This window comes from Burkholderia sp. COPS (genome assembly GCF_019425585.1).
Lineage (GTDB): Bacteria > Pseudomonadota > Gammaproteobacteria > Burkholderiales > Burkholderiaceae > Burkholderia > Burkholderia cepacia.
Map to the genome: position 1 here is coordinate 287479 of NZ_WIXR01000002.1, position 115001 is coordinate 402479.

Consider the following 115001-nt stretch of genomic DNA (forward strand, 5'->3'; position numbering starts at 1 on the left):
TGACGATGTTCACGAAGGCCATACCCCGACGATATCCCGCCTTGACTTCGATGCGAACGCCGCCCGGAAAGCGCTGGTGAAGCGCTTCGCGAACCAGGCCGATATCGATCTCGCCGGGTTCCGCGCGCCGGCCTTTCCGGGGTGTGGCATCACGCACGAAAAACCAGGCGCTGACGCGCACTTCCGGGCCGTCGATGGCGCCGACATGCGCACCCTGCCGATAGGCGAGCACCGCGAGTCGCTTGCGGCGCTCGATTCCCGATACCAGCACACACGTGCCGGCGACGTCGGCGTGGCCTTCCGCGATCATTTGCGCGAATCGAACCGCGCGCTCGGCGGAATCCTCGCGCGAGCCGAAATGCAGTGCAAGCCGTGGCGTTCTACCGATTTCCGCGCCGAGCCGCTTCTTGACCGACAGCATGGCCGCGTCGTCGATGTCGTCGAACACGAGTTCCGCGGCGAGCGGGCGACCGGCGCAATAGTCGGTGAGCAGTTGCCGGATCTCGACGAGTTCACCTGGCGCGCCGTCACCCTGCAGCTCGAGCGTGACGAGGACGACCTCTCCATGCAGCCAGGTCCTGGCGGCGGGATGGGGCTTCCGGGCGGCCAGATCGCGTGCGTCGTCCGCGCCTGACGCACGCACCGCGGCCAGCAGGAACACGTCGTGGGCGTGGATGCCGCCGGGCACCACGTATGCGCCTTTCTTCCAGGCCAGCGCACGCAATTCCGGAAACAGGTCGTCTGCCTCGTATCCCGTCGCGATCACCGAGCGGCCGATCGCCGCCAGCTCGCGAGGCGACCCTCCGCCCGACAAGCCCGGCCCCGCGACCGCTTCTTCCTTGAACAGGCGTTTCCACTCGGACGAATACTCGGCATCGGGCGCCCATGACGGCAGCAGTTGTGCGAGGTAGGCGTCCGCATCCGCGACGGTCTCGAATTTCGCGACCATTACGCACTCGCCGCTGTTGTTGCCGGAGAATGCCTGCCACACGCTGACCGGTGGCGTTGACCGGGTTCGACCGGTATCTGCGCCGCGACGTGCGCAACCGCGCCGCGTGCTGGGTTGCTCCAGGTACGCACGCGCGTTGCGCCACCCGTGCAGGATGTCCTCCGCACTGGCGGCAGGCAGGCCGCCGTCCTGGAACGAACAGCCCTGCATGCGTTGATCGGGCGTGATGGAGACGAAGTCGAGCCCCGCGCCGCAGTCGCCACTGCCATCGGCTCCGTCGAACAATCTGGATACGGGCACCGCGTCGCCGAAGCACACCGACAGGCGGCATGAGATCGGCGAATCCTGCACGATGGCCGCGAGCTGCGCGCGCCCCTTCGGCGAAAGGTGCCTGTGCAAATCGGGGCCGATGTAGGACAGCAACGAGACATCCTGACAACCCAGCGCGGCCAGTTCGGCCAGCAGTGCGGGGAGGCCCGGCAGTACCGCGTCGTCGACGATCAGGTTGGCGCCCCACCTTTGCCCGTATTCCGACAGGACCGCGCCCGCGTCGCGCCAGCGCACGTCGTCGTAGAGCGAGACGCGAACCTGGCCGAAGCGGCCCGCGTAGGGCGCAAACGTGTTGCGCCGGATCAGCGTTCCATTGGTCGTGACGTTCAGTGCAAGCGGCGTGGTGTGATGAAGGATGTCGATCAGCTCGGCGAATCCACGGAACGCGAACGGCTCTCCGCCGCCGAAGGCGACTTCCAGCGTTCCCGCTGCGGCGAGGCCGCGGAGGACGTTAGCGGCCGACTCGACGGACCAGGCGCTGTCGCGCCGCACATCACGCGAGCAGAAATCGCAAGACAGATTGCACTTGTTCGTTATCCCGAACATCACGACCCGGGGTGCGAGGCGCCGCAAGTGGCGGGTCGACGCATTCTCGACCCGGACATGCGTTCCTGTCGCGGGGTGAAAGCGCAGCAGCGCGCCGTCCAGCGGATACGCCCTGAATGCGTTGCGGTCAAAACCAGTGGAAACCGGCATCGGCGAGGCCCTCTGTCTTTTTGTCGAGGATTCCCGTGAACCCGGTGGCATCACGGGAAACCGTCATATTTGAAGCAACTCGCGCAGTCACCATCCGTTGCCCGGCCGGGCACGAATGGCGGGCGCGGGGAATGGCGCAACGCGCTTCACGCTCGGGGAGAAAGGAATCCTCGAGCGCGTCGCACCCGAAAGGGAAATCATCCCGGCGTGTAGCCGGCAGCCGACACGCGCGGCCGCCGTAGAGTCGCACCGATTATAACGGCGGCCCGATCAAGGCCCGGCCGGCAAGGTCAGATGCGGTCGAAGTTGAACGGCGTCACGTCCGGCAGGCCTTCGCCCTGTTGTACCTCGACGCCGCACCCAGTGCGGAGCGTGTCGATCGTGCGGCGCGCTTCGAGTGCCCTCCTTGAAACGACCCATCAAGCCGGGCGGCAAGCGGATCGCGGCGAAGTGAACTGCGATGCTTGCTCGAAGTCATTGCGGTGCATGCGCCGCCGCCGTAGGATGGCGGGAGACGTGCGTTTCACATCACGTCATCCTGGCGACATCTTTCTCACGTACATCTATTGCACTTCGCCAGTCGGCGGGGTGCCGATTTTTCAAGGAAGACCGACCATGGCGGCAAAACGCCTCCGCATCAACATGATTACCCGTCGCCAGTCGACGTTCGACGGCCGTCATCTCGACACCGAGGCGGTACGCCGCCACGACGCGCAAGTGCAAGACGCGATTCCCGCCCAATTGAAAGGCACGCAGGGTGCCGAGGCGGAATGGCTGCCGCGCGTGAAGGTGAGCGAGCGCTAATCCGGATACACCGATTCCGCCGTCCGTCCGCGCGCCCTGTTTCGATCGATATGAAACGCGCCCGCCGTGCGGCGGGCGCATGACGACGCGCGACGCGCGCGTCTCTTCGTTCGCGGATTACTTGCTGGTGGCCAGCTCCGCTGCGGGAACCTTCACGACGGGCCGCAAACCGGTCACGAGCGGACGCGCGGCACTGGACAGCGCGTTCACGTCGCCGCGATTGGCGCGCACGATCAGGCCCGCCACCGCATTCATTGCACTCATGAACGCGCCTTCGAGCCAGCCGCCGAGGTGGCTGTAGCTGTCGCTGGCAATGAAGAAGCGGTTGTCGAGCGACGCGGCGAGCGCATGCGTGTGATACCGGAAGCACAGGTTGCTCTGGTGATGGTCGCCGGTCATGTCGAGCTTGAAGCCGCCGGCCGTCTTGTTGGTCGTCCAGTCGAACACAAAGCGGTCCGCCGTGCGTGCTTCCGCGAGCAGCCGATAGAACCACCACGGTTGAGCATCCGACGCGCCCGCGTACTTCACGTACCGATATGCGCGATTCACCATCGTCCGGTACATCCCGTCCGCCGTACCGGCCTCGGTTGCCGGGTTTTGCGGATACAGCCCGAAATCGTGCTGAAGCCGGGTCGAATCGTCTTCCCACGTGTAGCTGGCGAGCAGGCTCGAATACTCGGGCGCCTGGCCGCCTTCGACGATCGGGCTCGGTACCACATAACTCGCCGCGAGGCCGCTGTCGGAGACGACGGCCTTGATCGGTTCGCCGCGCCATTGCGGGACCCACGGCTGGTCGAGCGCAGCGGTCTTGACGGTGGCGAACACCTTCGACGAGCGCGCCATGTGAAGCTGGCCGATCGCCGTGACGATCCGGGCGTTCGCGGCGGCGCTGTTATCGCTCAGCAGCAGCGGCGGATAAACCTGGTTGTACGTATGCGTTTCGAGGCCCAGGCCCGCGTCCCCCAGATTCTGGCTGGCCGCATGTTGGAAGCCGCTGCGGCTGACGATCGGCGTCAACTGATCGTGCGGGACGGCGAGAATCACGAAATCGTAGGCTTCGGCGTGGACGGCGTTATGGCTGTCGTATGACAGCAGTTGCGCGCGCGCCGACGCGGTGCCGGAATGGCAGGCGTTCGCGACGCGTTCCTGACGAACCTGGACGGCCAGCTTGCCGGCGCCGACGTCCTGGGCCTTGCGGTACAGATTCCGGATGAACTCGACGTTTTCCGTGACCGGCAGCGTGTATTCGTTCGAATAGTCCCAGAGGATCAACCGCATCATCTCGACCAGCGAGATGTTGTACAGCGGCTTGAAGCCGCCGGTGCCGAAGCCGAAGCGGCCGAACAGCTCGACGTAGTAGCTGATCGATTCATCGACGTCGAGCACACCGTCGACCGGCGGCAGCGTTCCCTTCTCGAACGCAACCGTCACGATCTCGCGGACGGCCGCGCCGAGCGTCAGGCCGTCGTATTGCGCGATGAACTCGGGCCAGTACTTCGTCTGAATCCGCTCGAGGGCGTCGGCCGGCGGCGTAGCCGCATTCAGGATCGCCGCGATCTTGGCCGGATCCACGTTGGCGATCGGATACATCGCGACATTCTCGCCCTCCGGGTTGCCCACCAGCCCGCCGGCGACGACACCCAGTACCTTCAACGTCGGCGAATCCGGATCTTCCCAGTCTTTCGGATCGCTCCCGACATAACGATCGACCCGATTGCCGAACACGAATTCGGTCGGCACCTTGCCCGGATTCGGAAATACCTTGATCGGTGCCGCGTCCCCGAATGCGGCGGACGCATAATGCCAGGTCAATCCGGCGATTTCCGGAAAGCGCATCGCGCCGACTTCGTAAATCGTGTCGCCGCTGGCGGGATCGCCGTTGTGGACGAGTGCCGCCGACACTCTTCCGGCCTTGAGCCCGCGTACCTTGATCGCCTTGATTCCCGGCCGGTCATGAAGAAACGAATCGGGATCGGCTTCGTAGATCTGCACGTCGATGCGGCTTCCTGCCGGCAGCGTCGCCGCGAGCCGGCCGAGTTCGTAGAGTGCGGCGATGCCGCCTGCTCCGCCGCCGACGATGGCGATCCTGTAGTTGCCGGCGGGCAGCGTGCCCAACGGCCCGGCGGCGGCGACCGGATAGGACACCAGCGCGGAATCGGGATGCCGGTAGTTGATCCCGCTCAACCGGGCTTCGCCAACGGTGGTGGCAATCTTCTTCTCGTTCTTCAGGCCGAGCAGCCGGGGAATGACGGTAACGCCCATGACGTTTCTCCATCGAGAGAGTGGAAACCGCGCGATATCGATCCCGACTGCCGCTGGCACAGCGCGTCGGGACCGATTCAGGACAACGACAACGCATTGCGAACGAAGCTTGCGCAGTATGCGAATGCGGTTTCGCCAAATCAATCAATTTTTGTTTGAGAAACGATTGGGGAGAATGAGCGAAATGATGGAAAAGAGGCACGTCCCCCTGTTTAAAAATTCATTCGTGGGGCTGGCCCCCAGAAGGGCCGATCGCCGCGTCGTGCTCCTCGCGAATACGTCGAGTATTCGCTTCGCCCCACGGGGACTTCCGTTGGTCGTCGCAATCCTTGCGCTCGGCCCTTCCGGGCCCAGCGCAAGCCTGCCATCAGCGTGAACAGGCGCTACCCTGGCCGAGCCGTCAAAATTCCGACCGCACGCAACGGTCAGTTCGACATCCCGAATTGCGGATCGATATACGCATCGACATTCTGCGACTGTTTGTACACGCCGTTGCGCACGTTGAACGCATTCGCGTTGCGCGTCGACCCATAGATCGAATCGAGACCGTCGCCCTTGCGGAACACACGCTTCGCGGCTGCTTCGTCGAGCAGGTGCGTGCCTTTCAGCAGCGGCAGGTATTGCTCCGGCGTGAGCCCGACGCGCGCGGACATGATCCTGACCGCATCGGCCTGCGTCTTCGGGTCGTTAATGTACGCGACGCAGCGGTACCAGACCTTGATCACCTTGGCCCAGTCGGCCCGGCGCGCGGCGAGGCTCGCGGGCGCGACCGTGATCGCATCGTAGATCAGCCCCGGCGCGTCGGCCGACGTGAAGATCGCGCGTGCGCCCGGTGCGCGCTTCAACGCCTCGTTTGCGTTCGGCTGCCATGCGGCGACGGCGGCGATATCGGCCGACGAGCCGAGCACCTGCGGCAGTTCGTTGGTCTTCGCATTGACCAGCGTCACGTCGCCATCCTTCAATCCGTGCTTCTGCAGCGCGGTCTCGAGCAACAGGTGATCGACGAGGCCGAGCTCGACGCCGACCTTCTTGCCCTTCAGCCCCTCGACGCTGCGCAGCGGCGGCTTCGCGATGATCATGTCGTTACCGGCGGAATAGTCGGTCAGCAGGACCATCACGTTCTTCGCGCCGGATGCCCCCGTCACGAGCGCATCGCCGTTGGTTGCCGCGACCGCGTCGAGCTTGCCCGCGGAAAACGCGTCGAGCGACGCCGAGTAATCGAACCATTCGAAATCGACGTCGACGCCGGCCTCCTTGAACCAGCCCTTGTCGAGCGCGACCTGGAACGCGACCCAGCCGGGCCAGTCGCTGTAGCCGATCTTCAGCGGCGCCGCCGCGTGAACGGCGGGCGCCGCGAGCAGCGCCGCAGCCGTGGCGGCGGCACCCCATGCACGACGGGCGGAACGGAAGGACAGCAGGCGGCGGAGTGCCGAGGCGGGACGGGTCATCGTGTTTCTCCAGGAGACCGGGATCGGGATCGTCGATACGGACCGTGCAGGAGCACGGTCCGGCTGCGTAGCCGGTTCCTGCGGATGCGGAACGAACGAAGCGGCCACGGAGAGGCGCGATGGCCGTTGCCATCGCCAGTCTCCCGGGCTTTTGTCCCGCCGTGTAGCGCGTGCGCGTCCGCTCTCGCGATCGGACGAACCCGTGCCGGGCTGCTCTCGGACCAGACGTTCGATGAACCGGAACCCTAGCACCCCTAAGATGCGACGCCGCCGCACCTCTCGGCGTCATGCCGAGCGAAAACCGTGCCAACGACGTGCGACGAGGGCGGCTCAGCGGCGGCGCGCGGCGCGTTGCAGTTCGATGAAGCGCGCGGAGAAGAGGGCTGTCAGCACGCGCCGGAGCAGGTCGAGCTTGTTCATGAGCGGTCGGATGTCGAGTGAAGGTGCCGCCATCGATGCAATGCCCATGCCACTGCGGATCGTGCCGTGCATGCGCATGCGACACGCACTGCACCGGTGCGGGATCGCGTTCGCCTGGTGCGCGGCACGCCCGCCGCGAGGGCACGGGGCCGCCGCCATGTCGTGCAGGCGGCGCACGTGCGGGCCGCCGCACCGCGTTGTGCAGCCGTTTCGTCGAGGCTGGCACGCAACTCGCTAGATCGTTGCCCGAGAGGTGCGAAGCAATTTGCATCATCTTCAGGATCGCTAGGGTTCCGGTCATGCGGCGTTCGCGCCGCACGATGCCTGGTCCGAGAGCAATCCGGTCTTGCCTTCGCCTCGATACGAGGCAACGGCGAGGCTCCACGGAGGGATAAAAGCCCGGGAGGTCGCGATGTCGTTCGGTCGCCCTCTCACGCCTTTTATCCAACCGACCACGGAGCCGCCATGTCGCCGAGCCCCCAAGCCGTCCTCGCCCCACCACCGCACGTCGCGTGGGAAACGCTGATTCCCGCCGGCACCCACTGGTCCGGCATCCTGCGCCGCGGCCTCGCGCTGCGCATCGTCGATGTCGAAGGCGGCGCGAATCTGTCCGCCGTATTTCATCGCCAGGAAGACCCGCTCGAACGCTACAACATGGCCGATACGCTGAAGGCGCAGCACACCGCGCATCTCACGCGCGGCCATGCGCTGTACACGGACATGGGGCGCGTGATCGCGTCGATCACGGCCGACACGCTCGGCTGGCACGACCCGCTCGGCGGCGTCGGCGACGCGCGCCTGTTCGCACACAAGTACGGCACGACGACGTACCAGGCCGATCGCAACGCGATGATCCGCAACGGCCGCGACAGCCTTGTGCTCGAACTCGCGAAGTACGGGCTGTCGGCGCGCGACCTCGCCGCGAACGTCAATTTCTTCAGCAAGCTCGAGACGGCGGACGACGGCACGCTCGATTTCGTCCCCGGCCATTCGACGGCCGGCAGTGCCGTCGATCTGCGCTTCGAGATGAACACGCTCGCGGCATTCTCGACTGCCCCGCATCCGCTCGATCCGCGCGCGGACTATGCGCCGAAGCCGGTGAAGCTGATCGCGTACCGCGCGTATCCGGCGGACGCCGCCGCCCCCGAAGACGATCCGTGCCGGCGCGCGTGCGCCGAGAACGTGCGCGGCTTCACCAACACCGACCGCCTGTTCGCGTAAGGAGCCGCACCATGCCGATCATCGAAAGCCGCCTCGACCCGCGCGACGCGATCCACGACATCACGCTGAACGCGGGCGAACCGTGGCTGCACGACCTGAAGCGCGGGCAGGTCTTCCGCATCCTCGACCTCGAAGGCAACCAGGCCGTCGACACGCTGTTCTACCGGTCCGACGACCCCGAGGAGCGCTACAGCGCCCAGGACACGATCCGCGCGCAGCGCAACCTGTACCTGAGCGCCGGCAGCGTGCTGCTGTCGAGCCGGGGCAACGCGATGGCGACGATCGTCGCCGATACGTGCGGGCGTCACGACACGCTCGGCGGCGCATGCGCGGCCGAGAGCAACACGGTGCGTTATGCGCTCGACAAGCGGCACATGCACAACTGCCGCGACAGCTTCCTCAATGCAATCGCGCACTGCACATGCGGCACGGGCGCGCGGCTCACCAAGCGCGACCTCGTCGGCAACGTCAACTTCTTCATGAACGTACCCGTCACGCCGCTCGGCGGGCTGACGTTCGAGGACGGCATTTCCGCGCCCGGCAAGTACGTCGAGATGCGCGCGGAGATGGACGTCACCGTGCTGATCTCGAACTGCCCGCAGCTGAACAACCCGTGCAACGGCTACAACCCGACGCCCGTGCGTCTCACCGTGTGGGAGGCCGAATGAGATTCGCCAAAGTCCTCGTTGCGAACCGCGGCGAGATCGCGTGCCGCGTGATCCGGACGCTGAAGCGGCTCGGCATTGCGTCGGTCGCGATCTACTCGGACGCCGACCGCGACGCGCGTCACGTGACGCTCGCCGACGAAGCCGTGCGGGTCGGCCCCGCGCCGGCGGCGGAGAGCTACCTGAACGTCGCGGCGATCCTCGCCGCCGCGCGCGAGACCGGCGCACAGGCCGTGCATCCCGGCTACGGCTTCCTGTCCGAGCATGCCGGTTTCGCCGATGCATGCGAAGCGGCCGGCGTGCGCTTCATCGGGCCGCGCGGCGACCAGATGCGCGCGTTCGGCCTCAAGCACACCGCGCGCGCGCTCGCGGCCGCACAGGGTGTCGCGCTGCTGCCGGGCACGGGCCTGCTCGACGACGTGGCGACGGCGCTTGCCGAAGCCGGTGCGATCGGCTATCCGGTGATGCTGAAGAGTACGGCCGGCGGTGGCGGGATCGGCATGTCGTTGTGCCGTGACGCCGCGCAGCTCGAGGCGGCCTTCGAATCCGTCGTGCGGCTCGGCAAGGCGAACTTCGCGCATGCGGGCGTGTATCTCGAGAAATTCGTCGAGCACGCGCGGCATATCGAAGTGCAGATCTTCGGCGATGGCCGCGGCGGCGCGATCGCGCTCGGCGAACGCGATTGCTCCGTGCAGCGCCGTAACCAGAAGGTGATCGAGGAGACACCCGCGCCGGACCTGACCGATGCCGAGCGCGACACGCTGCACGCGAGCGCGGTGCGGCTTGCCCGCGCGGTCGGCTACGCGTCGGCCGGCACGGTCGAGTTCGTGTTCGACGCCAACGCGCGCCGGTTCTATTTCCTGGAAGTGAACACGCGGTTGCAGGTCGAACATTGCGTGACCGAAGCAGTCACCGGCATCGATCTCGTGGAATGGATGATCCTGCAGGCCGAAGGCGACCTGCCGCCGCTCGACACACTCGCCGTCGCGCCGCGCGGCGCGAGCATCCAGGTGCGGCTCTATGCGGAAGATCCGCACAAGCAGTTCCAGCCGAGTGCCGGCGTGCTCACGCATGTCGCCTTTCCGGACGACGTGCGCGTCGACGGCTGGATCGACGCGGGCACCGAGGTCAGCGCGCATTACGATCCGTTGCTCGCGAAGCTGATCGTGCGCGGCGATACGCGCCGCGACGCGCTGGCGGCACTGCAGGCCGCGCTGGCGCGGACCGAGCTGTACGGGATCGAAACCAACCTCGACTACCTGCGCGCGATTGCCGGCTCGGACACGTTCGCGCGCGGCGCGCCGACGACGGCGTTCCTGTCGCGCTTCGCATTCGCGCCGCACACGATCGACGTGCTCGACGGCGGCGTGCAGACCACCGTGCAGCAGGCGCCCGGGCGCGTCGGTTACTGGAGCGTCGGCGTGCCGCCGTCCGGTCCGATGGACGATCGCGCGTTCGATCTCGCCAACGCGCTGCTCGGCAACGCACGCGACGCGGCCGGGCTGGAATTCACGATGGTCGGCGCGACGCTGCGCTTCAACACCGCGACGCTGTTCGTGCTCGGCGGTGCGCCGCTCGCGGCAACGCTCGACGGCGAGCCCGCGCCGTTCTGGCAGGTGCTGCGCGCCCGACCGGGCACGGTACTGAAGCTCGGCGGCGTGACGGGCGCGGGCGTGCGCGCGTGCCTGGCCGTGAAGGGCGGGCTGCAGGTGCCCGACTATCTCGGCAGCAAGGCGACCTTCACGCTCGGCCAGTTCGGCGGTCACGCGGGGCGCGCGCTGCGCAAGGGCGACGTGCTGCATCTGCACGCGGACGCGGGGCGCGGCGACGCCGGCGCGACGCTGGCCGAAGACGACATTCCCGCATTGACGCATGCGTGGACGCTCGGTGTGCTGGACGGCCCGCACGGCGCGCCGGACTTCTTCACGTCGGACGACATCGCGATGCTCTACGGCACGCAGTGGACGGTCCACTACAACTCGAGCCGCACCGGCGTCCGGCTGCTCGGACCAAAACCGCAATGGGCACGCGCGGACGGCGGCGAGGCCGGCCTGCATCCGTCGAACATCCACGACAACGCGTATGCGATCGGCGCGGTCGATTTCACCGGCGACATGCCGGTGATCCTCGGCCCGGACGGCCCGAGCCTGGGCGGCTTCGTGTGCCCGGTGACGGTCGTGCGCGACGAGCTGTGGAAGCTCGGGCAGTTGCGCCCGGGCGATACCGTGCAGTTCGTGCGCGCGGCCGCGTCGGCCGGGCAGCCGGCTGCTGCGATCGCGCAACCGACGCGCGACGTCGCCACTGCTGCCTGCGCCACGCCCGGCGAATGCGTGTTGCATCGCGACCCGTCGGCCGGCGGTATCGGTGTCGTCTACCGGCGCTCGGGCGATCGCAACGTGCTGGTCGAATACGGGCCGCTCGTGCTCGACCTGAACCTGCGCTTTCGCGTGCACGCCCTCATGTGCTGGCTCGACGCGCACCGGTTGCCCGGCATGCTCGACCTGACGCCGGGCATCCGCTCGCTTCAGGTGCAGTTCGATGCACGCGTGCTGCCGCTCGATGCACTGCTCGCGCATCTGCGGACCGCGGAGCGGGAGCTCTCCGACGTGGCCGACATGCGCGTGCCGAACCGCATCGTGCACTTGCCGCTGTCGTGGGACGACCCGTCGACGCGCATCGCGATCGAGCGCTACATGCAGTCGGTGCGGCCCGATGCGCCGTGGTGCCCGAGCAATATCGAGTTCATCCGGCGGATCAACGGGCTGGCGAGCATCGACGACGTGAAGCGCATCGTGTTCGACGCGCGCTATCTCGTGATGGGGCTCGGCGATGTCTACCTCGGCGCGCCGGTCGCGACGCCGATCGATCCGCGGCACCGGCTCGTGACGACCAAATACAACCCCGCGCGCACCTGGACACCCGAGAACGCGGTCGGCATCGGCGGCGCGTATCTGTGCGTGTACGGCATGGAAGGGCCCGGCGGTTACCAGTTCGTCGGCCGTACTGTCCAGATGTGGAACCGTCACCGCACCACGCGGGAGTTCGAAGCCGGCAAGCCGTGGCTGCTGCGCTTCTTCGACGAGATCCGCTTCTACGAAGTCAGCGAGGCCGAGCTGGCCACGCTGCGCGCGGATTTCATCGCGGGCCGCGCGTCGCTGAAGATCGAGGAATCCGTGTTCGACCTGGGCGCGTACAACCGCTTTCTGCGCGACGAGGCGGAGTCGATCGCGACGTTCAAGGCCGCGCAGCAAACCGCGTTCGAAGCCGAGCGCGAGCGGTGGCGGGCGGCCGGGCACGCGGAGTACGTCGGCGAAGCGGAGCAGGGCGACGTGCAGGCGGCGCGGGAAACGGCCGCGCTCGACGATACGCAGCGCGCGATTGCCGCGGACGTGTCGGGCAGCGTGTGGAAGGTGCTGGTCGAACCCGGCGAGCGCGTGACCGAAGGGCAGGTCGTCGCGATCGTCGAATCGATGAAGATGGAGGTGGCGGTGACGGCAATGGAAGACGGCACGATCGAGACGATCGATTGCGCGCCGGGCGCGGCGGTCGTGGCCGGCCAGCGGCTGATGGTGCAGAAGACCGGCGCCGCCGAGGAGGTCGCATGAGCACGACACAACGTTCGCCGCTGCCCGGGCCGGGCTCGATCGCCGCGCTGCGCGCACGCTATGAGGCGGGCACCCTGACGCCGCACGCGCTCGTCGACGCGATCGCCGCGCATTTCGACGCAGGCGATCCGCACCATGCGTGGATCCGGCCGCTGACGCACGCCGAGATGACGGCCTACGCCGACGCGCTGGCCGGGCGCGACATCGCATCGCTGCCGCTCTACGGCGTGCCGTTCGCGATCAAGGACAACATCGACCTCGCCGGCATTCCGACAACGGCGGCCTGTCCGGCCTATGCGTACACGCCGGATCGCAGCGCGCCCGTCGTCGAGCGATTGATCGCGGCAGGCGCGATTCCGGTCGGCAAGACCAATCTCGACCAGTTCGCGACCGGGCTGTCGGGGCAGCGCTCGCCGTACGGCGCGTGCCGCAATGCGCTCGATCCGCGCTACGCGTCGGGCGGATCGAGTTCCGGGTCGGCGGTGGCGGTCGCGCTCGGCGTCGCGGCGTTCTCGCTGGGGACCGATACGGCCGGTTCCGGGCGCGTGCCGGCGGCGTTTCATGGGCTCGTCGGACTCAAGCCGACCCGCGGCGTGCTGAGTACGCTCGGCGTCGTGCCGGCTTGCCGGTCGCTCGATTGCGTGTCGGTGTTCGCGCACTCGCCGGCCGACGCACGGTCGGTGTTCGCCGTCGCGCAGGGCGTGATCGAAGGCGATCCTTACGGGCGCGCATGGCAGCCGCTGCCGGATGTCGACCGGGTGCGTTCGCTCGGCCGGTCGGGTTTCGGCGTACCGCGTGCCGATCAGCTCGAGTTCTTCGGCGACGAATCGTATCGCGCGGCCTGGGGGGCGGCGCTCGAACGCCTGCGGGCGACGGGCGCGCGGATCGTCGAGATCGATTTCAGCCCGTTCCTGGCCGCCGCGCGGCTGCTCTACGAGGGCCCGTGGGTTGCCGAGCGGCTTGCCGCACTCGGCGCATTCGCCGCGCGGGAGCCCGATGCGCTCCATCCGGTGATTCGCACGATCGTCGGCGGCGCGTCGCGCTTCAGCGCGGCCGACGCGTTCGCCGCGTTCGACCGGCTCGCGACGCTGCGCATCGAGGCGGCCCGCGCATGGGCCGGGCTCGACGCGATCGTGATGCCGACCTCGGCCACGACCGCGACCGTGGCCGCGCTCGAAGCCGATCCGATCGGCATCAATTCGCGCTTCGGCTTCTACACGAACTTCGTCAACCTGCTCGACCTGTCGGCGATCGCGGTGCCTGCCGGCGTCTGCAGGACCGGGGCGCACGCGGGGTTGCCGTTCGGGATCACGTTCGTCGGCCGCGCGCACGACGATGCGCGGCTGCTCGATCTCGCCCAGGCGTGGGGCGACGGCGATCAGGCTGTCCGCGAGGCCGGGGGCGCTGCAACGGCGGACGCGGCGCCGACGGAAGCCGCCAGCGTCGTGCGCGTGGCCGTCGTCGGTGCGCATCTGCGAGGCGAGCCGTTGAACGGGCAGCTCACGCAGCGACGCGCGCGTTTCGTCGCGGCGACGACGACGGCGGCCACGTACCGTCTCTACGCGCTGTCCGGCGCGGCATCCGGCGGCAGCGTCGCCAAGCCGGGGCTCGTGCGCGTGCCGGAAGGCGGTGCGCCGATCGCGGTCGAGATCTGGGAGATGCCGGTCGACGCGTACGGCAGCTTCGTCGCGGGGATTGCAGCGCCGCTCGGCATCGGCACGCTGACGCTCGCCGACGGGTCGCGCGTGCAGGGCTTCCTGTGCGAAAGCGCGGCGCTCGACGAGGCGACGGACATCACGCGCTTCGGCGGCTGGCGGGCGTATCGCGCCCACGCCGCGGGCAGCGCCTCGCAATGAACGTCCGGTCGCGCGATGCCACGGGCGCTGCGCGACCGGCACCCGAAACGATACGGAGATCCCCATGTCAATGACCCGCAACACGACCGGATGGCTGGCCGTGCGCCGCGAACTGACGACGCGCGGCAAATGGACGCTCGGCCTGGCGTCCTTCCTGCTGCCGTTCGCCGTCTGGTGCCTGATCAGCTATGTGCCGTTCGTCTGGCATCCGCAGATGCGCATCACGAATCCGGGAAGCGTCGACTATTTCCAGACCGGCATGCAGATCGACCGCGAAGTCTTCGACGACGAGCTCGCGCATGCACGGGAGATGCATACGGCCGTGCCGGAGGGCGTGCGCGCGAATCCGGTCTACCTGCCCGCGCCGCACCAGGTGTTGCGCGCGTTCTACACCGCGTTCACGACGCCGCCCGCATCCCGCGACGGCGTATGGCTGCACGAGAGCCTGTGGCACAGCATCCGGATCATTTTCTGGGGCTTCGTGATCTCGTCCGCGATCGGTGTGCCGCTCGGCATCGTCTGCGGCACCTTCAGCGCGCTCGCGCGGCTGCAGGAACCGTTCCTGGAGTTCTTCCGCTACCTGCCCGCGCCGGCGTTCGGCGCGCTGATGGTCGCGATTCTGGGCATCTACGACGCACCGAAGATTGCGATCATCGTGATCGGGACGCTGTTCCAGCAGGTGCTGATCATCGCGAACACGACACGCAAGCTCGAATACGGGCTGTTCGAGGCCGCGATGACGCTCGGCACGAAGAAGCTCAAGCTGCTCACCCACGTCGTGATTCCCGGTGTGCTGCCGGACCTGTATCGCGACCAGCGGATCCTGCTCGGCTGGGCGTGGACTTACCTGATCGTTGCCGAACTCGTCGGCACCAGTTCGGGCATCACGTGGTACATCAGCCAGCAGGCGCGCTACCAGCATTTCGACAACGTGTATGCGGCGATCCTGATGATCGGGGTCATCGGCCTCGGGACCGACATCGTGCTCGGGGTGCTCGGCCGCAAGCTGTTTCCGTGGGACCGCACGCTGAAAGCGTGATGCCCTTCGATTCGCAACCGTCAACCGATTTCCGCAGAGGGCATCATGCAGAATCCGCAAGCCGTTCCCGAGTACCTGATGCAGTCCGACGCGGTGCGCGAGCGCTTCGCACGGCTGAAAACCCGCGACGTGATACTCGACGTGCGCCACGTCGGCAAGCGCTTCGCGACGCCGCAGGGCGAGTGCGTCGCGCTCGACGACATCAGCTTCCGTACACACCGCCGCGAATTCGTGTGCGTGATCGGCCCGTCCGGTTGCGGCAAGTCGACGCTGATCCGCATCCTGGCGGGGCTCGAAGCGCAGACCAGCGGCGAAGTGCTGCTGGACGGCAAGCCCGTGCAGGGGCCGGGCGCCGATCGCGGGATGGTGTTCCAGGGCTATACGCTGTTTCCGTGGCTCACCGTGAAGAAGAACGTGATGTTCGGTCTCCGGATGAACGGGAGCAGCAGCGGCGAGGCCGAACGCGAAGCGCTGCAGTGGCTCGATCTCGTCGGGCTGACGCGTTTCGCCGACGTGTATCCGCACCAGTTGTCCGGCGGGATGAAGCAGCGTGTGGCGATCGCCCGTGCGCTGGCGAACCGCCCGCGCATCCTGCTGATGGACGAGCCGTTCGGTGCGCTCGACGCGCAGACGCGTGCGCGGATGCAGACGCATCTGCTCGACATCTGGCGCAATATCGACGTGACGATCCTGTTCATCACGCACGATCTCGACGAGGCGATTTTCCTGGCGGATCGCATTCTCGTCCTCAAGGCGAATCCGGGGGCGGTGCAGGAGCTGATCGAGGTGCCGGTGCCACGGCCGCGCGATTATTCGCAGGTCAATTCGCCGGCGTTCGTCGCGACGAAGGCGCGGCTCGAAGCGCTGATTCATCCGAAGGAGGCCGTGCCTGCCGATGACGACGACGGCGTGAAACCGCACATGATCCGGATGACGGACGTGTCGGACAACGTCGAGTAGACCGGGACGGGGATGGGCCGGGCGATCGGCACGGGCGCGGTCGGGCGCGCGGTGTTCGCGCTCCGTCCACGTAGGTAGTCGTAGCCGCCGGCCTAGGGCCGGCGCGTCTGGTCTTGGCCGCCCGCGTCACGGCCAGGACCCTGATCGAGCCGCACCTTGAGGCGTTCGGCACGCGCTTTCCCGCACTCGGCCTCGAACCATCGCGGCCTCGCGCATGTCGCCGCTTGCGGATTCGGCCGCGGGCGCCAAACGCGTGCTTTTCGGCCCCGGTTGTCAACCGGGGCCATGACCTGAGTCGCGCTTGCCGACGAGCATCGGGCGACATGGCGGCGGGGGCGTTCGCCGCATGACCGATTTCCGTGAGTCGGGCATCGACCGTGCCGATGCCGAGCCGCGGGCCGATACAGTCGAATGCGTACTGGATTGCGCCGCGTGCGCTACCGTTACCGTCGAAACCCATCCGGACGCAACGCTGCGCCCTTTACCTTTCTCCTGCGACATCGATATGTCGAATATCGCGTCGGCGCGACATTGCCGCACCAATGTCGTGCATTCGTCAGTGGATAGACGCTGATTGAAAGGAAACGTTTGCATGGAGCCATATCGAAATATTCGGTAACTGCACCGATATTCGATCGCCGAATAAGCGCGGGATACTGCACGAATTTCCAATGAAATCGAATGCATAATTCTGCGGCGAACGTTTGCGTGACACCGAAGCGAATTCGAATCGCATGCCGCGCCGCCAATGCGCGTTCAGCAATTGCCGATCAGCGCTCACGCAATTACGTCGATTGCCGTCTGCATTACACCCGGAGCCAGTGCGCGCGACATCGATTTGAACGTGTCGCCGACGTGTATTGCGACTCTGTCAGTTGACGATGGCTAGATCCGAATGCGGGCCGTACTGGACGGCTCGTGGTCGAAGCGGAGGCCACGCCGTCCACGCGCTGGCGCCAAAACATCTCCCGTCATCCTGATCTGCCGGCCGGCATGTGTAATGCATCGGGCGGCCCGAATTCCGTCGCAATTAGCCAGAACTGCCGAGGTATCCGGATATCCCGATCGATATCCGCCGTCGATGATTTGCGTCAATTTTTTATCGATTTTTGCGAATTAATTCACATCCGATTCGACCGTTGTCAATAAATGGGGGCGCATCACGGGCTTGATTGATTCCGACAACAACACGGCGGAAACGGACATTGATAAATCGGCTAACAATCACAGCCGCATATGATGCGGCGCAGAAATCAAGAAATGTAAGCAATTGTTAAAGGGCCGCAAGATGCAAACAGTATCGAATCATTCGTCGGCGGGGTTAAGCGTGAATCGTGGCAGAGGCCCCGGAACCGGGCATCAACGGGCAAGCGTGATCGTACTGTTGCTCGAGGGTTTTTCGATTATGCAGATGGGCAAGCTGGCGGCGGTTTTCGAACTCGCCAATCAGCTCGGTCGAGCCGACGGCGTATTCGCCGACCACTACGAATTGCGGCTTTATTCGATCCATGGCGGCCCGGTTCGTTCGTCGTCGGGTGTGGGGATCTGGACGGATGCCACCCGCATGCTCGAGGCAAGCACGGTTCACGCGATGTTCGTCCTGAGCGGAGAGGGCGGGATCGACGCCCTCGACGAGCAATTGATCGCGTGGCTCAGGCAAGCGCATCAGCGTGCGCGCGTCGTCAGGGGCAGCGGTGGCGGCCGGAAGCTGTTGACGCAGATTCACCTGGCGCAAAAGGAGGTCGAAAAGGTGTTGCCGGCGGCGGACGACGGCGTCGCCTCGCACGCCGGACGCGACGACGTCGAATGTTCCGATGACGAAGACGACGGGCCGTTCTCGGATGCGTTGTCGATCGTGCGCGTCGACATGGGCTACGAAATCGCGCAGGAAATCGTGGCGTGCATGGTGTCCGGTGCGAATCGCAAGCTGACCGACGTGCTGTTCGGCGCACGCGTCGCGCGCGCCAGCACCTTGATCCGGCGCGCGGCACATCACCTGCGCGTCAATAGCGAGAACCGGATCTCCATCGCGGACGAGGCGCAGGCCGCCGCGATGAGCGAGCGCAATTTCCTGCGGCGCTTCAAGAACGAGATCGGTGTGACGCCAACCGAGTTCGTGCTGAGAATCCGCCTCGAAAAGGCCTGCCGCATGCTGATCGAGACGGATCTTCCGGCCGACAAGGTCGCGAGACGAACCGGCCTTGGCAGTGGCGACCGGATGGCCAAGCTGTTTCGCCAGCACTTGCAGACTTCACCGACCGAATACCGGGCCGCCGCTCGAAAAGGCGGCGATGCTTCGGCGGAAATGCTGTATGCGTCGGACCTGAGCAGCTGGATGAACAACACCGCATCGTAGTCACGCGCGCGTCGTTCGTTACTCGAAGGCGATACGTGATTTCATCGTGCCGAGCGTCATGAATATCCGGATAAACGGGATTTCGATCGAATGACAGGGCGCTCGATTCGAATCGAAAAATCGGATATCGGTCGATCGCAGTGCAACAAAGGTGGATTCGGCCACAATCGTGGCGCCGTCCGACAGCAGCCGCCCGAAATGCGTACCCGCTCGATTAAGTTATCGACTGGCCTTTCGAGGAGGCGGCACCCCGGTACTCCTCGGAATTTTGCCTGCCGTGTCTTCGTGAGCGCACTGTGCAGGCCTTTTTATTCTTCGAGCCAGTATTCGCGCGGTCTATATCCGCCGATGCTCGCTCGCACGTTCCGTGCGGTATTCGGCGATGAAATCGCGACCTGCCGTGCCGGATGACACCGGCAAGATGAATCAATGCATTGGCTTGAAACGGCGTGTCGCCATCGCGATCCGGATTCGAGAATCCATAAAAAAATCGCGCGTCATTCCGCATGGAACGTTATCCGTCAAATCGTGAAATCGATCGAATAAATCCGGCACGGAATCACCCTTGATTCCATCCGCCATCAACAAGGCGAATTCGGACGCTGGCGATAAAAGCGCGAGTCGCGATGAATATGATGCACTGCGGCAACACGGAAGTGACGGCATGCCGACGGGTAAACGGATGGGCACGCTGACCGGCACGCGCACTGCAGCGTGCCGCGGCATGGCCGAATGACCGCCTCGGGCGACATTGAATGACAGGCGTGCAGTGCCGGTGCGCAACGCGGACGGGTGCTGAATGACAAATTAGGAGTTCATACCGATGAATTCGTTGATCAATCGAGCGACCGATATCGGGCTGATCGTGCTGGGCGCGTTCATTCCCGCATTGATCGGCGCCACCGGCGGCGCGCGCGGGACGCTGTTCGACGGTGCACTCGTCGCGTTTGCCGCCGCGCTGGCCTTGTCGGTATTTCCCGCCTGCGGCATCTACGAGACGGCGCGCACGCGTTCGGCGCTCCACGTGCTCGGCCGTACCGTGCTCGCGTGGATCGTCGTGCAGGGCATGAGCACGGCGCTCCTGTACATGCTGCATCGTGCGCACGTGCTGTCGAGCGAGTGGTTCGTGTGCTGGACGCTTGCCAGCGGAATCGGTCTGATCGTGTTCCGCGCGCTGACGCTCGCGATCTTCGGAATGATCGAGCGTGCCGGCGATCAGGTGCGTGCGGCGGCCATCGCGCACGCCGACCTGCGCGGCCAGCGCGAGATCGGCCACCGGGCGGCCGGGCGCGTGAAGCGCATGGTCAAGCGCGGCTTCGACCTGGTGGGTGCGTCGTTGCTGCTCCTCCTGCTGGCGCCGGTATTGCTGGGTATCGCGTGGACCGTGCGACGCGACAGCGGCCCGGCGATCTTCGGGCACGAGCGCGTCGGCCGCAACGGCCGGCGGTTCAAGTGCCTGAAATTCCGCTCGATGGTGACGAACGCCGATGCGGTGCTCAAGGCGCTGCTCGAGCGGGATGCCGACGCCCGTGCGGAATGGGATCGCGAATTCAAGCTGAAGAACGATGTCCGCATCACGCCGATCGGCCGCCTGCTCCGCAAGACGAGCCTCGACGAACTGCCGCAGCTGCTGAACGTGCTGAAGGGCGACATGAGCCTGGTCGGGCCGCGCCCGATCGTCGAGGCCGAACTCGAACGCTACGGCACCGACGTGCGCTACTACCTGATGGCGAAACCGGGCATGACCGGACTCTGGCAGGTCAGCGGCCGCAACGACACCGACTATTCGACGCGCGTATCGCTCGACGTGTCCTACGTGCGCGAATGGTCGCTGCGTCGCGACATCGGAATCCTGTTCCGGACGATCAACGTGGTGGTGCGCGGTTCGGGTGCGTATTAGCCGCTGCCGCGCGCACGCCGCGAAGGAAACGCGGCGGCGCGTGACGGTAGCAGGCGCAGCGGGCGCGGAGGGGTTCGGCAGTGAGCAGTGGCGGCAGGCATGTCCGGTCTCGACAGGGGTGCTGTACTCGCGCGCGACACGACGCGGGGCGACCGGTGAAACTTCAAATTAAAAGAGTGCGAGGTTGTAATGCAGAGGTTGCGTCAAATGGAGTCGGCGCGCGCGATCGCGCCGCGCCGACCAATGCGCGTCGGTTCGCTCGTGATGATCCTGCCGCTGTGTGCGTTGCTGGGCGCGTGCGGCATCGCGCCGGGCATGCGCATGCAGCAGCCGGCGTCGATTCCGCTGCAAGGCGGATCGACACCGGCCGAGAGCGCCGCGCTGCCGGTGCCGGTCACCAACATCGACCTGTCGCTGATCCGGCGCATGCGCGACACCGAACGCAGTACGCGCGGCGAAGCGCGCGATATCGTCGCGGCGCCGGATGCGTACACGATCGGGCGCGGCGACGTGCTGCAGATCACCGTCTGGGATCATCCCGAACTCGCGGCGGCGCTCGGCGCGCCTGCGCAGGCCGCGCCGCGCGCGGCGGATGCGCCGCCGGGGTTCGTCGTCGACCAGGACGGCACGCTGCAGTTTCCGTTCGCGGGGCGCCTGCCGGTGGCCGGGCTGACGGCCGAGCAGGTTCAGACGCAGCTCACGCGGCGTCTCGACAGGACATTCAGGAATCCGCAGGTCACGGTGCGCATCGCGTCGTTCCGCGCGAAGCAGGTGTATATCGAGGGCGAGGTGCATGCGCCGGGCTCGCAGCCCGTGAACGATATCCCGATGACGCTGTACGACGCGATCGGGCGGGCCGGCGGCTTTGCGGCATCCGCCGACCAGAGCCGCATCGTGCTGGTGCGCGACGGCGTCGAACGCCGGATTGACCTGACGGAGATGGCCGAGCAGGGGCGCAACCCGTCGAAGATCGTGCTGCGCAACGGCGATCTCGTGCGTGTGCTGCCGCGCGACGAGAGCGGGGTGTTCGTGATGGGCGAGGTCAACAAGCCCGTGACGGCGTTGCCGATGCGCAATGGCCGGCTGACGTTGAGCGAGGCGATCTCGCAGGCCGGCAGCCTGAACGCGAACACGGCCGATGCGGCGCAGCTCTACGTGGTGCGCGGGATGCAGGACGAGCAGCCGCAGGTCTATCACCTCGATGCGCGCTCGCCGGTCGCGATGGTGCTGGCGAATCAGTTCCAGCTGAAGCCGAAGGATGTCGTGTACGTCGACGGCAACGGGCTCGTCCGCTTCAGCCGCGTGCTCAGCCTGTTGCTGCCGGCCATCAACGCCGGCCTGACCGCGGCGATCGCGACCAAATGATGGAATCGATCCTGATCGTCTGCGAGGGCAACATCTGCCGCAGCCCGATGGCCGAGGCGATGCTGCGTCACGCGATGCCCGGGCGTCGCGTCGCGTCCGCCGGCCTGAACGCACTGGTCGGCCTGCCGGCCGCGCCGTATGCGCAGGACGTCATGCGGATGCGCGGCTTCGACGTGTCGACGCATCGCGCGCAGCAGATCGGCCGCTCGCTGTGTACCGATGCCGACCTGATCCTCGTGATGGACCGTCGCCAGCGCACGTCGCTCGAGAACCAGTTCCCGTTCGTGCGGGGGCGCGTGTTCCGTCTCGGCGAGTACACGGATTTCGACGTGCACGACCCTTACCGCCAGCCCCGATTCGTGTTCGAACGCTGTGCGCGACTGATCGAGCTCGGCGTGTCCGAGTGGTCGAAGCGCCTGCGTATCGTCTGACGCGGCCACAGGTCGATGCCCCACTGGAACCCCATACGCCTCCCCATCGTTGCCATGACCCAACCCTCCGCCCCGCCGCAGCACGCCGCCGAAGACGGCAGCGAGACCGACTTCGTCGCGGTGCTCGACATCCTGCTGGAAAGCCGCTGGCTGATCGCGATCATCACGTGCGTGCTGCTGGCCGCCGGCCTCGCTTACGCGATTCTCGGCAAGCCCGTGTTCGAAGCCAACATCATGGTCCAGGTCGAGGACAGCCCGGACACGTCGGCCGCCAAGTCGTTGCTCGGTGACGTATCCGCGCTGTTCGACGTGAAGTCGTCGGCCGCCGCCGAGCAGCAGATCCTCGCGTCGCGCCTCGTCGTCGAACGCGCGGTCGACAAGCTCAACCTGTTCATCGATGCCGGGCCGAAGCGTTTTCCGCTGATCGGCGACTGGATCTCACGCCATGCCGACGGCCTGTCCGACCCCGGCCTGGCCGGCTTCGGCGGCTACGCATGGGGCCGCGAACGGATCGACGTGGCGCGCTTCGACGTGCCGCGCAAGAACGAAGGCGATGCGTTCACGCTGACGAGCCTCGGCGGCAAGCGCTATCGGCTCGACGGCGGCGATTTCAATGCGCCGGTCGAGGGCACGGTCGGTACGCTCGAGCATTTCAGCTCGCCGCGCGGCCCGGTCACGCTGCTGGTCGCGTCGATCGCCGCGAAGCCCGGCGCCGCGTTCGTGCTGGTGCGCAACTCGCGTCTGAAGACGATCGAGGACATCCGCGACCGCCTCAACGTGCAGGAGCGCGTGAAGCAATCGGACGTCGTCGTCGCCAGCCTGCAGGACACCGATCCGAAATGGGTCAGCGACACGATGAACGAGATCGGCCGCCAGTACGTGCGGCAGAACATCGAGCGGAAGTCGGCGGAAGCCGCGCAGTCGCTCGAGTTTCTCAGCGGTCAGCTGCCGCAGCTCAAGCAGCAATTGACCGATTCCGAAGCGCGCCTGACGAAGCTGCGCAACGAGCACGGCACGGTCGACCTTACCGAGGAGGCGAAGCTCGCGCTGGCCCAGACCGCCGACGCGAAGACGCGCCTGCTCGAGTTGCAGCAGAAGCGTCAGGAACTGATGTCGCGCTTCACCGAGCGGCATCCGAGCGTCGCGGTGATCGACGAGCAGATCGCCGCGCTGAACGGTTACCGGAATACGGCCGAACAACAGATCCGGCGCCTGCCGGACCTGCAGCAGGATACGGTGCGGCTGATGCTCGACGTGAGGGTCAACACCGACCTCTACACCGCGTTGCTGAACAACATGCAGCAATTGCAGCTCGTGCAGGCCGGCAAGACCGGCAACGTGCGCCTCGTCGACACCGCGGCGGTGCCGGAAGTGGCGGTGCGGCCGAAGAAGGCGCTCGTCGCGCTGGCATCGCTGCTGCTCGGGCTGCTCGCCGGCTGCGGCACCGCGATCGCCCGCTCGATGCTGTTCCATGGCATCTCCGATCACAACGAGATCGAGCGCCGCCTCGGCCTCGCGGTGTACGCGACGGTGCCGATCAGCGACCATCAGCGCGACCTGGCCGAGGAGGCCGCGCGCAAGAGCGGCCACAAGTCGATCCTGTCGATCGACTTCCCGAACGAGCCGGCCGTCGAGTGCCTGCGCAGCCTGCGCACCGCGCTGCAGTTCGCGATGCTCGAGGCGAAGAACAACATCGTGCTGATCGCCGGCCCCGCGCCGGGCGTCGGCAAGACCTTCCTGTCGTCGAACCTCGCGGTCGTGATGGCGAGCGCCGGCAAGCGCGTGCTGCTGATCGACGGCGACATCCGCAAGGGCCGGCTGCACGACTATCTCGGCTTTCCGCGCGGGCGCGGCTTCACCGAGCTGATCGCCGGCAGCGCGCGCGTGGAGGACGTGATTCATCGCGAGGTGGTCGACGGTCTCGACTTCATCTCGACCGGGACGATGCCGAAGAACCCCGCGGAGCTGCTGCTGAACCGCAATCTCGCGGCGCTGGTCGACGATCTGTCGTCGCGCTACGACATCGTCGTGATCGACTCGGCGCCGGTGCTCGCCGTGCCCGATACCGGCATTCTCGGCGCGGTCGCCGGCACCGCGCTGCTCGTCACGATGGCGGGCAGGACGAAGCTCGGCGAGATCGCCGAATCCGCGAAGCGCTTCGCGCAGAACGGCGTCCGCCTGAGCGGCGTCATCTTCAACGGGGTCAACCCGCGGCTCGGGCAGTACGGGTACGGGTCGAAGTACGGCGGTTATCGCTACGTCGCGTACGAATACGGGGCGCAGGATGCGTGACGCGCACCACGCCGGCGGCGGTCCGACCCGCGTATCCGGCCGCGCACCGCGCACGGAGGCGAGATGATCAATCCACGGGATTCGATCGTGTCGCTCGCCGGCGTCGTGGTCGGCCAGATCGCACTGTTCGCCTGCATCTTCGTGATCGGACGGCGCTTCGGGCCCGAGTCGCTCGGCCATTTCAACTATCTGCTCGCGCTCGCGACCTTCGTCGGCACGCTGCTCGCGTTCCGCTACGAACTCGCGTGCGTCGACGACGCGCCGGGCGAGTCGTTCAACGCGTTCGTCAACGTGACGGCGTTGAGCCTGGTCGTGACGGCGGTGTTCGGTTTCGTGATCGCCGTCGCCGGGCGCGGGGATCTCCGTCTCGTCGCCGTCTATGCGCTGGCGACGTTCGTGCAGCTGGCCGCCGGGTCCTACCTGAACAGCCTCCGGCGCTACGGCTGGATCGCGCTGTCGCGCGTGGTGGTCAACGGCCTGTTCCTCGCGGGCCTCGTGCTGTCGCTCGCCTGTTCCGCGTGCGGACGCGTCGACGTGTTCGCGCTGTATGCGTGGGTGACCGCGGCGGTGTCGATCGTGATGGTTGCGGCGATCCTGTACTCAGGCTATCGCGCCGGGTACGCGTTCAGGCTGTCGCGCGCTTTCTTCGTCAGGAACCGCCGTTTCGCGCTGTATATCCTGCCGTCGACGCTGTGCGCATCGGTGCTGACCTACGCGCTGTCGATCGCGATTCCGCACTGGTTCGATGCGCAGAGCGCCGGCTACTTCGCGGCCGCGTACCGGCTCGGTTTCTTTCCGGTATCGCTGATCGCACAGAGCGTCGGCGGCGTATTCCGCCGCGACGCGATCGGTGCGATGGCGCGTCCGGATGCGAGCGCGACGGTGCCGCGCGTGTACCGGACTTACGCCCGCGCGCTCGCGGTACTCGCGGTCGTGTACATGGCCGGCGGGCTGCTGCTGTTCGCGCCGCTCGTGAACCAGTTCTTCGGCGCAAGCTGGCGCGGCTCGGTCGGGTTCTATCACAGCCTGATGCCGTTGTTCGCGCTGCAGCTGATCTACGTGCCGCTGTCGCAGATCTTTCTCGCGACGCGCGCGCAGCGCATCGATTTCCTGTTTCAGCTGACCTGCGGCGTGTGCCTGACCGGTGCGCTGGGCGTCGCAAGGCTGATGAACCTGTCGGCCCCGGCGAGCGTGCAGGTTTTTTCGCTGACCGGCGCGGCGCTGATGGCGGCCGGCATCGCGCTCACGTACCGGGTCCTCGACACGAACCTGTCCCGATCCCGCGCGCTGGCGTGAGATTTCCGCAACGACGAACGAGCACACCATGATCCTGATCGTCATCGATTCCCTCGAGCGTTACACCTTCGCGACCCGGCTCGTGAACGCGGTGCGGCACGAATACGAGTTCGCGTTCCTGACGAGCGAACCGGTCGCGCATCTCGGCCTGCTGCTGGGCGGCTACCGCTCGGTGTACCTGAACCGGCTGATGCCGATCGACGTGCCCGACGGGCAGGCGGCCGACCGCACGCCGTACCAGCTGTCGATCGAGGTGCTGAACGGGCAGATGACCGAGGCGCGCGCGAAGCGCGAGTCGGCGGCGATCTTCCATATCGCATCGGAGGTGCTGCGCGGCCTGCGGGTCGAGCAGTGCGTGATGTGGAACGGGCAGCAACTGGTGTGCCGCGCGGTGCGGCAGGCATGCACGGTGTACGGCGTCGCGACCCGCTTCATCGAGATCTCGAACCTGCCGGGCAAGCTGTTCGTCGATTCGCTGGGTGTCAATGCGCTGTCGACGATCAGCCGCAACCCCGAGGCCATCGATCGGCTGCCGCTGCCCGACGAGCACACGCATGCGCGCTGGCTGTCGGCCTACGAGCGCTACAAGCAGATGCCGCTGCCGCAGGCGCGGACATCGTTCGCGCGCAAGGCCATGTCGGCGGCCAACTACGTGCTGAAGGTGCTCAGCCGCGGCGTCGGCCGCCGGCGCCTGGCGAGCGTGCGGGCGCGCAACGGGATGCCGGCGCCGCGCCAGGCCACGTACATGCCGGTCGACACGCTGGCGGCGAACCGCTATGTGTTCCTGCCGCTGCAGGTGTCCGGCGACACGCAGATCAAGTTGCACTCGGACGTCGACAATCTCGAGGCGATCCGCCATGCGTTCGAGTTCGCGGCGAACGAGAGCGCCGACCTGTTCGTGAAGCTGCATCCCGCCGAGACCGATGCGGCCGAGATCGAAGCGATCGTGCGCCTGCAGGAGACGTATCACTTCGAAATCGTCACGTCGCCGACCACCGACCTGCTGCGGCACGCGTATGCGGTCGTCACGATCAATTCGACGGTCGGGCTCGAGGCGATGCTATACGGCAAGCGCGTGGTGTCGCTCGGCCGCTGCTTCTACAAGGAGTTCGATCGCGAGCGGCTGCTGAAGTACATCCATTCGTTCCTGGTCGACGGTATCGACTACTTCGGCGCCGCGCGCATTCCCGCCGATGCGGCCCGGCGCGTGTTCGCGACGCGGCACTGACATGGGCGTCACGTTGCGACAAACCGCCGAGGCGATCGCCGAAGACTGCCGCCGCAATGCGTTCGTGAAGACGCGCAGCGTGGTTGTCTTCTACCGCGTCGTGCACTACCTCGCGTGCCGGAGCCGGTTCACGCTGCTGGCCGGCGCGCCGCTGATCCTGCTCTACATCGTGCTGTGCGACTGGCTGATGGGCATCGAGATTCCGGTGAAGACGAAGATCGGCAAGGGGCTCGCGCTCTATCACGGCACCGGCCTCGTGATCAACGGCTACGCGGTGATCGGCGACTACTGCACGCTGCGGCACGGCGTGACGATCGGCAACACGATCCGGAAGGACGGCACGCTCGGCGGCGTGCCGACGATCGGCGACCACGTGGAGTTCGGCGTGCACAGCGTCGTGCTCGGCGCGGTGCGGGTCGGCGACGGCGTGCGGATCGGCGCGGGCGCGGTGGTGTTGCGTGACGTGCCCGACCGCTGCGTGGCCGTCGGCGTTCCCGCGCGCATTCTCGACAACGAACAGGAACCCACATGAAAGTGTTCATTCTGCATCCCGGCAAGGCGAACTATCCCGAGATCGCCGCTTACCGCAGCCGCCTGGGCACGCACGGGTTCGAGGTGTTCGACGGCGATCTCGATGCGTACGCGCGTTTTCCCGGTCGGGACGTCTGCATCCTGTGGTGCATCATGGGTTTCTATCGCGCGCTGCCGCCCGCGCGGTTCGTGATTCACGACTACCGGTCGCTATCGGTCGGCCGGCTCGCGGCCGTCAAGGACGGCGTGAAGCGCATGCTGAACGTGCGGCCCGACTTGCGGATCTTCCAGAACGAGCAGATGCGCGACGCGATGGCGTTTCGCGACGGCGTGCGCGCGCTGCTGCTGCCGATGGGCGTGCCGGACTGGATCTTCGATCGGGCCGATGCGGGCAGCGACCGTGTCGCGCCCGGCGGCGCCGATGCCGCGCCGATTGTGTCCGGCAGGTTCTGCTATATCGGTGAAATGAGCCGCGAGCGCGGTTTTCACAAGGTGCTGGCCGCCTATCGCGACGCGCAGCGCGACGAGTCGGACACGCTCGTGCTGGTCGGCCAGCCGGAGCCCGAAATCCACGCCGAGTTCGTCGATACGCCGGGCATCCGCTTCGTCGGCCGCGTGCCGCAGCCGGACGCGCTGCGGATCGTCCGCGACAGCGAATACGCGGTGTGCTTCTTCCCGTATCACCGGCCGCATTGTTTCCAGACGCCGACGAAGCTGCTCGAATACGCGTCGCTCGGTAAGAGGATCATTTGCAACGACGCGCCGTCGAACGTGCGCACCGCGCACGAACTCGGCATCCAGTGCCACGTCACCGGTGCGGCGATCTTCGACGAACTGTTTCCGCTGTCGCGGATCCGCGCGACCCGTCCCGACCCGGCGGCAATGCAGTCGCTCGAATGGGGGCGCGTGATCGAGCGGTCGGGCGTGCTCGCGTTCATCGATGCGGTCGCGGGGCGTCGTCCGGATGCGTGACGACGTCATTCGCCGTCGGTGCGCGACGGCTCATCCCTCATGGAACGGATTCCGATGAAGATCGTCCACATGGTCGAATCCAGCGCCACGGGCACGTTGTCGATGGTGTGCCTGATCGCGAATCGCCTGGCACGCGACGGCCACGACGTGCATGTCGTCTACTCGGTGCGGCCGGACACGCCGCCCGCCATTGCCGCAATGTTCGACTCGCGGGTGTCGCTGCGCCACGTCCAGATGAAAGGCGTGGGCCTGCTGCGGACCGTCGGCCGGCTGCGCGCGACACTCAACGAGATCGGACCGGACGTCGTGCATCTGCACTCGTCGTTCGCGGGCTTTCTCGGGCGGCTGTCGACGCTGTTCGCGCTGCCGACGGCAGCGTTCTTCTACAGCCCGCACTGCATCTCGTTCATGCGCCGCGATATCTCGGGCGTGAAGCGGCTGGCGTTCGTCGGGCTCGAATGGATCGCGTGCGTGCGGAAATGCCTGTACGTCGCGTGCTCGGAAAGCGAGGGCCGCGCGATTCGTGCATGGCTGCGTCAGCCGGTGGTAGTGGTCGAGAATGCGGTAGTCGATACGCCGTCGTCGGCACGGGCGGGTGACGAAGGGCGGCCGGCGGACGGCCCCCTGCGCGTGGTGACCGTCGGCGGCATTCGTGCGCAAAAGAATCCGGCGCTGTTCGCGCAGATCGCGGACGGCCTGCGTGCGCGCGGCGTGCGCTTCGTCTGGATCGGCGACGGCGACGATGTATCGAAGGCGCGGCTGGCCGAGGCAGGCGTCGAGGTGACCGGATGGCTGCCGCACGACGAGGTCGCGCGGCGGCTCGCCGGCACGGACGTGTATCTGTCGACGTCGTCGTGGGAAGGCATGCCGGTGTCGGTCATCGAGGCGATGCTGGCGGGGCGGCCCGTCGTCGTGTCCGGGTGCGCCGGCAACGTGGATGTCGTGCGCCATCTGCAGACCGGCGTGATCTACGCGACGGCGGCCGACGCGGTCGCGTGGCTCGAGCGCCTCGCCGTCGACGGCGCGCTGCGCCGGGAACTGGCCCGGCAGGCGAGCCGCGAGGCGCGGCAGCGCTTCGGCGAGGCGCGCTTGTTGGGCGAGCTCGTGCCGCTCTATGCTGCGTGGGTGGCGCGCTGACACCCGCATCCGGCTGCGCCCGACCGGCGCGATCGCGCGGCTTTCGCCGCGGCGCAACGCGCCCGACACCGCCCCAGTTTCGTGGAGAACTGTATGAATGTAACCCTCAACCCTGACGTCACCGTCGGCAACGACCTGCCGTTCGTCCTGTTCGGCGGCCTCAACGTGCTCGAAAGCCTGGACTTCACGCTCGACGTCTGCGGCACGTTCGTCGAGGTCACGCGCCGTCTCGGCATTCCGCTGGTGTTCAAGGCGTCCTTCGACAAGGCCAACCGCTCGTCGATCCACTCGTATCGCGGCGTCGGATTCGACGAGGGGCTGCGGATCTTCGACGAGGTCAAGCGCCGGTTCGGCGTGCCCGTGATCACCGACGTGCATGAAACGTGGCAGGCCGAGCCGGCGTCGAAGGTCGTCGACGTGCTGCAGGTGCCGGCGTTCCTCGCGCGACAGACCGACCTCGTGGTCGCGATCGCGCGGACCGGCAACGCGGTCAACATCAAGAAGCCGCAGTTCATGAGCCCGACGCAGATCGAGCACGTCGTGTCGAAGTGCCGCGAAGCCGGCAACGACCGCGTGATCCTGTGCGAGCGCGGCTCGTCGTTCGGTTATGACAATCTCGTCGTCGACATGCTCGGCTTCCGCCAGATGCGTGACACGACGGGCGACTGCCCGGTGATCTTCGACGTCACGCACAGTCTGCAGATGCGCGATCCGGGCGGCGCGGCGTCGGGCGGACGGCGGCGCCAGGTGCTCGACCTCGCGCGCGCCGGGATGGCGGTCGGGCTGGCCGGGCTGTTCCTCGAAGCGCATCCCGACCCCGACCGCGCGCGCTGCGACGGCCCGAGCGCGCTGCCGCTCGCGCTGCTCGACGCGTTCCTGCAGCAGGTTAAGGCGGTGGACGACCTGGTCAAGCGGCTGCCGCCGCTCGATATCCGGTGAGCGGCGCGACGTATCGCGGGCCCGTGCGGCTGGTGCTGTTCGACGTCGACGGCGTGCTGACCGACGGCCTGCTGCACGTGACGCACGAAGGCGAGTTCATGAAGAGCTTTCACGCGCACGACGGCGTGGCGGTCGCGCTGTTGCGCGCGCACGGCATCCGCACCGGCATCCTGTCGGGCAAGCACAGCGGCGCATTGACGTGGCGCGCGGCGCAGCTCGGTGTCGACGTGCTCGTGAGCGGCTGCGACGACAAGGGCGCAGGTTATGCGGACATCAAGGCGCGGCAACGGGTCGACGATCACGAGGTCGCGTATGTCGGCGACGACGTGAACGATCTCGCGGTCATCGCGCGCGTCGGCGTGTCGTATGCGCCGGCCGATGCGCATCGGCTCGTCCGCGCGCGCGTCGACCATGTCGCGTGCACGGCCGGCGGCCGCGGCGTCGCGCGCGAAGTGGCCGAGCATCTGCTGATGGATGCCGGGTTGTCGCTCGACGACGCGTACCGGCCGTTGCTCGAACAATGGAGCGGTCATGACGTCGTTCAATAACGGGCGGACGGTGCGCGTCGTGATTCCGGCGCGGTACGGGTCGGCGCGGCTGCCGGGCAAGCCGCTCGTCGATCTGGACGGCGAGCCGATGATCGTCCGCGTGCATGCGCGCGTGCGTCGCGCGCTGCCCGATACCGACATCGTCGTCGCGATCGACGATGCACGCATTGCCGACGTGCTTGACGCACGCGGCATCCGGTTTGCGATGACCGATGCCGGTCATGCGTCCGGCACCGACCGTTCGGCGGAAGTCGCGCGGGTGTTGGGCTGGCCCGGCACCGATGCGGTAATCAACGTGCAGGGCGACGAACCGCTCGTGCCGACGGCACTGCTGAAGGCGTTCGCCGGGTTCTGCGGCGCGGCGCCGGATCTCGGTGTCGCGACGGTCGCCTGTCCGGTCAGGGAAGTCGCGCTGCTCGACGAGCCGGCGATCGTCAAGCTCGTCGTCGATCACCACAGCCGCGCGCTGTACTTCTCGCGCGCGGCGATCCCGTTCTGCCGCGACGGGCGGCCGGCGGAGGCGGAAGGTGCGAACGGCTCGATCGGCGGCGTGTTCCTGCGTCACATCGGCCTGTACGGCTACGCGAACGCGACGTTGCAGGCGCTGGCGAGCGCGGCACCGTGCGAACTCGAGCAACTGGAAAAGCTCGAGCAGTTGCGCGCGCTGTGGCTCGGCATGCCGATCGACGTGATGCGCTGGCCCGACGCGCCGCCCACCGGCGTCGATACGCCCGACGACGTCGCCCGTGTCGTCTCCCTTCTCAAACGGCAAACCCATGATGCGACAGAACCATATTGAATCCGCCCGGCAGGTCTTCGAGATCGAGTCGCGGGCACTGGCCGGCGTGGCCGCGCGGCTCGACGCGAATTTCGAGCAGGCGGTCGAGATCGTCCTCGCGTCGAGCGGCCGCGTCGTCGTGTGCGGGATGGGCAAGTCCGGCATCGTCGGCCGGAAGATCGCCGCGACGCTGTCGAGCACGGGCACGCCGGCTTTCTTCATGCATCCGGGCGAGGCCTATCACGGCGACCTCGGCATGGTGACACCGGCCGACACGTTTCTCGCGATTTCGAATTCCGGCGAAACGGATGAAGTGATCAAGCTGATCCCGTTCCTGCGCGGCAACGGCAACGACCTGATCGCGCTGACCGGCAACCCGGCGTCGACGCTCGCGAGCGCCGCGCGGGTTCATCTGGACATCGGTGTCGAGCGCGAGGCGTGCCCGCTGCAGCTCGCACCGACCGCGTCGACGACGGCAACGCTCGCGATGGGCGATGCGCTGGCGGTCACGCTGATGCGGGCGCGCGGCTTCCAGCCGGAACACTTCGCGCGCTTCCATCCGGGCGGCTCGCTCGGCCGCCGGCTGCTGTCGACGGTCGACGACGAAATGGCGCGCGGCAACCTGCCGTTCGTGACGGAGGACATGTCGACGCTCGACGTGCTGGATGCGATGACACGGGGGCGGCTCGGGCTCGCGATCGTCAGGCGCGACGCCGGCTGGGGCATCGTGACCGACGGCGACATCCGCCGCGCGATCGAGCGGCATGGCGACGGCGTATTGCGGCGCACGGCCGCCGACATGATGTCGATCGAGCCGTCGACGGTGCGGCCCGGCACGCGGGTCGAGGATGCGTTGCTGCTGATGCAGCAGCAGCGGATCGGCGCGTTGCTGGTGGTCGACGGCGGCGACGTCGTCGGCGTGTTCAAGAAATAGCGAACGGGCGGCTCCCGCGGCGTCGGGTGACGCGCGGGAAGCGTGCCGGCACACCGGCGCGCTATTGCAGGCTTTGCGTCAGCGCGCCGGATGCCGCGTCCTGGCGGAACCGGCGCACGCGCAGGAACGTGATGAAATTCGAGTCGTGCTGGCTTGCCGCGCCGCCTTCCGGGTCGTCGAACGCGACACGCAGCACCGCGACGAGGTCGCTGCCGTCGAATTGCCAGTCGACGTACTGGAAACCGTGCCGTTTCGTGTCGGCGTGCTGCAACACGACGCGCCGCGCGGTCCACTGCCGCAGATCGGGCGACGACAGCAGCACCAGCGTGTTGCGCATACGTTCGAGGTTCATCCGCCCGGCGCGCTTCGGCACCGCGTTCGTGATCGTCCAGTATTGCTTCGACTGCGGATCGAAGCGGATCGTGAATTTCTTGCCGGCGCCGGGCAGGTCGACGAAATCGCGTGCCGGGTCGAACGACAGCGTGCGGCCGTCGTTGCCCGTCGCCACCAGCGCGGCCTTCTCCGGGCCGTTCGCGGTGTTCACGCGCAGCATGACGGCGGGCGCGGCGCCTTGCCGGCCGACCGCGTTGCCTTCTTCCCATGACTGGAACTTGCCGTCGAGCCAGCGCTTGTCCGACGGCAGGTGCGCGGACACGCGCCAGTTGCGCGCGTCGAGCAGGTCGCGATCGACCGGCGCGGACAGGACCAGCGCGCGCAGGTCGCCGTCCTCGACGCTTTCATACGCGCGCCACACGCGTCCGCGATCGACGAGGACCGGCACCGGCCCGGTGATGTAGCGCCCCGCATACGGCAGCAGCCCGGTGGACGCGTCGACCGGCGTGGTCCAGGTTTCGCCGCCGTCGTCGGAGCGGCGAATCGTCGGCGTGCCCATCGAGCGGTTGGTGCCCATCAGGTACAGCGCACCGTTCAGCACGAACAGCGACGACCAGTACTGATCCGGCACGTCGCCGAGCTTCGACCAGGTCGTGCCCTTGTCGTGCGACGTGAACACGGACACCTCGTTCTGCGCCGACGCGGCACCGAACGTATCGAAGCTCGCGACGTAGTCGCCGTTCGGCAGCACGGCCAGCGACGGCGAGCCGAGATACACGCGCGTGGCGGCCCGGCTGTGCGCGATCACCTCGCCGGGCGGCGCGGGCACGGCTTGCGCGTGCGCCGCCGTCGCCATGCAGCCCACGCAGCCCACGCACAGCGCGGCGATCAGCGACCGTTTCAGCGCGTGGAACGTCGAAGCAGGTCGAAGTGAGTTCATGTCAGGTGCGCGAGCGGCTTGCCGCCGGACGCGTTCGGGATGGGACGGGCAACCGTGCGCCGGTACGGCGCGTCCTGGTCGGCCAGCACGACGAACAGCAGGATGGTGAGCCAGAGCATGCCATAGAGCACGTGATACTTGAACAGCAGGATCGGCAGCAGATAGAGCAGATACTTGCGCCGGCCCTTGCGGCGAAACAGCATGACGAGCGTACCGAGGAACACGACGGAACCGGCGATGCCCGCGGCGAACACGAGGTAGACGTAGAACGAGCTGTCCCGCACCTGGTAGCCGCGCAGATGCGTTTTCCCGACGTTGTTGCGCTCGTCCCAGAACAGGCCGCCGCCGAACACGCCCGCGACGACGTCGCGCTCGGTCAGCTCGGTCAGCACGAGCGTCCGGCTGCCGACCGCATCGTAGTCGACCGACTGGTTCACCCGCTGGTCGTACACGCTGTAGAGCCAGGGCACGCATGCGAGCGCGACGACGACGACGGCGATCCGGGTTCGCAGCCGCCCGCGCCCGGTGAGCACGTGCAGCCCGCACAGCGCCGCGCAGACGGCCATCGACGCGACCGAGAAGCTGAGCAGCGCGGTGGCGAACCCGACGACGGGCGCGAGCGTGATGCGCCGCTTCGACAACAGCAGGATCACCGCGCTCGGGACGACCGTCATCGCATAGAACGACGGTTCGGAATACAGGCCCAGCGCGCGGATCGAAATCAGGCTGTCGGACAGTGCCTTGGTCGCATAGAGCGCTTCGGAGTCGGCTTCGCGCACGTAGCTGTCGAAGTCGATGAAGGTGCCGGTTCCGAGGTAGAAGACGAGCTGGAACGTGAAGAATGCGGCGTGCACGTAGATCAGCGTCTTGCACGCGGTGTCGAGCGATGCCCGCGTGAGCACGCCGCCCGCGAACATCCAGTAGCTCAGCGCGATGTACGTCTGGATCAGCACGAACTTGATGAAGAAGTTCACGTAGAAATCGCCGAACGCGGACAGGATGAACGCGAGGCAGGTGCTGATCAGCCAGTACGTGCAAACGGGAAACAGGTGGCGCTGCCGGTTCATCAGCGTCGGCGCGCGCAGGAAGGCGAGCGCGCAGAGCAGCACATACGCGGCGAAGGTCGCCCGCACGCTGAACGCGTTGAGCGAGAAGAACAGTACGCTGGCTGAAAAGAGCAAGGTCGACATGCGTGTGCCCGATCGGAGGCTCCGGATCCGCTGCGTGCCGGCCGTGCCGGCGCCGCGCGGCGAGATGTCGTGCAACGCGCGGCAAGATGCCTGCCGGGAGGGCAGGCTTGCGTGCCGCGTCGCACGCGGAATGCGCGTCCGTCGTCCGGGACGAAGCGCTTCGGCGACCGAGGATAGACGACGGGACGGCCAGGCGAGCCGGGATGTCCGATCCGGGCGGCATTCTGTCCGTTCCCGGCGGGGGCGGCCGAGCGGGGCACGTGCCGGAGGCGGGCGACGGGCGTTCGCGCGGCGGCCGTCACGGCTGAAACGCGAACCGCCCGCACAAGAACGGCGAATACAGCTCGATCGCCGCCTGAATCGGCGCGTGGCGCCCATAGGCGGCGGCCGACACGGCCAGCAGCGAGCCGGCGACGAGCGCGCGGTAGCGTGCGTCGACGCGCGGCGTGCCGTGCCGCCACATGAACGCCAGCGCGACCGCCGAGCCGACGAGCCAGCCGGCGACGACTTCCGACGGCGTGTGCGCGTCGTCGAACACGCGCGCGGCGCCGATCAGCGCGCCGAGCGCGAGACCGACCCCGAGCGGCAGCGATCGCGACGAACTCGCCCGCGGTTGCACGCCGTCGCTCAGCGCCAGCACGCACACCATCGGCCAGACTGCCGACGCGAGCATCGTGTGCCCGCTGATCACGCGGAAATGTATCGGGCGGATCTGGATTCCGCAGCCGGCGTACAGCATCTTGGTCGCGCCGACGAGCGCCATGCCGGCCGCGAGCATCAGCGCCCACGATGCCGCGTGACGCCGTCCAGCCGTCGAGCGTGTGAGCCAGGCGATGCACACGACGGCCAGCGGCAGCGTCATCGCCGCGTCGCCGAGATCGCTGACGGCGGTCCACATGACCGGGTTCGCGATCGATGCCCGCCTGGTCAGGCGACCAGCAGCGCCGACATGCGCGTGGCCAGGTAGCTTTCGAAATCCGCGGCCACTTCAGGGTGCCGCAGCGCGAACTCGACCGTCGCCTTCAGATATCCGAGCTTGCTGCCGCAGTCGAAACGGGTGCCGTCGTAGCGATGGGCGAGCACCTGCTCGTCCGACAGCAACGACTGGATCGCGTCCGTCAGCTGCAATTCGCCGCCGGCACCGGGCCGCAGTGCGCGCAGATGCTCGAACACCTTCGGCTTCAGCACGTAACGGCCCACCACGCCGAAATTCGACGGCGCCTTGGCCGGCTCCGGCTTCTCGACGATGCCGGACAGCTTGAACAGGTTGTCCTCCCAGCGCTTGCCTTCGATCACGCCGTACGACCTCGACGCGTCGGGCGCGATTTCCTCCACGCCGATCACCGACGCGTGATAGTGATCGAACACGTCGATCATCTGGCGCAGCACGGGCGTCGGGCCGTCGAGCAGGTCGTCGGCGAGGATCACCGCGAACGGCTGGTCGCCGACCAGCTTCTCCGCGCACAGCACGGCATGGCCGAGCCCCAGCGCTTCGGCCTGACGCACGTAGAAGCAGTCGACGTGGCTCGGCTTGATGCCGCGCACCAGCGACAGCAGTTTTTCCTTGCCGCGCGCTTCGAGCTCGGCCTCGATCTCGTAGGACTTGTCGAAGTGGTCCTCGATCGCGCGCTTGCTGCGCCCGGTCACGAAAATCATTTCGGTGATGCCCGCGTCGATCGCTTCCTCGACCGCATACTGGATCAGCGGCTTGTCCACGACCGGCAGCATTTCTTTCGGACTGGCTTTGGTCGCCGGCAGAAATCGCGTACCGAGACCGGCAACCGGAAATACGGCTTTCGTCACTTTCAACATGATTTTCGAATTCCATCCGTTCAGGATCAGGCATCAACAATGCCGAGGGAAGGTGGCGATGCGCGCATGCAATCGTCGCTCGCCGGTGCCATATCGTTCGCGCGGCCGGACCCGCGCCGTTCGACAATCGTATGGGCGTTCCCGTTTCGAGTGGCGACCGAATCTAGGCCGAATCCGACAGGGATGAATGGCGAATGGTGAATTGCAATTGCCGATTTCGAATATGTCGGATGCCATCTAGGAATTGTCGGCATGACGTCGATTGCCTGACATAGATTCAGGCATCCATTACTGGACGGCCGGTCGCGGCGCCGCGCGTGCGGCATGCGACGACCGCCGTCGGCTCAGGAGCAGTCATGACCGGACAGGGCGATATCTTCGATGCAATTGCGGAATTCAACCGGGCGTACCTCGTGCTCGCGCAGCGCATATTGCGTATCGATTACGAACAGGGCAAGCGGCAATTGGGTATCTCGGATGCCATTGCTGCATCGATCGACGCGTTGACGCTGGATCAGATCGATGAACTCGCGGCCGGCGGCGAGCTGGTTTGTGAATTTCGTGCCGAAAACGCGCCGGGCCGCGCGTGATTTGTTTTCCGGTTTTCCCGAATGGATGTTCCGGTCGCGCCTTTTCACGAGATTGCACCGTCGCGGCCGTTCGTCTTTTTACATCAAGAGAATGTGGAGGAATTGCATGCCCGGTTATCGCGAATTGAAGGCGCAAGCCGATGAATTGATGAAGCGCGTCGAGGAAGCCCGGCTCGCCGAACTCGAGGCCGTCATACAGGAGATTCGCACCCGGGTCGCCGAATATGGGCTGACCGCCGGGCAGATATTCGGCCGCCACGGCGGCGCGGCGAAAGCGATGCCGCGAAAGAGCGCATCGGCGCCGCGCTATCGCGACCCGAAGACCGGCGCGACCTGGAGCGGGCGCGGGCGCGAGCCGGCCTGGATCAAAGGCGGCCGTCGCGACCGGTTCCTGATCGAGCGCAACGCCGGCTGAGCGTGACGACTTTCGAATACCGCTTTCCGGCAGCGGAGCAGCCGCTTGCGACGTGTGGGCCTGGAGATGCCGCGACGTGCGCATGGGAGGCCGGCGTTGCCGGTCTCCCGATGCACGCTGAGCTGCGGTGATCCCATCGAGATGGTGCGCTTCGTCGTCCCGCGCCGGTCGAAACGATGCTCGTGGATCACACGTCGGCGCAAACTGGATTCCGGAACCCGGGCAGGCAACGCGTCCTTTCACCGCGCCCCCGCTGGTTCAGACACGGCAACAGCAGCAAGTGCCCGGTGCTGCCCGCCTGGCGTCCAGCCGAGCTGAATGTCGGCCACGACGCTGCTGACGCGCGGCGGAGCGCTGCACCGATCGGTCAGCGGGTCGGCGGAGCCGTACTCAGCTTCTCCGACAGCATCCGCTCGTACACGCCAAAGTGCAGATCGACCTCCTTTTGCGTGACCGGGGTGACCGTGATGTTGATCTGGTCGGGCAACAGGCCCAGCACAACCGCAACCGCGGCTTCAAGTTGCGGTGCACAAACCTTGTCCTCCGCCATCGTCGTGCCGACCAGCACGTCGTAGGTCTGTTCGTGCCGGCAGACGACCTCGACGAGTCGCGCCCGCGCACTCATGTTGTTGTCGATCGCGAGCCTGACGACCTCGGTCACAGTACGCATCGTCTCGGTCGGAAAGCCCTTCGTCGAGCGTAGCCGGATACGATGCCTGCCCAGCGTAAGCCAGTCCGTGTCGAATTCCATGGCGTCCTCCGCATGCAGTTCCAAGCCGCAGCGATGATAGGTTCCAGCACCGGAATTTCAAGTGCAAAAATCTGCCGACGGACCTTGAAATTTTTCGCAGAGTGTCTATCTTGAGTTTCGCTCAGGCAGACGCGCGGGCCTCCGGATCCCGCGTGCTGCGTGTTTCTATTTGTTTGCCGGCAGTCTGGCAGGCGAACTGGAGCGCGTAGGCCCGTTCGCCCCCCGGCTGCATTCAAGGAGGATACGATCGTGAGCGATCTTTACTTCGGAACCGACCTCTTCAGCGAATTAGACCGCCTGCAGCAGCAGATGGCGCAACACTTCGGCGGCTTCCCGTCCAGCATCCGCGCTGGCCGGTTGGGCGCGTTTCCCCAGATCAATATCGGTGCGACCGACGAGTCGATCGAGATCGTCGCCTTTGCCCCGGGCATCAACGCCACCGAACTCGACGTATCGATCGACAAGGGCTTGCTGACCATCAGCGGTGAACGCAAATCGACACAGCCCGACACGGGAAGCGCGACGCGTACGTATGCGCAGGAGCGCTTTGCCGGCGCCTTCAGGCGCGTCATCGAGCTGCCCGACACCGCCGATCCGGACAAGGTCCAGGCGCGCTACGAAAATGGCTGCCTGTCGATCAGTGTCGGCAGGCGAGAATCGTCCAGGCCGCGCGCCATCACTGTCCAGTAATCCGAGGAGCCGATCATGAATGACACGACCCAACTGGCCGAACGCGGCCCGTCCAACGTCGCACGTCGCGGCACCGAACAACCCAGGCGCCGGATCACGCTCGTCCCGGCCGTCGACATATACGAGGACAGCCAGGTCGTCACGCTATGGGCGGATCTGCCCGGTGTGACGAAGGACAAGCTGGACGTCAAGGTTCACGACAACAACCTCTCGATCGAGGCCGAGGCGGCGGTGCCGACGCCGGCAAATCTGCGGCTGCAGCATGCCGAGGTCCGCGAACCGCACTTCGCCCGGACGTTCACGCTGTCACCGGACTTCGATACGTCAAGGATCGAGGCGAGTCTCCAGGACGGGGTGCTGAAGCTGACAATCCCGCGCCGCGACGAGGCGCGCCCACGGCGCGTTGAAGTCAGGACCGGCTGACCCGTCGGCAACGGCAGGTCGGCAACCAGGGCGGCAGCGATCGCGCTGCCGCCTGCGCGAACCGGGAGCAGGGGGGCGGGTGTCTGATGTTATGCAGGAGTCCTGTAATGGACACGCGATCGATCTCCATGCGATTCCCGTGTGACGGATCGTGACCCGCCTGTCCGCACTGGACGGCTACGTCGCCATCGTCCGGATAGTCCGAATCGAACGGAGCGATGAGGTGTTGACCGACCGGCATCTGCCGCGTTTCAGCGAACGCTGGACAAGCGCGACCGAAGCGCGGCGCGATGCGGTCGAGTACGCGGTGAAATCAGATTGAAGCTGAATCGGAGGACGCCATGAATACCGATTTGAAAAAGTGGAACCCCTTCAAGTTCCTTCGCGGAACTGCTCGCAAGTCCGATGCGGAAGGCACGGAAAGTCCGCCGACAGACGAACAGTGGCGGGCCTCGTGGCCTGACATCCCGCGACTGTTCTCACGCGACCCGTGGCGTGCAATGGAGGCGTTCTTTCACGACCCGTTTGCCGGCCGAGGCGTGCTCGAGCGCTGGTTTGGCGACTTCAGTTCATCGCGCTTCCAGCCGCGTATCGACGTCGTCGATGAGGGGCTGGTGCTGCGCGTGACCGCCGAACTGCCCGGAATGGAGCGCGAAGATCTGAAGCTGAGCGTCGAGGATGGGGCAATCGTGCTGCGTGGAGAGAAAAGGCAGGATGTGCGCGACGAGGAAAACGGCTGCTACCGGCTGGAGCGCGCCCATGGAAGCTTCATGCGCACGATCCCGATGCCTGAAAACGCCGACCCCGACCGCACCCTGGCAAAGTTTGACAACGGTGTGCTCACGTTGACCGTGCCGAAATCGGAGCCGGTGCAGTCCGCCAGTCGCACGATCGATATCGGCTAGGGCAAGCACGCAAAGATCCCGCATCGCCGGGCTCGCTTCAGGCGCAACACGCTGCAGGAGGTGTCATATGCAAACGGACAACGTCATCGCGTATCACGGCTGCGAGGTCCGGCCGGTGGTAACCGCCACCGAAAACAATCGCTACGCAGCAGCGGCCATGGTCACCGACCGGGACGGCGAAACACGCACGCTCGGCGTCGACGGCGATTTCGCCAATGCCCAGGAGGCACGCGATGAAGCGCTGGAGCTTGCCGTCGCATGGATCCAGCAACGCTCGGTCGTTTCGGAGCGGTATGTCCGGCGGATCTAGCGTGCCGGTCGAAAGCCGAGGGCCGGGCGCGAAGCAGGCACCTGCGGAATTGATGGTCGATTCGTTCCCGGTTCCGATCGCTACGGCCGGTTAGCGACCGTGAATACAAGCGACGAGAAAGGGTAGGGTCGATGCCGGGCCGATAACAACAGATTTCCTGACGTCACGGCTTATGATAGGGAATTGCGCTTACCTTGCTCATGCCCCCGACAGGGCGCCTCAATGGATTGCGGGAGCAAAGAAACGCGATCGTTTTTTGATCAAACAATGAGTCGAGTCGTCGATTGAGCACAAAGCCGCTAACCCTGGAAAACGGGAAATACTGGGCGACGTGTCGCGAGCGAACGGTTTTCGCTGCCACGGCAAATGGATATGGTGATGTCTTTCCCGGTGCAGAGGTGATCGTCAAGGATGGATGGGCCACCTTCACCCGCGACGGCGTCGAGGTGTGGAACTGCAGTGCACGTTATGCAGCCGCACACTTCGACGTTCAGGCTGCTTAGGGGCTGTCGACCAAAAGCAACGAGACGACGTCCGGCGCTGTCACCTTCAACGGCAATCTGTTTACATCCTGTCTTTTGCGAGGCGGGCATGGTGCGGGGGCTGTTGCGAGGTGACCAATACGAACACATTGCGCAGTTGCTGCCCGGCAAGGCGGGAGGTCGAGGCCGACCGGCAATCGACAACCGGGAATTTGTCGAGGCTGTTTCGTGGATTGCCCGCACAGGCAGCCCGTGGCGCGACCTCCGAGAAGAATTCGGGCGCTGGAACAGCATAACAAGCGATTCGCGCGCGGGTCCCAGGCCGGCATGCTCCCGCAATCTGGTCGAACGGTTCTCTATTCGAATCAAACAGTTCCCTCGCATGGCGACCCGATACGATAAATTGTCCCGGCGCTACGCGTCCTTCTTGCTGCAGCCGCTTCGTTCATATGGCTTGTCTAAATCACTGTCGGATAACGCGCGACGCGGAGTAAGTGCCACCAGCGTTCGGAATATCAAGCAGGCTTCAGGAGGCGCTAAGATGTGGCCCGTAGCCATCTAATGACGTGGCCATTAACGAATAGCGGGGGAGTGCATGCTGCAGGTAGACCGTGGCCGGGTTACCGACCCGGAAACGCTTTCGCCGATCGAGATCGCGGAGGCCTGCGGGGAGCACGGGCAGCTGGTTGTCCAGTTCAGCACGCCCGAAGCCTACAACGCGGTGATCCTGCAATCGCTGAACGAAGCTTGCCGGCTAGCCGGGGACCGCCTTCAGGTCCGGTTCTACGGGCACTACCGGACGCCGTTCGATGCGGCCTCGCTGCGCCATTTGCCCGAAATACGCGACCTTGCAGTCGATTGCCTTTCCGAGATCGTCCATGAAGAAGAAGTCGGCCTGCTTCCAAAGCTGAAACGCCTGAGTTTCGGGGTTTTCAAGCTGAATCGGCCCGACTTCCTCGACACGATCGACGTTGGCCGACTTGAGCGGCTTGTGCTGGCTGAAAACCATAAGCGGAATATCGATCTGTCGCCTCTGGCGCGGTGTGGATCGCTGACCGAACTATTCATCCAAGGCCACTCAAAGGATATCGACGCGATCGCAGGTCTATCCCGCCTGCGCAAGCTGACGCTCAGTTCCTATGCAAAAAAGCATCCGCTCGGCTTCATCTCGGCCATCTCGAACTTGAGGGAAATGACGCTGATCCTGGGCGGTCGCGATGACATCGACGACCTGTCTAGTACAACCATCGAGATGCTGCAAATCCTGCGCGTGCGCGGGCTTTCCACGTTGGGCGACCTATCACGCTTGCCCTCGCTTTCTGCCCTGCGCATCGAGGACCAGTTGCAGCTTTCGAGGCTGGACCTGTGCGGCGCGAAGTTGGAACGGCTGTCGCTGTTCAATTGCCGGAACCTGGCTGAATTACCCGGACTAGACGTGCAGGACCGGTTGCGGGAGTTTCGCGCTTCGGGCGTGGCGCTTGACCTGAATGCATTGCGTGACCGGGATTGGTCTCCGGTTACTCGTTCTGTCAGCCTGTTTTCGGGCAGCATGAAATGGAACGACGACGCCGAGGTCCGCCTGGCTGCGCGTGGGTTAGGCGAGAAGGGTAGCCTCTGGCCATGATTTACCGTTAGGGCCTGCCGCAACTCAAGGCGGCAGTAGTGGATATCCGTAGCGCGCGTGCTTCCCCGATCCTTGATTTCGTTTGCTTGATATTGTCAACAGGCTCCAGGAGAATCCGCAGATGAGCCAGCTTGTTCAGATTGCGCCCGGCGTTGTGTTCTCATCTGATGTGCTTGGCGTCGATTGGGCGCGGAAATATCGACAGGACGACGGCGATGCACAGCCCACGGACCGGCAGGACCTGGCGGTAAAGGAAAGCGATCAGACAGGTCGCACAAGCATGCCGGCTCAGTTGTCGTTGTTGTAGAGAACCGCCGATCGCAGGCACCTTGCGCCTGTCGCGCCTTCGCGTTGCCGCCGACGTTCGCTCCTGCGCCGATGCCCGACGCAGGCACCGGTTTCTTCCGAGAGTGAGTGCCGGGCCTGACCAAACGTCAACGGGAAGCGCGCGCGAGCGCGAGGTCGCGCTTCCGTTCCGACCGCTTCTTACGCGTCTTTCAGCCAGGGCATTTCCACGGGTGACACGACCAGCTGCCGGAATTCGCGTTTCAGATCGAAGATGAACCCGACCAGGATCATGGATTCGGCGTAAGGAATCGGAAAGACATGCGGATTTTCCGGGGTCCGCAGGGGGCGCTCGGGCGTGTCGGCGGTCGCTGCGGCGTTCTCGCGAACGCTTTCCAGTTCGTCAGCCATGGCCGGGTCACCGACTTTCAACACACGGTTGCGCAGGTCGCTGAAGGGCTCGATGCGCGCAGCGTCTTCGTGGTATTCGGGTACTTCGTAAACGAACCAGGACATTTTCGTCTCCCATGAGAAGGGGCGCTATTCTAACGCTGCCCGAGGATCCACCGAAAATCGGCCATGTCGTGCGATGGCAGTGGGCGCCGCGAGGAAGTGGGCCTTCGAGGTGTGATCACCGATGTGTCTCCCTGAATCACCCGAAAACCGCGCGGCCCTGAACCGATACGTCGAATGGCGCTGGAAGCGCAGCAAAGCAACGACGCCCGACCGGAGCAAGTGGCGGGGACTATGGTTGAAGGGCATCGATGCTGAAGAAGCGGGCCGGTATCGCCGCGAAAACGTGGTGATCGCGGGTGCGAGTACAACCCCGCCGGATTTCATGCATCTGCCTGCTGAAATGGCCGCGCTGATCGACTGGTATGAAGCGGCTGGAGACATGCATCCGGTCGAGCGGGCGGCGGAGCTGCACACGCGATTCGCGAAGATCCATCCATTCATTGATGGTCGACCGCGATGGGCACCGGATCCGGAAACGTGCCGCCGACCGATCGAGGTCGCGCGGGGATATCAGGGAGCCTTGATTTTGCTGCGTTTTATCGGCGTAGATCGAACCAGATCCGCCAAGGCTTGCCAAGCGGCACCTGAAACAATACTCAGCGGTATCAGTCGCTTGCTGAATGGCCCTTTCGCGCCTCTGATACCTGCCCTGAATGAATGTGCCACCTGATTGGAATAGTGGGTGGCCCTCGGAATAGGGCGCTATTGAAACAAAAGTCGGCGCCGCCGATAACTGTCAACATTGACAGGGATTGCTTCAAATCGAGTGCTTGCCGACTCGACGACAGCACGACCTGATTGAAGACAGGCGGATGATCCGTCAAGCGTGACGCCATTTTGCCAACGTGGGCAGCTCGCGTTCGGTGGCCGTATCGTCCAGGCGGGTCCAGCTGTAAAACGTGCCGTTCCATCCCGGAACGGGCAGGGGCGCCGCGCATTTGACGTCGGCGAGGCCCGGCCGATAGGCCTGCGATGGCCAGAACAGCGGCATGATGCTGCGCGCCTCCATGCCTTGGCGCAATTCGGCCGGACCGTTCGCGTCGGACACGATATCGCAGTGAAACGACCAGTCCTCCTCGTTCCAGGCGAGAAATACGCTTGGCGCGCCCGCGGCGTCGAACATCAGCACCGCGTCCTGATTGGGGCGCCAGTAGTATTCGACGATGCCTTCCCGCGCGGCCACTTCGTCGATCAGTTTGACGATCCTCGGATCCCGGTAGGTCGACCCCGCTTCATGCAGGCTGATGTGCCCGCGAGCCGCGCAGTGCTTGCGCTTCGCGTTGTCCAGCACGGTTGCCAGCTTGCGCGGCATCTCGACGTCGGTTTTCTTCAGAAAGCAATCGATCAGTCCGGCGTTGAACGCGTCCACCGCCTCGCGCTCGTCGGCAACGCCGGTGAGCAGGATTTTCATGCAGTTTGCGTTGCGGATGGAGGAAAGAAGCTGGATGCCGTCGACCTCCGGCATCGAAAAGTCCACGACCACCGCGCCCACCGCCTCGAATCGGGCGGGATCGGAGAGCGCATCCTCGCCGATCGCATTGCCGCCTTTTTTCTCCGCACCGAAATAGTCCGCGGCCGTTGGCGGCATCTCCACGTCACGCGACGACACGAAGTCGAGCGCCACCCGGGGTTGCGTAAAAAAGCGGTTCAGGTGTTCATCCGGAAATGCGCCCCGCAGCGCCTGCAGGAAATCCGGGTTGTCGTCGACAAACACCACGGACACGGGATAAAGCACCGGCTGCCTGACGAAGGTTTGCATACGAGTGTCGATAAATCAGCAGAAAAAGATTCGATAACGGAGACGCGTTTCCAAAAATGACGGCCGCGTTGCATGACCGGGCCAATTATCCGGCGAAAGTGGGATTTGCATCAACCATTTGTCAACCACTAATTTGGCATGTATTGACCGAAGCGCTCAACAGAATTGCACGGCGAGAATCTGGCCATTCCTTCTCGTTGAAGGAATGCGCCGCTACCGCCAGTAGCGATTCAAGGAGTTATCCATGTTGACGCAAGACGCGATTCTTCACGTTCTTTCAAACGAAACGGCACATCAGTCCGAAAAAACCTTCCACCACGTGGTCGACATTTACCTCAAGGATTCCAATGCCTTCATGAATACCTATTTCGCACGCTACTTCGAATGGCAGGGCGTGTGCCGTGAACGCTGGTTTCACGAATGCATCCACAACAACCTGCTGGCGGCCGGCGGTTCGTTCGTGACGAAGCGCGCGCATCAGGAATACGTCCAGGAGACGTTTCCGTTCCAGCGCGTCGACTGCTTCCTCAATACGTTCGAGGTTCGGCAGTGTTCGGCGTATCTGCTGTTTCGCTTCTACGTCGACGGACGACAGGTGTCGCTGGGGTACCAGCAGATCGTGTTCGCCGGTCCCGACAAGCGGATCAGCCGGTTTCCGGCGGGCATCATCGAGCGCGTCAAGGCGTATGAACTGATCCTGCCGTCCGCCGCGAACTGAAGGTGAGACTGCCTTACCCGATGCGATAGTGCCGGGTGGGCGCCGGCGGATCGCGCAATGCCTGGTCCGCCGGCGAGCCGGGCTCCGGCAGCCGAATCGTGAACGTGGTCCGGACGCCGGGGATGGATTCACACGCGATGGCGCCGCCGAGCGCTTCGCAGGCGCGGCGACAGAAGCTCAAGCCCATGCCCGCGCCGCACCCGTGCGACTTGGTCGAGAAGAAGGCGTCGAAGATTTGAGGAAGCACCTCGGGAGCGATGCCCGGGCCCGTGTCGCTGAAACGCACCACGCAATAACCGTTGCTGCGATGCGCGTCGATCTCGATCTGCCCACGGCCGCTTGCGTCGATCGCATACAGGGCGTTTTTCAGCAGGTTGAAGATGACGAAGATCACGAGCGAGTCGGTTCCGGAGAACCGGAGGTCCGGATCGATCGCGCCGACCGACACGCGGTCGCGCTCACCCGGACGGAAGGGAAAACGATCCACCGCGGCGTCGACACAGGCCCGTATCGGATAGGCCGCGAAGCCGTGGCGATCGAGGCGGTCCAGCGTAAAGGACGCCAGCGACATTTCGACCACGGTGCTCGTGGTGTCGACCTGGCGCCGGATCGACGATGCGAGCGTCGGCAGCCGGTCCAGCTGCCCCGGATACAAGCTGTCGGCGCACAACCGGTGCTCCACCGCCAGCCGATACCCGCGCAGCAGCGCCGGCAGGACGTTGCGCAGCTCGTCCGCGTGCAGGCCGATCGCCGCCAGCGGCGTGGCCACTTCGTGCGCGACCGTCGCGGCCAGGAGATAGGGGCCCATCAGGCCATAGCGGACGATCGACGTCGCGAGAATCCCGAGACTCATCGCGATGAACAATACGCCCACCGGATAGAACTCGACGCCGTAGTTCACCGCGTAGTCGGTGGCCGCGAGCGAGTAGAGGCCCAGGCTGACGAGACATTGCGTGAGCAGTTGCCGGACATCCCGCGCGCGCGTCTGTCGTCGTGCCTCGATCAGGAGCCAGCCGCTGCGGCCGACCAGGAGGACGGTCTGCACGACGTGCAGCGGATGCAGGGGGCCCGCGTTGGGATACGGGCCGAAGAAATGCAGGCGGAATCCATCGACGACCCCATTGCCCGTGACCAGCAGCACGGCCAGCAGCACGCACAGGCCGTAGGAGGCGAACATGAACGGCCGCTCGTCCCGACGCGACACGATCTCCGTCACGAAATGATAGAAGGTCGTCGGCAGGAACAGGATGAACAGATAGCCAGCCTTGACCAGCAAGCTGGCGACGTCCGCGTCGGCCGTCTGGAACAGGAAGGCCCACGTTCCCTGCCAGACGAAGGTCGCCGCGCACATCAAGGCGAACGGGACGGAGACCCGCGTGAGGCCCTTGGTGGCCAGCACGTAGAGGCCGAACCCGAGAAACAACGCGGAGACGAACGCGGGCAAGATCGAGTACATGATGCGTGAATCCACAATGTTCACTGGTCGCGCACCACTGTACTGTCCTGGCCGGTGCCGGTTGCGAGAGTAGCATGCAGCGGCAGGCGAGCGAGCGCGGGCGGGTTGGTCCACGAGGGTTTCGCGCATCTCGATTGCGGATCGTGCGCGTGGCGGATCCTGAATAGGATAATCGATCGCCGTCGTGATCAGGAACTGGCCATGGGCTAAAACTTTGCCGCATGCGAACCATGCATTCACGATTGCATTCGTTATTGCGATCGCGCGAACTATCGCCATGACAAATGCCGGGAACCGCGCAGTAACGAACGCTGCGGCCGATCGGGTGAAGCGGGAATTCGAACAATGCAACAATTTGCCGCAGTCAAATTGCTCGATCAGCGGATGAACTGTTCTCGATTTTCAAGCGATTTTTCGAAGCAATCGCATCGATCGAACACGAAATCCAGAATAATCGACCGACCCGATGCATCTTTCCGGGAACCCGCGTTCCCTGTCATGGAAAAATGACGTCAGGCGGATAGCGGATGCATGCCTGCGGTAAACACCACAGGCTACGCATTAACACCGAGTTTCACGAATATTTCGCGATGATCGAAAATCGCACGGATTATCGAATCAAATTCGATGCCGACGGCCGCGGCACGGCCATCATGGAATCAGCATGACTTTTTTGCCGTCCGCGACGTTCTGGATGACCTTAAGCCGCCACATCAAAAAAATTGATCATCAGCATTATGTAAAATCGAATCCTAACGATATCCGGGAAGGACGGATTCGTGTCGCGACGAATGGTTTCGCTACTGTAATGAACTGTCGGATCTCGGCGAGCTACCGACGATGACTCGTAAGCTTACAGCCGATACCGTCTTGACGGCGTGAGTTATCGATTTCCCCAACGATTGGAAGCCGTGCGAAGCAGCGTGGCATTGGCAGCGCGCAGATTGAACAGTTCGGCTTCGAAGCGTAAGCGTGTTCGCACGACGATTCCCGATGTGACCGCGCTGCGCCCGCTCAACTCAACTGGGCTCTAACTCAAGCGCGCGCGTGACAAGCGCATCGATCGTACCGTCGTGCTGAAATCCCGCCTCGATGGCACGGCGGTCAGTCAGTGGCGGTTGTCGTCCGAAAAGCCGCTCGATCCGTTCCACCGGAGCGTAATCGACGTCGAACGAGCCGAAGCGCCGGACCAACGCATCGACGATCTCTTGAACCGACAGATGCAGCACCGGGGGCGTCCAGACTCGGCCCGCGTGCAAACCCTCTGCGGACAGGCGTGCGGCGTGCAGCAGGTTATCGACGCAGCATCTGCGCGACATCCACCATACGGTGGCCGAAGGCGAAACGGGACACGTATAGGACTGGCCGCGCTGCGCCGCGCGGAAGATCTGACTCATGAACGCGGATCCATGTCCGGCGGACAGCGCCGGACGAGCCACGATGCCCGGCAGGCGTAACGCACGACCATCCAGCTTGCCGCGGCGCGTCCAGTCGGCAAGGATCAGCTCGCCCACCAGCTTGTGCACGCCGTAACTCATGGTCGGGCGCGGCACGGTGTGCTCGTCCACGGCAGGGGGTAACGACTCGCCCAGCGCCGCAACGCTGCTGGCATAGACGACGCGCGCCGCACTCCCCTGCTCCGTCGCCTGCTTCGCCAGGCGGTCGAACAGCGCCAGCATGCCCGACAGATTCACCCGGTCACCCTCGGCCGGTTCGGCCTCCGCCTGCGAGCCGGGCATGCTCGCCAGATGAAAGACGACGTCGACGGGTTTCGACAACTGCGGATCGAGAATCTCCAGGCTGCTGAAATCGCCGACCAGCGCCGTGATTCGGGCATCGTCGTACGGCCATCCCGCTTGCCGGTCGACCAACAGCAATTCCGACACGTCGCCAGGCTCCACGATGCCGTCGTGCAGCAGCCGTTCGACCAATGCCGTTCCGACAAATCCGCCCGCCCCGGTCACCAGCACTCTCATGGCCGGGCCTCCCCGTCGTCGGCGCATGACGCACGCACAACCCGCTGGTCGATCGTGCCGAATGGGGCGTTGCCGGCGTCATCGCGCGCCGTCATCCTGATCCGGTCGCCAAAGCGCATGAACCGCGTGCGTGCGCCCCCTTTGTCGATCATTTCGATCACGCGGCGCTCGGCGAGGCACGCCGAGCCCGCGCCGCGATCGGCATTCGACACCGTCCCTGACCCGACGATCGTCCCCGCCGACAGGCGGCGCGTCCGGGCCGCATGCGCGATCAGTTCACCAAAGCCGAAGTTCATCTCGCGTCCATGCGGATGACCGAACCAGTGGTCGTTCCATTCGACGTGCAGGCTCAGATGCACACGGCCGTCGCGCCAGTGCTCGCCGAGTTCGTCAGGTGTGACGGCGACCGGAGCAAAGCTCGTAGAGGGCTTGGCCTGCAGGAAACCAAAGCCCGTTTTCATTTCGCGCGGACCGAACGCACGCAGGCTCCAGTCGTTGAGCTGTACGATCAGACGGATGCAGTGCAGCGCGCCGGCGGCCGATACGCCCATCGGCACGTGCCCCACCACCACACCGAATTCGCCTTCGAAATCGATGCAGTCGGCCTCGTCAGGAAAAGGCACGTCGCTGGCCGGGCCGAGGAAGTCGTCGCTGGCGCCCTGATACATGACCGGCACCGTATCGAACTCGGGAATCGGCGGAGTATTGAACGCCTGCTCCATCAGGCGGCCGTGATTCAGAAACGCCGAGCCATCGCACCACTGCGGACTGCGCGGCAAGGGCGCGGCGCAGGCGGCCGGATGGAACGGACGCGCCTCCGGCACGCTGCCGGCGTTCAATGCGTCGTAACGCGCCTGCAAGCCGGGCGCGAGCGCGTCCCAGCGCTCAAGCACATCAAGCAGCGTCGTGGCGATCGGCGCGGCCTCGACGGCATGGCGCAGGTCGCGCGACACGAGCAGCAAGCGGCCATCGGCGCCACCGTCGGGCAAGGTGGCGAATTTCATCGCGCGCCTCCGTGTGCCGGCGTATCGAGCACGGCGGCAATCGCCGGATCGTAGGCGCCGTCGATCAGAACGAACAGCATCCGGCATGGACGGCCCGAGCGATTCGCCCAGGCATGATTGGTTCCGCGCTGAATCACCACGCTGCCCGGCGCCAGGGCGACTTCTGCATCGTCGAGGATCAAGGTCATTTCGCCTTCGATCACCACGCCGTAGTCGATCGACTCGGTGCGATGCATCAGCGGATGCGGCGACCCGGCTTTCACCGTCGACGCTGCGGCGTCGCCGATCTGGCTGAATGCGTGGTGCATTTTCACCGCCCCGTGCGCGAGAAACTCCGGCGTGTCGGGCGGAATGTCGACGAAGCGCATACGGGTGCCGTGCTTCGGCGGCGGCAGCATGAGCGCGTCAAGCGTGGGATCGGCACCGTTGTCCACCCTGGCGGGGCTCGATGATGTGCTCCACACTTCGTGGAATACGGTGCCGGGAATCGCGGCGATTTCCACCACGGTAGGCAGAGGACCGTCGGATGCGACGACGGCGCGGCCGTCGGCATCGTGTCCGGTCACCACGCGCCGAATCACTGGAAAGTTCATGCTGCCGCCTCCATGTCGGTGTCGTCGAAAATCGCGACGGCACGCGTCCACCCTGCCGACGCACCGCGAATCTTGTGCGGGAAGCAACTGATCGTGAAGCCGGTCGGCGGCAAGGACGTGAGGTTGTGCAGCTTCTCCAGATGGCAATAGCCGATATCGCGCCCCGCCTTGTGCCCTTCCCAGATCAGCGACGTATCGCCCGTCTCCGCGATCTTCTTCGCGGTATGGGAGAACGGGGCATCCCAGCTCCATGCATCGGTGCCGGTCAAGCGCACGCCACGCTCCAACAGGTACATGGTCGCTTCGTAGCCCATGCCGCAGCCCACGTTGACGTAGTCGTCGTGCCCGTAGCGCGATCCGGCCCGCGTGTTCACGACGACGATATCGAGCGGCTGCAGTGCATGGCCGATGCGCGCGAGTTCGGCCTCGACGTCGGCGGCCGTCGCGACGTAGCCGTCCGGAAAGTGCCGGAAATCGAGCTTCACGCCCGGCTGGAAGCACCATTCCAGCGGCACCTGATCGATCGTGATAGACGGCCGGGCTTCGCCCAGGCTCGCATCCATCGTCGAATGGAAATGCCAGGGCGCGTCGAGATGGGTGCCACTGTGGGTCGTCAACGTGACCCACTCCGCGGCGGCGGCTTCACCGTCGGGATAGTCCTCGGGTTTGGTCCCCGGCAGCATCGCCATGAATTCGGGCAGCGTGTCGCCGTGCTTCTGGTAGCTGATCCTGGGCGCGAGCGGCGGCGGATCGGAGAGAACGTCGTTCTCGAGATAGATGGACAGATCGACAAACCGTCGGACGGGTTTCATGTTCAGACTCCTGGGGATGGGGGACGGCGGTCGAGCCGCGAGAAGCAGATCGCCGCAGCGGCAGCGATCAGCACTGCGGCGATCCCGAGGCTGCCGTAGCCGGACACCTTGACGAGCGTGCCGCCGAGCACCGGCCCGATGGCGGCGCCCGTCATCAGCATGGCCGGCGTCGCGGCAACGGCGCGGCCGGTGCGGTCGATGCGCGCGAGCATGCCGAACGCGAAGGTGTGGGTGAAGATCATCACGGCGGCAAAGACCGAGGTGGCCGCCGCGTACGGCGCGAACGCCGCGCTTTGCGTGATGACCAGCGCGAGCACGGCCTGTACGACGGGGCCGGCCTGCACGACCTTGCGGCCCGGCACGCGCGTTTCGAGCAGCCCCGCGACGGGAGCGGGAAACAGGTTGACGAAGCCGAGCGCGATCAGCGTCGCGATCACGGCACTCAAACCGAATCCGCGATCGAGGCCGATACGCTGAACAAAGCTGAACAGCATCGACTGCGTCAGCGCCATGCAGCCGACGCCCGCCATGCCGAACCAGACGACACGCTCGAAACGAGGCTCGTCGCCGGTCGCCGCGTTGCGGCGCGCCTGAATCGACGGAAACGCGAGCGCGCATGCGAGCGTGGCGACGCCCATCACGCCCGCAAAAACGCGAAACAGCGTCGGACCGCCGTGCGTTGCGACCAGTCCCGGCACGGCACCGAGAAACGCGATCGCGAAAACACCGAGCGCGAGGCCGGCGATCGCGAACAGACGATGCGGATTGCGGCTGCGCCCGACGGTGCCGTGCGTGAAGCTCAGGCCGCATCCGACGGCGACGCCCGCGACGGCATGCAGGGCCGCCATCATCAGATAACGATCAACCGGCACGGATGTGATGCCGAGAAACGCGCCCGCCGCGATGCCGAAGCCGACGGTCGACATCACGCGCGCCGGTAGCCGATTCAAGCGCGGAGAGAAATAGACGCTGCTCAGCACGGCACCGGCCAGAAACAGCGTGGGGAGCAGACCCGCCCGCTGTGGATCGAGCCGATACGCACCGATCAACGTGCCGACCCAGACCGGCAAGGCCACCAGATCGACCATGCCGGCGCAATGCGCGATCATCAAAGCAACGGTGCCGAACGTGCCAAGCCGCACCGTGTCGGTCGATGCCGACAGGTCGACACGCGCCGGCGTCGAGGGGGAAAGGTTCGTTTCCATCGTGCCTCCCCTGCGTCAGATCGGGCGCGCGAGATTCATGTGCGTCTCGTGCATGATGCGTCGGTGTTCGTCTCGGTCGCCGCCGACGATTTCGATCTCGCCGAGGCGCCCCGAGTTTTCCACCACCATGCGGCAGCGCTCCCAGCGGCGCGCCTGAAATGCGTGCAACGCAGCGTCCACCGTCACGCCGCCCCCCAGCTCTTCGGCCAGCACGATCGCATCCTCGATGCCGATACCCGCGCCCGCCGCCATATGGGGCGTGGTGGCGTGCACCGCGTCGCCGACGAGCACCACCCGCCCGCTGAACCAGGGCGTCGGCAGCAGCAGGCTTTCCAGCGGACGATAGTTGACGCGTGATTCGGTGCCGATCTGGGCGCGGATGGACTGGATCAGCGGCACGTCGAACGATGCGAGCAACTCGGACAGCATGCGCGGCCATTCGGCAGGATCGATGTAGTCGTTGGTCGGCCTGTCCTCGGTGACGAAGACGTACATTTCGTCCCGGGAAACCGGATTGACGCCCGCCTTGATCCGGGGCCCCAGCCACATCGTCGCGCAAGCGATCTCCGCCGGTCGCGGCACCACGGCGCGCCATACGCCCTGGCCCGTATAGCGAGGCTTCGGCGCATCGGGAAATGCAACGCCGCGCACTTTCGAGTAGAGTCCGTCCGCTCCGACCACGAGGTCGTAGGTACCGTGCGTGCCGTTCGTGAACATCACGTCCACCTGTTCGCCGCGCGGCTCGATCCGCGAGAAGGTACAGCCGAGCTGCACGCGCACGCCCGCGGCACGTGTAGCCTTGGCGAGAATATCGGCCAGCACCGGGCGCATGATTGCGCCGCCGCCAGGAACGTCCTCGCCGGCCACTCGCGGAGTCGGCAGCGTGCCGATGGGCTGGCCGCCGGCGGTAAACAGATTCACGCCGTCGCCGCCGTGGCCGCGATCGAAGAAGGCATCGAGCACGCCGATCGTGCGTAGCGCGCGCAGCGTGGGGCCGCCGATGCTGATGCCGGCACCGTACGAGCGCCAGCCCGGGTCGATCTCGACGAGGTCGACGGTGAGGCCGAGCTTCGCGCACTGGATTGCCGTCGCCATGCCGGAAAAACCGCCGCCGATGACGAGGACGTGTTGAAGAGGGGCTGCCATCTGGATGTCTCCTTGTTATGTCTGATGTGGGTGTGTCATGTCGCAATCAGCACGATGGTGCCGTCGTCCGTCACGTCGATCTCGACGGGCGTGAGCCGCTGGCCGAGGCACGGGCCGAGTACGCACTCGCCGCTTGCGATGTCGAACTGCGCGCCGTGCGCGTGGCAGACGATGCGGGTGCCGTCGCCGTTCAGGTAAGCGTCCTTGCGCCAGGCCATCTGCGTTTCACCGAAAAAGTGCGGGCACGCGTCGCGATACGCACAAACCTGCGTGCCGTGCCGCACGACGAAAAGCGTGTCGTGCCCCTGCCCGCCGGGATCGAAACCACGTGCACCGGGATCGGGCAGATCGTCGACGCTTGCGAGAGGAATACGGTCGGGGTATGTCTCGGACATGGCAGAACGATTCTCGCCGTCAATCCGACTTCGCCACCGCTGCCCCCGCAGGAGGACCGCCCGGCGCCCACTTCTCGCGATGCTGGAACAGGAACAGTTGCGATGCGTCGGCGCCCATCGGCGCCTCGCGCGCGTTCCACGCATCGTCGTGCAGATCCATGTCGGCGTCGTACTCGACGTGACAGCCGAGCGGGCTGTTGAAATACCAGAACCAGTTCGAGCCGAAGCGATGGCGCCCCGGCCCCCAGAACGACTGGTAGCCCTTCGCGACGAAACGCGTACCCGCCTGCAGAACCTCGGTCGGTCCGCCCATGTGGAACGTGAAATGCTCGCACCCCTTCATGAACGGCGGCGTCTGAATCATGAACAGCGTGTGATGGTCGAGCGTGCCGGCCGGCTGCAGGAACGGCCCGACGCCCGTGAATCGGTCGGTACAGCGAAAGCCCAGACGCTCCACATAGAACGCTTCGGCCTTCGCGGCATCCGGCACGAAGTAGACGACGTGCGATAGCGTGCGCGGAGTCAGCAAGGCATCTTCGCTCACCGCCACGACGTTCGGCGCGCGCTGTGCAGGCGCGCCCGGCGCATTCACGGGCTCGGCGGGCAACACGAGCGAACGGCGCGTGGTGACCTGGAAGCCGATCGCGAAGCCCATGTCGTCGAGCGATTCGATCGATCCATCGGCGAGTGTGTTCACTTCGCGGTCGCGGCGCAGCTCCGCCGCGATGGCATCGAGCGTCGCGGCATCGGCGACGCCGTAAATCGTCTTGCGCAGCATGCTTGCCGTGCCGAGCGCAGGCGGCAACGCCGGATCGTCGCGGCGCGCGATGTCGATGCCCGTTCCGTCGAGTGCCTCGAAACGGCCGCCGGTGTCGTCGCTGCGCACCGGCAGCAGCCCGTAGTCAAGCAGATATTGGCTGCAGGCGGCGACGTCGTCCACGCCGAAAACCAGCGTATCGGGTCCGATGATGTTCATGAGATGTGCGTGCTTGAGATGGGTGAATGAGTCAGAGCGAGGTGCGTCCGCCGAGCGTTTCGGCGATCCAGTCGGCGATGAAGTGCCCCGCGTTGATCGAGTTGTCGAAGCTCGAATGCTGAACGCCGCCTTCACGCTCGGTGAAGATCTTGAGTTCTCGCTTGGGGCTGTTCACGAGTTGCTCGTAGGTGCGGTGCGCCCAGGCGACCGGAATCTGCGAATCCTGCGAGCCATGCGTGACGAGGAACGGCACCTTGATGCGATCGAGCACGCCGTCGAGATGCACGTCTTCGGCGATGCGCATGAAGTCGTCGATATCCTTCGCGCCCCAGACCCAGCAGACGTGCTTCCAGTAGTGCGGCACCGGGAAGTTGCCTTCGCGCTGCAGGCGCTTTTTCTGGACGTCGCGCCAGTCGTGGTTGGCGCCCCACACCACACCGCAAGCGAAGCGCGGCTCGAAAGCGACTGCGCGCGGGCAGTAGTAGCCGCCGAGCGACACGCCTTCCATGCCGATCCGCTTCGGATCGACGTCGCCTCGGCTTTCGAGCCAGTCGACGATCTTGCTCGCCCAGACCTCCGAGTTGTACACGGCATTCAGGCCGTGCAGCCGCAACGCTTCGCCGGTACCGGGCTGGTCGACAATCAACGACGATACGCCGCGCGCGGCCAGCCATGCCGGCAAGCCCACGAAGTACTTCATTTCCTTGGTCGAATCGAGCCCGTTGACCTGCACGAGCAGTGGACTGCGCGCATCGGCGCTCTTCGCTTTCACAAGGAGTCCGGAAAGATGAGTGTCGCCGTACGGAATCGCGACGCGCTCGCAGTTGTCGCCGGCGAGCACGATGCCCTTGTCGAACGTATCGAGCGAGCGGTGGTACAGCTCGAGGCGCCCCGGGGCATCGTGCGCGAGCATGCGCTCGGCCGTGATCAGGTAGATCGCGGCACGCTTGTATTTCTCGCCCGCCGACAGCAGCCGCCCCAGGGCCTCGTCGTCCCGCGCGAGATCGCAAAGACGATCGGCCTTGTCGACCCACGCTTCGCGAAACGCACGTGTGCCGTCCGCGTCCGGCTGCCTGGCCGCTTCCTGGAGCGGACCGCACATGTCCTCGATTTCGCCGATGCGCGCACCCATTTCGATGGCGAGATTGACGGACAGATTCCAGACATAGTTGGTAGGAAAGTATCGGAACATGCTGATTGCCTCGATTGAAATTGCGTATTGCTCGATGACGGTGCTGACGGCCGGGTTCTCGCGCGCTGTCCGGCACGCGAGACGATGCTCAGCCCTTGCGCCCGAAGCCTGCCCACAACGGGATGGCGATGTTCAGCCAGACACTGCTGCTCTTGGCCGTGTTGGCGGCATAAATGCCTTGCTGATAATTGAGGTTGACGTTCCAGCTTCTGGCGTCGTACACGACCGACGGGCCGATGCCGAAAGTGCGCATGCGATTGCCCACGCGCACGCCGCCGGCCTTGTCGTCGCTGAACTGGTTCAGGTACGCGCCGACGACGCCGAGCTTCCATGGGCCGAAGTTCCAGCCGGCGTTGAACTCGGCGACGTAACCGTCGCCCGAGCTGTAGTCCGTCGCGCCGTTCTTCAGGTTGAGTAGGAAGCGGTTCGCGAGTGCGACGTCGATTCCGTTGGGAACGTTGTAGCGAATCGAGATCACCGGCTGCACCGAGGTGTACCCCACCGCGACGCTCGACTTGACTGGGCTATAGGAACCCGTCTCGAACGCAACGTCGATGCCCGACGCGATCGCCAGGTTCGGCGAGAGATTCCATTGCAGCAACACAGGCGTCAGCGTGATGTTGGAGAGGCCGTTCTGTGTGCCCGACTGCCCGAACACCGTGCTGTGCAAGGACACAACGGGAATGACCAACTGCGTATAGACGTTTGCGCCGAGCAGGTGGAACGGATACGCCGCCAGCAGGCGCGTGGTTTCCGAGAACACCGACGTATGGAACGGAATCGGCAGTTTCTTGCCGTCGTTGCCGTAGAGGCCGTTCGCAAAGCTGTAGTTGAACTGTTCGAGTGCGAACAAGCCCGGAATCGGTGGCAGGTTGGCGATGTTCGTCCCCACCGCTCCGGCCGGATACGGTGAAATCCCGCCTTCGAATGCCTGCGCTTCCTTCATCGAACCGGTCGCCAACACGGCGCAACCGACAACGGCTGCGATCAGTTTCGTGGACATGCTGTCTCCTCCTGCTCGGGGCGCGTTTGCACCTCCGGTCATCTCTTTTAATAGTGGAAAGCGCGGTGCACACGGCCGAGGTACAGCGGTACGTTCGACCTGAAATGCCCTGACGCTGGCCTCCCGATGCGATGCGTCGGCAGCCGTCGCGTCGAGATAGCGCTAGGTTAAGATAGGCCGATGTATCCCAAAAATGGATTCGATCCATTGCCGATATCGACGGCGTCAATACTTTCAGGTTAAACCCTGATAGTGCATCCGGCGGTCACGCGGCAGCGAAGAGGACAACGGAGACAGCACACATGCGGTTCAACAAGCTCGACCTCAATTTGCTCGTTGCGCTCGACGCGCTCCTGAGCGAACAGAACATCAGCCGGGCGGCCGAAAAGATCCATCTGAGCCAGTCGGCGATGAGCAACGCGCTTTCGCGGTTGCGCGACTACTTCAACGACGAACTGCTGGTGCAGGTCGGCCGCAAGATGGAACCGACGCCCCGCGCCGAGGCGCTCAAAGACGCCGTGCGCGACATTCTCGTGCGCGTCGACGCGACGGTGGCTGCCCATCCCGAATTCGTGCCAGCGCAAGCGAATCGGTTGTTCCGCCTGTTCGTCTCGGACTACACGATGACGACGCTCATGCCGCACCTGTTCGCGCTCGCTTACAAGGAAGCACCCGGCATCCGATTCGAGCTACGTCCGCAAGTCGCTTATCCCCACCGCGTGCTTGAACGCGGCGAAGCGGATCTGCTGATCATCCCCAAGGAGTATTGCTCGACCGAGCATCCGGCCGAGGTGCTGCTGGAGGAAACCTACTGCTGTGTGGTGTGGAACCACAGCCCCCTCTCGCAGGGCGAGATGACGAACGAGCGCTACATGGCGGCCGGGCACGTCATCGTGCAGGTCGGCGACGCACAGACGACGCTCGAAGACTGGTTCATGCAGCGGCTCGGCGTCGTGAGGCGCGTCGAGGCGAGCACGTACAGCTTCGTGTCGCCGGCCCATCTGCTGGTCGGCACGAACCGGATCGCCACCATGCACCGACGGCTCGCCGAAGAGGCCGCACGCAGCCTGCCCATCGTGCTGCGCGAGGCGCCGGTGCCGGTTCCGACGCTGGAGCAGGCGATGCAATGGCACAAGCATCGGACCTCGGACCCCGGACTCACCTGGTTGCGCGGGCTGCTGAAAGAGGCGGTCGCGAAGATGGACGAAGGGCGCCATGATGCTCGCAAGACATAAGGCCTCAAGAGGTACTTTCTCGGCACCACTACGCGCGCATGGCGCTATGAGGCCGATGCCGTTCCGTGAAGTCGCCCACTCGCTGCGACTTCGTTCCAATGGGTCAAAACCAGGGATGTCCACACAAAGACGACTTGCGTATTGCCGAGCGAGTCAACCATTTTCTCCGTGGGTACGATACGAGTAGCTGACCACGACGCCGCGCTCGAACAGCAGTTCTTCGATGTCGCGCAGGCTAAGCGGGAAGCAAAAATGCCAGCGGCACGGCCAGGCTGATGATGGCCGCCGGAAATCGATGTCCACGATAGAGCGATGTCGTCTTCATTCCGTCATACCTTGCTAACGTGACAGTGCCTGTGCCCCTCGTGAACCTACTCCGCTAACGTGACAGCGTCTCCGGTGCTGAGAACCCCGGACGTTCCGTATAGCACGATACCCATTCGGCAAAGTGCATCGCACCGATACGATCGGGTCCGCAACGGGTCCATGCGGGCAGATCGTCACCATTCGGGTCTCCCGTCTCGATGAAATTCATCAGATAGGACCGCATCATGCCGGAGAGATCGTTCGCGAAAGCACGGCTTGTCCCGGCCAGCATGGGTGCGTCGGTCCAGTCGTCGAAATTGCCGAAAGCGAAGGGCAACTCGAAACAATGGCCAGCGCCCACATGCGGCTGGCGAGACGCGATGTCGAATTGGTAGCCGTAGACATCGCTGCCGGCTTTCGCCAGCGAACCTGCTGCCTCGATTGCGGGTCGCTTGAAGATTGCATACGACGTCAGTTCGACCAATGCCGCGTAGGGCGTGCTTCCCGGACGCTGCTGCATGACACGCTCGTAATGGCGCGTCCCAGCCTCGCCCAATTCAGCGTGGAATACGCGCTCGACCATGCTTCGCGTCGCATCCACGGCTGCCGGGTTGCTCGCGAAGAAGCTGCCGGTTTCGTGGCGCGTCCAACCGATCATCACGGGCTTTGGCGCAAACCGCAACGACTGCGTCACGGGATCCGCCGCGACGCGATCGACCGCGACGGGCATGAAGCCCACCGGTACTGTGCCGAAGCCCGCGCGCGACGCGAGCAGCCTCGCTTGCAAATCCAGCAGCACCTGTACCGGCGCATTTCGCAGATCGACAGCGGGGTCGTGAAATTCAGCGAGTGCGCAAAAGTCCGATGCGATCCGATGCGCCTCCTCGGGCAGGAGAGGCGGGAGGCCGGGCAAGCTGAGTACGGCAGCGGAGCGCGCGAGACCGGCCGTTTCCTTCATCCCCATGAGCATCCTCGTGTACCACGCACCGGCCGATTGGCCCGCAAGTCAAGACCCGTGAGCGTCGCTAGAACAGAACAGCTAGGCCACACTGGTAGTTACCCGAAGAATCACGATCCGGCGCAGACATTTCCCGGCGACGAAATGGCCGCAGACCGAGGCCGTGCTGAGTCGGCGCGTGCGGCTGCTGCCGTCCGGCCGTCCCCCGTCTGACTCATGTCGACGCGGCAGCGGCCATGCGCGCGAGCGGCATGCGAGCGATCGTCTCCGGTTGGTCGACGAACTGGAACTGGCATATCGCGATCGAGCCGCCTTCTTGCCCGGCACCCGGCATCGACGCACTCGAATGGAATGCGGACATGATCGTCATGGGCACTCACGGGCGGCGAGGCGTGACGGGCTGGCTCGTCGGCAGCGTGGCCGGGCGCGTGGCGCGCATCACGAAGACGCCGGTCCTGCTCGTCCATGCGTCGCGTGCGTGACGCGCTTCGTCGTCACGCATCCGCACCCACGGCGTGGAACAGCTCCTCCTCCTGGGCGCAATGCAGGCGCACGATCGCTTCGAGCCCGTACAGCAAGCGCTGTATCGCCTGCACCTGCATGGCGTTCGTTCCGTCGCGCGGCAGGTCGGCGACCGTCTGCCGGAGCGATCGGATCATCCTGAAGATCTCCCGGTGTGCGCCGCTCATGGCCGCCAGTGGATCTTCGCCGCCGAGCAGCGGTGCAAGACGCGCGTAGACCTCCAGATCGTCGGCGCGTTCGTGCGGCAGCAGCCGTTGGTCGAGCGCATCGATGATGCCAGCCAGTTCGCCAGCGATGGCGCCCCCGCACAGTGTCGGCAAGCGATCCGCGAAATCCCTGATCTGGTCCAGCAACGGCAACAATGCCGTGTGCTCGCGCCTGAGTTGCTCGACGTCGATATCGGCCAGCCTGGCTCCCGTGGGCCTCGTGCGCACCAGCAACACGCGTAGCGCATTGACGATGACGACGACGTCGACGACTTCCTGAATCACCGCACCGGCAATCGGCGGCAGGAATCCCGCCGCCGCGATCGTCATCGCGACGACCGACAACGACATGCCGATCACCACGCTCTCGAGCGCGATCCGGCGCGATCGACGTGCGATACGCATCGCATCCACGAGTCGATCCAGCCGATCGACCAGCAAGACCACGTCGGCTGCTTCGGATGACGCGGCCGCTCCCCGCGCACCCATCGCGATGCCGACGTCGGCCGCGGCCAGCGCCGGTGCGTCGTTCACACCGTCGCCGACCATGATCGTCACGCCCTCCTGCCGGGCAGCCTGGATGGCGGCAAGCTTGTCCGCCGGCGTCTGCTCCGCGCGTACATCGGTGACGCCCAGCAGTTCGCCGACGGCCTCGGCAATGTCGTGCCGATCGCCGGTCAGCATGACGAGACGCTCGACGCCTTCACGTTTGAGCAACCGCAATGCCCGTGGTGTTTCCAGCCGCACCTGGTCGGCCATTTGAATCGCGCCGATCATGACGCCATCCACGCCGACGAATACCGCAGCCCCGCCCTCGCTGACGACTCGCGCCAGGAACGCGTCGCTCCACGGCGCAATCGACGCGCACGCAGACACGTATTCGAACTTGCCGATTGCAACGGTCCGGTTGTCGACCTGGCCCGTCACGCCTTCGCCGGCTGTTTCGATGACGGCCGACGGCAGCGACAGATCGATGCGACGTTCACGCGCCGCGACCGTCAGCGCGTCCGAGATGATATGGCCCGATGCTTGGGCCAATGACGCTGCAAAACGCAGCACATCGTCCGCTGCGACGTCCGCGCCGCATTCGATCGCAACGATACGCGCCCGTCCTCCCGTCAGCGTCCCGGTCTTGTCGAAGAACAGAATTGTCGCTTGCGCAAGACGCTCCAGCGCACCTCCGCCCTTGACCAGAATGCCGCGTTTCGAACAACGCGACATGCCGGATACGATGGCGACCGGCACGGCGAGGATCAACGGACACGGCGAGGCCACGACGAGCACGGCAAGCGCACGTGCGACGTCGCCGGTCAACAGCCACGCGATACCCGCGACGAGCAGCGATGCGAGCACGAAGAACGCTGCGTAGCGATCCGCGAGACGCACGGACGGACTGCGCTCGCGTTGCGCACGCTCGACCATGCGAACGATGGCGGCAAACGTGCTGTCGCCCGCCGTCGCGCGGGCAACCATTTCGAACGGCGCGCCGGCGTTGACCACGCCGCTGCATGCGTTTTCCCCGGAACGGCGTCGCAGGGTGGACGATTCGCCCGTCAGCATGGACTCGTCCAGTTCCGCGTCGCCGGTCAATGTGCCGTCGACGGGCACGAACTCGCCGCTCCGCACCAGCAGCCTGTCGCCGGGGACAAGGGTGTCCGGCGCAACCGAGCGCCATTCGCCATTCTCGAAACGAGTCGCCTGCCGGGGAGCGCGGCCGAGCAGTGCGCTCATCTCGCGTTGCGCGCGGTCCTGCGCATACCGCTCCAGCGTCCGCCCGCTCGCCAGCATCAACGCAATCACGGCCGCCGCAAGCGTTTCGTCGAGCACGACCGCCAGCGCGATCGCGAGCCACGCGAGCACGTCGATGCCGGCCTGTCGCCTCATCACGGCCTTGACCAGCGAGACCGTCAATGCGAGCAGGACCGGCAGCGTCCCCAGCAGCCACGCGAATCGCGCGAGCGACGGCTGGCCGAACGCCACGCATACGCCGCCGCCGGCGAGCGTGGCGGCCGCCAGAATCAGCAACACGAGATCGATCGACCAGGGGACTCGGGACATGACCATTGCTCCGATCGTCGTGCATGGTGGTGTTCGCCGCATCCGGCTCCGGTTGCGGACGGCGTGGCATCAGTCTAGGAAGCGCCGTGCTTCGAGCATTGACATGGGTCAGGACGGCGTGCGTCCCGTGAACGACCGGCACGCCGCGTTGCTTGACGTGAGTCAAGCCATCGGCCTCTTTCCTCAGCAAAATCGAGCCGTGACACCGGATGGCCTGGAGTCGATATCGTGCTGACGCTGGCTGTACTTTTCGTGCTGATTCTTCTGCTGAATCTCATGCCGGCGTTCGCCCCGCCCACGTGGATGGCGATGTCATGGGTCGGGTTCAACCTGCCCGACGGCAATCCGTTCGTCTTTGCCGTCGTGGCGGCCGGCGCGGCGACGACGGGCCGTGTCATCCTGGCGACCTTCGCGAGATCGCTCGTCCGCTCCCGCTGGGTGCGGGAATCCGACCGCGAGAATATCGACGTCGCCACGCGCTGGCTGCGACAGCACCGGACGCTCACCGCCGGCGCGTTCTTCTTCTACGCCTTGAGCCCGCTGCCGTCGAACTACCTCTTCATTGCATACGGGCTTTCCGGGTTGCCGCTCAGAATCATCGCGACGGCGTTCTTCATCGGCCGCGCAACGACCTATGCGATCTGGGCGCATCTCGGCCGCTTTGCGTCGACCCGGCTGGACGTGGAATCGGAACTCGAAGGCACGTATCTCGGCGGCTACTTCGTCGTCACGCAACTGGTCCTGCTCGGCCTCGTGTTCGCGCTGATGAAGCTCGATTGGCGTGCGCTCGTCAATGAACGCCGGCTGACGTTCAGACGCGGCCATCATCCGCGCGGCTCCGATTGACACACGGCGCACGCGATCTTGCGATCGGGGGCATCGGCCAGCCACTCCAAGAGCGCTACCCAGAGCGCCGTGACGTGGACGCGCGCGATCGCTTCAGGATGGCGGACCACAGCATCCCGCCTCTCACCAGCAGCAGGATCGCCGCGAGTGCGAGCGGCGCACCAGTTTCCAAGCGCTGATCACCCTCTTTGGTACCGGCCGTGCCCAACGCGCCGAAGGCGGACAAGTGCTCTGGCTGCGACTGCCCCTACACCCTCCCCGCCAAATGAAACCGCGAAGCCGGATGCCACAACCGCACCGACGTCGCGACCTGGTCACCGACCCAGGTCCGCCGCCGGAGCAACAAGCACGGCTCGCCGATTTCCATCACCAGATGCCGGCGCACCTGCGCATCGGGCTTCTGCGCATAGATCCGGAACTCCGCGCGCTGGATCGGCGCGAGCCGCACCATATAGTGATTCGGCGTCTCGACCGTGAAGTCTTGTTCCAGATACGCGGGAAACAGCGCCGGGTTCACGTAGCGATCCTCGAACTGGATCGGCTCGTCGTCCTCGTAATGCACGATACGCGAATGAAACACCGGCCCCGAGCGCAGCCCGAGCGCTTCGATCGCCTCCGTATCGTCGCTGCTTTCGAGCAGCAGCACGCGCCCGCTGTGCCGATGGCCGCGCTCCGCGATCTCGTCCGCGATATTGCGGATTTCCAGCACCGTCGATTCGTAATGCCGCCGTTCGACGAACGTGCCCGCGCCCTGGATACGGGTCAGCACGCGCTCGGCGGTCAGCTCGCGCAGCGCGCGCGACACCGTCATCCGCGCGACGCCGAACTCCTTGACCAGTTCGGCTTCGGTCGGAATCGCCCCGCCGGGTTTCCAGTCGCCTTTCGCGATCCGCTCGACGACGTAACGCTTGATCTGCTGGTAGGCCGGCAGCGCGCGCGCCGGCACGTCGTCGCCCGACGCGACCGCCAGCCCGGCGGAAAGGTGTCGTTCCATATGGTTCATGCGCCCTCGCCCGAATGATTGTTAGATATCCAGACAACCTGCCACCGCCCGCCGTCACCCGGCGTCACAGCACCGGCGGCGGCATCCCTGCGACGATGCCGGTCGCGATCGCGATGTCGTCCGCGAGCGGCCGGTCGTCCTGGTACGCGGGCACGCGTTCGCGCACGTGCCGCCATAACGTATCGGTGGGTGCGGCCCGCGCCGCGCCGTTCGGCTGCAGATCGTATGCCTGCGCGGCCGCCAGCATCTCGATCGCGAGCACGCGCGTCGTGTTCTCGATGATGTCGAGCGCCTTCAGCGCCGCCGGTGTCGCATGGCACAGGTGATCTTCCTGCAGCCCCGACGTGATGCCGCCGTCGAGGCTCGCGGGCGCCGCGAGCCGCTGGTTCTGCGCGACGAGGGCGACCGCCGTGTACTGCGCGATCATGAAGCCGGAGCACGTGCCGCCCGGCGTCGCGAGAAACGCCGGCAGCCCGCTGACGAGCGGATTGACGAGACGGTCGAGACGCCGTTCGGCGATCGCCGCGACCTGGGCCATCGCGGCCGCGAGGCTGTCCATCGCGAGCGCAATGCCGGCGCCGACCGCGTGCGCCTGCGAATGGACGGCCGGTTCGTCGCGCGTGCCGGCGACGATCGGGTTGTCGGTGACGGACGCGAGTTCGCGATCCACCACTTCCGCCGTCACGGCGAACACGTCGCGTGCCGCGCCGTGTACATGCGGAATCGTGCGCAGGCTGAGCGGATCCTGCGTATGCCGGCCGCTCGCCGCGCCGAGCATCCCGCTGTCGGCGAGCAGCGCGCGCAGCCGTGCGCCGACCTGCCCGATGCCGGGCGAAACGCGTAGCGCGAGCGATGCCGGATCGAAGGAGGCCAGCTGTCCGCCGAGGTTCTCGAAGCTCATCGCCGCGACCCAGTCGGCCCAGTCGAGCAGCCGCTCCGCGCGGGCGAGCGCGAGCGCGGCCAGCCCCGTCACGCACGGCGTGCCGTTGACGAGGCTCAGCCCCTCCTTCGCACCGAGCACCAGCGGCTCGCGGCCGATGCGGCGCAACGCTTCGTCGCCGCGCATCCGCTCGCCGCGATGGCGCGCATGGCCGTGACCGATGCAGACGAGCGCGACGTGCGCCATATGCGTCAGATAGCCGACCGACCCGTGCGCCGGCACCTCCGGCAGGCAATCGTGTTCGAGCAGCGCGACGAGCTGGTCGACGACATCGGCGCGCACGCCGGAATGGCCGTGTGCGTAATTGTTGATCGCCGCCGCGATGATCGCGCGCGTTTCCGCCGCGCCGAGCGGCGCGCCGACGCCGACCGCGTGGCTCATCAGGATATTGCGCGACAGCGTGCTCTGCTGCGCCGGCGACACGATCACGTTGCACAGCGCGCCGACGCCGGTGTTGACGCCGTATGCGCGGATGCCACGCGCGACGATTTCATCGACGAGCTCGCGTGCCGCGGCGACGCGCACGCGCGCTTCGTCCGTGAGCGCCAGCGGTTCGCCGGCGGCCACCTCCGCGATCTGCCGCCAGTCGAGCGGCCTTGCCGAACGGAATACGGTCATGACGGCCTCAGTTCGCGGCGCGGTCGTGATGGCTCGACACGAACTGCCGGAAGCGCTCCGAGCACTGGCCGCCGAACAGGTCGCCGGGCGTGCCGTCCGAGTCGACCTCGCCCTGATGCAGGAACATCACGCGATTCGACACGTGGCGTGCGAAACCCATTTCATGCGTGACGACCAGCATCGTGCGCCCTTCCTCGGCGAGCGAACGCATCACGCGCAGCACCTCGCCGACCAGTTCCGGATCGAGCGCCGACGTCGGTTCGTCGAACAGCATCACCTTCGGATGCATCGCGAGCGCACGGGCGATCGCGACGCGCTGCTGCTGGCCGCCAGACAGGTGTGCCGGATAGTAGCCGCGCTTGTCCGCGAGGCCGACGCGCGCGAGGAGCGCCTCCGCTTCCTCGACCGCTTCGGCGCGACTGCGCTTCTGCACGCGCAGCGGGCCTTCGACGAGGTTGTCGAGCACCGTCATGTGCGACCACAGGTTGAAGTTCTGGAACACCATCCCGAGCTGCGAGCGAATCCGGTCGACCTGGCGCCGGTCGCCCGGCTGCAGCTTGCCGTCGCGCGCGCGCTTCATCTTCAGTTCCTCGCCGGCGAGCGCGACAGTGCCGTCGTCGGGCGTTTCGAGCAGGTTCAGGCAGCGCAGGAACGTGCTCTTGCCCGAGCCGCTCGCGCCGAGGATCGAGATCACGTCGCCTTCGTGCGCGTCGAGCGAAATGCCCTTCAGCACGTGGTGATCGCCGAACGACTTGTGGATGTTCCTGACCGACAGGGCAACGGGAGCAGCGGTGTTCATCGGATTCTCCTGGAAGGATGGATGCGCTCAGGACGCGACGCGCCGGGCGTCACGCGCGGCCGCGGCCGGCGTGCCGGTCTGCTTCGGCGCGCGCAGGTGGCCCGACAGCCGCCATTCGAGCGCGCCGAGCACGCGCACGACAATGAAGTTCAGGCCCAGGTAGATGAGGGCCGCGCACACGAACACCTCGGTCGTCCGGTAGGTCTGTTGAATGATCTGCTGCGCGACGCCCGTCACTTCCCACACGGTGACGAGGCTCGCCAGCGCGGTCGACTTGACGAGCAGCACGGCTTCGGTCGAATACGCGGGCAGGCACTGGCGCAGCGCGATCGGGCCGATCACGCGACGCAGCAGCGCGAAGCCCGACAGGCCGATCGAATAACCGGCCTCGATCTGCCCGACCGGCACGGCCATCAAGCCGCCGCGCAGGATTTCGGCCGTATAGCCGGCCGTGCACAGCGCGAGGGACAGCACCGCGCACACATACGGTTCGCGCAGCAGCGGCCACATGAAGCTCTCGCGGATCACGCCGAACTGGCCGAGCCCGTAGTACACGAGGAACATCTGGATCAGCAGCGGCGAGCCGCGAAACACGAGGATGTACGCACGCGCGAAGCGGTTCGGCAGCCAGTGCGGCGACACGCGCATCGTGACGATCACGAGCGACAGCAGGCCGCCGAGCACGAGCGATGCGAAGAACAGGCCGAGCGTGGTCGGCACGGCCGCGAGCAGCTGGCGCAGCGTGTCGAGGAGAAAGTCGAAATCGATGGACATGCGATCGCTCCGTCAGTTGCGTGCGAAATTGCGGCGGAACGAGCGGCCGACGATCGCTTCCGCGCGGTTGAACACGCGGTTCGACAGGCCCGTCATCACGAGATAGAGCGCCCCGCCCGCGACGAAGAACACGAAATACTGGTGCGTCGAGTTCGCGGCGATCTGGCTGGTGCGCAGCAGCTCGGCGAGCCCGGTGACCGAGATCAGCGCGGAGTCCTTGAGGCTCAGTTGCCACACGTTGCCGATGCCGGGCAGCGCGAAACGCAGCACCTGCGGAATCAGGATGCGGCGCAGTACCATGCTTCGCGGCATGCCGATCGAGCGCGCCGCTTCGAGCTCGCCCTTCGACACGGCCAGCACGGCCGCGCGATACACCTCGGCCTGGTACGCGCCCGAGATCATCCCGACCGCCAGCGCGCCGATCACGAACGGCGGCACGCCGATGAAGCCTTCCGCGCCGAACCACTGGCCGACGGTCGTGACGAGCGTCGAGCCGCCGAAATAGAACAGGTAGATCACGAGCAGTTCGGGCACGCCGCGAAACACGGTCGTGTAGAGGTCGCCGAGCACGCGCGCGCTGCGGTGGCGTGACAGTTTCGCGGCTGCGACGCCGGCGCCGATCACGGCACCGACCGCGAGCGCGGCGAGCGTCAGCGCGATCGTCATCAGCGCCGCGAGCAGCAGGACGCCGCCCCAGCCTTCGGTTCCGAAGCCCAGCATTTCAAGGATGGCCATGCGTGCCTCCCGGCAAGCGTTGAGTGGATCGGCGGGATGCGCGCCGCTGCGCGACCGTCGGGTCGCTCATGCAGCGGCGGCCGCGCGTGTGCTTACGGCGTGACGTCGGTCTTGAACTACTTGTCGGCGAGTTTCTTCACGGTGCCGTCCGCGAGTGCCGCGCCGATCGCCGCGTCGAACTTCGTCTTCAGGTCGGCATCCTGCTTGCGGAACGCGAGGCCCTCGCCCGGCCCCCAGATCGGGCCGCCGAGCTTCGGGCCCGCGAGCACGATCGACGCGTTCTCCTTCTTCCCGGTGTTCGCCGCGTAGTACGTGACGTCGTCGAACGATGCGTCGATGCGGCCGGCGACGAGGTCGAGATCGCGCTCGGGCGACGTCTTGTATACGCGGATCGACGCGATGTCCTTGAAGCCGTCGTTGATGAACTTCGTATAGACGGTGCCCGACTGGATGCCGATCGTCTTGCCCTTCAACTGCTTGCGCAGCGCATCGACGGTTGCCTTGTCCGCATTCGCGTCGCCGGTCAGCTTGACGATCGGCGCGCCGGGCGCGGCCTTCGGCAGGATCTTCGTATCGGTGACGGCGAACGTCGCGGGCGTGGCCGCGTACGGGCGCGAGAACAGCAGGATCTTCTCGCGCTCCGGCGTGATCGAGATCGCATCCATCAGGATGTCGAACTTGCCGGCCTGCAGGCCCGGAATCATCCCGTCCCAGTCCTGCGCGACCATGTTGCACTGGACCTTGATCCGCTCGCACACGTTGGCGAGCAGCTCCGGTTCGAAGCCGCCGAGCTTGCCGCCCGGCAGCGTGAGGTTCCACGGCGCGTAGCCGCCTTCGAGCGCCACCGTCACCGTCTTCCATTCCTTCGCCTGCACCGGCGCGGAGAGAGTTGCCGCAGCCGCCGCGATCGCGCCGATCGTCCTGATTGCCCACTTGATGCGCTTGCCGTTCACGAGATTTCTCCTTGCGTTGAAGTTCGTCATCCCTTCGGTCTGCAAGACGCCTCAGGAATTTGTCTATACAAGCATGCAAGAAGAAAAACGGCCGGACAAGCGTTGATCAAAAAAAACCGCGTAAACGCGGGAAATCCCCTAAATACAGGGCTCTGACGCGCCTCTTCGCGGGGAATTCAGGCACGGATTTGGTGCAGGATGGATGGACAAATCGCAAGGATGACTAGACAAATTTTGAATTCGATCACTCGACGCGTGCTGCGCGACATGCGGCGGCGGGCAACTCGACCTCGCGCAAATCGGGGCGCTGACCGGAGCGCCGGTTCATGCTCGATCGATTGTTTCGGGCGCGGGCTTGGCCGGGATCAATGGGCCGTGCCGCCGCTTGCGCTGTCGGTCATCAGGAAGGCAGGCCTGGATCGTGGCCGCGTGCGCAGACTGCAAAGGGATCGGTGCGGCCGATAGGCCGGTGTTTGGATGGGGGGAGTGCCCGGTTGCTGACGTCAGTGCCGGATGCACGACGTTTCCCACATATTGGCAAGGACCGAAATCGCGCGGCACGGCGTGAAGACGAGCCGGGAAATAGTCTGACCATACGTCGGGCGTCACCGGGAACACGCCCCTGCTTCGACTTGCTGCCACGGTACGCGGCGACGAAGCTGTCGGTGAAACGGTCGAATTCCCCGGGCGGGCGGGCGACGCGTACACATGCGCCGCGTCGTCGTGCGGCCCGACCGCTAGCGGCGGCGCCGGCGTGGCGACGGGTTTCGGCCATGCCGCGAACGCCGTGCGTGCGGCGCAGAGGCCCGCCACCATCCGCGCCGGGCATGTCGCGCGAACGTGCTTCGTGACCGCCGCTCCTTCCCGTTGCAATCGCCTGGAGAACAGACGATCAGCCTCGACCGCCCCCTTCCCCGCTTCGCACGTCGCCGAGCATCGTGACGAGGACGAGCGCGGCGATCAGCCCGAGATGTTCGAAGAAGCTGTTGAGCGCCATGAAATGCGCGGCGCCCGTCTGGTTCCAGAAGTCGTTCGCCACCGCCATCGCGACGAGCGTCAGCATGCCGAGGCCGCCGGCGCCGAGCCACGTGAAGCGGCGAAACACGATGCACAGCGAACCGCCGATCTCGACGACGACCGCCAGTGCAGCCCACAACGCGGGCGGGTGCAAACCGAAATGCGCCTGCTCCGCGATTGCTGCGTCGAAGTGCATCGCCTTGTTGACCCCGCCGATCAGAAAGGCGGACACGAGTGCAAGTCGAACCAGCGCGCCGATCCACGGCTGCGCGAGCAGCGCACGGATCCACGCGGGGCTGTACCGGCCGGTTGTCGTCGACATGTCAGACCGCCCAGCAGGAACAGCCGAACGCGCCCCAGAAGCCCTTCGCGTCCGACGTCGGCAATGCGCTGCCCCACGCGCTCGCGTGCGCATGCTGGTGCACGTTGCACGCATTCGCGCAGCCGCACATCGCGGCGGCCGCCGCCGCACGTTGCAGCGGTGCGCCGCTGCGCTGCGTCGCGCCCCAGCCGCCGTAACCGCCGTACTCGCGCACCGGCGACCAGTCCGGCATCGCGGGCGGAATCGGCGCATCATGCGACGCGAACGGGCCCGCGCCCCACACGATCCGGCCGCCGACCACCGTCAGCAATGCGGTCGTGCCCGCGATGTCGTCCTCCGCGCACGCGAAGAAGTCGCGATCCGGCACGACCACGTCGGCCAGCTGCCCGACCGCGATCCGCCCTTTCTTGCCGACTTCGTTCGAGAACCACGTCACGTATTCGGTCCACATGCGCAGCGCGGTCTCGCGGTCGAGCAGGTTGCGCTGCGGATACATGCGCAGCCCGCCGATCGTCTTGCCCGTCACGAGCCACGACAGCGATACCCACGGGTTGTACGACGCCACGCGCGTCGCGTCGGTGCCGGCCGACACCTTGAGGCCCTTCGACAGCATCTTCGCGACCGGCGGCGTCGCTTCGGCCGCCTGCGCGCCGTAGCGCTCGACGAAGTATTCGCCCTGGTACGCCATCCGGTGCTGCACCGCGATGCCGCCGCCCAGTGCCGCGATACGATCCATCGATTTTTCGGTGATGGTTTCCGCGTGATCGAAGAACCAGTTCAGCCCTTCGAGCGGGATGTCCTTGTTCACCTTCTCGAACACGTCGAGCGCGCGGCTGATCGTTTCGTCGTACGTCGCATGCATGCGCCACGGCCAGCGGTTCTGCGCGAGCACGCGCACGACGCCCTCGAGATCGTCTTCCATCTGCGCCGGCAGGTCCGGACGCGCGACGCGGAAGTCCTCGAAGTCGGCCGCCGAAAACACCAGCATTTCGCCCGCGCCGTTGTTGCGGAAGTAGTCGGTGCCGTCGTGATACTTCGTGCTCTTCGTCCAGTTCACGAAGTCTTCCTTCTCGGCGTTCGGCTTCTGCGTAAACAGGTTGTACGCGATCCGGATCGTCATCTCGCCCGCGTCGTGCAGCTTGCGGATCACCTCGTAGTCGTCCGGATAGTTCTGCGAACCGCCGCCCGCGTCGATCACGCCGGTCACGCCGAGACGGTTCAGTTCGCGCATGAAGTGGCGGGTCGAGTTGTACTGGTATTCGAACGGCAGCTTCGGCCCCTTCGCGAGCGTCGCGTACAGGATCGTCGCGTTCGGGTTTGCAAGCAGCAGCCCGGTCGGGTTGCCCGCGGCATCGCGCAGGATCGTGCCGCCCGGCGGCTCCGGCGTGTCCTTCGTGTAGCCGACCACGCGCAGCGCGGCCGCGTTCAGCAGCGCGCGATCGTACAGGTGCAGGATGAACACCGGCGTATCGGGCGCGGCCGCGTTGAGTTCGTCGATCGTCGGCAGGCGCTTCTCGGCGAACTGGTGCTCGGTGAAGCCGCCGACCACGCGCACCCATTGCGGCGCGGGCGTGATCGCCACCTGCCGCTTGAGCATGTCCATTGCAAGCGCGAGCGACGGCACGCCGTCCCAGCGCAGTTCCATGTTGTAGTTCAGGCCGCCGCGTATCACATGGCAGTGGTTGTCGATCAGGCCCGGCAGCGCGGCGCGGCCCCCGAGATCGACGACCTTCGTCGCGCGGCCCGCGAGCGGCATCACGTCCGCGTCGTGGCCGACCGCGGCGAAGCGGCCGTCCTTGATTGCGACGGCGGTCGCGACGGGGTTCGCGCGGTCGAGGGTCGTGAACCTTCCGTTGTGAAGGATCAGATCCGGTTGGGACTCGGTTGCGGTCATGTGCGTCACCTCGTATCGATCAGAAGCCAAAAAGCTGTTTGACGGCGGGAATGGCCTGCACGCCGATCACCATGCCGAGCAACCCGACAAGGGCAATCAGCGGCGGCGCCGGAGAACGGACCTTGATCGCGCTGTAGATCACGCCGATCAGCAAACCCGCGCCAAGGGAAACCAGATAAGGTTCCATACGATCAATGTCCCGGTCAGGTTGAAATGCAGGCTCTACGTCCTGGAAAGCAGGCGCGGGCGACGTCCGTGAAGCAGTCACGGCAGCCGCCCGCGTTTTTCATGGAGCCGATGGCGCGTATTCGTGCAGGACACGCGGCATCGGCACGGGCAGTCGCAACTGCCCGCGATTACTTCGCCGGAACCGGCGGAATCGACTCGTGCGGCGTCGCCGTGCGCGGTGCAGCCTTGTGAACCATCGTGTACGCGTAGTCGACACCCATCCCGTACGCGCCCGAGTGTTCCTTCGCGATCGCCATCACCGCGTCATAGGTCTCGCGGTGCGCCCAGTCGCGCTGCCATTCGAGCAGCACCTGCTGCCAGGTCACCGGCACGACGCCGGCCTGTACCATCCGCTGCATCGCGAAGTCGTGCGCGTCCTTCGACGTGCCGCCCGACGCATCGGCGACCATGTAGATCTCGTAGTCGCCTTCGAGCATTGCGCAGAGCGCGAACGTCGTGTTGCAGACTTCCGTCCACAGGCCCGACACGACCACCTTCTTGCGGCCGTTCGCGGCCAGCGCGTCGCGCACCTTCTGGTCGTCCCACGAGTTCATCGACGTACGTTCGAGCGTCTTCTGGTTCGGGAACACGTCGAGCAGTTCGGGATAGGTATGGCCCGAGAAGCTCTCGCTCTCGACCGTCGTGATCGTGGTCGGGATGTTGAACACCTTCGCGGCCTTCGCGAGCCCGACGACGTTGTTCTTCAGCACCTGGCGATCGATCGACTGCACGCCGAATGCCATCTGCGGCTGCTGGTCGATGAAGATGATCTGGCTGTTGTGGGGAGTGAGTACTTCAAGCTTCGGATTGCTCATGGCGGTCATATCCTTTGACGCGGGAAAAGAGAGAGCCAGCCTCACCGGCCAACCGGGAGGCGCCCACTGCGCTGTGACGGGAGGTTCGCGTACCAGCCGGTGTCATTCAACACGCGAATTCATCGTAGCGCCAATTAATCGACTTGATTAATAAAAACCCTAAATTCAGGTCTTAAAAGATCTTAAAAGCCCCGAATTAAATACGCGCCTCCGGAGCAGACCTGCTACGCTCCGAATTGATTTTCCGATCATCGACCGGTCGGTATTTATCCGTATTTTTCACACGGTTGTCATTTCCCTTATCCGAATCATGACGTCCTATATCGCATCGTTATTGGCCGGCATTCTCGCGGGTGCCGTCTACGCGTTGATCGGTGTTGCATCGCCGGCGCCGCCCACCGTCGCATTGGCCGGCCTGCTGGGCATCCTCGCCGGCGAACAGATCCTGCCGGTCGCCCGCCGCATGCTGTCCGGGATCCAGCTGAAAACTGCGTGGAGCGACGCGAAGTGCGGCCAGCACATGTTCGGCACGCTGCCCGGTGCGCAGGCCACCCGGGCCGCCGCGAAGAAAGGGCCGTCGACACCGGCCTGACGCGCGCCGATCGAGGGCGCCTGGATCGCGTACGCGGCGCAATTGTCGTGAACCGTGTTGGAGCCGGGCGTGCTTGGCGATAACATGACAGCCCGATGCCCCCGTGGAATTCATCATGAAGCTGTCATTCGAAGCGCTCGAGGCACTGGACGCGATCGACCGCACCGGCACGTTCGCCGAAGCCGCCGAGCTGCTGCACCGCGTACCGTCCGCGCTGACCTATCTCGTGCAGAAGCTCGAAAGCGATCTCGGCGTCGCGCTGTTCGACCGCAGCGGACGCCGCGCAAAGCTCACGCACGCGGGACGCGTGGTCGTCGAGGAAGGCCGCCGGCTCCTGCATGCGGCCGAGCAGCTCGAACTGAAAGCGCAGCGCGCGCAACAAGGCTGGGAAACCGAGGTGCGCATCTGCATCGACGAGATCCTGCCATTCGAGGCATTGTGGCCGTACGTGCATGCGTTCTACGGGCTCGAGATGAACACGCGGCTGCGCCTGTCCACCGAAGTCCTCGGCGGCACGTGGGATGCGCTGATTTCGCGGCGCGCGGATCTCGTCGTCGGCGCGGCGGGCGAGCCGCCTGAACTGCCGGACATCGTCGCGCGGCCGATCGGCTCGCTCCGGCACGTGTTCGCCATCGCGCCCACCCATCCGCTCGCGGCATTGCCCGAACCGCTGTCGATGGCGTCCGTCGTCGAGTATCGCGGCGCCGTGATCAGCGATACGTCGCGCGAGCTGCAGCCGCGCTCGGTCGCGATCGATGCCGGGCAACCGTATCTCGCGGTCCCCACCCTCGCCGCGAAACTGGCCGCGCAGTGCGAAGGGCTCGCGGTGGGCACGCTCCCGGATTGCATCGCGGCACGCGCGATCGCGCAGGGCAAGCTCGTCGCGCGCGAGGTGACCGGCATGCGCGACACGACGCAGTGCTATATCGCATGGCGCGGCGACGAAGCCGGACGCGCGCTGCACTGGTGGGTCGACCAGCTCGCTCAACCCGATCTCGTCGACCGGTTTACCGCGCTCGTGTGATTCCACCGCCCGCGGCTTGCGTTGGCCCCCGGCCGCAGGCAACCGCCCCGCATCAGCCGAACGAATCGTGCAGGCGCTTCATCTCCTTCTCGAGCCACTCGATCAGGTTGAACGACGCGTGCGCACTCGCGGCCGGCGGGATCATCATCTTCTCCTCGGTCGCGATGTGTTCGGACAGCGATTCGCACATCAGCCGCCCGAGTTCGGGCTTGCGCGCGATCAGCGGCGACAGGTCGCCGCTGCTCAGTTGAAACGCCGTCACCGTCGTCACCGCATGGACGCTCGCGTGCAGTTGCGTGCCGGCCAGCACGACGGACTGGCCGATCGCGTCGCCCGGCGCCATCCGCCTGACCTCGATGTCCCCCGCCGCGCCCGGCACGAACACCGACGCGACACCGGCCCCGACGATCGTCAGCAGGCGCGTATCGGCATTCGATGCATAGATCACGTCCCCTTTGTGGAACACGCGTGACGCGAGCGCATCGGCGAGCACCGCCAGATCGTCGTCGCCGAGCTGCCGGAAGAGTTCGACCGCGCGCAGCAGCCGTTGCCCGCGCGACACCGGCCGGTGCGCAGCGGCCGTCCCGCCCAGCGGGCGCAACGCGATGTCCGCGGCGGCCAGGTGCCGGTGGGCCAGGTCGTAGAGCTGGTTGCGCACGGCGATCTTCTTCTGCAGCGCATCGACGTAACAGACGAGTTCGTATTCGACGGAATTGGTACGGAACGCCTTGACGACCGCAACCGGTGCGGGACGGGGCAGCACGTCCAGCGAACTGGCGGCGGCGCGGTCGAGCGCATCGACGACGATGGCCGGCCGCACTTCCGGATCGATCTCGATCGTCAACGTCACGCCGTGCACGTTCTCGGGTTCGCTCAGGTTGACGATCGTCGTCTTCGCCGCCGTGCTGTTCGGCACGACGACCAGGTTGCCGAGGCCGTCGATCAGCTTGGTCGCGCGCCAGTTGCTTTCGACGATCCGCCCTTCCAGCTCGCCGATGGCCACCGTGTCGCCGAGCCGGAACGGCTGGGTGGTATTCAGCACGAGGCCGGAGAACACGTCGTTCAGCGTGTTCTGGACGGCCAGCCCGAGGATCACGGCCACCGCCCCCGACGTCGCGACCAGCCCGCTCAGCGGCAGGCCCAGCACGTAGCCGAGCGCGGCCACCGCGGCCGCACCGAACACGGCGCCGGCGGCGATGTCGTGAAACAGCCGCTGGGTGCGCCATGCGCGCGGCAGCAGCAGATGGTCGAGCATCAGGCTCAACACGAGCGCGCACTGCAGCCACCACGCGACCCCGATCACCTGGATCGCCAGCCGGTCGAGCCGGTCGGGCGACGGCGGCACCGCGAGCGGGCTCACGCCGGTCGCGAACAGCACATAGGTCAGCGCGGCGAACGACGCGCAACGCCCTATCGCCTTCGCCGTCGAACGGCCGGGCCCGAGCAACCGCCATGCGACGAGATCGACAATGACGATCGGTGCGCCGTAAGCGACCGTGGCGGAAAGGTTCAGCATGAGGGAGCGGGCGGCAAGCGTGACACACGACGCGCGCGGAAGCCGCGCACGCACATCGCCCACGGCCCGATCCGGTGTGTAGCCGCGGGCGGCGAATCGTGGCGCGAAAGGTCGGGCTGGACAGGTTTCATGCGGTAGTCGTTCGATGACGCGCGAAGCCGCCGCGGCGGCACGTGTGGCGGTCGCCGCGCCACACCGGCATGCAGCGGCGCCGTGACCGCGCGACGCTGCAGCGCGAGCCGGCGGCCTGCCCGCCTGCCCGCGCATCGTCGACGGTCCGTGCGTCCAATGTAGACGCACCGGCCGGCCCGGTCATGTGTTCAACCTGAAACGTTCTGAAGCCGCGACGGCCGCGCGCCGCTACGATTCGCGCGGCGGCAGCTCGGTCTCGCCCGTGTCGAGCCCGAGCGCGTGCACGACCGACCACGCGTCGTCCGCGACCTGCGTCGACCCGGCGGTATGGGCAAGCGCGGCCGCATACGCGGCCAGCAGACGCACGCGCGCGTCGTCGCGCGTGCGCGTCTCGTCCATGTCGCGCATCGAATCGAGCGCCGCGCGCGCGCGTTCGCGACATTCGTCGACCAGCGACAGGTCGAACAGGCACGGCACCGCCACGGCAGCCAGCGCGATGCCGATCTCCGCATCGCCGTTCGGCGAAAACGCCCAGTCGAGCGCCGCGCGCAGGTTGCCGAGCTCGCGCCGGATCACGTCGAGCCGCGATTCGCCGAGTGTCCCGCCGTCGTCTACCGGCGCGAGCCGGAACAGCGCATGGAAGTAGTTCGCGTGGGCGCGGGCGGCGGCCGCGCACTCGCCGTTGTTCTCGAGCTGCTGCAGCGCGTACGCACGCGTCGTCGTCAGCAGACGGTAACGCGGTGCGCCGTGCGCGCTTTCGAGACTCAGCAGCGACTTCGACACGAGGCCGGCGATCGTGTCAAGCAGGTCCGCATCGGCCAGCCGCGTGGCGCCGACGATCTCCCGCACCGCGTCGATCGAGAAGGTGCCGCGGAATACGCCGAGCCATCGCAACAGCAGGCGCTCCGCATCGCCGAGCAGACGGTAGCTCCAGTCGTACATCGCCTGCAGCGTCTGATGACGCGGCAACGCCGTGCGAAACCCGCCGGTCAGCAACCGGAAATGGTCGTCGAGATGCGCGGCCAGCACGTCGATGCCGAGCACGGCCGCGCGGGCCGCGGCCAGTTCGATCGCGAGCGGCAGGCCGTCGAGGCGCCGGCACACCGATGCCATCAGCGACACGCTGCGTTCGTCGAGCGGGAAACGCGGATCGGCGGCCTGCACACGCGCCGAGAACAGCTGCACCGCGCTCGCACCCAGCGTTTCCGCATCGTCGGCACCTTCACGCGGCACCTCGAGCGGCGGGATCGGACACAGCCGCTCGCCCTGGATACGCAACGCCTCGCGGCTGGTCGCGAGGACGCGCAAGCCGGCGTCGGATTCGGTCAGCGCGCTTGCGATCCGCGCGGCCGCGTCGAGCAGATGCTCGCAATTGTCCAGCACCAGCAACATCCGGCGGTTCGCGACGCTGGCCAGCACCGCCTCGAGCGTCAGCGATCCGGCGGGCTGCGCGATGCCGAACGCCGCCGCCAGCGCGTCGGGCACGAATTGCGGAGCGGCGACCGTGGCCAGCGACACGAACGCGGCGCCGTCCGGAAAACGGGCTTCGGCGCGCATGGCCGCCTCGAGCGCAAGCCGCGTCTTGCCGATGCCGCCCGCCCCGACCAGCGTCACGACGCGCGCGGTGTCGAGCGCCGCCAGCACCTCGGCGACGGTCTGCTCGCGGCCGACGAGCGCGGTCGGCGCGGCCGTCAGCCGCGACGTCACGACGCGCACGGGGGGCGCGACGTCGGCCCGGCCGCCGACCAGCCGATAACCGCGCCCCGGCACCGTCACGATCAGGTTGCGATCGTCGGCGAGCGCCTTGCGCAACGCGGCAATGTGCACCTGCAGGTTGTTTTCCTCCACGACGGTGTGCGGCCACACGCGCTGCATGATCTCGTCTTTCGAGACCAGGGCGCCGTTCGCCCGAATCAGGAGTTCGAGAATTTCGAATGCGCGACTGCCGATACGCAGCAGTTTGCCGTTCGAGCGAATTTCACGCCTGTCAAGAAATACGTGTAGCGTTCCAATTCGGATCATGAGAATTTTCAATCGATAGCGTGCATCGATGCCCTGTCAAAAATGACATCGACTGGATGCTCATGCTACGGCATTTGCCCCTTGCAATGATTCAAATTATCAGAAGCTACTGAGCAAATTTTTTGAATCGATGAAAGCCGCGATTTTCCCGGCGCCTCCGTGTGGGGCGACGCTGCTCTTGTGCGGCGCGGCATTTCGCGCCCACTGCATGCGAAACAGTGATTCACCCATGAACCTGTTTCGTAGGATAAAAGTTGCGATTTGCCGGAGTTAATTTCTTCGACTCATCAATTAAAAATAGCCGCGCGCCGGATTGGCGGATCGGACCGGGTAAAAAAGACATGCTGGATGTGGCGTAACCGTGGTGTAACCGATTTCCCGGGCGGCGGTCGGTCGGATTTTCCGTTCATAACGATTCAGGCGCCGCTCAGGACATTCAGCGGCGCGGCGCGCAACGATGGATCGATGGCGCCAGCGTCGAGCGACTTTCACCACGCCGTGAGGAACACGACCATGGGCAACCGTATCGCCGGCATCAGGATTCCCGACGCCCCGCTCGCACGGGACGCCGCCGACACCGTACGCGCGTGCGAACCGGAACTGCTGTTCCGGCACGCGATGCGCGTGTTCGCGTTTGCATCGATCATCGGGCGGCGCCGCGGCATCGTGTTCAACGCCGAGCTGCTGTATGTCGCCGCGCTGTTCCATCACTTCGGCCTGACGGAGCGCTACCGGCATTCGCGCCGGCGCTTCGAGATCGACGGCGCGAATGCGGCGCACGCATTCCTCGGAGGATACGGCGTCGCCGCCGACGACGCAGCGGAGGTCTGGCGCGCGATCGCGCTGCATGCGACGTTCGGGATCCACCCGTACATGACGCCGTTGACGGCGCTGCTCGGCGCCGGCGTCGAGACCGACCTCTTCGCGCATCACTTCGACGAGGTGTGCCGGTTCGAACGCGACGCGATCGTGCATGCATGGCCGCGCGGCCCTTGCTTCAAGGATTTGTTTCTCGAGGCGCTCGCCGCGGGCACCGCGCACCGCCCCGCTACCGCGTTCGGCAACGTGTCCGCCGACGTGCTCGAGCGATGCGACCCGGACTATCGCCGGACGAATTTCTGCGGGCTGGTACTCGGGTCGAAATGGGCGGAGTGAGCCGGCCGTCCGGCCGGGCCCGTGCGGCCGCGTCACCGCCGCCACCGCCGGATCATGCGCGCGCGAACGCCAGCAGTTCGTCGTTCAGGCGTTGCGCATGCGTCAGGTACAACGCGTGCGGGCCGCCCTCGTAGACGCTCAGCGTCGCGTGCGGCACGCGCCGCGCCGTGACGGCGCCCGTGAGCGCGAGCGGTGCCGTCTGGTCGTCGTCGCCGTGAATCACGAGCGTCGGCACGTCGAACTTGTCGAGATCCGCACGGAAATCGGTTTCGGAAAACGCGCCGACGCAGTCGAGCGTCCCCTTCAACCCGGCCTGCAGCGCCATGAACGACGTCCAGTCGAGCGCGGCGCGCGAGATCGTCGAAGCGGCCCGGTTCGACCCGGTGAACAGCGGCCAGAATTGCTCGAGGAACGCCGCGCGATCGGCCACGATACCCGCGCGAATCCCGTCGAACACGGCGACGTCGACGCCGTCCGGATGATCGTCGCGCCGCGCGACCAGCGGCGTCACCGAGCCGACCAGCACGGCTTTCGCGATGTGCCGCGTGCCGTGCCGGCCGATGTAGCGGGCCACCTCGCCGCCGCCCATCGAGAAGCCGACGAGCGTCACGTCGCGCAGCCCGAGCGTATCGATCAGCGTCGCGAGATCGTCCGCCAGCGTGTCGTAGTCGTATCCGGTCCACGGCTGGCCGGAGCGGCCGAAGCCGCGCCGGTCGTAGGCGATGCCGCGCAGGCCGTTCGACGCAAGGTGATGCATCTGGACGTCCCACATATCCGCGTTCAGCGGCCAGCCGTGAATGAACACGACCGGGCGCCCGGCGCCCCAGTCCTTGTAGTGAATCGACACGCCGTCGCGGGTCGTGAACGTGCTCATACGGATTCCTCAGTGGTGAAAAAGCGGCGCGCACCGGCGCCGGCCGGCGGACGGGGTGCCGCGTCAGTCGTCACGACCGGGACAGCCGGCCGATGAACCGGTCCATCTCGGTCGCGAGGATCACTTCCCGGTAGTTCGCGGGACGCTTGGCCCCGCGCCATTGCGGCTTGTAGATCGCGTCGCCCGGACGAATCGTCGTGCCGGTCAGCGCGCAGCGCGCGAGTGCGCGCGACTTCGCGCTGATCCAGCGCTGCTCGTCGTAGCGGCAGCGCGTCGGGTCGCTCCACGACACCAGGACCGACGAATCGGTCTGTCGCTCGGCGGCGATGATCGCGCAACGACGGCGCACGCCGCCGCTCGATGCGGCAGATGCATCGTTGCAATGGCGGCGGCGCGCGGTGTCCGGGTCGCGCACAAGCGACGGCGCGCAATGGCGTGCGGCCGGCGACGGGTCGAGCAGCGTCATCACGTGCTCCCAGCGATCGAATGCGTCCATGGCAGATCCAGGCAGGTGAGGCGGGCCGGATGCCTCGCACCCGCCCGCTACGCGATCGTCATCCGCCGCGCGAGCCGGCACCGGCCCGCGACGGGATGACCTGACGCTGACGATAGCGGGCCGCCGCTGAAGAGTCTTGATGCGAGACTTAATTTTTCTGGCCGGCGCGCGCGCAGGCATCGCGCGGCGTGCACCACATACGGGCTTCACGAAAATTCAGCGCGATTTCAGTACAGCCCGCATGGCCGCGGGATAGGCTCCTGTCGGCTTTCGTTCACGGCGTTCGCGCGCCGGCCTGCGCGCGACCTCTCGAACACATGCCGGCTGCCCGCCGGATTGCCGCCTGCGGGCAGATCCGAACCCACCATCTAACGCGGCATCGTTGTACCGCACGTTCAAGGAGACTTCATGCGTCCCGCAGATACCGACGCCCTTCCCTCGGCACGCCGCCGAGACATGCTGCTCGCCGGCGCGACCGCCGTTGCAGCCGCCGCGCTGCCGGCAGCCGCCGCGGCTGCCCCCAAACACGCCGCTTCCACCCATCCAGGAACCCACACGATGAACACGATCACCACGAAAGACGGTACGCAGATTTACTTCAAGGACTGGGGCAGCGGCCGCCCGGTCGTGTTCTCGCACGGCTGGCCGCTGTGCGCCGACGCGTGGGATTCGCAGATGCTGTTCCTGGTGCAGCACGGCTTCCGTGTGATCGCGCACGACCGCCGCGGTCACGGCCGCTCGAGCCAGCCGTCGCAGGGCAACGACATGGACACATATGCCGACGATCTCGCCGCGCTGATGAACGCGCTCGACCTGCACGAAGCCACGCTCGTCGGCCACTCCACCGGCGGCGGTGAAGTCGCGCACTACATCGGCCGGCACGGCACGAAGCGCGTCGCGAAGGCCGTGCTGATCGGCGCCGTACCGCCGCAGATGGTGAAGTCGGTGACCAATCCCGGCGGCCTGCCGATGGACGTGTTCGACGGGATCCGCAAGAACGTCGCGGAAAACCGCTCGCAGTTCTACAAGGATCTCGCGGTGCCGTTCTTCGGCTTCAACCGGCCGCAGGCAAAGGTGTCGCAAGGCACGATCGATGCGTTCTGGGCTCAGGGCATGATGGGTGGCGTGCACGGCCAGTACCTGTGCGTGAAGGAATTCTCCGAGGTCGACTACACGGAAGACCTGAAGAAGATCGACGTGCCGACGCTGATCCTGCACGGCGACGACGACCAGATCGTGCCGATCGACGATTCGGCCCGGCTGTCCGCGAAGATCGTGAAGCACGCGGAACTCAAGGTGATCCCGGGCGGCTCGCACGGCATGTGCGTCGTCGATGCCGCACGGATCAATGCCGAACTGCTCGCATTCCTGAAGGCGTAAGCCGCGCGACACGGCGCGCCGGCGTGACGGCATGACAGTATGACGTCCGGCGCGCCCTTCAGCATTTTTCAGGAATTTTCAGGCCGTCGCGATTCCGCATGCCGCATGCGCCATCGCCGGGATCGCCGCTGCGGCGGCGGGCGCTCACGGCGTACGCGCCGGCCTGAGCAGCAAGCCGATCAGCGCGCCCGCGATCGCGAACGCCATTGCCACCCGGAAGTTGTCGGCCAGCGCGAGCGTGGTCGCCTGGACGCGAACCGCGCGGTCGAGCAGCGCGTAAGTCGCCTGGTCGCCTGCCGCGAACGTCGCGCCGTGTGCGACCAGCGACGCCGCGCCGGCTCGCAGCCGCTCCAGCGTTTGCGGATCCGACAGCGTGACATGCAGACCGACGAGATTCGAATGGGTAGCCTCCATGATGCGCTGGATCACCGCGATCGACGTCGTGCCGAGCTGCCCGCTCAGCAGGCGCGTCGTCTGCACGACCGCGCCGAACGTCAGCGCGTGCTCGGCCGTCACGTGCTTGCCGAAAAAGAAGATCACCGACGTGAGCGCCATCGTCTGGCCCAGTGCCTGCAGCAGCTGCGACGGGATGAAATCGGGTTCGGCCCATACGGGCGTGAGGCGCGCGCCGAGTGCGAACGCGAACGCCACCATCACGAAGCCGGTGACGATCAGCCGGCGCGGATCGACGCGTTGCAGCAGCCATGCGACGCATGGCGCGAACAGCAGCTGCGGGATCGCGATCCAGCGCAGCGTGTCGCCGATTTGCAGCGGGCGCAGCCCGTAGGTGCTCGCGAGAAACGCCGACGGAATGAAGCTCGTGTTGAGCACGGTGAAGCGCACGAGGCCGACCAGCACGATCAGCCATGCGACGTTGGGCAGCGCGAGGTAGCCGAGATCGAGCCCGGCGCTGCGCGACGCCAGCTCGTGGATCAGGAACGCGGCCACCATCACGATGCCGACACACAGCAACGTGACGATCAGCGGCGACTGGAACCAGAACAGCCGTTCGCCCTGGTCGAGCGCGACGCACAGGCACGCGAACCCGCCGGCGCCGAGCACCATGCCGCGCGTGTCGATCCCGGACGCGAAGCGCTTGATTGGTTCGTTGGACAGCGACAGCATCAGGCACACGATGAACGGCACGGTCAGCAGCGCGTTCTGCCAGAACAGCCAGCGCCAGCTCAGGTGTTCGCTGTACCACCCTTCGAGCGTCGCCGACAGGTTCAGCGACATCTCGAGGTTCATCGCATACGCGGCGATGCCGAACGGAATGAGCCGCGGCGGCAGCGTGCGGACGACGAACCCGACGGTCAACGGCACGAACACGCCGGATGCGAAACCGGCTACGCTCTGGAGTGCGATGAACGTGCCGAAGTCCGTGCACAGCGGCAGCATGCTTTCGACGGCCAGGAATGCCGCGGCGCCCGCCAGCAGCACGCGGCGCGTGCCGAACACGAAGGCCGCCGCGATCGCGAGCGGCCCGACGAACATCTGCGACGCGGTGAAGGCGGTGTTGATCCATGCGCCCTCGTCGAAGCCGACGCCGAGCGCGCCGCGTACGTCGGCGAGCCCGAGCGACGTGATGCGCGAGGTCAGCGTCGAGATGATCGCGCCGAGCAGCACGGCCGCGATCGCGGCGATGGAACGAAACGTCGGTATGTCGGTGGCCGGCGCGGCCGGCCCCGGTGTCGCGCCACCGGAGGCGAACGTGGTATTCATCGTCGTGCGGCTCCCGTATTTGAGGCTCGCGCAAGCATAGCGCGATGTGAAGAAACCTGTCCGTTCGATGGAGTTACCCGATCGTGAGCACGAACCCGACGAACCCGACCGACGCGTCGAGCCCGCCGCCCGCCTCCCCCGCGCGCTCGCGCAGATGGCCGATCGTGCTGATCGCCGGCGCCGCGCTGTTGCTCGTCGCGCTGCTGGTCTACGAATACGACGCGCATGAACGCGGCACCGACGACGCGTACGTGACGGGCCACCTGCACGTGATCTCGCCGCGCGTGGCCGGCACCGTCGAGCGCGTGCTGGTGGACGACAACCAGTTCGTGCATGCGGGCGACCCGCTCGTGCGGCTCGACCCGCGCGATTTCGACGTGCGCGTCGCGCTGCAGCGTGCGCGCGTCGCGCAGGCGCGCGCCGATGCGATGCGTGCGAAGGCGCTGGTCGAGCAGGCCGACGCGACGCTCGTGTCCGCGCACGCCGACGCCGAGAAGGCCGAACTCGACTACGCACGGGCGCGCGAGCTGACCCGCGAAACACCGCGCGGGTTGTCGCAACAGGAATTCGATGCGGCCAACGCGGCGCGCAAGTCCGCGCGTGCCCGCATCGACGCGGCGCAAGCGCAGCAGCGCAGCGCGCAGGCCGCATGGCAGGCGGCCGACGCGGTGTCGCACCAGGGCGACGCCGACTTGCGCGATGCGGAGTTGCAACTGCAGTACACGACCGTCGTCGCGCCGTCGGACGGCCGCGTCGGGAAGAAGACCGTCGAGACCGGCGAGCACGTCGCGCCGGGCCAGGCGCTGCTCACGCTGGTCGAACCGCACCCGTGGGTCGTCGCGAACTTCCGCGAAACGCAGCTCAAGCACGTGCGCGCCGGCGATGCCGTGCGGCTGCGTTTCGACGCGCTGCCGGACCTGACCTTCAACGGGCACGTCGACAGCCTGTCGCCCGCGACCGGCGGGCAGTTCGCGCTGCTGCCGCCCGACAACGCGACCGGCAACTTCACGAAGGTCACGCAGCGGGTGCCGGTCAAGATCCTGCTCGACGGGCAGGCGTCGACCGAGCCGCGCATCCGGCCCGGCCTGTCGGTCGTCGTCACGCTGCAAGCCGGCCGGGAACAGCCATGAGCCGCCTCGCCGCGCTGCTCGCCGCCGGCCTGCTGGGCGCCTGCACGATCGCGCCGCAGCCGCTCGCGCCCGTCCCGGTCGGCACCGACCGGTTCCGCCACGCGGATGCGCCCGGCGAACCGGCCCCATCGCTCACCGGATGGCCCGCGTCGTTCGGCGATGCGCCGCTCGTCGCGCTCGTCGACGCGGCGCTCGCCGGCAACTTGGACATCCGTGCGGCCGCCGCGCGCGTCGACCAGGCGCAGGCGCTGCTCGGCGTGCGCGAAGCCGCGCTTTCACCCACCGTCGGCGTCGATCCGTCGTTCAACCGTTCGCGTGTATCCGGCACGGTCGACAATGCGTTGCCGAAGCGGTTGATGCACAACTGGTCGGTGCCGGTCAACGCGAGCTATGAAGTCGATCTGTGGGGCCGCCTGCGCGGCGACGCGGAGATCGGCAGGCAGAACGTGCTGCAGGCCGACGCCGATCGCGCGGCCGTGCGGCTGCGCGTCGCGACCGAGGTCGCGAGCGACTACCTGACGCTGCATTTCGTCGAGGAGGATCTGGCGACGCTCGCCCGCGCGATCGAGCTGCGCCGCACCGCGCTCGACGTGATCGCCGCGCGCGTGCGGGCCGGCGCGGCGAGCGATCTCGACGCGCTGCGCGCGGCGGCCGATCTCGATACCGCACGCGCCGACCTCGCGGACAGCCGGCGGCTGCGCGAGAACCTCGTCGATGCGCTCGCGGTGCTGACCGGCGTGTCGCCGACCAGCTTCACGGTCGCGCCGACCGCCGCCGCGATTCGCGTGCCGGCGGTGCCGCCCGGCCTGCCGTCCGTGCTGCTCGCGCAACGGCCGGACGTCTATGCGGCGGCACGCCGTGTCGACGCGGCATCGCTCGAAACCGGCGTTGCCCGCACCGCATGGCTGCCGACGCTGACGCTGACGGCCCAGGGCGGGTTCGCGAGCCGCGACCTCGGCTCGTTTCTCGAGCGCAACAGCTCGCTGTGGGGCCTCGGGGCGAGCGTGGCCGAAACGCTGTTCGACGGCGGCAAGCGCGACGCCGCGGTAGCCGCCGCGACGGCCGCCACGGCGCTCGCCGACGCGAACTATCGAGCGACCGCGCTGGGCGCGCTGCGCGAGGTGCAGGACGCGCTCAACGACATCGCCGCGCAGAACGAGCGGATCGTGCGCTACGACAGCGCGGCGCGCTCGACCGAAGCGGCCGCGCGGCTGTCGCTGAGCCGCTATGCACATGGCTACGTCAGCTATCTCGAGGTCATCGACGCGGACCGCGACGCATTGAACGCGCAACGCCAGCTGATCCACAGCCGCCAGGCGCTCGCGATTGCGACGGTCGATCTGGTGCGCGCGCTGGGTGGCGGGTGGACGCCGCCCTCCGTCGCACCGCAAAACGTCGCGCAACGCGACGACCGGCTCTGAAAGATGCCCGCCGCGCGGCCGGCCAAGCAACACGACGTGCGTGCGGTCGCGCAAGCCACGGACGCTGGCAACACGGTGGCCGCATGAGCGCCGTTGTCGCCGTCGTCACCGTCGCGGCGCGGCCCGCCACGTCGAAGCCCGCACCGCTGCGCCGCCCGGCCCGCCCCGCGCTTCAGGTTCCGCTCGGCCGGTGCGCGTCCTCGCCGAGGAACCGATGCACGAACGTCACGGCCATCGCCCCTTCGCCGACCGCCGACGCCACCCGCTTGACCGACCCCGAACGGACGTCGCCCGCCGCGAACGAGCCGGGCACGCTGGTTTCCAGGTAGTACGGCCGGCGCTCGAGCGGCCACACGCGCGCGAAGTCCGGGCAGTCGTACAGGTCGCTGCCCGTCACCAGGTAACCGCCCGGATTGCGGATGATGTTGGTGTCGCGCGCCCATTCGGTGTTCGGCGCGCCGCCGATGCAGACGAACAGGTGCGTGGCCGGCAGCACGTCGCGCGCGCCGTCTTCCGTGCGCAGCACGATCGCCTCGAGCCGGTCGTCGCCCTGCAGCGCGTCGACGGTCGTGCCGTAGCGCACCGTCACGTTCGGCATGCGCTCGATCCGGTCGATCAGGTAGCGCGACAGCGTTGCCGCGAGCGACGCGCCCCGGACGATCATCGTGACTTCGCGCGCGTGCCGCGCGAAGTTCATCACGGCCTGCCCGGCCGAATTGCCGCCGCCGACGATGAACACGTGCTTGCCCTCACACATCGGCGCTTCGCTCGATCCCGCGCCGTAGTACAGGCCCGCGTTGAGAAACTTCGGTTCGTCGGGCAGGCCGAGACTGCGGTATTCGATCCCCGTCGCGCAGATGTTCGAGCGCGCGGTCAGGATCGAGCCGTCGGCCATGTCGACGCGGATCTTGCCGTCGACGAACGTCGCGTGCACGCCCTCGCGCATCATCAGCAACTCGACGCCGAACTTCACCGCCTGCTGGCGCGCGCGCTCCGCCAGCTCGGCGCCCGGGATGCCGTCCGGAAAGCCCATGTAGTTCTCGATCAGCGAACTCGTGCCCGCCTGTCCGCCGATCGCGTCGCGCTCGATCACGACGGCCCGCAGCCCCTCGGACGCCGCGTAGACGGCCGCCGACAGGCCGGCCGGGCCGGCGCCGTAAATCGAGACGTCGTACTCGATGAAGCGCGGCCGGGAGACCCAGCCGAGCTTCGCGGCGATCTCCGGCAGCGTCGGCTGGTAGATGCACGTGCCGTCCGGAAACACGACCACCGGCAGCCGGACGTCGCGCAGCGGCGCGATGCCCAGCTCGCGCACGCAATCGGTGTCGGACGTCAGCTCGCACCATTCGTACTCGACCACGCCGCGCTTCAGGAAGTCGCGGATCGCGTAGGCCTCCTTGCTGTGAGGCAGGCCGATGACCTTGACATGCTGCGACTGCGCCATGAGCGTCTCCCGGTGACCGCGTGTCGGATCCCGGCCGGTTCCCGCGCCGGCCGTACGTGTGACTGTAGTCGTCATCGTCGCCACGGCCGCCATGTTTCATAAGAATTAAGGTCCGCGCGCGATGCGCGCCGTCCACAATGAATCGTGTTCCCCCGCTCGCAGCTTCGCGCCGGCCGCGCCGCGAGCGCCCCCCCCCGGCGCCGGCATCGGAGCGGCAGATGGCCACGACCTGCACCCATCTCGGTGAAGCGCGCATCCTGAACACCGACAAGGACTACTGCGAGGAATGCGTGAAGTCCGGCAGCCGATGGGTGCATTTGCGCCTGTGCCTGAGCTGCGGGCATGTCGGCTGTTGCGACTCGTCGCCGAACCGTCACGCCAGCCGGCATTTTCATGAAACGACGCACCCGCTCGCCCGTTCGATCGAGCCCGGCGAGCGCTGGGTCTGGTGCTATGCGGACGACGTGATGGCCGGCGAAATCACGCCGTAACCCGTCGCGCACCGGCATCCGGCACCGTTTTCGACCGAGGGTATACACGGTTCGATCGCGGCTTCTTCTCGCCGCTTTTTTCGACTAGTATTTATCGAACGATAACTTATCTATCGATAAACAAGAGGTCCATCATGACGGTATCCAGACTCGCGCACTACTCGATCCGCACGCTCGATCTCGAGCGATCGTGCCGGTTCTACGAACGTGTGCTCGGCTTCAAACGCGGCTACCGGCCGCCGTTCGACTTTCCCGGCGCATGGCTCTACAAGGGCGGCGACGAAAGCGATTACGGCACGGTCCACATCATCGGCGTCGACCCGGCCAACCCGGACGGGCTCGCGGCCTACCTCGGCGACAAGACGCTGCCGGCGTCGGGTACCGGCACGGTCGACCACATCGCATTCCTCGCGACCGGCGTCGAGGCGATGTGGGACACGCTGCGCGCCGAACACGTCGCGTGGCGCGATCGCACCGTGCCGAGCCTCGGGCTGCACCAGGTGTTCATCGAGGATCCGTCCGGCGTGACGATCGAACTCAACTTCCCCGCCGCCGAAGTCGCGGGGCTGGCACTGCCCGCCGCCGTACCGGCCGGCGACTCGCAAGCACACGGAGACTGACATGAACCACGGCACTTCGACCAAACGCAAGGCCGCGATCGTCGGCGGCTCGCTGGGCGGCCTGTTTGCCGCGAATCTCCTGCTGCGCAACGGCTGGGACGTGGACGTGTTCGAACGGGTGCCCGACGCGCTGTCGGGCCGCGGCGCCGGGATCGTCACGCACCCCGAACTGTTCGACGTGATGCGCGCCGCGGGCGTGCGCATCGACGCATCGATCGGCGTGAAGGTCGAGTCGCGGATCACGCTGGGCCGCGACGGCACCGTCGTATCGGAACGCCGGATGCCGCAGACGCTCACCGCGTGGAGCAAGATGTACCACGTGCTGCGCGCGGCGCTGCCCGACCAGCATTACCGCGCGGGCACGGTCGTCACCGACGTCGCGGACGGCCCCGGGCACGCGTCGGTCACGCTCGCCGACGGCTCGGTCGTGCATGCCGACCTGGTCATCGCGGCCGACGGCTTCCGCTCGGCGATCCGCGAGAAATTCCTGCCGGACGCGCGGCTGCAGTATGCGGGTTACGTCGCGTGGCGCGGGCTGGTCGACGAACCCGGGCTGTCGGAGGCGACCCACGCGACGCTGTTCGGGAATTTCGCGTTCGGCCTGCCGCCGCACGAACAGATCCTCGGTTATCCGGTCGCCGGCCAGGGCAACAGCACGAAGCCGGGCGAGCGCCGCTACAACTTCGTGTGGTATCGCGCGACCCGCGAGGACACCGACCTGCCGAACCTGCTCACCGACGCGACCGGCAAGCTGTGGGCGGGCGGCATTCCGCCGACGCTGATCCGGCGCGAGGTGCTCGACGACATGGAAGACGCCGCCCACGCGCTGCTGGCGCCGCAGTTCGCCGAGGTCGTCGCACGCGCGACGCAGCCGCTGTTCCAGCCGATCTACGACCTCGAAGTGCCGAACATGGCGTTCGGCCGGATCGCGCTGCTCGGCGACGCCGCGTTCGTCGCGCGGCCGCATTGCGGGATGGGTGTCACGAAGGCCGCCGGCGATGCGCTCGCGCTCGTCACCGCACTCGCCACGCGCGCCGACACGCTCGACGCGCTGGGCGAATACAGCGAGACGCGCACGGCGTTCGGCGCGGCGATCGTGGAGCACGCGCGCCACCTCGGCGCCTACATGCAGGCGCAACTGAGGAACGACACCGAGCGCGAAATGGCCGAGCGCTATCGCACGCCGGAAGTCGTGATGCGGGAAACCGCCGTCCCGCCGCATTTCTGAGCATGCACGGGCGCCGTGCGCGACACGCGCGGCGCCCATCGCCAAGCCATGCCCTGCCAGGCCATTCAAGACGAGAAGGAGACACCGTGAACCACCCGCTTCCGGCCACCGCCGGCACCGCGCCCGAACCGGCCGCACCGTCATACGCCACGCATCCGCTGCTGCGCGATGCCCGCTTTCGCGAGCACGTCCGGCGCAGAAGGCTGTTCGCCTGGTCGCTGACGTTCGTGATGCTCGTCCTCTATTTCGCGTTCATCCTGACGCTGGCGTTTTCGCCGACGCTGCTCGGCGCGCCGATCGTGCCGGGCCGGCCGACTCCGTGGGGCATCCCGGTCGGGTTCGGCATGTTCGTCGCAACCTTCGCGCTGGTCGCGCTTTACGTGTTCCGCGCCAATGCGGTGCACGACACGGTCGTCGCGGCCCTTCGCCACGGAGACGCATCATGAAACGCCTGCTCCCCGCACTGCTCGCCGCCTGCGGCTGTGCACCGGCGTTCGCGGCCGGCCCGGCCGCGCTCGCGCACGGGCACAATCCGGTCGCGATCGGCATGTTCGTCGTGTTCGTCGCGTCGACGCTGTTCATCACGCGCTGGGCCGCGCGCAAGAACCACAGCGTGGCCGACCACTACGCGGCGGGCGGCAAGATCACCGCGTTCCAGAACGGCTGGGCGATCGCCGGCGACTACATGTCGGCCGCGTCGCTGCTCGGCATCTCCGCGCTGGTGTTCACGAGCGGCTACGACGGGCTGATCTATTCGGTCGGGTTTCTCGCGAGCTGGCCGATCATCCTGTTCCTGATCGCCGAGCCGCTGCGCAACCTCGGCAAGTACACGCTCGCCGACGTCGTGTCGTATCGCCTGCGGCAACGGCCGATCCGTGCATTCGCGGCGTCGAGCTCGATCGTCATCGTGCTGCTGTATCTCGTGTCGCAGATGGTCGGCGCGGGCAAGCTGGTCGAGCTGCTGTTCGGCCTGAACTACACGGTCGCGGTGCTGGTCGTCGGCGTGCTGATGGTCGTCTACGTGTTCTTCGGCGGGATGCTGGCCACCACCTGGATCCAGATCATCAAGGCCGTGCTGCTGCTCGCCGGCGCCGCGTTCATGGCGATCATGGTGCTGAGCCGTTTCGGCTTCAGCCTCGACGCGCTGTTCGCGCAGGCGATTCTCGTCCACCCGAAACACGCGGCGATCATGCGCCCCGGCGGGCTGGTGTCCGATCCGGTCTCGGCCGTGTCGCTCGGCCTCGCGCTGATCTTCGGCACCGCGGGCCTGCCGCACATCCTGATGCGCTTCTTCACGGTCGGCGACGTCAAGGCGGCCCGCAAGAGCATCCTCTACGCGACCGGCATCGTCGGCATCGGGTATGCGCTGATCATCGTCATCGGCTTCGGCACCATCGCGCTTGTCGCGTCGGACCCGCAGTACCACGACGCGTCCGGCGCGATCGCCGGCGGCGCGAACATGGTGGCGATCCACCTCGCGCATGCGGTGGGCGGCAACGTATTCCTCGGCTTCATCTGCGCGGTCGCGTTCTCGACCATCCTGGCCGTGGTCGCCGGGCTCACGCTCGCGGGTTCGTCGGCGATCTCGCACGACCTCTACGCAAACGTGCTGCGGCGCGGGCAGGCGTCCGACCGGGACGAAATGCGCGTGGCGCGCGCCACGACCGTCGTGCTCGGCGTGCTCGCGATCCTGCTCGGCATCGCGTTCGAGAAGCAGAACATCGCGTTCATCGTCAGCCTCACGTTTTCGATCGCGGCCAGCTCGAATTTCCCGGTGCTGCTGCTCTCGATCTACTGGCGCGGGCTGACGACGCGCGGCGCGGTGCTGGGTGGCCTGCTCGGGCTCGCCACGGCCGTCACGCTCACCGTGCTGAGCCCGACCGTGTGGGTTCAGGTGCTCGGCCATGCGCACGCGATCTATCCATACGAATACCCGGCGCTGTTCTCGATGGCGGCGGCCTTCGCCGGCGTCGTCCTGTTCTCCGTCACCGATCGTTCAGCACGCGCGCAACGCGAGCGCGCGCAGTTCGACACGCAGCTCGTCGCGTGCGAGATCGGCCTCACGGCGGGCATCTCGACGACCATCACGCGACGCGGCTGAACCGCATGTCACGCACGCTCGATAGACCATGAGAGACACCATGCTGAATTGCACCTGCTGCCCGTCGCCGGGACGCCGCCGCCTGCTCGGCGCGCTTGCCGCGTTCGCGGGCACCGCCGTCGCCGGACAGTCCGCGTCGGCCGCCGGCAGCGCCGGCACCCCGGCCGCGCTGCCGCCGCACCGGCCGCGCTCGATCGACATCCACGCGCATTACTACCCCGAGAGCTTCTGCGACCTGGTCGGCGGCGAAGGCAAGCGCTTCGGCGGCTCGTTCGTGTGCGACGACACGTCGTTCACGTTCCGCACGCCCGCCGGCGGCCTCGGCCCGCTGCCGATGAAGTTCATCGACATCGATGCGCGGCTCAAGGACATGGATGCGTCCGGCGTCGACGTGCAGGCGCTGTCGCTCAGCGTGCCGATGGCGTACTGGGGCGACCGGCCGTTCAACGCGAAGCTCGCGCGCGACTGGAATGCGTCCGCGTCGCGCATCTACCAGCGGCACCCGACGCGTTTCGTCGTGCTCGCGACGCTGCCGATGCTGAACGCGGCCGACGCGATCGACGAACTCGAACGCGCCGCGCAATTGCCGGGCGTGCGCGGCGTGTACATGGGCACCAACATCGACAACCGCGATCTCGACGATCCGCTGTTCGCGCCCGTGTTCGCCCGCATCGAGCAGCTGGGCCTGCCGGTGTTCCTGCATCCGCAGCAGACGGTCGGCGGCGCACGGCTCGGCGATTTCTACCTCAGCAACCTGCTCGGCAACCCGTTCGATACCGCGATCGCGGGCTCGCACCTGATCCTCGGCGGCGTGCTCGACCGCTACCCGACGCTGGAGATCACGTTGCCGCACGCGGGCGGCGCGCTGCCGATCCTCGTCGGGCGCCTCGACGCGGGCTGGACCGTGCGGCCCGAAACGCGCCGGCTCGCGCAGAAGCCCAGCAGCTACCTGCGGCGCTTCAGCTACGACACGGTGTCGCATTCGGGTCCCGTGCTGAACTTCCTGATCGAGAACGTCGGCGTCGACCGCCTCGTGCTCGGCAGCGACTACTGTTTCGACATGGGCTACGAGCAGCCGGTGCGCTTTCTCGACCGTGTCGACCTGAGCGCGCAGCAGCGCGCGATGATCCTCGGCGGCAATGCGGGCAAGCTGCTGCGGATCTAGCAGTCGGGCCGGCGCACGGCGGCCTGCCCGCCGCGCTTGCACCGTCGGCGCAGCCCGCGGCCGGACATGGCAAGATCCGCAGCAGCCGTGGCCGCAGGCGCGCGGCGCCGTGCATCACGACGCCTGGCCGGCGGCGCACGCCATCGGCCGCACACCGGAGTCACCCACGATGAAGATAGTCATTGCAGGCGGATCGATCGCCGGTCTCGCGGCCGCGCTGACGCTCGACTGCGTCGGACACGACGTGACGGTCTGCGAACGCTCGCCGTCGCCGCTGCGCGGCCAGGGCGGCGGCGTGGCCGTATTGCGCCGGATGATGGCGTTTCTCGAACAGCATGGCCGGCATTGCCGCCACGCGATCAGCGTGCCGACGCACCGGCGGCGCTGGATCGATCGCGACGGCATCGTCACGCGCGACGAGCCCGAGATACTGCCGTTTTCGTCGTGGGACGCCGTCTATCGTTCGCTGTGCGAAACGCTGCCGCGCGGGCGTATCGGGTACGGCCGCACGGTCACCGGCTTCGACCAGGACGCGGACGGCGTCGACGTCCACCTCGGCGACGAGCGCCTCCGCGCGGACGTGCTGATCGCCGCCGACGGGGCCGGCTCGACCCTGCGCGCGCAGCTCTTTCCCGGTTATGCGCCGTCGTTCGCCGGTTACCTCGCGTGGCGCGGGATCGTCGACGAAGCGGATTTCGATGCCGCGGCGATCGCGCCGCTGGTCGAGAACATGACGCTGCACAAGGCGCCGGGCGAGCTGTTCATGGCGTTCCTGATTCCCGCGCTCGACGGCTCGCTCGTGCCCGGCACGCGCCGCTTCAACTGGCTCTGGTATCGCAACGAAGCCGATCGCGACGCGCTGCGCCACCACCTGACCGATCGGGCCGGCCACGTCCATCACGCGTCCGTGCATCCGGGGCAGCTCGCCGACGACGTCGTCGCGACGCTGCGGCAACTCGCCGGCGAACGCCTGCCGGCCCTGCTCGCGCAACTGGTGCACGCGACGCGCATGCCGTTCAACCAGGCGATCTTCGATGCGTTGAGCCCCGCATTCGTCGATGGTCGAGTCGCGCTGATCGGCGATGCGGCGTGCACCGTGCGCCCGCATACCGCATCGGGCACGTCGAAGGCCGCGAGCGATGCGGTGTCGCTCGCCGAAGCGTTGCCGGCGGACGCGACCGACGTCGTCGCGCGCCTCGCGCAATGGTCGGCGCGACGGCGCGACGAAGTGACGTCGCTGCTCGAGAAGGGCCCGCAGCTGGCCGCGGCGTTCGGTCTCGGCACGCCGTGCTGACGCAGCGGCGCCCGCGCCGGGCCGGGCCGCAGCGGGGTTCAGAACGTTTCAGCGCAGTTTCAGGAAATGCCGCCGCCGCCCGCGTAGACTGCCCTCCATCATCCGCCTCGCACACGATGACGCGATTGCGTCATTGCCCGCGCGGCCTCCCCACACCTGGAGCAACGACATGATCTCCGCCGCGAACCGCTGCCACCTGGCCGCCTCGCCATGGCCGGATCGCCCGGCGATGCGCCGCCGTCATCCGGCCGCACCGACCGGAACGACCGCCGCCGGCACGCGCGAGCCCGACCTTCCATCCAGCCCCGCGTGCCGCGGCAGCCGAACCCGCGCCGTCGCGCGCGGCCGGCATCCGCGTCATTGCCCCGCCGCTCGAACGATCGCAGGCGAACCGGTTCGCGTGGAGCGCGCATGAAGCACAAACGACTCTGGTTCGGCGCGGCCGCCATCGCGGCCGTCGGCCTGGCGGTCGCGATCGGCATCATGTTCAAGCCGTCGATCGCGCCGATCGATCCGCCCGCCCGCGCGTCGTTCGATCCGCAACTCGTTCGCGCCGGCGCGCGCGTGGTCGCGCTCGGCGATTGCGTCGTGTGCCACACCGCGAACGACGGCAAGCCGTTCGCCGGCGGGCTGCCGCTCGCGACGCCGTTCGGCACGATCTACGCGACCAACATCACGCCGGATGCCGACACCGGCATCGGGCGCTGGTCGCGCGACGCGTTCGCACGCGCGCTGCGCAGCGGGATCGCCCGCGACGGCCATCCGCTCTACCCGGCATTTCCGTACATCCACTTCACGCGGATGTCCGACGACGACATCACGGCCGCCTACGCGTACCTGATGACCCGCGAGCCGGTGCGGACGAAAACCCCGCCGAACGACCTGATCTTTCCGCTGAACTTCCGGCCGCTGGTCGCGTTCTGGAACGTGCTGTTCCTGCGCGAAGGCGCGTACCGGCCCGACCCGTCGCAATCCGCGCAATGGAATCGCGGCAAGCTGCTCGTCGACGGCCTCGGGCACTGCGCGTCGTGCCATTCGCCGCTCAATGCGATCGGCGGCGAACAGGCCGGCAAGGCGTTCGACGGCGGCATCGTCGACGGCTGGGAGGCACCGCCGCTCAATGCGCTCGGCAGCGCGGTCAAGCCATGGACGCAGGCGCAGCTCGTCACCTACCTGCGCACCGGCCGCGCGAGCGAGCACGGCGCGGCGGCCGGCCCGATGCTGCCCGTCACGCGCGATCTCGCGACCGTGCCGCAGGAAGACGTCGAGGCGATCGCCGCATACATCCTGTCGATCCAGAAGCCGGCGGCCGCCCGGCCCGCGACGGCCGGTGCCGGACACGGCCCGACGACGCCCGCCGGCCAGCGCGGCGCGGTGCTGTTCCAGGCGTCGTGCGCGCAGTGCCACGGGCCGGCAGCGCCGATGCAGTCGATCGGCGAGCGGCCGACGCTCGCGTTCAGCACGGCCGTCGCCGCCGATACGCCGCGCAACGCGATCCAGATGATGTTCAACGGAATCGGCTGGCACGGCGAAGACACGCTGAACTACATGCCGTCGTTCATCGACCAGTACGACGACGCGCAGATCGCGGATCTCGCCGCGTACCTGCGGGAAGCATATTCCGATCGTCCCGCGTGGAGCGGCGTCGACACCCTGGCCGCGAAGCTCAGAAAGGAGGACAGCGCGCGATGATCACCCTCACCGTCAACGGCGTGCGGCACACGCTCGACATCGATCCGTCCACGCCGCTGCTGTACGCGCTGCGCAACGACCTGCACCTGCACGGCGCGAAATTCGGCTGCGGCCTCGGGCAATGCGGCGCATGCACCGTGATCGTCGACGACAAGCCGATGTTCTCGTGCCTGATTCCGGTGTCCGCGCTCGGCGAGCGCCGCGTGCGGACCGTCGAAAGCCTCGGCAGCGCCGCGCATCCGGGCAAGCTTCAGCAGGCGTTCATCGATCACCAGGCCGCGCAGTGCGGGTATTGCATCGCGGGCATGATCATGCGCGCGCAGGCGCTGCTCGAGCGCAACCCGAAACCCACCGAACGCGAACTGCGCACCCAGATGGAACCGAACCTGTGCCGCTGCGGCACGCACATGCGGATCCTGGCGGCGATCCGCCAGGTCGCCGGCCTGCCGGACCCGGAACCGGCCGCCGCGCCCGTCATGATCAGCAAGGGACTCTGATGAACCCATCCGACGACATCGACGAAGGCCGCCGGCACTTCATGGTTTCCGGCGCGCTCTTCGTCGCATTCAGCCTCGCGCCGGTCACGCGTGCCGCCGCGCAGCTCGTGATCGCGGACGAAGGCGCCGCCGTCCACGTCGCCAAGGCGACCGAAACGCTGGCCGGCAGCCTCAAGACCAACCCGCTGCTGGACGCGTGGATCAAGATCACGCCCGACGGCAAGGTCACCGTGTTCACCGGCAAGGTCGAGCTCGGCACCGGCGTGCGGACCGCGCTGCTGCAGGTGGCGGCCGAGGAGCTGAACATGAAGCCCTCGCTGATCACGTTCCTGACGGCCGACACCGGCGCGTCGCCGGACGAGGGCCTGACGGCCGGCAGCCACACGATGGCCGACAGCGGCTCCGCGTTGCTGAACGCGGCCGCACAGGTGCGCGGGCTGCTGGTCGACGGCGCGGCGAAGCAGTTCGGCGTCGACCCGCGCACGCTCACCGTCGCCGACGCGGTGATCAAGGCGCCGGACGGCCGCACGATGCGCTACGGCGACGCGGTGCGCACGGTCGACCTGCACCGCAGCGCGACACCGACGTCGCCGCTGAAGCCGCCGGCCACGTTCTCGGTGATCGGCACGTCGCTGCCGCGCGTGGACATTCCGAACAAGGTCACGGGCGGCGTCAGCTACGTGCAGGACATGGAGTTGCCCGGCATGCTGCACGCGCGTGTCGTGATGCCGCCCGTGTACGACGCGAAGCTGCTGTCGTTCGACGAAGCCGCGATCCTGAAGATGCCGGGCGTGGTGCGGATCGTGCGCAACGGCAGCATGCTCGCCGTCGTCGCGCAGGGCGAATGGCAGGCGGTCGTCGCGCAGCGCGCGCTGGCCGCCGGCAGCCGCTGGTCGCCCGGCCGCACGCTGCCCGAGCGCGGCACCGTGCATCAGGACCTGAAGCGGATCGCGACGCAGCGCATCGAGATCGCGAACACGAAGGGCGCCACAGCGCCGGCCACGAAAACACTGTCCGCGACGTTCCTGAAGAACTACCTGCTGCACGGCTCGATCGGGCCGTCATGCTCGGTCGCGCATCTCGAGAACGGCATGCTGACCGTGTGGACCCACTCGCAGGGCGTGTATCCGCTGCGCGACGCGCTCGCCGAGATGCTGTCGATGCCGAAGGCGAGCGTGCGCTGCATCCACACCGAGGGTTCCGGCTGCTACGGGCACAACGGCGCGGACGACGTGGCCGCGCACGCGGCACTGATCGCGGCGGCGCTGCCCGGCAAGCCGATCCGCGTGCAATGGATGCGCGAGCAGGAACATACGTGGGACCACTTCACGCCCGCGATGGTCACCGAGCTCAGCGCGTCGCTCGACGCGAGCGGCCATATCGTCGACTGGAACTACGCGCTGTGGAGCAGCTCGCACAACGAACGGATCGTCAATGCCGGCCGGCTGCTGCCCGCGCGGATGCTCGAGCCGCCGTTCGTGCCCGCGCCGTCGACGCCGATGCTGCAGCCCGAGGGCGGCGGCGATCGCAACGCGATCCCGCTGTACGCACTGCCGACCATGCACATCGTCAACAACTTCTCGCCGACGATGCCGCTGCAGACCTCCGCAATGCGCTCGCTCGGCGCGCACACCAACGTGTGGGCGATCGAGAGCTTCATGGACGAGCTCGCGCACGCCGCTGGCGTCGATCCGGTCGAATTCCGGCTGCGGCACATGCAGGATCACCGCGCGAGCCAGGTGATCAAGCTCGCCGCGACGAAATTCGGCTGGCCCCGGCCGCCGCGCGAACGCAACCGCGGCGTCGGTTTCTCGTTCGGCAAATACAAGAACCTGATGGCCTACGTCGCGATGGCGGTCGAGATCACGGTCGTGCCGGAAACGGGCCAGGTGACGCTCGACCGCGCGGAAGTGGCCGTCGACGCGGGCCAGGTCGTGTCGCCGGACGGCATCCGCAACCAGATCGAAGGCGGCATCGTGCAGGCCGCGAGCTGGACACTGTACGAGGCGCTGAAATACGATACGCAGCGCATCCGCAGCTTCGACTGGAGCAGCTACCCGATCCTGCGTTTCCGCGCGGCACCGCAAAGCATCAAGGTGCACCTGATCAACCGCCCGGGCGCGCCGTTCCTCGGCGCGGCCGAGGCGTCGATGGGGCCGACCGCGGGCGCGCTGGCCAACGCGATTTTCGATGCGACCGGCCAGCGGATGCGCGAAATGCCGTTCGCGGGCGACGGGCTCAGGAAGCGCATCGACGCGTAGCGGCGGCACCCCGACATACAAGCCGCGCCGGCATGCACCGGCGCAGGCAACGAACAGGCTGGAGATTTCCGAACGATGGATACCTTGCTTTCGATGCGCGTGTTCACGCGCATCGTCGAGACGGGCAGCTTCACGCGCGCGTCCGACACGACCGGGCTGACGACGCCGCGCGTCTCCGCGCTGCTGAGCACGCTCGAACAGCATCTCGGCTGCCGGCTGCTGAACCGCACCACCCGCCGGATCTCGCTGACCGAGGACGGCCAGGCTTACTACGAGCGCTGCGTCGGCGTACTGCGCGAGATCGACGACATGGAGGCGGCCGTCTCGCAGGCGCGCAACGTGCCGCGCGGCCGCCTGAAGGTGAACCTGCCGCCGGCGATGGCCAAGCAGATCATGGTGCCCGCGCTGCCCGAGTTTCTCGCCGCGCATCCGGGCATCTCGGTCGAACTCGGCGTGACCGACCGGCAGATCGACCTCGTCGGTGAAGGCGTCGATTGCGTCGTGCGCATCGGCGCGCTCGACGACTCGGGGCTGGTCGCGAAACGGATCGGCAGCCTGACCACCTGCACGTGCGCGGCGCCCGCGTATCTCGAGCGCTGCGGCGCGCCCGAGACGGTCGACGATCTCGCGCAGCACATCGCGGTCAGCCACATGTCGGCCGATACGGGCCGGCCGCGGCCGTGGGACTACGTCGTCGACGGCGAAACGCGCATCGTGCAGATGTGCGGCACCGTCGCGGTCAACGATGCCGACACCTATATCGCATGCGGCGTCGCCGGCATCGGCCTGATCAAGACCTCGCTGTACCTGGTCGAGCCGTACCTGCAATCGGGGCGCCTGCGCGAGGTGCTGACCGATTTCAACACGCCGCCGCGGCCGATCTCGATCCTGTATCCGCCCAACCGGCATACGCCCGTCAAGCTCAAGGTGTTCGTCGACTGGCTCGCCGGGCTGTTCGCGCAGATTCCGACGCTGCAGGGGCAGCGCCGCTGACGCCCGCCGTCGATGCCCGTCGCTGAAACCGCGCGGCCGCGCCCGCGCGCACACCGCATCGATCAAGTGAATTAAGACGCGGTTTAGGACTATTCAGTCCACCCGATCCAGACTGCTCTCAGGGGCCTTGCGATCCGCGATATCCGCGCCGGAGGCCCGTTTCGAGAGGCCCAACATGACGATCGCGAACGCCGGCCCGTCCGTCCAGGACGTCCACGCCGTCTTCGATGTCCTCGGCCCCGCGTTCGCGCACGGGCGCATCGCGCGCGTCGGCGACGCGGCCCGCACGCCGCGCCCGCATCCGGCATCCGGCAAGTCGAAGGCGCTCGCCGCCCCCGGCACGCTCGCGCAGGCGTTGCCGGCCGACGCGCGCGACGTCGCGCCGCGTCGTGGGCGGCCACGCGCCGCGTCGCAGCGGCCCCCTCGCCCTCGCCGGCATGCGGCTCGCGACCGGTCTCGGCTTCGGCCTCAGCCCCCTCACATGAACCCGCACGCGCTCCGACCCCTTTGCGCGGCACGCAAAGCTCGATTGCGCGCCGGCCGTATTCTCTTGTTATCGATCGATCAATAACCTTGTCGGCAATGCGGCGGCTTGCGTTTCGCCGCGGCGAACACCGGAACACCCGAACACCCGTATCCCATCACGCCCGCCCGACAGCCGGGCCCCCGACATCTCTTTCGAAGGAGTCGACCATGTCAGCAGAATCCACCCCGCTCGCGGCCCACGGGCACGCAGCCAAGCTCACGCAGGGCCTCATCCTGCTGTTCGCGTTCAGTTGCGGCGCGATCGTCGCGAACCTGTACTACGCGCAGCCGATCACTGAACTCATCGCGCCGAGCCTGCACATGTCCGGCGCAACCGCGAGCCTGATCGTGTCGCTGACGCAGATCGGCTATGCGTTCGGCCTGTTCTTCATCGTGCCGCTCGGCGACCTGCTCGAGAACCGCAAGCTGATGATCGTCACGGCCGTCGTGTCGATCGCGAGCCTCGCGGCGGCGGCCGTCGTGCAGACGCCCGGACTGTTCCTCGCGGTTTCGCTGCTGATCGGCTTCAGCTCGGTCGCGGTGCAGATCCTGGTGCCGCTCGCCGCGCACCTGGCGCCCGATCATTCGCGCGGCCGCGTGGTCGGCACGATCATGGGCGGGCTGCTGCTCGGCATCCTGCTCGCGCGCCCGCTGTCGAGCGTGGTGGCCGACGCGTTCGGCTGGCGCTTCGTGTTCGCGGCCGCCGCGGTGCTGATGACGCTCGTGACCGCCGTGCTCGCGCTGACGATCCCGTCGCGCCAGCCCGATCACCGCGCGACCTATTTCGAGCTGATCGGCTCGCTGCTGCACCTGGTCCGCACGATGCCGGTGCTGCGCCATCGCGCGTTCTACCAGGGCCTGATGTTCGCGTCGTTCAGCCTGTTCTGGACCGCCGTGCCGGTCGAGCTCACGCGCCACTACGGGCTGTCGCAATCGGCCATCGGCCTGTTCGCGCTGGTCGGGGCCATCGGCGCGACGTCGGCCCCGGTTGCCGGCCGCCTCGCCGATGCCGGCCACGGCGTGCGGGCGACGCTGATCGCGCTGGTCGCCGGCGCGCTGTCGTACGCGGTCGCGCTGATCCACGGCGCCGGCCTGTATGGCCTCGTCGTCACCGGCATCGTGCTCGACTTCGCGGTGCAGATGAACATGGTGCTCGGCCAGCGCGAGATCTATGCGCTGCACGCGGCAAGCCGCAACCGGCTGAACGCGCTGTACATGACGAGCATCTTCGTCGGCGGCGCGATCGGCTCCGCGCTCGCGAGCCCGCTGTACGAACACGGCGGCTGGCCGCTCGTCGCTGCAGTCGCCGGCGCGTTCCCGGTCATCGCACTCGCCCACTACCTCGTGATCGGGCGTCCGCACGCACAACGCCACGCCCAGTCCTGAACCGGCGCCGGCACCGGTTCACGCGCGACGCCCTCCGGGCCGCTCGCGCGCCGGAACGCTGCCGGCACGTCACTTCCGTCTGTTTCGAACTTTCCGCAGGGCCCGCCGCCTGACCGGTCGCCACCACGCGACACGCGGCGCCGCCCTGCCTCACGCAAAAAGGAATCCATCATGTCTTCCCTGCTCAGCCACTACGACCTGCGCGGCCTGCCGCTTCCCAACCGTGTCGTGATGGGGCCGATGACGCGCTCGCGCGCGCCGTCGCGCGGCCAGCCGACCGAACTGATGGCCGAGTACTACGCGCAGCGCGCGTCCGCCGGCCTGATCGTGACCGAGGCGACCAACGTCAGCCCGGCGTCCGCTTCGTTCGAACTGACGCCGGGGCTCGTCACCGACGAGCAGGCGGCCGGCTGGAAGCAGGTCACGGACGCCGTGCATGCGAACGGCGGCCGGATCTTCGCGCAGCTGTGGCACGGCGGCCGCGTGAGCTCGCTGACGCTGCTCGGCGGCGCCGCGCCGCTGTCGCCGTCCGGCGTGAACGACGATCTCGAGCAGTTGCAGGTGTGGGCGCAGTTGCAGAACGGCTATTACACGAAGATCCACGCGACGCCGTCGCGCGCGATGACGACGGACGAGGTGGCCGACACGGTCGACGAATTCCGCGACGCGGCCGTCCGCGCGATGGCGGCCGGCTTCGACGGCGTCGAGATCCACGCGGCCAACGGCTACCTGCCGCACCAGTTCCTGTCGTCGACGCTGAACCGCCGCGACGACCGATACGGCGGCTCGGTCGCGAACCGCGCGCGCTTCCTCGAGGAGATCGTCGACGCGGTCGGCGCCGTGATGCCGCTCAGCCGCGTGGGCGTGCGTATCTCGCCGTACGCGAAATACAACAACGTGCGTGACGCGGATCCGGATGCGACGTACGCGTACGTCGGCCGCATGCTCGACGAAGCCGGTGTCGCCTATGTGCACGCGGCGGACACCAACGGCTGGAGCGGCGAGCCCGACCTGCCACGCATCGTCGCGAACACGCGCAAGCATTTCGGCGGCACGCTGATCGTCAACGGCGGCATCGCGCCGGATGCCGCGAATGCGCTGATCGACGCGGGCGACGCCGATCTCGTCGCGTTCGCGCGGGCGTACATCGCGAACCCCGATCTGGTCGAACGCCTTGCGGCGAACGCACCGCTCGCCGCGCCGAAGGCGGTCGGCTGGTACGGCGGCGACCGCGCGGGCTATGTCGACTATGCGCGTCACGATGCGGCGGGCGTGAGTGCGTAAGCGCCCAGGTGCGCAGGCGCGTGAGCACCTGTGCACCCGGCTCACGCCGCCGGAACCAGCCGGAACCCGCGGGACCCCGTCAGGCGTCCTGCCAGCGTGCGCCGAGCACGCGCCCGCAGAAATTCAGCCGGTGAAAATCCGGATCGGCGCGTTCGAGCACGTCGGCGCTCCACGTGCCGAACGTCGACGCCGGCCGGTGCGCGACGCCGCGTGCGACCGCATCGAGGAACGCGTCGCCGAAGCCTTCGCCGCGCGGGTAGGCGGCGAGCAGCGCGCGCCGCTCGTCGGCCGAATACGCGTCGAAATCGGTGGCCATCAGGTCGGTCGAGACGGCGGCCGCCAGCACGCGCGCGAGCGGCGACACGCGCGCGGCGACGCCGGGCGTCGTATGCAGCGCGATCGCGTGCCACACGTCGTCGCGCAGGCGCTGCGACGTCTGGTGGCGCAGCAGGAACGTATCGGCGGCATCGGCGCTGTCGAGCTCGTAGCGCGCGGCCGAGCGGCCATACGCGGTGCTCAGTCCCATGTTCGCGTACATCGCGGCCACATACAGCGCATCGGCATCGCAGGTCTCGCCGGCACGCTGCGCGGCCAGCGACGCGAGCACGAACACCCGGCTCGCATGCCCGGTGATCGCCCGCGGCAGCGACGCGCGGGCTGCTTCGGCCGCTTCGATCGCCATCGGCGTCCGCGGAATGCGGACACCGGCGACTTCGTCGTCGGCCGACGCGCACGTGTGCGCAGAACTCATCTCGTCTCCTTCTGCCCCTCGCCGGGGGCGGAAAATTGTCCATGCCTCGCGCGGCCCGCGCCGACGCAGCCGGCGCGGGCACACTGGCGGCCGGTACGGCGTCGGCCTAGTACGCGAAACCGGGGTAACCCGATGCTTCGCACTGCTCGGCGGTTTCCGTCGCGGCCGCATGCAGGCGCTGCACGAACGCGCGCCCGAGCCCGCGCGCGGCACCGGCCGCTTGCGGGCCCGCGCCGGCTGCACCGGCTGCACCGGCTGCGCAGGCCGCGTCGCGCCGCGAAGCCGACTCGGCCGAACGACGCCGGCCGGCACCGCCGAATTCGGCGACCGGCGACCACGCGGGGCTGACCGCCGGCGGCGGCGGTGCGAGCGACGCGAACTCGTCGTCCGCATGCACGATCCTGCCGCCGACGACCGTCAGCACCGACGACAGCGACGTGATCCGCGCTTCGTCGATCGTGAAGTAGTCGTCCGTCAGCACCGCGAAATCGGCGTAGTGGCCGGGCACCAGCGCGCCCTTGCAGTCGTCCTCGCCGGAAAACCATGCGCTGCCGACCGTATAGCAGCGCAGCGCTTCCATCCGGCCGAGCCGGTTGCGTTCCGGATACAGCGCCGTACCACCGACCGTGCGCCCCGACACCATCCAGTACAGCGACACGAACGGGTTGTAGCTCGCGATGCGCGTTGCGTCGGTGCCCGCGCCGACCGGCAGCCCCGCCGCCAGCATCGCGCGGATCGGCGGCGTGCGCATCGCGGCTTGCGCGCCGTAACGCGCGATGAAGTACTCGCCCTGGAACGCCATCCGGTGCTGGACCGTCACGCCGCCGCCGAGCGCGGCGATGCGCGCGATGTTCGCATCCGTGATCGTCTCGCAGTGATCGAAGAACCAGCGCAGGCCGTCGAACGGCGTCTCGCGGTTCACGGCTTCGAGCACGTTCAGGAAGCGGCCGATCGATTCGTCGTAGGTCGCATGCAGCCGGAACGGCCAGCGGTGCCGCACCAGCAGCCGCACCACCGCGGCCAGTTCGGCCTCCAGCGCCGCCGGCAGATCGGGGCGCGGTTCGAGAAAATTGCCGAAATCGGCGGCCGAATACACCAGCAGCTCGCCGGCGCCGTTCATCCGCAGGAACGCGTCGCCGTCGCCGGGTTTCGCGAGCGTCACCCAGCGCGCGTAGTCGTCGAGCTCCCGCCCCGCATGCTGCACGAACAGGCTGTACGCGACGCGCACGGTCATTTCGCCGCGCCGCGCGAGGGCCAGGATCGCGCCGTAGTCGTCCGGAAAGGACTGGAAATCGCCGCCCGCGTCGATCGCGCTCGTCACGCCGAGCCGGTTCAGCTCGCGCATGAAATGCCGCATCGAATTCATCTGGTCGTCGTGGCCGAGCTTCGGGGCCCGTTCGAGCGCCTCGTGCAGCACGGCCATGTCCGGGCGCGCGATCAGCAGGCCGGTCGGCCGGCCGAGGCGATCGCGCTGGATCTCGCCGCCGGGCGGGTTCGACGTGTCGCGGCCGTAGCCGATCGCGCGCAGCGCGGCCGCGTTCAGCAGCGCGCTGTCGCCCAGGTGCATGATGAAGACCGGCGTGTCGGGCGCGATCGCGTTCAGTTCGGCCGCCGTCGGCCCGCGCTTTTCGGCGAACTGGAATTCGGTCCAGCCGCCGACCACGCGCACCCAGTGCGGCGCGGGCGTGCGCAGCACCTGGCGACGCAGCATCGCGAGCGCGTCGGCCAGCGTCGGCACGCCGTCCCAGCGCAGTTCCAGGTTGAAGTTCAGGCCGCCGCGGATCATGTGCAGGTGCGAATCGTTCAGCCCCGGGATCACGGTGCGGCCGTTCAGGTCGATGCACTGCGTTCCGGCATGCGCATGGCACATCACGTCGTGCCCGCTGCCGGCCGCGAGGATCCGGCCGTCCTTCACGGCGAGCGCGGTCACGAACGACTGCCGGTCGTCCTGCGTCGCGATCTTGCCGTTGCATACGATGAGGTCCGCCGCCGCGGCGGATGCCGTCGCCCTAAGCACCGTCAGGCCCTCCGCTTGCGCCGTGAGCCGGCACGCGGCCGCATGCCGCCTGCCTCCGGTTCGACGATACACGGACCATCCACTCCCCCTTGAACATTGAACGATCGGACTGACGGGCCGCGGCGCGATGGCGCGGTGTCGTCCTGCGCGAACCGGGCATGCCGTTACGCCACCTGCTGCATCGCATCCGCCGCCTCGTGCCGCATGCGCGACCGGCCCGCCGGCAGTGCCGGCTCCGGGCGCACGAAGTTCTGCAGGCGCGCGAGCCGGCGCACGTCGAACGCGCGCGATTGCGGATCGAAATGCCCCGACAGGTTCGCCACCAGCGACGACGCCTGGCCGGTCCGCCCGCGCTCGATCAGGTGATCGGCGAGATCGAGCGTGCCGCGCAGCGCCCACATCGCGGCGCCCTGCCCGTTCGCGGTATGGATCCCGGTCAGCAGATGCCGGTGCCCTTCGACTTCGTACGCGAGCGCGGCATCGGGCTCCGCGGTGCGGGCCTGCTCGAGCATCGCGAGCCCCCGGACGCGCAGCAGTTCCGGCACGAACAGGTGCTCGCCGTGCGCGCGGCAGCGCGCGAGCGTCGCGTCGAGTTTCGCGCATGCCTCGGCCGCGCGGCCGGTGCGCGTCAGCCCTTCCGCATACGCGACGACCAGCGGCGCGAGCAGGCGCCGGAACCCGCTCGCCTCGATGCGCCGCAGCGCGGGTTCCAGCCGCGCGAGACCGGCGCCGGGATGCCCGGCCTGCATGTCGAATTGCCCGGCGAGGCCTTCCGCATGGCTGAGCCAGATGTCGAACCCGTTCGCCTCCGCGGTCGAGCGCAGCGTGCCGAGATAGTCGGAAATCACGTCGTGATCGCCGTAGCGCAGCGCGATCGGCACGGCCGCGGCGCCGAGCACGACGCACAGCGCCAGCCCCGACCCGGTGCGGCGCGCGGATTCGACCGCCTGCGCGGCCAGCCGCATCGCGTATTCCGGATCGCCCTGCATCCAGACGAGCCGCATCAGCATCGTGCGGCCGAGCGTCGCGACGTCGACCCCGAGCGCGGCTTCCGCGCAGGACGGCTCACCGGCCACGTCCAGCCCGGCGGTCGCGGCCTCCAGCCGCTCGCGGGCCTGCGCGTGTTCGCCGAAGTAATGCAGCGACGTCGCGACCATCGCGTTCGCCAGCAGCCGCTGCGGCCGGTCGCCGCGCCGTTCGGCCGCGCGCTCGAAACGCGTCGCGTAGCGCAGCGATTCGTGGATGTCGGAGCGCGTCAGCATCGTGTTCCACAGCCCGACCAGCGCGCACGCGTCGAACGCCTCGTCGCCGATCCGGCCCGCGAGCACGAGCGTCCGGTCCCACATCGCGGCCGCCGCGTGCGTATCGCCGTCGGTATGCAGCAGCGCCGTCGCGTAGGCCGCGCGCAAGCGCAGCTCGCGTGCCGCGTCGATGCTGCCGGCAGCATCGGTTCCGCCGGCCTCGATCGCGTCGAGCGCCCGCCGCGCCGGTTGCGCGCATTCGCGCATCCGCGCCGGTTCCAGCAACGCGAGCGCCAGTGCGTCCGCTTCGTGCCCGCGCGGCTCGACCGCGACGGGCTCGTGCGGCGCCGGTGTCGGCGCGTCCGCGGCGACACGCGGGCTCGCGAGATCGGCGGCCGGCGTCAGCGCCTGCATCCGCGCCTCCCCGTGCTCGCGTTCGTAGCACGCATGACGCTCGGCGACGAGGTCGAATTCGCCTTCGTTGCGCAGTTTTTCGAGCGCGTACGCGCGCGTCGATTCCGTCAACCGGTAACGCGCGTGCGCGCCGTGGAACTCGACGGTCACCAGCGACTTCGCGACCAGTTCGCCGAGCACCGCGATCGTCTCGGCGGCCGACATCCCGGGATCCATCGCGACCTCGCGCGCGGCATCGAACGTGAACGGCCCGATGAAGCACGCCATGCGGCGAAACAGAGCGCGCTCGGCGGCATCCAGCAGCACGTAGCTCCAGTCGAACGTCGCCCGCAACGTCTGGTGGCGCGGCAGCGCCGAGCGCAGCCCGCCGGTCAGCAGGTTCAGCCGGTCGTCCAGACGCGCGGCGACGGCCTCGAGCCCGAGCGTCGCGACGCGCGCGGCAGCCAGCTCGATCGCGAGCGGCAGCCCGTCCAGGCGCCGGCAGATGTCGCCGATCAGCCGGATGCCGGCCGCATCGACCGCGCAGTCTGGCGTGGCGGCGCGGATCCGCGCGAGGAACAGCTCGACGGCCGAATGGCGCACGATCTCGTCGAGCGGCGCGTCGCTGTCCGGCACCGCCAGCGGGCTCACGCGAAACACGGCTTCGGCCGAGATATGCAGGGGTTCGCGGCTCGTCGCGAGCACGCGCAGCAACGGCGCGCGCGACGTCAGCGTATCGACGAGATCGGCCACCAGATCGACGACGTGTTCCGCGTTGTCGAGCACGAGCAGGGCCGGCGACGCGGCGAACGCGCCGGCGATCGGGGCGATGCCCGGCACGCCGACGGTCTCGAGGCCGAGTTCCGCGGCGATCGCGAGCAGCACGTCGTCGCGCGTCGCGGCGCTCGCGAGCGCGACGAACAGCACGCGTTCGCCGGAGCGCTCGCGCAGCTCGTGGGCGACGCGGCCGGCCAGGCTCGTCTTGCCGATGCCGCCCGCCCCGACGAGCGTGACGACCGGTGCGCGCTCGATCATGTCGACGATCTGCCCGATCTCCGCCTGACGCCCGACGAGCGAAACCGGGCGGGCCGCCGCGACGGGGTCGGCCGGCAACGCGGCCGCGCGCGGCGCGGGCTCGTGCGCGACGGCGGGCGGCGCGACCAGCAGGTAACCGCGGCCCGGCACCGTCTTGATCAGATCGCGGTCCGCGCCCAGCGCCTTGCGCAGCGTCGCGACGTGAACCTGCAGCCGGTTTTCCTCGACGATCAGGCCCGGCCACACGGCATCCATGATGTCGTCCTTCGACACGACGGAACCGTTGGCACGATGCAGCACTTCAAGTATGTCAAGCGCGCGTGCGCCGATACGCAGCGACGCGCCGTGGTGGCGAATGTCCCGCTGCTCGAAATCCACCGACAACGTCCCGATCTGGATCATGGCCGCCTCCAGGTTCCCCACGATGACCGCCGTGTGAACACGGCCGTTCACCAGGGCGGGAATGCACACCCGTGCAGCGCTGCCGGCCGGGCGCAAAGTCTCAAAATGTGGACTGAGTGTAAACACCGAATTAACAAAAATCTTGAAGGAAAATGCGCTGGCCTCCCGCCTACCGGCGCGCCCGCGGGCGGGTGCCGCGCCGAACGAAAATGGGGTGACATCGGCCCCGCGTTGGCCATGGCAGCGCGCTCGCGTGCCCGTCGAGGCCCGCGCGGTGCGGGTCGGGCCGCTGGCAAGCATTTCGTCAGCAAGTGGACATTTATTCAAGTTAACTTGGGCCGGGTGAGTGCACCGTTTAAACTTCGCGTAAATATGTTCGCGCGCCGCCCCCCAACGAAGGATTGTTCCGCCATGCCAGATTCCCTCGCCGCGCCCCCGGCCGCACGGCCGAAAGACACGCTCGGCTGCCTGTCGAGCCTGCTGTCCAAGGACATCGAACGCTCGGTCGGCGGGCTCACGCTCCATCGCAAATGCATGCGCGACGAGCACTTCGAGCGCATCGAGATGTCGGCCAGCGATCGCGGCTTCCTGATCGGCGTGTCGCTCAACGACGGGCACCGGCGCACGATCTACGGCGGCACCGGCCAATCCCGCTCCGAGCGGCGGTTCCAGCACAACTCGATCTACATTCGCGACTTCTCCCGGAATTTTCGTGCCGACCTGTACGGCAAGTTCGACTTCCTGCTGGTCGAGCTGTCGCACGCGTATCTCGACGGCCTCGGCCGCGAGCACGACGGCACCGAAATCGGCGGCCTGACCTGCGCGCCCGAAGTACAGGACGAGGTGCTGGGCCATCTCGCGCACGCGGTGGCCGACAGCCTCGACGAGCCCGGCGTGCTGAACACGCTGTTCGTCGAGCAGATGGGGCTCGCGATCGGCGCGCATCTCGCGCGCCAGTACGGCAACGCGGACGCGCGCGACCTGCGGCACAAGGGCCTGCTGTCGCCGGCGAAGACGGCGCTCGCGAAAGAGCTGCTGATGGAGAAGGCCGATCTCGGCGTGTCGATCGAGGAAGTGGCGCGCGAATGCGATCTGTCGCGCGGCTATTTCATTCGTGCGTTCTCGCGCACGACGGGGCGCACGCCGCATCAATGGCTGCTCGAACAGCGCGTGATCCGCGCGCGGCAACTGATCGAGACGACCGACATGTCGCTCGCGGAAATCGCGGCAGCCTGCGGCTTCGCTGACCAGAGCCACCTGAACCGCGTGTTCGCGCGCATCGTCGGCCATCCGCCCGGCGCCTGGCGGCGCGAACTGACGCGCTGACGCGGCCGCGCGCCGCGTGCCACCGCTACGCGCGCATCACGGCACCTCACGGCGCGCATCGCCCGTCGCTCACCGCAGCGGCGTCGCGTCGTAATTGACCGGCACCCAGTCGTACTGCTCCCCGTCCCTGCGCAAATGCCCGAGCCCGGGAAACGCGATGTGCGCGGCGCCGACGAGGTAACGCTGGTCCGCGACGCGCTTCAGCGTATCGCGCCGGGTGCGGCGCGCCGCGTCCGCATCGCTGTCGTACTGGACCGTTGCGTCCGGGTCCTGCAGCTGGATGGCCGCGACGTGCACGATGTCGCCCCACGCGAGCAGCCCGGCGTCGCCGCTCTCGATCAGGTACGCGGTATGGCCCGGCGTATGGCCTGGCATCGGCACCGCGCGAATGCCGGGCGCGAGCGTCGCTTCGCCGCGAAACGACTTGAAGCGGCCCGCCGCCACGTACGGCGCGACCGACGCGGCAGCCGCATCGAAGAACGACGCGAGGAACGCCGGCGCCTGTGCCTTGTTGTCCGGATCGAGCCAGTAGTTCGCTTCGATCTCGTTCACGCGCACCACCGCGTTCGGGAAGGTCATCCTGCCGTTCGTCACGATGCCGCCGACATGATCCTTGTGCAGGTGCGTGAGCAGCACCTCGTCGATCTGCTCCGGCGCATAACCGGCCGCACGCAGGTTCGCGAGCAGCTTGCCGCAGCAATCGCCGTACAGCACGCCGGCCCCCGAATCGACGAGGATCCGCTTCGTGCCGGTATCGACCAGGAACGCGTTGATCGAGCCCTGCACGGGCGGTTCGAGAAACGCGCGGTCGAGATCGCGCCGGATGTCGTCCTTCGAGATGTCGCGGAACACCGTATCGACCGGAAACGGATGCGTGCCGTCGGACAGCGCGACGATCCGCAGGCCGCCGAGCTGCTGCCGATAGAAGCCGGGCGCCTGATCCGCACCGCCCGGTTCGGCGGCACACGCGGCCGATGCGAGGATGCCGAAGCACCATGCGATGACCAGCATGCCGCCGGTACGCCAGTTCAGGTTCCTCATGTCCGCTCCCCGGTTGCGTATCGAGATATCGCGCGCGTTGCCGGCCCGGCCGGTCAGGCGCGCGACACCGAGCTTACCGGCCGGTTTCGCAATAATCCTGAGCACGACATGAATCGTTCTGAAAGCCGGCGCGGCTTACGCGGCCCGATCCCGCACGCGCTGCGCGTCGAGCAACGCGGCGCGAAACACGTCGGCCGGCTGCGCGCCGCTGACGACCGTCGTACCGATGCGCGTCGACGGCACCGACGCGATGCCGTCGCGCACCGCCGCCTCCTCGAGCGCGACCACCGCGTCGAGCCCTTCGCCGGATGCGAGGAAGGCACGCACCGCATCGCCGGCCAGGCCGGCGCCGGCCGCGACCTCGACCAGCACGTCCGCATCGCCGATATCGCGGCCGTCGCGGAAATACGCGGCAAACAGCGCATCGACGAGCGCGACCGCGCTGCCGTGCTGCTGCGCGAACCAGACGAGCCGGTGCGCGAGCCGCGTGTTCGGCGTGCGCGCGATCCGTGCGTGGTCGAACACGAGGCCCGCCGCGCGGCCGGCGTCGGCCACGTGCGCATCGAGCGCCTGCGAACGCGCCCAGCTGCCGAACTTCGCGCTCCGGTACGCCTTGCGGTCGATGCCGCCGGCCGGCATCGTCGGGTTCAGCTCGAACGGCACGAACCGCACGTTCACGGCGCCGGCCAGGCCGGCTGCCTCGATCGCCTCCGCGAGCCGGTGCTCCGCGATCCAGCACCACGGGCAGATCAGGTCGTAGGTCACGGTTACTTCGACGGGTTTCATCGTCATCTCCTGTACATTGCAGTCCGGAAGATAACGCTTGCGCGGCGACGTTAGAATGCGAACGGCACGCAATGCATCGTTGCGGCCTGCACAAAGGCACGAAGACTCGAAGAGCACGACATGGACAAATTCTCCGCGCTGCGCGCGTTCGTCGAAGTAGCGGAAGCCGGCGGTTTCTCGAGCGCGGGGCGCCGCCTCGACCTCGCGGCATCGTCGGTGGTACGCGCGGTGGATGCGCTCGAGGCGTCGCTCGGCACCGTGCTGCTGAATCGCACGACGCGCCAGGTCACGCTCTCCGATGCGGGCGCCATGTACTACGCGCGCGCGAAGCAGCTGCTCGAGGAACTCGCGGAAGCCGACGCGCTGGTGTCCGATCGCGGCGACGAGCCGTCCGGGCCGCTGCGCGTGTCGGTGCCGGTCGCGTACGGCGTGCGCCGCATCGCGCCGCACGTCGCGGCGTTCCTCGCGCGCCATCCGAAACTCGACCTCGACCTGCAGCTCACCGACGAACGCGTCGATCTCGTCGCGAGCCGCATCGACGTCGCGATCCGGCTCGGCGAAGCGGCGCCGTCCGCTGAAGTCGTCGCGCGAACGCTCGGCACGTTCCAGCGCTACGTCGTCGCGAGCCACGACTACCTCGCCGCGCACGGCACGCCGGCCGCGCCGGGCGAGCTCGTCGATCACGCGTGCCTGCGCTTTCACTTCGGCGGCGACCAGCAGGCGTGGTCGTTCGTCGACGCGCACGGCACGGCGCAGGTGCGCGTTGCCGGGCGCCTGAAATCGAACCACAGCGAAGTGCTTCGCGATGCGGCGCTCGACGGCGCCGGCATCGCGCTGCTGCCCGACTGGCTGGTCGAGGCCGACGTCCAGTC

General features: G+C 67.0%; 101 protein-coding genes, 7 pseudogenes and 2 riboswitches (2 of these 110 only partly in view). Of the genes and pseudogenes, 61 read left to right on the forward strand and 47 right to left on the reverse strand.

Going from position 1 to position 115001, the window contains the following annotated elements; translation table 11 throughout:
* A protein-coding gene (locus FOZ70_RS01790; protein ID WP_219704825.1) for a radical SAM protein crosses the window boundary here: on the reverse strand, positions 1–1975 show its 5' portion. The gene continues 137 nt to the left of window position 1, outside the view; only the first 1975 of its 2112 coding nucleotides appear in the window; the start codon lies at positions 1973–1975; the stop codon falls past the left edge of the window.
* 615 nt (positions 1976–2590) lie between these two features.
* Between FOZ70_RS01790 and FOZ70_RS01795 the strand changes: the two genes are divergently transcribed.
* Positions 2591–2779 (forward strand): hypothetical protein, encoded by a 189-nt coding sequence (locus FOZ70_RS01795; protein WP_021158119.1) that lies wholly within the window; start codon positions 2591–2593, stop codon positions 2777–2779.
* A gap of 117 nt (positions 2780–2896) precedes the next feature.
* Here the strand turns inward: FOZ70_RS01795 and FOZ70_RS01800 are convergent, their stop codons facing one another.
* Positions 2897–5041 (reverse strand): tryptophan 2-monooxygenase oxidoreductase, encoded by a 2145-nt coding sequence (locus tag FOZ70_RS01800; RefSeq protein ID WP_219704826.1) that lies wholly within the window; start codon positions 5039–5041, stop codon positions 2897–2899.
* A 425-nt stretch (positions 5042–5466) separates the two neighbouring features.
* Entirely contained in the window at positions 5467–6489 is a 1023-nt protein-coding gene (locus FOZ70_RS01805) for an ABC transporter substrate-binding protein (protein WP_060088775.1), read from the reverse strand.
* Positions 6490–6627: 138 nt separating this feature from the next.
* Positions 6628–6749: riboswitch (guanidine-I (ykkC/yxkD leader) on the reverse strand.
* A gap of 434 nt (positions 6750–7183) precedes the next feature.
* Positions 7184–7317: riboswitch (guanidine-I (ykkC/yxkD leader) on the forward strand.
* 57 nt (positions 7318–7374) lie between these two features.
* Here FOZ70_RS01805 and FOZ70_RS01810 point away from each other — a divergent pair.
* The 22 genes from FOZ70_RS01810 (at position 7375) to FOZ70_RS01915 (ending at position 32962) form a co-directional block, all read left to right on the forward strand.
* Complete coding sequence (locus FOZ70_RS01810; RefSeq protein WP_060223606.1) at positions 7375–8130, forward strand: urea amidolyase associated protein UAAP1; 756 nt, start codon at positions 7375–7377, stop codon at positions 8128–8130.
* A gap of 11 nt (positions 8131–8141) precedes the next feature.
* Positions 8142–8798: an urea amidolyase associated protein UAAP2 gene (locus tag FOZ70_RS01815; protein ID WP_027792692.1), complete on the forward strand. Its 657-nt coding sequence runs from the start codon at positions 8142–8144 to the stop codon at positions 8796–8798.
* Positions 8795–12400, forward strand: coding sequence for an urea carboxylase (gene uca / locus FOZ70_RS01820; protein WP_219704827.1), 3606 nt, complete (start codon positions 8795–8797; stop codon positions 12398–12400). The genes FOZ70_RS01815 and uca overlap by 4 nt, the downstream gene beginning before the upstream one ends.
* A complete protein-coding gene (gene atzF / locus FOZ70_RS01825; protein WP_219704828.1) occupies positions 12397–14256 on the forward strand; it encodes an allophanate hydrolase in 1860 nt (619 codons plus the stop codon). Before uca ends, atzF begins: the two co-directional genes overlap by 4 nt.
* Positions 14257–14320: 64 nt before the next feature.
* On the forward strand, positions 14321–15295 hold the full coding sequence (locus tag FOZ70_RS01830; protein WP_021158112.1) for an ABC transporter permease: 975 nt from the start codon (positions 14321–14323) through the stop codon (positions 15293–15295).
* Between the two features lie 45 nt (positions 15296–15340).
* Entirely contained in the window at positions 15341–16255 is a 915-nt protein-coding gene (locus FOZ70_RS01835; protein ID WP_021158111.1) for an ABC transporter ATP-binding protein, read from the forward strand.
* Positions 16256–16601: 346 nt separating this feature from the next.
* Positions 16602–16829, forward strand: a complete 228-nt coding sequence (locus FOZ70_RS01840) for a hypothetical protein (protein WP_219704829.1) — start codon at positions 16602–16604, stop codon at positions 16827–16829.
* An 810-nt stretch (positions 16830–17639) separates the two neighbouring features.
* Complete coding sequence (locus FOZ70_RS01845) at positions 17640–18611, forward strand: helix-turn-helix domain-containing protein (RefSeq protein WP_258025521.1); 972 nt, start codon at positions 17640–17642, stop codon at positions 18609–18611.
* Between the two features lie 565 nt (positions 18612–19176).
* Positions 19177–19347 carry a hypothetical protein gene (locus FOZ70_RS01850; protein ID WP_155632041.1) on the forward strand — a complete coding sequence of 57 codons (171 nt, stop codon included), beginning with the start codon at positions 19177–19179 and terminating at the stop codon, positions 19345–19347.
* A gap of 87 nt (positions 19348–19434) precedes the next feature.
* On the forward strand, positions 19435–20511 hold the full coding sequence (locus tag FOZ70_RS01855) for a sugar transferase (protein WP_219704831.1): 1077 nt from the start codon (positions 19435–19437) through the stop codon (positions 20509–20511).
* 243 nt (positions 20512–20754) lie between these two features.
* Complete coding sequence (locus FOZ70_RS01860; RefSeq protein ID WP_258025516.1) at positions 20755–21876, forward strand: polysaccharide biosynthesis/export family protein; 1122 nt, start codon at positions 20755–20757, stop codon at positions 21874–21876.
* Positions 21873–22307 carry a low molecular weight protein-tyrosine-phosphatase gene (locus FOZ70_RS01865; protein WP_042973863.1) on the forward strand — a complete coding sequence of 145 codons (435 nt, stop codon included), beginning with the start codon at positions 21873–21875 and terminating at the stop codon, positions 22305–22307. The genes FOZ70_RS01860 and FOZ70_RS01865 overlap by 4 nt, the downstream gene beginning before the upstream one ends.
* A 54-nt stretch (positions 22308–22361) precedes the next feature.
* Positions 22362–24599 carry a polysaccharide biosynthesis tyrosine autokinase gene (locus tag FOZ70_RS01870; RefSeq protein ID WP_059485693.1) on the forward strand — a complete coding sequence of 746 codons (2238 nt, stop codon included), beginning with the start codon at positions 22362–22364 and terminating at the stop codon, positions 24597–24599.
* 63 nt (positions 24600–24662) lie between these two features.
* Positions 24663–25895, forward strand: coding sequence for an oligosaccharide flippase family protein (locus FOZ70_RS01875; protein ID WP_219704833.1), 1233 nt, complete (start codon positions 24663–24665; stop codon positions 25893–25895).
* 28 nt (positions 25896–25923) lie between these two features.
* A complete protein-coding gene (locus FOZ70_RS01880) occupies positions 25924–27123 on the forward strand; it encodes a capsular biosynthesis protein (RefSeq protein ID WP_060088768.1) in 1200 nt (399 codons plus the stop codon).
* Position 27124: 1 nt separating this feature from the next.
* Positions 27125–27655, forward strand: a complete 531-nt coding sequence (locus tag FOZ70_RS01885) for a serine acetyltransferase (protein ID WP_021158102.1) — start codon at positions 27125–27127, stop codon at positions 27653–27655.
* A complete protein-coding gene (locus FOZ70_RS01890) occupies positions 27652–28626 on the forward strand; it encodes a glycosyltransferase (RefSeq protein WP_219704834.1) in 975 nt (324 codons plus the stop codon). Before FOZ70_RS01885 ends, FOZ70_RS01890 begins: the two co-directional genes overlap by 4 nt.
* 54 nt (positions 28627–28680) lie before the next feature.
* Positions 28681–29763, forward strand: a complete 1083-nt coding sequence (locus FOZ70_RS01895; protein ID WP_219704835.1) for a glycosyltransferase — start codon at positions 28681–28683, stop codon at positions 29761–29763.
* Positions 29764–29856: 93 nt separating this feature from the next.
* On the forward strand, positions 29857–30702 hold the full coding sequence (gene kdsA / locus FOZ70_RS01900) for a 3-deoxy-8-phosphooctulonate synthase (RefSeq protein WP_021158099.1): 846 nt from the start codon (positions 29857–29859) through the stop codon (positions 30700–30702).
* Positions 30699–31250, forward strand: coding sequence for an HAD family hydrolase (locus tag FOZ70_RS01905; RefSeq protein ID WP_059485703.1), 552 nt, complete (start codon positions 30699–30701; stop codon positions 31248–31250). Before kdsA ends, FOZ70_RS01905 begins: the two co-directional genes overlap by 4 nt.
* On the forward strand, positions 31234–32049 hold the full coding sequence (gene kdsB / locus FOZ70_RS01910; RefSeq protein WP_219704836.1) for a 3-deoxy-manno-octulosonate cytidylyltransferase: 816 nt from the start codon (positions 31234–31236) through the stop codon (positions 32047–32049). The genes FOZ70_RS01905 and kdsB overlap by 17 nt, the downstream gene beginning before the upstream one ends.
* The gene (locus tag FOZ70_RS01915) at positions 32027–32962 is read left to right on the forward strand and encodes a KpsF/GutQ family sugar-phosphate isomerase (protein ID WP_059485706.1); all 936 of its coding nucleotides are present in this window, start codon (positions 32027–32029) and stop codon (positions 32960–32962) included. Before kdsB ends, FOZ70_RS01915 begins: the two co-directional genes overlap by 23 nt.
* 61 nt (positions 32963–33023) lie before the next feature.
* Here the strand turns inward: FOZ70_RS01915 and FOZ70_RS01920 are convergent, their stop codons facing one another.
* The 4 genes from FOZ70_RS01920 to galU form a co-directional block, all read right to left on the reverse strand.
* Entirely contained in the window at positions 33024–34151 is a 1128-nt protein-coding gene (locus FOZ70_RS01920) for a sialidase family protein (protein WP_219704881.1), read from the reverse strand.
* A gap of 80 nt (positions 34152–34231) precedes the next feature.
* Positions 34232–35425: a hypothetical protein gene (locus FOZ70_RS01925; RefSeq protein ID WP_059486123.1), complete on the reverse strand. Its 1194-nt coding sequence runs from the start codon at positions 35423–35425 to the stop codon at positions 34232–34234.
* Positions 35426–35723: 298 nt separating this feature from the next.
* Positions 35724–36323 carry a phosphatase PAP2 family protein gene (locus FOZ70_RS01930; RefSeq protein ID WP_219704837.1) on the reverse strand — a complete coding sequence of 200 codons (600 nt, stop codon included), beginning with the start codon at positions 36321–36323 and terminating at the stop codon, positions 35724–35726.
* Between the two features lie 29 nt (positions 36324–36352).
* A complete protein-coding gene (gene galU, locus FOZ70_RS01935; RefSeq protein WP_021158092.1) occupies positions 36353–37237 on the reverse strand; it encodes a UTP--glucose-1-phosphate uridylyltransferase GalU in 885 nt (294 codons plus the stop codon).
* A gap of 356 nt (positions 37238–37593) precedes the next feature.
* Here galU and FOZ70_RS01940 point away from each other — a divergent pair, with 356 nt between their 5' ends.
* Both FOZ70_RS01940 and FOZ70_RS01945 read left to right on the forward strand, forming a co-directional pair.
* The gene (locus FOZ70_RS01940; protein ID WP_021158090.1) at positions 37594–37827 is read left to right on the forward strand and encodes a flagellar transcriptional regulator FlhD; all 234 of its coding nucleotides are present in this window, start codon (positions 37594–37596) and stop codon (positions 37825–37827) included.
* Positions 37828–37933: 106 nt separating this feature from the next.
* Positions 37934–38242, forward strand: a complete 309-nt coding sequence (locus FOZ70_RS01945; protein WP_021158089.1) for an H-NS histone family protein — start codon at positions 37934–37936, stop codon at positions 38240–38242.
* A gap of 367 nt (positions 38243–38609) precedes the next feature.
* Here FOZ70_RS01945 and FOZ70_RS01950 read toward each other — a convergent pair whose 3' ends face one another.
* Positions 38610–38993 (reverse strand): hypothetical protein, encoded by a 384-nt coding sequence (locus FOZ70_RS01950; protein WP_021158088.1) that lies wholly within the window; start codon positions 38991–38993, stop codon positions 38610–38612.
* A 249-nt stretch (positions 38994–39242) separates the two neighbouring features.
* Between FOZ70_RS01950 and FOZ70_RS01955 the strand changes: the two genes are divergently transcribed.
* The 9 genes and pseudogenes from FOZ70_RS01955 to FOZ70_RS01990 all read left to right on the forward strand — a co-directional run bounded on the left by FOZ70_RS01955 (position 39243) and on the right by FOZ70_RS01990 (position 43734).
* Complete coding sequence (locus FOZ70_RS01955; protein WP_021158087.1) at positions 39243–39683, forward strand: Hsp20/alpha crystallin family protein; 441 nt, start codon at positions 39243–39245, stop codon at positions 39681–39683.
* A 15-nt stretch (positions 39684–39698) separates the two neighbouring features.
* Positions 39699–40106: an Hsp20/alpha crystallin family protein gene (locus FOZ70_RS01960; RefSeq protein ID WP_021158086.1), complete on the forward strand. Its 408-nt coding sequence runs from the start codon at positions 39699–39701 to the stop codon at positions 40104–40106.
* Positions 40107–40257: 151 nt separating this feature from the next.
* On the forward strand, positions 40258–40428 hold the full coding sequence (locus FOZ70_RS01965; protein WP_226193240.1) for a hypothetical protein: 171 nt from the start codon (positions 40258–40260) through the stop codon (positions 40426–40428).
* Positions 40429–40447: 19 nt separating this feature from the next.
* Entirely contained in the window at positions 40448–41011 is a 564-nt protein-coding gene (locus FOZ70_RS01970; protein ID WP_219704838.1) for an Hsp20/alpha crystallin family protein, read from the forward strand.
* Between the two features lie 67 nt (positions 41012–41078).
* Positions 41079–41321: a hypothetical protein gene (locus FOZ70_RS01975; RefSeq protein WP_059710545.1), complete on the forward strand. Its 243-nt coding sequence runs from the start codon at positions 41079–41081 to the stop codon at positions 41319–41321.
* A gap of 284 nt (positions 41322–41605) precedes the next feature.
* Positions 41606–41824, forward strand: a complete 219-nt coding sequence (locus FOZ70_RS37900) for a hypothetical protein (RefSeq protein WP_081057244.1) — start codon at positions 41606–41608, stop codon at positions 41822–41824.
* 88 nt (positions 41825–41912) lie between these two features.
* Positions 41913–42098: pseudogene (locus FOZ70_RS37905) on the forward strand (transposase); the annotation flags it as partial.
* 300 nt (positions 42099–42398) lie between these two features.
* On the forward strand, positions 42399–43427 hold the full coding sequence (locus FOZ70_RS01985; protein WP_219704840.1) for a hypothetical protein: 1029 nt from the start codon (positions 42399–42401) through the stop codon (positions 43425–43427).
* A gap of 121 nt (positions 43428–43548) precedes the next feature.
* Positions 43549–43734 carry a hypothetical protein gene (locus FOZ70_RS01990; protein ID WP_059856008.1) on the forward strand — a complete coding sequence of 62 codons (186 nt, stop codon included), beginning with the start codon at positions 43549–43551 and terminating at the stop codon, positions 43732–43734.
* A gap of 179 nt (positions 43735–43913) precedes the next feature.
* On the opposite strand, the gene FOZ70_RS01995 is transcribed toward FOZ70_RS01990, so the two are convergent.
* A complete protein-coding gene (locus tag FOZ70_RS01995) occupies positions 43914–44228 on the reverse strand; it encodes a hypothetical protein (RefSeq protein ID WP_021158081.1) in 315 nt (104 codons plus the stop codon).
* Positions 44229–44457: 229 nt separating this feature from the next.
* On the opposite strand from FOZ70_RS01995, the pseudogene FOZ70_RS02000 reads away from it, so the two are divergent.
* Positions 44458–44676: pseudogene (locus FOZ70_RS02000) on the forward strand (Fic family protein); the annotation flags it as partial.
* Between the two features lie 372 nt (positions 44677–45048).
* Here the strand turns inward: FOZ70_RS02000 and FOZ70_RS02005 are convergent.
* On the reverse strand, positions 45049–45987 hold the full coding sequence (locus FOZ70_RS02005) for a response regulator (protein ID WP_219704841.1): 939 nt from the start codon (positions 45985–45987) through the stop codon (positions 45049–45051).
* A gap of 244 nt (positions 45988–46231) precedes the next feature.
* On the opposite strand from FOZ70_RS02005, the gene FOZ70_RS02010 reads away from it, so the two are divergent.
* The gene (locus tag FOZ70_RS02010; protein WP_021158078.1) at positions 46232–46705 is read left to right on the forward strand and encodes a thioesterase family protein; all 474 of its coding nucleotides are present in this window, start codon (positions 46232–46234) and stop codon (positions 46703–46705) included.
* Positions 46706–46718: 13 nt separating this feature from the next.
* On the opposite strand, the gene FOZ70_RS02015 is transcribed toward FOZ70_RS02010, so the two are convergent.
* The 12 genes and pseudogenes from FOZ70_RS02015 to FOZ70_RS02065 all read right to left on the reverse strand — a co-directional run bounded on the left by FOZ70_RS02015 (position 46719) and on the right by FOZ70_RS02065 (position 58463).
* A complete protein-coding gene (locus FOZ70_RS02015; protein WP_219704842.1) occupies positions 46719–48161 on the reverse strand; it encodes a sensor histidine kinase in 1443 nt (480 codons plus the stop codon).
* An 883-nt stretch (positions 48162–49044) separates the two neighbouring features.
* Positions 49045–49125 (reverse strand): annotated as a pseudogene (locus tag FOZ70_RS37910) (plasmid pRiA4b ORF-3 family protein); the annotation flags it as partial.
* A 55-nt stretch (positions 49126–49180) separates the two neighbouring features.
* Complete coding sequence (locus FOZ70_RS02020) at positions 49181–50137, reverse strand: NAD-dependent epimerase/dehydratase family protein (RefSeq protein ID WP_219704843.1); 957 nt, start codon at positions 50135–50137, stop codon at positions 49181–49183.
* Positions 50134–51141, reverse strand: coding sequence for a fumarylacetoacetate hydrolase family protein (locus tag FOZ70_RS02025; protein ID WP_059485730.1), 1008 nt, complete (start codon positions 51139–51141; stop codon positions 50134–50136). The genes FOZ70_RS02020 and FOZ70_RS02025 overlap by 4 nt, the downstream gene beginning before the upstream one ends.
* Positions 51138–51734: a cupin domain-containing protein gene (locus FOZ70_RS02030; RefSeq protein WP_021158329.1), complete on the reverse strand. Its 597-nt coding sequence runs from the start codon at positions 51732–51734 to the stop codon at positions 51138–51140. The genes FOZ70_RS02025 and FOZ70_RS02030 overlap by 4 nt, the downstream gene beginning before the upstream one ends.
* The gene (locus FOZ70_RS02035; RefSeq protein WP_219704844.1) at positions 51731–52546 is read right to left on the reverse strand and encodes a cyclase family protein; all 816 of its coding nucleotides are present in this window, start codon (positions 52544–52546) and stop codon (positions 51731–51733) included. Before FOZ70_RS02035 ends, FOZ70_RS02030 begins: the two co-directional genes overlap by 4 nt.
* A 2-nt stretch (positions 52547–52548) precedes the next feature.
* Positions 52549–53751, reverse strand: coding sequence for an MFS transporter (locus tag FOZ70_RS02040; RefSeq protein ID WP_021158327.1), 1203 nt, complete (start codon positions 53749–53751; stop codon positions 52549–52551).
* Between the two features lie 15 nt (positions 53752–53766).
* Positions 53767–54897 (reverse strand): FAD-dependent oxidoreductase, encoded by a 1131-nt coding sequence (locus tag FOZ70_RS02045; protein ID WP_219704845.1) that lies wholly within the window; start codon positions 54895–54897, stop codon positions 53767–53769.
* A 35-nt stretch (positions 54898–54932) separates the two neighbouring features.
* Positions 54933–55292, reverse strand: coding sequence for a Rieske (2Fe-2S) protein (locus FOZ70_RS02050; protein ID WP_021158325.1), 360 nt, complete (start codon positions 55290–55292; stop codon positions 54933–54935).
* A gap of 19 nt (positions 55293–55311) precedes the next feature.
* The gene (locus FOZ70_RS02055; RefSeq protein WP_021158324.1) at positions 55312–56268 is read right to left on the reverse strand and encodes a VOC family protein; all 957 of its coding nucleotides are present in this window, start codon (positions 56266–56268) and stop codon (positions 55312–55314) included.
* Positions 56269–56299: 31 nt separating this feature from the next.
* Positions 56300–57460, reverse strand: coding sequence for a prolyl oligopeptidase family serine peptidase (locus FOZ70_RS02060; protein ID WP_059648616.1), 1161 nt, complete (start codon positions 57458–57460; stop codon positions 56300–56302).
* 88 nt (positions 57461–57548) lie between these two features.
* Complete coding sequence (locus FOZ70_RS02065; protein ID WP_059587554.1) at positions 57549–58463, reverse strand: transporter; 915 nt, start codon at positions 58461–58463, stop codon at positions 57549–57551.
* Positions 58464–58765: 302 nt separating this feature from the next.
* Here FOZ70_RS02065 and FOZ70_RS02070 point away from each other — a divergent pair, with 302 nt between their 5' ends.
* On the forward strand, positions 58766–59698 hold the full coding sequence (locus FOZ70_RS02070; RefSeq protein ID WP_021158321.1) for a LysR family transcriptional regulator: 933 nt from the start codon (positions 58766–58768) through the stop codon (positions 59696–59698).
* Positions 59699–59881: 183 nt separating this feature from the next.
* Here FOZ70_RS02070 and FOZ70_RS02075 read toward each other — a convergent pair.
* Positions 59882–60023 (reverse strand): annotated as a pseudogene (locus FOZ70_RS02075) (IS6 family transposase); the annotation flags it as partial.
* A 54-nt stretch (positions 60024–60077) separates the two neighbouring features.
* A pseudogene (locus FOZ70_RS02080) lies at positions 60078–60998 on the reverse strand (carboxylesterase family protein); the annotation flags it as partial.
* Between the two features lie 299 nt (positions 60999–61297).
* Here FOZ70_RS02080 and FOZ70_RS02085 point away from each other — a divergent pair.
* Positions 61298–61444, forward strand: a pseudogene (locus FOZ70_RS02085) (universal stress protein); the annotation flags it as partial.
* A 12-nt stretch (positions 61445–61456) separates the two neighbouring features.
* Here the strand turns inward: FOZ70_RS02085 and FOZ70_RS02090 are convergent.
* Positions 61457–63748 carry a heavy metal translocating P-type ATPase gene (locus tag FOZ70_RS02090; protein WP_219704847.1) on the reverse strand — a complete coding sequence of 764 codons (2292 nt, stop codon included), beginning with the start codon at positions 63746–63748 and terminating at the stop codon, positions 61457–61459.
* A 228-nt stretch (positions 63749–63976) separates the two neighbouring features.
* On the opposite strand from FOZ70_RS02090, the gene FOZ70_RS02095 reads away from it, so the two are divergent.
* Positions 63977–64594, forward strand: a complete 618-nt coding sequence (locus FOZ70_RS02095; RefSeq protein WP_021158299.1) for a hypothetical protein — start codon at positions 63977–63979, stop codon at positions 64592–64594.
* A 35-nt stretch (positions 64595–64629) separates the two neighbouring features.
* Here the strand turns inward: FOZ70_RS02095 and FOZ70_RS37915 are convergent.
* From FOZ70_RS37915 to FOZ70_RS02145, 11 genes and pseudogenes are all read right to left on the reverse strand, one after another.
* Positions 64630–64778 (reverse strand): annotated as a pseudogene (locus FOZ70_RS37915) (cation-efflux pump); the annotation flags it as partial.
* A gap of 63 nt (positions 64779–64841) precedes the next feature.
* Positions 64842–65597, reverse strand: a complete 756-nt coding sequence (hutC, locus tag FOZ70_RS02100; protein ID WP_219704848.1) for a histidine utilization repressor — start codon at positions 65595–65597, stop codon at positions 64842–64844.
* 64 nt (positions 65598–65661) lie between these two features.
* Positions 65662–67155 carry a histidine ammonia-lyase gene (gene hutH, locus FOZ70_RS02105; protein WP_059492776.1) on the reverse strand — a complete coding sequence of 498 codons (1494 nt, stop codon included), beginning with the start codon at positions 67153–67155 and terminating at the stop codon, positions 65662–65664.
* Between the two features lie 7 nt (positions 67156–67162).
* On the reverse strand, positions 67163–67954 hold the full coding sequence (locus FOZ70_RS02110) for an ATP-binding cassette domain-containing protein (protein WP_021158296.1): 792 nt from the start codon (positions 67952–67954) through the stop codon (positions 67163–67165).
* 27 nt (positions 67955–67981) lie between these two features.
* On the reverse strand, positions 67982–68728 hold the full coding sequence (locus FOZ70_RS02115; protein ID WP_021158295.1) for an ABC transporter permease subunit: 747 nt from the start codon (positions 68726–68728) through the stop codon (positions 67982–67984).
* A gap of 12 nt (positions 68729–68740) precedes the next feature.
* Complete coding sequence (locus FOZ70_RS02120; protein WP_059648604.1) at positions 68741–69463, reverse strand: ABC transporter permease subunit; 723 nt, start codon at positions 69461–69463, stop codon at positions 68741–68743.
* Between the two features lie 116 nt (positions 69464–69579).
* Positions 69580–70416: a transporter substrate-binding domain-containing protein gene (locus FOZ70_RS02125; RefSeq protein WP_219704882.1), complete on the reverse strand. Its 837-nt coding sequence runs from the start codon at positions 70414–70416 to the stop codon at positions 69580–69582.
* Positions 70417–71308: 892 nt separating this feature from the next.
* Complete coding sequence (locus tag FOZ70_RS02130) at positions 71309–71755, reverse strand: DoxX family protein (RefSeq protein WP_021158291.1); 447 nt, start codon at positions 71753–71755, stop codon at positions 71309–71311.
* A gap of 1 nt (position 71756) precedes the next feature.
* Positions 71757–73649, reverse strand: a complete 1893-nt coding sequence (locus tag FOZ70_RS02135) for an amidohydrolase (protein ID WP_048027062.1) — start codon at positions 73647–73649, stop codon at positions 71757–71759.
* Between the two features lie 19 nt (positions 73650–73668).
* Entirely contained in the window at positions 73669–73836 is a 168-nt protein-coding gene (locus FOZ70_RS02140) for a DUF1427 family protein (RefSeq protein WP_009692709.1), read from the reverse strand.
* A 169-nt stretch (positions 73837–74005) separates the two neighbouring features.
* Positions 74006–74692 (reverse strand): hydrolase, encoded by a 687-nt coding sequence (locus tag FOZ70_RS02145; RefSeq protein WP_059486129.1) that lies wholly within the window; start codon positions 74690–74692, stop codon positions 74006–74008.
* 310 nt (positions 74693–75002) lie between these two features.
* On the opposite strand from FOZ70_RS02145, the gene FOZ70_RS02150 reads away from it, so the two are divergent.
* A complete protein-coding gene (locus FOZ70_RS02150) occupies positions 75003–75284 on the forward strand; it encodes a XapX domain-containing protein (protein ID WP_021158288.1) in 282 nt (93 codons plus the stop codon).
* Positions 75285–75399: 115 nt separating this feature from the next.
* On the forward strand, positions 75400–76308 hold the full coding sequence (locus FOZ70_RS02155) for a LysR family transcriptional regulator (protein ID WP_042973932.1): 909 nt from the start codon (positions 75400–75402) through the stop codon (positions 76306–76308).
* Positions 76309–76360: 52 nt separating this feature from the next.
* Here FOZ70_RS02155 and FOZ70_RS02160 read toward each other — a convergent pair whose 3' ends face one another.
* Positions 76361–77824: a mechanosensitive ion channel family protein gene (locus FOZ70_RS02160; protein WP_219704849.1), complete on the reverse strand. Its 1464-nt coding sequence runs from the start codon at positions 77822–77824 to the stop codon at positions 76361–76363.
* A gap of 360 nt (positions 77825–78184) precedes the next feature.
* Entirely contained in the window at positions 78185–79978 is a 1794-nt protein-coding gene (locus FOZ70_RS02165; protein ID WP_219704850.1) for a winged helix-turn-helix domain-containing protein, read from the reverse strand.
* Positions 79979–80491: 513 nt separating this feature from the next.
* Between FOZ70_RS02165 and FOZ70_RS02170 the strand changes: the two genes are divergently transcribed.
* A complete protein-coding gene (locus tag FOZ70_RS02170) occupies positions 80492–81133 on the forward strand; it encodes an HD domain-containing protein (RefSeq protein ID WP_219704851.1) in 642 nt (213 codons plus the stop codon).
* Positions 81134–81185: 52 nt separating this feature from the next.
* Here FOZ70_RS02170 and FOZ70_RS02175 read toward each other — a convergent pair whose 3' ends face one another.
* Entirely contained in the window at positions 81186–82007 is an 822-nt protein-coding gene (locus FOZ70_RS02175; RefSeq protein ID WP_059492772.1) for an alpha/beta hydrolase, read from the reverse strand.
* A 70-nt stretch (positions 82008–82077) separates the two neighbouring features.
* The gene (locus FOZ70_RS02180; RefSeq protein WP_021158281.1) at positions 82078–82503 is read right to left on the reverse strand and encodes a DUF3331 domain-containing protein; all 426 of its coding nucleotides are present in this window, start codon (positions 82501–82503) and stop codon (positions 82078–82080) included.
* Between the two features lie 558 nt (positions 82504–83061).
* On the opposite strand from FOZ70_RS02180, the gene FOZ70_RS02185 reads away from it, so the two are divergent.
* On the forward strand, positions 83062–83883 hold the full coding sequence (locus tag FOZ70_RS02185; RefSeq protein WP_219704852.1) for an alpha/beta hydrolase: 822 nt from the start codon (positions 83062–83064) through the stop codon (positions 83881–83883).
* Positions 83884–84027: 144 nt separating this feature from the next.
* On the opposite strand, the gene FOZ70_RS02190 is transcribed toward FOZ70_RS02185, so the two are convergent.
* Positions 84028–85605 carry an MFS transporter gene (locus FOZ70_RS02190; protein ID WP_219704853.1) on the reverse strand — a complete coding sequence of 526 codons (1578 nt, stop codon included), beginning with the start codon at positions 85603–85605 and terminating at the stop codon, positions 84028–84030.
* An 83-nt stretch (positions 85606–85688) separates the two neighbouring features.
* Here FOZ70_RS02190 and FOZ70_RS02195 point away from each other — a divergent pair, with 83 nt between their 5' ends.
* Together FOZ70_RS02195 and FOZ70_RS02200 are read left to right on the forward strand one after the other, a co-directional pair.
* Entirely contained in the window at positions 85689–86735 is a 1047-nt protein-coding gene (locus FOZ70_RS02195) for an HlyD family secretion protein (RefSeq protein ID WP_021158277.1), read from the forward strand.
* Entirely contained in the window at positions 86732–88156 is a 1425-nt protein-coding gene (locus FOZ70_RS02200) for an efflux transporter outer membrane subunit (protein ID WP_219704854.1), read from the forward strand. The genes FOZ70_RS02195 and FOZ70_RS02200 overlap by 4 nt, the downstream gene beginning before the upstream one ends.
* A gap of 172 nt (positions 88157–88328) precedes the next feature.
* Here FOZ70_RS02200 and FOZ70_RS02205 read toward each other — a convergent pair whose 3' ends face one another.
* Complete coding sequence (locus FOZ70_RS02205) at positions 88329–89600, reverse strand: FAD-dependent oxidoreductase (RefSeq protein ID WP_219704855.1); 1272 nt, start codon at positions 89598–89600, stop codon at positions 88329–88331.
* A 218-nt stretch (positions 89601–89818) separates the two neighbouring features.
* Here FOZ70_RS02205 and FOZ70_RS02210 point away from each other — a divergent pair, with 218 nt between their 5' ends.
* The 14 genes from FOZ70_RS02210 to FOZ70_RS02275 all read left to right on the forward strand — a co-directional run bounded on the left by FOZ70_RS02210 (position 89819) and on the right by FOZ70_RS02275 (position 105137).
* A complete protein-coding gene (locus FOZ70_RS02210) occupies positions 89819–90091 on the forward strand; it encodes a UBP-type zinc finger domain-containing protein (protein ID WP_027792630.1) in 273 nt (90 codons plus the stop codon).
* Positions 90092–90225: 134 nt separating this feature from the next.
* Positions 90226–90711 carry a VOC family protein gene (locus FOZ70_RS02215; RefSeq protein WP_048027045.1) on the forward strand — a complete coding sequence of 162 codons (486 nt, stop codon included), beginning with the start codon at positions 90226–90228 and terminating at the stop codon, positions 90709–90711.
* A gap of 1 nt (position 90712) precedes the next feature.
* On the forward strand, positions 90713–91939 hold the full coding sequence (locus FOZ70_RS02220; protein WP_219704856.1) for an FAD binding domain-containing protein: 1227 nt from the start codon (positions 90713–90715) through the stop codon (positions 91937–91939).
* Positions 91940–92025: 86 nt separating this feature from the next.
* Positions 92026–92385, forward strand: coding sequence for a DUF485 domain-containing protein (locus FOZ70_RS02225; RefSeq protein WP_219704857.1), 360 nt, complete (start codon positions 92026–92028; stop codon positions 92383–92385).
* Positions 92382–94040, forward strand: coding sequence for a cation acetate symporter (locus tag FOZ70_RS02230; protein ID WP_219704858.1), 1659 nt, complete (start codon positions 92382–92384; stop codon positions 94038–94040). The genes FOZ70_RS02225 and FOZ70_RS02230 overlap by 4 nt, the downstream gene beginning before the upstream one ends.
* Before the next feature lie 40 nt (positions 94041–94080).
* Entirely contained in the window at positions 94081–95205 is a 1125-nt protein-coding gene (locus tag FOZ70_RS02235) for an amidohydrolase family protein (protein WP_219704859.1), read from the forward strand.
* 169 nt (positions 95206–95374) lie between these two features.
* Positions 95375–96499: an FAD-dependent monooxygenase gene (locus tag FOZ70_RS02240; protein WP_219704860.1), complete on the forward strand. Its 1125-nt coding sequence runs from the start codon at positions 95375–95377 to the stop codon at positions 96497–96499.
* A 411-nt stretch (positions 96500–96910) separates the two neighbouring features.
* Positions 96911–98191, forward strand: coding sequence for a cytochrome c (locus FOZ70_RS02245; protein ID WP_219704861.1), 1281 nt, complete (start codon positions 96911–96913; stop codon positions 98189–98191).
* Complete coding sequence (locus tag FOZ70_RS02250; protein WP_021158264.1) at positions 98188–98688, forward strand: (2Fe-2S)-binding protein; 501 nt, start codon at positions 98188–98190, stop codon at positions 98686–98688. Before FOZ70_RS02245 ends, FOZ70_RS02250 begins: the two co-directional genes overlap by 4 nt.
* The gene (locus tag FOZ70_RS02255) at positions 98688–100949 is read left to right on the forward strand and encodes a molybdopterin cofactor-binding domain-containing protein (protein WP_219704862.1); all 2262 of its coding nucleotides are present in this window, start codon (positions 98688–98690) and stop codon (positions 100947–100949) included. Before FOZ70_RS02250 ends, FOZ70_RS02255 begins: the two co-directional genes overlap by 1 nt.
* 75 nt (positions 100950–101024) lie before the next feature.
* On the forward strand, positions 101025–101942 hold the full coding sequence (locus tag FOZ70_RS02260; protein WP_021158262.1) for a LysR family transcriptional regulator: 918 nt from the start codon (positions 101025–101027) through the stop codon (positions 101940–101942).
* A 175-nt stretch (positions 101943–102117) separates the two neighbouring features.
* On the forward strand, positions 102118–102513 hold the full coding sequence (locus FOZ70_RS02265) for a hypothetical protein (protein WP_219704863.1): 396 nt from the start codon (positions 102118–102120) through the stop codon (positions 102511–102513).
* Between the two features lie 122 nt (positions 102514–102635).
* Positions 102636–103853 (forward strand): MFS transporter, encoded by a 1218-nt coding sequence (locus FOZ70_RS02270; RefSeq protein WP_021158260.1) that lies wholly within the window; start codon positions 102636–102638, stop codon positions 103851–103853.
* 171 nt (positions 103854–104024) lie between these two features.
* Complete coding sequence (locus FOZ70_RS02275; protein ID WP_059492760.1) at positions 104025–105137, forward strand: alkene reductase; 1113 nt, start codon at positions 104025–104027, stop codon at positions 105135–105137.
* Positions 105138–105216: 79 nt separating this feature from the next.
* Here FOZ70_RS02275 and FOZ70_RS02280 read toward each other — a convergent pair whose 3' ends face one another.
* The 3 genes from FOZ70_RS02280 to FOZ70_RS02290 all read right to left on the reverse strand — a co-directional run bounded on the left by FOZ70_RS02280 (position 105217) and on the right by FOZ70_RS02290 (position 110976).
* Positions 105217–105888 (reverse strand): hypothetical protein, encoded by a 672-nt coding sequence (locus FOZ70_RS02280; RefSeq protein WP_021158258.1) that lies wholly within the window; start codon positions 105886–105888, stop codon positions 105217–105219.
* Positions 105889–105994: 106 nt separating this feature from the next.
* Positions 105995–107905: an amidohydrolase gene (locus FOZ70_RS02285; protein ID WP_219704864.1), complete on the reverse strand. Its 1911-nt coding sequence runs from the start codon at positions 107903–107905 to the stop codon at positions 105995–105997.
* Between the two features lie 164 nt (positions 107906–108069).
* Entirely contained in the window at positions 108070–110976 is a 2907-nt protein-coding gene (locus tag FOZ70_RS02290; protein ID WP_219704865.1) for a winged helix-turn-helix domain-containing protein, read from the reverse strand.
* Positions 110977–111387: 411 nt separating this feature from the next.
* On the opposite strand from FOZ70_RS02290, the gene FOZ70_RS02295 reads away from it, so the two are divergent.
* Positions 111388–112302: an AraC family transcriptional regulator gene (locus tag FOZ70_RS02295; RefSeq protein WP_219704866.1), complete on the forward strand. Its 915-nt coding sequence runs from the start codon at positions 111388–111390 to the stop codon at positions 112300–112302.
* A 69-nt stretch (positions 112303–112371) separates the two neighbouring features.
* Here FOZ70_RS02295 and FOZ70_RS02300 read toward each other — a convergent pair whose 3' ends face one another.
* Both FOZ70_RS02300 and FOZ70_RS02305 read right to left on the reverse strand, forming a co-directional pair.
* The gene (locus tag FOZ70_RS02300) at positions 112372–113313 is read right to left on the reverse strand and encodes an MBL fold metallo-hydrolase (protein ID WP_219704883.1); all 942 of its coding nucleotides are present in this window, start codon (positions 113311–113313) and stop codon (positions 112372–112374) included.
* 165 nt (positions 113314–113478) lie between these two features.
* Complete coding sequence (locus FOZ70_RS02305) at positions 113479–114129, reverse strand: DsbA family oxidoreductase (protein ID WP_059555941.1); 651 nt, start codon at positions 114127–114129, stop codon at positions 113479–113481.
* 120 nt (positions 114130–114249) lie between these two features.
* Between FOZ70_RS02305 and FOZ70_RS02310 the strand changes: the two genes are divergently transcribed.
* On the forward strand, positions 114250–115001 hold the 5' portion of the coding sequence (locus tag FOZ70_RS02310) for a LysR family transcriptional regulator (RefSeq protein ID WP_048027025.1). It continues 154 nt past the right edge of the window; only the first 752 of its 906 coding nucleotides appear in the window; the start codon lies at positions 114250–114252; its stop codon lies off the right edge, out of view.

Coding starts and splice junctions, on each gene's coding strand:
- FOZ70_RS01795 (WP_021158119.1), top strand. CDS start 2,591: ATGGCGGCAAAACGCCTCCGCATCAACATGATTACCCGTCGCCAGTCG.
- FOZ70_RS01800 (WP_219704826.1), bottom strand. CDS start 5,041: ATGGGCGTTACCGTCATTCCCCGGCTGCTCGGCCTGAAGAACGAGAAG.
- FOZ70_RS01805 (WP_060088775.1), bottom strand. CDS start 6,489: ATGACCCGTCCCGCCTCGGCACTCCGCCGCCTGCTGTCCTTCCGTTCC.
- FOZ70_RS01810 (WP_060223606.1), top strand. CDS start 7,375: ATGTCGCCGAGCCCCCAAGCCGTCCTCGCCCCACCACCGCACGTCGCG.
- FOZ70_RS01815 (WP_027792692.1), top strand. CDS start 8,142: ATGCCGATCATCGAAAGCCGCCTCGACCCGCGCGACGCGATCCACGAC.
- uca (WP_219704827.1), top strand. CDS start 8,795: ATGAGATTCGCCAAAGTCCTCGTTGCGAACCGCGGCGAGATCGCGTGC.
- atzF (WP_219704828.1), top strand. CDS start 12,397: ATGAGCACGACACAACGTTCGCCGCTGCCCGGGCCGGGCTCGATCGCC.
- FOZ70_RS01830 (WP_021158112.1), top strand. CDS start 14,321: ATGTCAATGACCCGCAACACGACCGGATGGCTGGCCGTGCGCCGCGAA.
- FOZ70_RS01835 (WP_021158111.1), top strand. CDS start 15,341: ATGCAGAATCCGCAAGCCGTTCCCGAGTACCTGATGCAGTCCGACGCG.
- FOZ70_RS01840 (WP_219704829.1), top strand. CDS start 16,602: ATGACCGATTTCCGTGAGTCGGGCATCGACCGTGCCGATGCCGAGCCG.
- FOZ70_RS01855 (WP_219704831.1), top strand. CDS start 19,435: ATGAATTCGTTGATCAATCGAGCGACCGATATCGGGCTGATCGTGCTG.
- FOZ70_RS01860 (WP_258025516.1), top strand. CDS start 20,755: ATGCGCGTCGGTTCGCTCGTGATGATCCTGCCGCTGTGTGCGTTGCTG.
- FOZ70_RS01865 (WP_042973863.1), top strand. CDS start 21,873: ATGATGGAATCGATCCTGATCGTCTGCGAGGGCAACATCTGCCGCAGC.
- FOZ70_RS01870 (WP_059485693.1), top strand. CDS start 22,362: ATGACCCAACCCTCCGCCCCGCCGCAGCACGCCGCCGAAGACGGCAGC.
- FOZ70_RS01875 (WP_219704833.1), top strand. CDS start 24,663: ATGATCAATCCACGGGATTCGATCGTGTCGCTCGCCGGCGTCGTGGTC.
- FOZ70_RS01880 (WP_060088768.1), top strand. CDS start 25,924: ATGATCCTGATCGTCATCGATTCCCTCGAGCGTTACACCTTCGCGACC.
- FOZ70_RS01885 (WP_021158102.1), top strand. CDS start 27,125: ATGGGCGTCACGTTGCGACAAACCGCCGAGGCGATCGCCGAAGACTGC.
- FOZ70_RS01890 (WP_219704834.1), top strand. CDS start 27,652: ATGAAAGTGTTCATTCTGCATCCCGGCAAGGCGAACTATCCCGAGATC.
- FOZ70_RS01895 (WP_219704835.1), top strand. CDS start 28,681: ATGAAGATCGTCCACATGGTCGAATCCAGCGCCACGGGCACGTTGTCG.
- kdsA (WP_021158099.1), top strand. CDS start 29,857: ATGAATGTAACCCTCAACCCTGACGTCACCGTCGGCAACGACCTGCCG.
- kdsB (WP_219704836.1), top strand. CDS start 31,234: ATGACGTCGTTCAATAACGGGCGGACGGTGCGCGTCGTGATTCCGGCG.
- FOZ70_RS01915 (WP_059485706.1), top strand. CDS start 32,027: ATGATGCGACAGAACCATATTGAATCCGCCCGGCAGGTCTTCGAGATC.
- FOZ70_RS01920 (WP_219704881.1), bottom strand. CDS start 34,151: ATGGCGACGGCGGCGCACGCGCAAGCCGTGCCCGCGCCGCCCGGCGAG.
- FOZ70_RS01925 (WP_059486123.1), bottom strand. CDS start 35,425: ATGTCGACCTTGCTCTTTTCAGCCAGCGTACTGTTCTTCTCGCTCAAC.
- FOZ70_RS01930 (WP_219704837.1), bottom strand. CDS start 36,323: ATGTGGACCGCCGTCAGCGATCTCGGCGACGCGGCGATGACGCTGCCG.
- galU (WP_021158092.1), bottom strand. CDS start 37,237: ATGTTGAAAGTGACGAAAGCCGTATTTCCGGTTGCCGGTCTCGGTACG.
- FOZ70_RS01940 (WP_021158090.1), top strand. CDS start 37,594: ATGACCGGACAGGGCGATATCTTCGATGCAATTGCGGAATTCAACCGG.
- FOZ70_RS01945 (WP_021158089.1), top strand. CDS start 37,934: ATGCCCGGTTATCGCGAATTGAAGGCGCAAGCCGATGAATTGATGAAG.
- FOZ70_RS01950 (WP_021158088.1), bottom strand. CDS start 38,993: ATGGAATTCGACACGGACTGGCTTACGCTGGGCAGGCATCGTATCCGG.
- FOZ70_RS01960 (WP_021158086.1), top strand. CDS start 39,699: ATGAATGACACGACCCAACTGGCCGAACGCGGCCCGTCCAACGTCGCA.
- FOZ70_RS01970 (WP_219704838.1), top strand. CDS start 40,448: ATGAATACCGATTTGAAAAAGTGGAACCCCTTCAAGTTCCTTCGCGGA.
- FOZ70_RS01975 (WP_059710545.1), top strand. CDS start 41,079: ATGCAAACGGACAACGTCATCGCGTATCACGGCTGCGAGGTCCGGCCG.
- FOZ70_RS01985 (WP_219704840.1), top strand. CDS start 42,399: ATGCTGCAGGTAGACCGTGGCCGGGTTACCGACCCGGAAACGCTTTCG.
- FOZ70_RS01990 (WP_059856008.1), top strand. CDS start 43,549: ATGAGCCAGCTTGTTCAGATTGCGCCCGGCGTTGTGTTCTCATCTGAT.
- FOZ70_RS01995 (WP_021158081.1), bottom strand. CDS start 44,228: ATGTCCTGGTTCGTTTACGAAGTACCCGAATACCACGAAGACGCTGCG.
- FOZ70_RS02005 (WP_219704841.1), bottom strand. CDS start 45,987: ATGCAAACCTTCGTCAGGCAGCCGGTGCTTTATCCCGTGTCCGTGGTG.
- FOZ70_RS02010 (WP_021158078.1), top strand. CDS start 46,232: ATGTTGACGCAAGACGCGATTCTTCACGTTCTTTCAAACGAAACGGCA.
- FOZ70_RS02015 (WP_219704842.1), bottom strand. CDS start 48,161: ATGTACTCGATCTTGCCCGCGTTCGTCTCCGCGTTGTTTCTCGGGTTC.
- FOZ70_RS02020 (WP_219704843.1), bottom strand. CDS start 50,137: ATGAGAGTGCTGGTGACCGGGGCGGGCGGATTTGTCGGAACGGCATTG.
- FOZ70_RS02025 (WP_059485730.1), bottom strand. CDS start 51,141: ATGAAATTCGCCACCTTGCCCGACGGTGGCGCCGATGGCCGCTTGCTG.
- FOZ70_RS02030 (WP_021158329.1), bottom strand. CDS start 51,734: ATGAACTTTCCAGTGATTCGGCGCGTGGTGACCGGACACGATGCCGAC.
- FOZ70_RS02035 (WP_219704844.1), bottom strand. CDS start 52,546: ATGAAACCCGTCCGACGGTTTGTCGATCTGTCCATCTATCTCGAGAAC.
- FOZ70_RS02040 (WP_021158327.1), bottom strand. CDS start 53,751: ATGGAAACGAACCTTTCCCCCTCGACGCCGGCGCGTGTCGACCTGTCG.
- FOZ70_RS02045 (WP_219704845.1), bottom strand. CDS start 54,897: ATGGCAGCCCCTCTTCAACACGTCCTCGTCATCGGCGGCGGTTTTTCC.
- FOZ70_RS02050 (WP_021158325.1), bottom strand. CDS start 55,292: ATGTCCGAGACATACCCCGACCGTATTCCTCTCGCAAGCGTCGACGAT.
- FOZ70_RS02055 (WP_021158324.1), bottom strand. CDS start 56,268: ATGAACATCATCGGACCCGATACGCTGGTTTTCGGCGTGGACGACGTC.
- FOZ70_RS02060 (WP_059648616.1), bottom strand. CDS start 57,460: ATGTTCCGATACTTTCCTACCAACTATGTCTGGAATCTGTCCGTCAAT.
- FOZ70_RS02065 (WP_059587554.1), bottom strand. CDS start 58,463: ATGTCCACGAAACTGATCGCAGCCGTTGTCGGTTGCGCCGTGTTGGCG.
- FOZ70_RS02070 (WP_021158321.1), top strand. CDS start 58,766: ATGCGGTTCAACAAGCTCGACCTCAATTTGCTCGTTGCGCTCGACGCG.
- FOZ70_RS02090 (WP_219704847.1), bottom strand. CDS start 63,748: ATGTCCCGAGTCCCCTGGTCGATCGATCTCGTGTTGCTGATTCTGGCG.
- hutC (WP_219704848.1), bottom strand. CDS start 65,597: ATGAACCATATGGAACGACACCTTTCCGCCGGGCTGGCGGTCGCGTCG.
- hutH (WP_059492776.1), bottom strand. CDS start 67,155: ATGACCGTATTCCGTTCGGCAAGGCCGCTCGACTGGCGGCAGATCGCG.
- FOZ70_RS02110 (WP_021158296.1), bottom strand. CDS start 67,954: ATGAACACCGCTGCTCCCGTTGCCCTGTCGGTCAGGAACATCCACAAG.
- FOZ70_RS02115 (WP_021158295.1), bottom strand. CDS start 68,728: ATGTCCATCGATTTCGACTTTCTCCTCGACACGCTGCGCCAGCTGCTC.
- FOZ70_RS02120 (WP_059648604.1), bottom strand. CDS start 69,463: ATGGCCATCCTTGAAATGCTGGGCTTCGGAACCGAAGGCTGGGGCGGC.
- FOZ70_RS02130 (WP_021158291.1), bottom strand. CDS start 71,755: ATGTCGACGACAACCGGCCGGTACAGCCCCGCGTGGATCCGTGCGCTG.
- FOZ70_RS02135 (WP_048027062.1), bottom strand. CDS start 73,649: ATGACCGCAACCGAGTCCCAACCGGATCTGATCCTTCACAACGGAAGG.
- FOZ70_RS02140 (WP_009692709.1), bottom strand. CDS start 73,836: ATGGAACCTTATCTGGTTTCCCTTGGCGCGGGTTTGCTGATCGGCGTG.
- FOZ70_RS02145 (WP_059486129.1), bottom strand. CDS start 74,692: ATGAGCAATCCGAAGCTTGAAGTACTCACTCCCCACAACAGCCAGATC.
- FOZ70_RS02150 (WP_021158288.1), top strand. CDS start 75,003: ATGACGTCCTATATCGCATCGTTATTGGCCGGCATTCTCGCGGGTGCC.
- FOZ70_RS02155 (WP_042973932.1), top strand. CDS start 75,400: ATGAAGCTGTCATTCGAAGCGCTCGAGGCACTGGACGCGATCGACCGC.
- FOZ70_RS02160 (WP_219704849.1), bottom strand. CDS start 77,824: ATGCTGAACCTTTCCGCCACGGTCGCTTACGGCGCACCGATCGTCATT.
- FOZ70_RS02165 (WP_219704850.1), bottom strand. CDS start 79,978: ATGATCCGAATTGGAACGCTACACGTATTTCTTGACAGGCGTGAAATT.
- FOZ70_RS02170 (WP_219704851.1), top strand. CDS start 80,492: ATGGGCAACCGTATCGCCGGCATCAGGATTCCCGACGCCCCGCTCGCA.
- FOZ70_RS02175 (WP_059492772.1), bottom strand. CDS start 82,007: ATGAGCACGTTCACGACCCGCGACGGCGTGTCGATTCACTACAAGGAC.
- FOZ70_RS02180 (WP_021158281.1), bottom strand. CDS start 82,503: ATGGACGCATTCGATCGCTGGGAGCACGTGATGACGCTGCTCGACCCG.
- FOZ70_RS02185 (WP_219704852.1), top strand. CDS start 83,062: ATGAACACGATCACCACGAAAGACGGTACGCAGATTTACTTCAAGGAC.
- FOZ70_RS02190 (WP_219704853.1), bottom strand. CDS start 85,605: ATGAATACCACGTTCGCCTCCGGTGGCGCGACACCGGGGCCGGCCGCG.
- FOZ70_RS02200 (WP_219704854.1), top strand. CDS start 86,732: ATGAGCCGCCTCGCCGCGCTGCTCGCCGCCGGCCTGCTGGGCGCCTGC.
- FOZ70_RS02205 (WP_219704855.1), bottom strand. CDS start 89,600: ATGGCGCAGTCGCAGCATGTCAAGGTCATCGGCCTGCCTCACAGCAAG.
- FOZ70_RS02210 (WP_027792630.1), top strand. CDS start 89,819: ATGGCCACGACCTGCACCCATCTCGGTGAAGCGCGCATCCTGAACACC.
- FOZ70_RS02215 (WP_048027045.1), top strand. CDS start 90,226: ATGACGGTATCCAGACTCGCGCACTACTCGATCCGCACGCTCGATCTC.
- FOZ70_RS02220 (WP_219704856.1), top strand. CDS start 90,713: ATGAACCACGGCACTTCGACCAAACGCAAGGCCGCGATCGTCGGCGGC.
- FOZ70_RS02230 (WP_219704858.1), top strand. CDS start 92,382: ATGAAACGCCTGCTCCCCGCACTGCTCGCCGCCTGCGGCTGTGCACCG.
- FOZ70_RS02235 (WP_219704859.1), top strand. CDS start 94,081: ATGCTGAATTGCACCTGCTGCCCGTCGCCGGGACGCCGCCGCCTGCTC.
- FOZ70_RS02240 (WP_219704860.1), top strand. CDS start 95,375: ATGAAGATAGTCATTGCAGGCGGATCGATCGCCGGTCTCGCGGCCGCG.
- FOZ70_RS02245 (WP_219704861.1), top strand. CDS start 96,911: ATGAAGCACAAACGACTCTGGTTCGGCGCGGCCGCCATCGCGGCCGTC.
- FOZ70_RS02250 (WP_021158264.1), top strand. CDS start 98,188: ATGATCACCCTCACCGTCAACGGCGTGCGGCACACGCTCGACATCGAT.
- FOZ70_RS02255 (WP_219704862.1), top strand. CDS start 98,688: ATGAACCCATCCGACGACATCGACGAAGGCCGCCGGCACTTCATGGTT.
- FOZ70_RS02260 (WP_021158262.1), top strand. CDS start 101,025: ATGGATACCTTGCTTTCGATGCGCGTGTTCACGCGCATCGTCGAGACG.
- FOZ70_RS02265 (WP_219704863.1), top strand. CDS start 102,118: ATGACGATCGCGAACGCCGGCCCGTCCGTCCAGGACGTCCACGCCGTC.
- FOZ70_RS02270 (WP_021158260.1), top strand. CDS start 102,636: ATGTCAGCAGAATCCACCCCGCTCGCGGCCCACGGGCACGCAGCCAAG.
- FOZ70_RS02275 (WP_059492760.1), top strand. CDS start 104,025: ATGTCTTCCCTGCTCAGCCACTACGACCTGCGCGGCCTGCCGCTTCCC.
- FOZ70_RS02280 (WP_021158258.1), bottom strand. CDS start 105,888: ATGAGTTCTGCGCACACGTGCGCGTCGGCCGACGACGAAGTCGCCGGT.
- FOZ70_RS02290 (WP_219704865.1), bottom strand. CDS start 110,976: ATGATCCAGATCGGGACGTTGTCGGTGGATTTCGAGCAGCGGGACATT.
- FOZ70_RS02295 (WP_219704866.1), top strand. CDS start 111,388: ATGCCAGATTCCCTCGCCGCGCCCCCGGCCGCACGGCCGAAAGACACG.
- FOZ70_RS02300 (WP_219704883.1), bottom strand. CDS start 113,313: ATGCTGGTCATCGCATGGTGCTTCGGCATCCTCGCATCGGCCGCGTGT.
- FOZ70_RS02305 (WP_059555941.1), bottom strand. CDS start 114,129: ATGAAACCCGTCGAAGTAACCGTGACCTACGACCTGATCTGCCCGTGG.